99 protein-coding genes (2 of these 99 running past the window's edge) are annotated in these 115,343 nt (G+C 59.6%); 52 read left to right on the top strand and 47 right to left on the bottom strand.

Annotation, left to right across the window (positions count from 1 at the left end):
• The 6 genes from cysG to NL64_RS04345 all read right to left on the bottom strand — a co-directional run.
• Positions 1-384, bottom strand: the beginning of a protein-coding gene (gene cysG / locus NL64_RS04370; protein ID WP_034146928.1) for a siroheme synthase CysG. 1,011 nt of this gene lie to the left of the window's left edge; the window shows 384 of its 1,395 coding nt (coding positions 1-384); the start codon lies at positions 382-384; the stop codon falls past the left edge of the window.
• Positions 385-1,665, bottom strand: coding sequence for a serine--tRNA ligase (gene serS, locus NL64_RS04365; protein ID WP_034146927.1), 1,281 nt, complete (start codon positions 1,663-1,665; stop codon positions 385-387).
• Between the two features lie 15 nt (positions 1,666-1,680).
• Positions 1,681-2,055: a fluoride efflux transporter CrcB gene (crcB, locus tag NL64_RS04360; protein ID WP_034146926.1), complete on the bottom strand. Its 375-nt coding sequence runs from the start codon at positions 2,053-2,055 to the stop codon at positions 1,681-1,683.
• Positions 2,055-3,377 carry a replication-associated recombination protein A gene (locus NL64_RS04355; RefSeq protein ID WP_034146925.1) on the bottom strand — a complete coding sequence of 441 codons (1,323 nt, stop codon included), beginning with the start codon at positions 3,375-3,377 and terminating at the stop codon, positions 2,055-2,057. Before NL64_RS04355 ends, crcB begins: the two co-directional genes overlap by 1 nt.
• A 172-nt stretch (positions 3,378-3,549) precedes the next feature.
• Entirely contained in the window at positions 3,550-4,173 is a 624-nt protein-coding gene (lolA, locus tag NL64_RS04350; protein WP_008008560.1) for an outer membrane lipoprotein chaperone LolA, read from the bottom strand.
• Positions 4,174-4,237: 64 nt separating this feature from the next.
• On the bottom strand, positions 4,238-6,649 hold the full coding sequence (locus NL64_RS04345) for a DNA translocase FtsK (RefSeq protein WP_034146924.1): 2,412 nt from the start codon (positions 6,647-6,649) through the stop codon (positions 4,238-4,240).
• 308 nt (positions 6,650-6,957) lie between these two features.
• Between NL64_RS04345 and trxB the strand changes: the two genes are divergently transcribed.
• The 4 genes from trxB to infA all read left to right on the top strand — a co-directional run bounded on the left by trxB (position 6,958) and on the right by infA (position 9,768).
• Positions 6,958-7,917: a thioredoxin-disulfide reductase gene (trxB, locus tag NL64_RS04340; protein WP_034146923.1), complete on the top strand. Its 960-nt coding sequence runs from the start codon at positions 6,958-6,960 to the stop codon at positions 7,915-7,917.
• Positions 7,918-7,980: 63 nt separating this feature from the next.
• The gene (gene aat / locus NL64_RS04335; protein ID WP_034146922.1) at positions 7,981-8,661 is read left to right on the top strand and encodes a leucyl/phenylalanyl-tRNA--protein transferase; all 681 of its coding nucleotides are present in this window, start codon (positions 7,981-7,983) and stop codon (positions 8,659-8,661) included.
• Between the two features lie 69 nt (positions 8,662-8,730).
• Positions 8,731-9,438: an arginyltransferase gene (locus NL64_RS04330; RefSeq protein ID WP_034146921.1), complete on the top strand. Its 708-nt coding sequence runs from the start codon at positions 8,731-8,733 to the stop codon at positions 9,436-9,438.
• A 111-nt stretch (positions 9,439-9,549) separates the two neighbouring features.
• The gene (gene infA / locus NL64_RS04325; RefSeq protein WP_002553999.1) at positions 9,550-9,768 is read left to right on the top strand and encodes a translation initiation factor IF-1; all 219 of its coding nucleotides are present in this window, start codon (positions 9,550-9,552) and stop codon (positions 9,766-9,768) included.
• Between the two features lie 250 nt (positions 9,769-10,018).
• Here the strand turns inward: infA and clpA are convergent, their stop codons facing one another.
• A complete protein-coding gene (gene clpA, locus NL64_RS04320; RefSeq protein WP_034146920.1) occupies positions 10,019-12,289 on the bottom strand; it encodes an ATP-dependent Clp protease ATP-binding subunit ClpA in 2,271 nt (756 codons plus the stop codon).
• Between the two features lie 30 nt (positions 12,290-12,319).
• Positions 12,320-12,703, bottom strand: a complete 384-nt coding sequence (gene clpS / locus NL64_RS04315) for an ATP-dependent Clp protease adapter ClpS (protein WP_034146919.1) — start codon at positions 12,701-12,703, stop codon at positions 12,320-12,322.
• A gap of 224 nt (positions 12,704-12,927) precedes the next feature.
• Here clpS and cspD point away from each other — a divergent pair, with 224 nt between their 5' ends.
• Positions 12,928-13,185, top strand: coding sequence for a cold shock domain-containing protein CspD (gene cspD, locus NL64_RS04310; protein WP_034146985.1), 258 nt, complete (start codon positions 12,928-12,930; stop codon positions 13,183-13,185).
• Between the two features lie 79 nt (positions 13,186-13,264).
• On the opposite strand, the gene icd is transcribed toward cspD, so the two are convergent.
• The gene (gene icd / locus NL64_RS04305; protein WP_034146918.1) at positions 13,265-14,521 is read right to left on the bottom strand and encodes an NADP-dependent isocitrate dehydrogenase; all 1,257 of its coding nucleotides are present in this window, start codon (positions 14,519-14,521) and stop codon (positions 13,265-13,267) included.
• 494 nt (positions 14,522-15,015) lie between these two features.
• Between icd and NL64_RS04300 the strand changes: the two genes are divergently transcribed.
• The 24 genes from NL64_RS04300 to NL64_RS04185 all read left to right on the top strand — a co-directional run bounded on the left by NL64_RS04300 (position 15,016) and on the right by NL64_RS04185 (position 42,266).
• Positions 15,016-17,241: an NADP-dependent isocitrate dehydrogenase gene (locus NL64_RS04300; protein WP_034146917.1), complete on the top strand. Its 2,226-nt coding sequence runs from the start codon at positions 15,016-15,018 to the stop codon at positions 17,239-17,241.
• A gap of 195 nt (positions 17,242-17,436) precedes the next feature.
• The gene (locus NL64_RS04295; RefSeq protein WP_034146916.1) at positions 17,437-17,883 is read left to right on the top strand and encodes an NUDIX hydrolase; all 447 of its coding nucleotides are present in this window, start codon (positions 17,437-17,439) and stop codon (positions 17,881-17,883) included.
• Positions 17,884-17,942: 59 nt separating this feature from the next.
• Positions 17,943-19,076, top strand: coding sequence for a tRNA 2-thiouridine(34) synthase MnmA (mnmA, locus tag NL64_RS04290; RefSeq protein ID WP_034146915.1), 1,134 nt, complete (start codon positions 17,943-17,945; stop codon positions 19,074-19,076).
• Complete coding sequence (gene hflD, locus NL64_RS04285; protein WP_034146914.1) at positions 19,073-19,696, top strand: high frequency lysogenization protein HflD; 624 nt, start codon at positions 19,073-19,075, stop codon at positions 19,694-19,696. The genes mnmA and hflD overlap by 4 nt, the downstream gene beginning before the upstream one ends.
• 124 nt (positions 19,697-19,820) lie before the next feature.
• Positions 19,821-21,191 carry an adenylosuccinate lyase gene (purB, locus tag NL64_RS04280; protein WP_020799537.1) on the top strand — a complete coding sequence of 457 codons (1,371 nt, stop codon included), beginning with the start codon at positions 19,821-19,823 and terminating at the stop codon, positions 21,189-21,191.
• Between the two features lie 86 nt (positions 21,192-21,277).
• Positions 21,278-22,447, top strand: a complete 1,170-nt coding sequence (locus NL64_RS04275; RefSeq protein WP_034146913.1) for a ribosomal protein uL16 3-hydroxylase — start codon at positions 21,278-21,280, stop codon at positions 22,445-22,447.
• Positions 22,440-22,865 (top strand): GNAT family N-acetyltransferase, encoded by a 426-nt coding sequence (locus NL64_RS04270; protein ID WP_034146912.1) that lies wholly within the window; start codon positions 22,440-22,442, stop codon positions 22,863-22,865. Before NL64_RS04275 ends, NL64_RS04270 begins: the two co-directional genes overlap by 8 nt.
• 234 nt (positions 22,866-23,099) lie before the next feature.
• On the top strand, positions 23,100-23,861 hold the full coding sequence (locus NL64_RS04265; protein WP_034146911.1) for a secretin N-terminal domain-containing protein: 762 nt from the start codon (positions 23,100-23,102) through the stop codon (positions 23,859-23,861).
• Between the two features lie 476 nt (positions 23,862-24,337).
• A complete protein-coding gene (gene aceA / locus NL64_RS04260) occupies positions 24,338-25,663 on the top strand; it encodes an isocitrate lyase (protein WP_034146910.1) in 1,326 nt (441 codons plus the stop codon).
• Between the two features lie 650 nt (positions 25,664-26,313).
• Entirely contained in the window at positions 26,314-26,727 is a 414-nt protein-coding gene (locus NL64_RS04255; RefSeq protein ID WP_003223812.1) for an NADH-quinone oxidoreductase subunit A, read from the top strand.
• 10 nt (positions 26,728-26,737) lie between these two features.
• Positions 26,738-27,412: a NuoB/complex I 20 kDa subunit family protein gene (locus NL64_RS04250; protein ID WP_007946424.1), complete on the top strand. Its 675-nt coding sequence runs from the start codon at positions 26,738-26,740 to the stop codon at positions 27,410-27,412.
• Between the two features lie 72 nt (positions 27,413-27,484).
• Positions 27,485-29,269 (top strand): NADH-quinone oxidoreductase subunit C/D, encoded by a 1,785-nt coding sequence (gene nuoC / locus NL64_RS04245; RefSeq protein WP_034146909.1) that lies wholly within the window; start codon positions 27,485-27,487, stop codon positions 29,267-29,269.
• 2 nt (positions 29,270-29,271) lie between these two features.
• Entirely contained in the window at positions 29,272-29,769 is a 498-nt protein-coding gene (gene nuoE / locus NL64_RS04240; RefSeq protein ID WP_008020715.1) for an NADH-quinone oxidoreductase subunit NuoE, read from the top strand.
• On the top strand, positions 29,766-31,121 hold the full coding sequence (gene nuoF / locus NL64_RS04235; protein WP_034146908.1) for an NADH-quinone oxidoreductase subunit NuoF: 1,356 nt from the start codon (positions 29,766-29,768) through the stop codon (positions 31,119-31,121). The genes nuoE and nuoF overlap by 4 nt, the downstream gene beginning before the upstream one ends.
• A 136-nt stretch (positions 31,122-31,257) precedes the next feature.
• Positions 31,258-33,972 carry an NADH-quinone oxidoreductase subunit NuoG gene (gene nuoG / locus NL64_RS04230; RefSeq protein ID WP_034146907.1) on the top strand — a complete coding sequence of 905 codons (2,715 nt, stop codon included), beginning with the start codon at positions 31,258-31,260 and terminating at the stop codon, positions 33,970-33,972.
• Positions 33,969-34,976, top strand: coding sequence for an NADH-quinone oxidoreductase subunit NuoH (gene nuoH, locus NL64_RS04225; protein WP_034146906.1), 1,008 nt, complete (start codon positions 33,969-33,971; stop codon positions 34,974-34,976). Before nuoG ends, nuoH begins: the two co-directional genes overlap by 4 nt.
• 9 nt (positions 34,977-34,985) lie before the next feature.
• Entirely contained in the window at positions 34,986-35,534 is a 549-nt protein-coding gene (gene nuoI / locus NL64_RS04220; RefSeq protein ID WP_034146905.1) for an NADH-quinone oxidoreductase subunit NuoI, read from the top strand.
• A gap of 9 nt (positions 35,535-35,543) precedes the next feature.
• Positions 35,544-36,047: an NADH-quinone oxidoreductase subunit J gene (gene nuoJ, locus NL64_RS04215; protein WP_034146904.1), complete on the top strand. Its 504-nt coding sequence runs from the start codon at positions 35,544-35,546 to the stop codon at positions 36,045-36,047.
• Positions 36,048-36,049: 2 nt separating this feature from the next.
• Complete coding sequence (gene nuoK / locus NL64_RS04210) at positions 36,050-36,358, top strand: NADH-quinone oxidoreductase subunit NuoK (RefSeq protein WP_007946416.1); 309 nt, start codon at positions 36,050-36,052, stop codon at positions 36,356-36,358.
• Positions 36,355-38,208 carry an NADH-quinone oxidoreductase subunit L gene (gene nuoL, locus NL64_RS04205; protein ID WP_034146903.1) on the top strand — a complete coding sequence of 618 codons (1,854 nt, stop codon included), beginning with the start codon at positions 36,355-36,357 and terminating at the stop codon, positions 38,206-38,208. The genes nuoK and nuoL overlap by 4 nt, the downstream gene beginning before the upstream one ends.
• A gap of 39 nt (positions 38,209-38,247) precedes the next feature.
• Positions 38,248-39,780 (top strand): NADH-quinone oxidoreductase subunit M, encoded by a 1,533-nt coding sequence (gene nuoM / locus NL64_RS04200; RefSeq protein WP_034146902.1) that lies wholly within the window; start codon positions 38,248-38,250, stop codon positions 39,778-39,780.
• Positions 39,781-39,787: 7 nt separating this feature from the next.
• Positions 39,788-41,251, top strand: a complete 1,464-nt coding sequence (gene nuoN, locus NL64_RS04195; RefSeq protein WP_034146901.1) for an NADH-quinone oxidoreductase subunit NuoN — start codon at positions 39,788-39,790, stop codon at positions 41,249-41,251.
• Positions 41,252-41,457: 206 nt separating this feature from the next.
• Complete coding sequence (locus NL64_RS30545; RefSeq protein ID WP_223506706.1) at positions 41,458-41,892, top strand: type II toxin-antitoxin system Phd/YefM family antitoxin; 435 nt, start codon at positions 41,458-41,460, stop codon at positions 41,890-41,892.
• A complete protein-coding gene (locus tag NL64_RS04185) occupies positions 41,889-42,266 on the top strand; it encodes a type II toxin-antitoxin system VapC family toxin (protein ID WP_034146900.1) in 378 nt (125 codons plus the stop codon). Before NL64_RS30545 ends, NL64_RS04185 begins: the two co-directional genes overlap by 4 nt.
• Before the next feature lie 192 nt (positions 42,267-42,458).
• Here NL64_RS04185 and NL64_RS04180 read toward each other — a convergent pair whose 3' ends face one another.
• Genes NL64_RS04180 through NL64_RS04155 form a run of 6 tightly spaced genes read right to left on the bottom strand, consistent with a single transcriptional unit; the run spans position 42,459 to position 48,414 of the window.
• Positions 42,459-44,201, bottom strand: coding sequence for an ABC transporter substrate-binding protein (locus NL64_RS04180; protein ID WP_034146899.1), 1,743 nt, complete (start codon positions 44,199-44,201; stop codon positions 42,459-42,461).
• Between the two features lie 47 nt (positions 44,202-44,248).
• The gene (locus NL64_RS04175; RefSeq protein WP_034146898.1) at positions 44,249-44,521 is read right to left on the bottom strand and encodes a DUF2160 domain-containing protein; all 273 of its coding nucleotides are present in this window, start codon (positions 44,519-44,521) and stop codon (positions 44,249-44,251) included.
• 11 nt (positions 44,522-44,532) lie between these two features.
• On the bottom strand, positions 44,533-45,333 hold the full coding sequence (locus NL64_RS04170) for a carbohydrate ABC transporter permease (RefSeq protein ID WP_034146897.1): 801 nt from the start codon (positions 45,331-45,333) through the stop codon (positions 44,533-44,535).
• An 8-nt stretch (positions 45,334-45,341) separates the two neighbouring features.
• Positions 45,342-46,208, bottom strand: a complete 867-nt coding sequence (locus tag NL64_RS04165; protein ID WP_034146896.1) for a carbohydrate ABC transporter permease — start codon at positions 46,206-46,208, stop codon at positions 45,342-45,344.
• Positions 46,205-47,320, bottom strand: a complete 1,116-nt coding sequence (locus NL64_RS04160) for an ABC transporter ATP-binding protein (protein WP_034146895.1) — start codon at positions 47,318-47,320, stop codon at positions 46,205-46,207. Before NL64_RS04160 ends, NL64_RS04165 begins: the two co-directional genes overlap by 4 nt.
• Entirely contained in the window at positions 47,320-48,414 is a 1,095-nt protein-coding gene (locus NL64_RS04155) for an ABC transporter ATP-binding protein (RefSeq protein ID WP_034146894.1), read from the bottom strand. Before NL64_RS04155 ends, NL64_RS04160 begins: the two co-directional genes overlap by 1 nt.
• Positions 48,415-48,795: 381 nt before the next feature.
• Here NL64_RS04155 and NL64_RS04150 point away from each other — a divergent pair, with 381 nt between their 5' ends.
• Positions 48,796-50,628, top strand: a complete 1,833-nt coding sequence (locus tag NL64_RS04150; protein ID WP_034146893.1) for a sigma-54-dependent Fis family transcriptional regulator — start codon at positions 48,796-48,798, stop codon at positions 50,626-50,628.
• Between the two features lie 197 nt (positions 50,629-50,825).
• On the opposite strand, the gene cysS is transcribed toward NL64_RS04150, so the two are convergent.
• Both cysS and NL64_RS04140 read right to left on the bottom strand, forming a co-directional pair.
• Positions 50,826-52,208, bottom strand: coding sequence for a cysteine--tRNA ligase (gene cysS, locus NL64_RS04145; protein WP_034146892.1), 1,383 nt, complete (start codon positions 52,206-52,208; stop codon positions 50,826-50,828).
• A gap of 14 nt (positions 52,209-52,222) precedes the next feature.
• Positions 52,223-53,920, bottom strand: coding sequence for a glutamine--tRNA ligase/YqeY domain fusion protein (locus NL64_RS04140; protein WP_034146891.1), 1,698 nt, complete (start codon positions 53,918-53,920; stop codon positions 52,223-52,225).
• A gap of 266 nt (positions 53,921-54,186) precedes the next feature.
• On the opposite strand from NL64_RS04140, the gene NL64_RS04135 reads away from it, so the two are divergent.
• Entirely contained in the window at positions 54,187-54,690 is a 504-nt protein-coding gene (locus tag NL64_RS04135) for a peptidylprolyl isomerase (protein WP_034146890.1), read from the top strand.
• Positions 54,687-55,439 (top strand): UDP-2,3-diacylglucosamine diphosphatase, encoded by a 753-nt coding sequence (gene lpxH, locus NL64_RS04130; RefSeq protein ID WP_034146889.1) that lies wholly within the window; start codon positions 54,687-54,689, stop codon positions 55,437-55,439. The genes NL64_RS04135 and lpxH overlap by 4 nt, the downstream gene beginning before the upstream one ends.
• A 114-nt stretch (positions 55,440-55,553) precedes the next feature.
• Here lpxH and NL64_RS04125 read toward each other — a convergent pair whose 3' ends face one another.
• From NL64_RS04125 to NL64_RS04095, 7 genes are all read right to left on the bottom strand, one after another.
• A complete protein-coding gene (locus tag NL64_RS04125) occupies positions 55,554-57,086 on the bottom strand; it encodes a DHA2 family efflux MFS transporter permease subunit (protein ID WP_034146888.1) in 1,533 nt (510 codons plus the stop codon).
• Between the two features lie 186 nt (positions 57,087-57,272).
• On the bottom strand, positions 57,273-58,475 hold the full coding sequence (locus NL64_RS04120) for an HlyD family secretion protein (RefSeq protein ID WP_034146887.1): 1,203 nt from the start codon (positions 58,473-58,475) through the stop codon (positions 57,273-57,275).
• Positions 58,476-58,490: 15 nt separating this feature from the next.
• On the bottom strand, positions 58,491-59,960 hold the full coding sequence (locus NL64_RS04115) for an efflux transporter outer membrane subunit (RefSeq protein WP_034146886.1): 1,470 nt from the start codon (positions 59,958-59,960) through the stop codon (positions 58,491-58,493).
• Positions 59,950-60,432, bottom strand: a complete 483-nt coding sequence (locus tag NL64_RS04110; protein ID WP_034146885.1) for a MarR family winged helix-turn-helix transcriptional regulator — start codon at positions 60,430-60,432, stop codon at positions 59,950-59,952. The genes NL64_RS04115 and NL64_RS04110 overlap by 11 nt, the downstream gene beginning before the upstream one ends.
• A gap of 268 nt (positions 60,433-60,700) precedes the next feature.
• On the bottom strand, positions 60,701-64,375 hold the full coding sequence (locus tag NL64_RS04105) for a translocation/assembly module TamB domain-containing protein (RefSeq protein WP_034146884.1): 3,675 nt from the start codon (positions 64,373-64,375) through the stop codon (positions 60,701-60,703).
• A complete protein-coding gene (locus NL64_RS04100; RefSeq protein ID WP_034146883.1) occupies positions 64,372-66,099 on the bottom strand; it encodes an autotransporter assembly complex protein TamA in 1,728 nt (575 codons plus the stop codon). Before NL64_RS04100 ends, NL64_RS04105 begins: the two co-directional genes overlap by 4 nt.
• A gap of 64 nt (positions 66,100-66,163) precedes the next feature.
• Positions 66,164-66,814: a GNAT family N-acetyltransferase gene (locus NL64_RS04095; RefSeq protein ID WP_034146983.1), complete on the bottom strand. Its 651-nt coding sequence runs from the start codon at positions 66,812-66,814 to the stop codon at positions 66,164-66,166.
• Between the two features lie 316 nt (positions 66,815-67,130).
• Here NL64_RS04095 and xthA point away from each other — a divergent pair, with 316 nt between their 5' ends.
• Both xthA and NL64_RS04085 read left to right on the top strand, forming a co-directional pair.
• The gene (gene xthA, locus NL64_RS04090) at positions 67,131-67,943 is read left to right on the top strand and encodes an exodeoxyribonuclease III (protein ID WP_034146882.1); all 813 of its coding nucleotides are present in this window, start codon (positions 67,131-67,133) and stop codon (positions 67,941-67,943) included.
• 153 nt (positions 67,944-68,096) lie between these two features.
• Positions 68,097-69,437: a substrate-binding domain-containing protein gene (locus NL64_RS04085; protein ID WP_034146881.1), complete on the top strand. Its 1,341-nt coding sequence runs from the start codon at positions 68,097-68,099 to the stop codon at positions 69,435-69,437.
• 179 nt (positions 69,438-69,616) lie between these two features.
• Here the strand turns inward: NL64_RS04085 and NL64_RS04080 are convergent, their stop codons facing one another.
• The gene (locus tag NL64_RS04080; protein WP_034146880.1) at positions 69,617-70,846 is read right to left on the bottom strand and encodes an acyl-CoA dehydrogenase; all 1,230 of its coding nucleotides are present in this window, start codon (positions 70,844-70,846) and stop codon (positions 69,617-69,619) included.
• A gap of 165 nt (positions 70,847-71,011) precedes the next feature.
• Between NL64_RS04080 and NL64_RS04075 the strand changes: the two genes are divergently transcribed.
• From NL64_RS04075 to NL64_RS04065, 3 genes are all read left to right on the top strand, one after another.
• Positions 71,012-71,941: a LysR family transcriptional regulator gene (locus tag NL64_RS04075; protein WP_034146879.1), complete on the top strand. Its 930-nt coding sequence runs from the start codon at positions 71,012-71,014 to the stop codon at positions 71,939-71,941.
• Between the two features lie 183 nt (positions 71,942-72,124).
• On the top strand, positions 72,125-72,526 hold the full coding sequence (locus tag NL64_RS04070) for a MerR family transcriptional regulator (RefSeq protein WP_007980992.1): 402 nt from the start codon (positions 72,125-72,127) through the stop codon (positions 72,524-72,526).
• Between the two features lie 146 nt (positions 72,527-72,672).
• The gene (locus NL64_RS04065; RefSeq protein WP_034146878.1) at positions 72,673-73,572 is read left to right on the top strand and encodes a hydroxymethylglutaryl-CoA lyase; all 900 of its coding nucleotides are present in this window, start codon (positions 72,673-72,675) and stop codon (positions 73,570-73,572) included.
• A 656-nt stretch (positions 73,573-74,228) separates the two neighbouring features.
• On the opposite strand, the gene NL64_RS04060 is transcribed toward NL64_RS04065, so the two are convergent.
• The gene (locus NL64_RS04060; protein WP_034146877.1) at positions 74,229-75,923 is read right to left on the bottom strand and encodes an AMP-binding protein; all 1,695 of its coding nucleotides are present in this window, start codon (positions 75,921-75,923) and stop codon (positions 74,229-74,231) included.
• Between the two features lie 330 nt (positions 75,924-76,253).
• Here NL64_RS04060 and NL64_RS04055 point away from each other — a divergent pair, with 330 nt between their 5' ends.
• The 4 genes from NL64_RS04055 to NL64_RS04040 are packed head-to-tail and all read left to right on the top strand — an operon-like array spanning position 76,254 to position 81,822.
• Positions 76,254-77,417, top strand: coding sequence for an isovaleryl-CoA dehydrogenase (locus tag NL64_RS04055; protein ID WP_034146876.1), 1,164 nt, complete (start codon positions 76,254-76,256; stop codon positions 77,415-77,417).
• Positions 77,418-77,430: 13 nt separating this feature from the next.
• On the top strand, positions 77,431-79,038 hold the full coding sequence (locus NL64_RS04050; RefSeq protein ID WP_034146875.1) for a carboxyl transferase domain-containing protein: 1,608 nt from the start codon (positions 77,431-77,433) through the stop codon (positions 79,036-79,038).
• Between the two features lie 13 nt (positions 79,039-79,051).
• The gene (locus NL64_RS04045) at positions 79,052-79,867 is read left to right on the top strand and encodes a gamma-carboxygeranoyl-CoA hydratase (RefSeq protein WP_034146874.1); all 816 of its coding nucleotides are present in this window, start codon (positions 79,052-79,054) and stop codon (positions 79,865-79,867) included.
• Positions 79,867-81,822, top strand: coding sequence for an acetyl/propionyl/methylcrotonyl-CoA carboxylase subunit alpha (locus NL64_RS04040; RefSeq protein ID WP_034146873.1), 1,956 nt, complete (start codon positions 79,867-79,869; stop codon positions 81,820-81,822). The genes NL64_RS04045 and NL64_RS04040 overlap by 1 nt, the downstream gene beginning before the upstream one ends.
• Positions 81,823-81,861: 39 nt before the next feature.
• Here NL64_RS04040 and NL64_RS04035 read toward each other — a convergent pair whose 3' ends face one another.
• The gene (locus NL64_RS04035; RefSeq protein ID WP_034146872.1) at positions 81,862-82,500 is read right to left on the bottom strand and encodes a LexA family protein; all 639 of its coding nucleotides are present in this window, start codon (positions 82,498-82,500) and stop codon (positions 81,862-81,864) included.
• 130 nt (positions 82,501-82,630) lie between these two features.
• On the opposite strand from NL64_RS04035, the gene NL64_RS04030 reads away from it, so the two are divergent.
• A complete protein-coding gene (locus NL64_RS04030; protein ID WP_034146871.1) occupies positions 82,631-82,972 on the top strand; it encodes a DUF6124 family protein in 342 nt (113 codons plus the stop codon).
• Positions 82,973-83,371: 399 nt separating this feature from the next.
• On the opposite strand, the gene NL64_RS04025 is transcribed toward NL64_RS04030, so the two are convergent.
• From NL64_RS04025 to NL64_RS04005, 5 genes are all read right to left on the bottom strand, one after another.
• On the bottom strand, positions 83,372-84,982 hold the full coding sequence (locus tag NL64_RS04025) for a gamma-glutamyltransferase family protein (RefSeq protein ID WP_034146870.1): 1,611 nt from the start codon (positions 84,980-84,982) through the stop codon (positions 83,372-83,374).
• Positions 84,983-85,013: 31 nt separating this feature from the next.
• Complete coding sequence (locus tag NL64_RS04020) at positions 85,014-85,793, bottom strand: amino acid ABC transporter ATP-binding protein (protein WP_034146869.1); 780 nt, start codon at positions 85,791-85,793, stop codon at positions 85,014-85,016.
• A gap of 1 nt (position 85,794) precedes the next feature.
• The gene (locus NL64_RS04015; RefSeq protein WP_034146868.1) at positions 85,795-86,562 is read right to left on the bottom strand and encodes an amino acid ABC transporter permease; all 768 of its coding nucleotides are present in this window, start codon (positions 86,560-86,562) and stop codon (positions 85,795-85,797) included.
• Between the two features lie 11 nt (positions 86,563-86,573).
• Complete coding sequence (locus NL64_RS04010; RefSeq protein ID WP_034146867.1) at positions 86,574-87,380, bottom strand: ABC transporter substrate-binding protein; 807 nt, start codon at positions 87,378-87,380, stop codon at positions 86,574-86,576.
• 133 nt (positions 87,381-87,513) lie between these two features.
• On the bottom strand, positions 87,514-88,182 hold the full coding sequence (locus NL64_RS04005) for a GntR family transcriptional regulator (RefSeq protein WP_034146866.1): 669 nt from the start codon (positions 88,180-88,182) through the stop codon (positions 87,514-87,516).
• A 333-nt stretch (positions 88,183-88,515) separates the two neighbouring features.
• Between NL64_RS04005 and NL64_RS04000 the strand changes: the two genes are divergently transcribed.
• Positions 88,516-89,655 (top strand): M14 family metallopeptidase, encoded by a 1,140-nt coding sequence (locus NL64_RS04000; protein ID WP_172668641.1) that lies wholly within the window; start codon positions 88,516-88,518, stop codon positions 89,653-89,655.
• A gap of 71 nt (positions 89,656-89,726) precedes the next feature.
• On the opposite strand, the gene NL64_RS30000 is transcribed toward NL64_RS04000, so the two are convergent.
• The 3 genes from NL64_RS30000 to NL64_RS03990 all read right to left on the bottom strand — a co-directional run bounded on the left by NL64_RS30000 (position 89,727) and on the right by NL64_RS03990 (position 93,102).
• Positions 89,727-91,232, bottom strand: a complete 1,506-nt coding sequence (locus tag NL64_RS30000; RefSeq protein ID WP_155292711.1) for a hypothetical protein — start codon at positions 91,230-91,232, stop codon at positions 89,727-89,729.
• A 242-nt stretch (positions 91,233-91,474) separates the two neighbouring features.
• On the bottom strand, positions 91,475-92,020 hold the full coding sequence (locus tag NL64_RS03995) for a cytochrome b (protein ID WP_034146864.1): 546 nt from the start codon (positions 92,018-92,020) through the stop codon (positions 91,475-91,477).
• Complete coding sequence (locus tag NL64_RS03990; RefSeq protein ID WP_034146863.1) at positions 92,017-93,102, bottom strand: catalase family peroxidase; 1,086 nt, start codon at positions 93,100-93,102, stop codon at positions 92,017-92,019. Before NL64_RS03990 ends, NL64_RS03995 begins: the two co-directional genes overlap by 4 nt.
• Before the next feature lie 158 nt (positions 93,103-93,260).
• Here NL64_RS03990 and NL64_RS03985 point away from each other — a divergent pair, with 158 nt between their 5' ends.
• Positions 93,261-93,767 carry a sigma-70 family RNA polymerase sigma factor gene (locus tag NL64_RS03985; protein ID WP_034146862.1) on the top strand — a complete coding sequence of 169 codons (507 nt, stop codon included), beginning with the start codon at positions 93,261-93,263 and terminating at the stop codon, positions 93,765-93,767.
• Positions 93,764-94,516: an anti-sigma factor family protein gene (locus NL64_RS03980; RefSeq protein WP_034146861.1), complete on the top strand. Its 753-nt coding sequence runs from the start codon at positions 93,764-93,766 to the stop codon at positions 94,514-94,516. The genes NL64_RS03985 and NL64_RS03980 overlap by 4 nt, the downstream gene beginning before the upstream one ends.
• Positions 94,517-94,653: 137 nt before the next feature.
• Here NL64_RS03980 and NL64_RS03975 read toward each other — a convergent pair whose 3' ends face one another.
• The 7 genes from NL64_RS03975 to NL64_RS03945 all read right to left on the bottom strand — a co-directional run bounded on the left by NL64_RS03975 (position 94,654) and on the right by NL64_RS03945 (position 101,204).
• Positions 94,654-95,625, bottom strand: coding sequence for a Csu type fimbrial protein (locus NL64_RS03975; protein WP_034146860.1), 972 nt, complete (start codon positions 95,623-95,625; stop codon positions 94,654-94,656).
• Positions 95,622-97,979, bottom strand: a complete 2,358-nt coding sequence (locus NL64_RS03970) for a fimbria/pilus outer membrane usher protein (protein ID WP_034146859.1) — start codon at positions 97,977-97,979, stop codon at positions 95,622-95,624. Before NL64_RS03970 ends, NL64_RS03975 begins: the two co-directional genes overlap by 4 nt.
• A gap of 209 nt (positions 97,980-98,188) precedes the next feature.
• On the bottom strand, positions 98,189-98,971 hold the full coding sequence (locus NL64_RS03965; RefSeq protein ID WP_034146858.1) for a fimbrial biogenesis chaperone: 783 nt from the start codon (positions 98,969-98,971) through the stop codon (positions 98,189-98,191).
• 30 nt (positions 98,972-99,001) lie between these two features.
• Positions 99,002-99,502 carry a Csu type fimbrial protein gene (locus NL64_RS03960; RefSeq protein ID WP_034146857.1) on the bottom strand — a complete coding sequence of 167 codons (501 nt, stop codon included), beginning with the start codon at positions 99,500-99,502 and terminating at the stop codon, positions 99,002-99,004.
• Between the two features lie 4 nt (positions 99,503-99,506).
• On the bottom strand, positions 99,507-100,043 hold the full coding sequence (locus tag NL64_RS03955; protein WP_034146856.1) for a Csu type fimbrial protein: 537 nt from the start codon (positions 100,041-100,043) through the stop codon (positions 99,507-99,509).
• Between the two features lie 20 nt (positions 100,044-100,063).
• A complete protein-coding gene (locus NL64_RS03950) occupies positions 100,064-100,597 on the bottom strand; it encodes a Csu type fimbrial protein (RefSeq protein WP_034146855.1) in 534 nt (177 codons plus the stop codon).
• Between the two features lie 106 nt (positions 100,598-100,703).
• Entirely contained in the window at positions 100,704-101,204 is a 501-nt protein-coding gene (locus NL64_RS03945; protein ID WP_437176909.1) for a Csu type fimbrial protein, read from the bottom strand.
• A 309-nt stretch (positions 101,205-101,513) separates the two neighbouring features.
• On the opposite strand from NL64_RS03945, the gene zapE reads away from it, so the two are divergent.
• Positions 101,514-102,635 carry a cell division protein ZapE gene (gene zapE, locus NL64_RS03940; RefSeq protein WP_034146982.1) on the top strand — a complete coding sequence of 374 codons (1,122 nt, stop codon included), beginning with the start codon at positions 101,514-101,516 and terminating at the stop codon, positions 102,633-102,635.
• A gap of 100 nt (positions 102,636-102,735) precedes the next feature.
• A complete protein-coding gene (locus NL64_RS03935; protein ID WP_034146853.1) occupies positions 102,736-104,052 on the top strand; it encodes a leucine-rich repeat-containing protein kinase family protein in 1,317 nt (438 codons plus the stop codon).
• Between the two features lie 122 nt (positions 104,053-104,174).
• Here NL64_RS03935 and NL64_RS03930 read toward each other — a convergent pair whose 3' ends face one another.
• Positions 104,175-104,879, bottom strand: a complete 705-nt coding sequence (locus tag NL64_RS03930; RefSeq protein WP_034146852.1) for a YebC/PmpR family DNA-binding transcriptional regulator — start codon at positions 104,877-104,879, stop codon at positions 104,175-104,177.
• Between the two features lie 218 nt (positions 104,880-105,097).
• Between NL64_RS03930 and NL64_RS03925 the strand changes: the two genes are divergently transcribed.
• The gene (locus NL64_RS03925; protein ID WP_034146851.1) at positions 105,098-106,513 is read left to right on the top strand and encodes a type VI secretion system Vgr family protein; all 1,416 of its coding nucleotides are present in this window, start codon (positions 105,098-105,100) and stop codon (positions 106,511-106,513) included.
• Here the strand turns inward: NL64_RS03925 and NL64_RS03920 are convergent.
• Together NL64_RS03920 and NL64_RS03915 are read right to left on the bottom strand one after the other, a co-directional pair.
• Positions 106,510-107,901: an FAD-dependent oxidoreductase gene (locus NL64_RS03920; RefSeq protein ID WP_034146850.1), complete on the bottom strand. Its 1,392-nt coding sequence runs from the start codon at positions 107,899-107,901 to the stop codon at positions 106,510-106,512. The two genes, NL64_RS03925 and NL64_RS03920, sit on opposite strands and share 4 nt — an antisense overlap.
• A gap of 70 nt (positions 107,902-107,971) precedes the next feature.
• A complete protein-coding gene (locus tag NL64_RS03915; protein WP_034146849.1) occupies positions 107,972-109,297 on the bottom strand; it encodes an MFS transporter in 1,326 nt (441 codons plus the stop codon).
• A 269-nt stretch (positions 109,298-109,566) separates the two neighbouring features.
• Here NL64_RS03915 and NL64_RS03910 point away from each other — a divergent pair, with 269 nt between their 5' ends.
• Entirely contained in the window at positions 109,567-110,439 is an 873-nt protein-coding gene (locus NL64_RS03910; RefSeq protein ID WP_034146848.1) for a LysR family transcriptional regulator, read from the top strand.
• Positions 110,440-110,557: 118 nt separating this feature from the next.
• Here NL64_RS03910 and NL64_RS03905 read toward each other — a convergent pair whose 3' ends face one another.
• A complete protein-coding gene (locus NL64_RS03905) occupies positions 110,558-111,421 on the bottom strand; it encodes a LysR substrate-binding domain-containing protein (protein WP_034146847.1) in 864 nt (287 codons plus the stop codon).
• A 109-nt stretch (positions 111,422-111,530) separates the two neighbouring features.
• Here NL64_RS03905 and NL64_RS03900 point away from each other — a divergent pair, with 109 nt between their 5' ends.
• From NL64_RS03900 to NL64_RS03890, 3 genes are all read left to right on the top strand, one after another.
• Entirely contained in the window at positions 111,531-112,640 is a 1,110-nt protein-coding gene (locus NL64_RS03900) for a 2-aminoethylphosphonate--pyruvate transaminase (RefSeq protein WP_034146846.1), read from the top strand.
• A gap of 153 nt (positions 112,641-112,793) precedes the next feature.
• The gene (gene phnX / locus NL64_RS03895) at positions 112,794-113,621 is read left to right on the top strand and encodes a phosphonoacetaldehyde hydrolase (RefSeq protein ID WP_034146845.1); all 828 of its coding nucleotides are present in this window, start codon (positions 112,794-112,796) and stop codon (positions 113,619-113,621) included.
• Between the two features lie 252 nt (positions 113,622-113,873).
• A complete protein-coding gene (locus NL64_RS03890; RefSeq protein ID WP_034146844.1) occupies positions 113,874-114,434 on the top strand; it encodes a cytochrome b in 561 nt (186 codons plus the stop codon).
• A gap of 110 nt (positions 114,435-114,544) precedes the next feature.
• On the opposite strand, the gene NL64_RS03885 is transcribed toward NL64_RS03890, so the two are convergent.
• Positions 114,545-115,343, bottom strand: the 3' portion of a protein-coding gene (locus NL64_RS03885; protein WP_034146843.1) for a 1-aminocyclopropane-1-carboxylate deaminase/D-cysteine desulfhydrase. The gene runs 128 nt beyond the window's last position; only the last 799 of its 927 coding nucleotides appear in the window; its start codon lies beyond the right edge, outside the window; it ends in the stop codon at positions 114,545-114,547.

Below are 115,343 nucleotides of genomic sequence, written 5' to 3'. Positions count from 1 at the left end.
GCTGGACACGGCAATGATCAACGGCGAGCGGTCCACGATCGCCGGGAAGATCACGCTGCACAGGGCCGGTGCGTCTACCACGTTGACCGGCACGCAACGCCGATGGGCATCGGCGGAGACTTGTGCGTTGAGCGATTCATCGTCAGTAGCGGCAATGATCAAGCCGCAGCCGTCCAGATCCGCCTCGACGTAACCACGCAACACACACTCACCACCGCTGGCAGCGACCAGTTCGCTCAGCTGCGTTTCGATTTCAGGTGCGACCACCCGCAGCAGCGCACCGGCATCGGCCAGCAGGCGGGATTTGCGCAAGGCAATCTCCCCCCCACCGACAACCAACACACGACTGCCGCGAAGGTTATGGAACAGCGGCAGATATTTCATTTAGCCGATGACCTCGAGGCCACCCATGTACGGTTTCAGTACGTCTGGCACGCGGATCGAACCGTCGGCCTGCTGGTAGTTTTCCAACACAGCGACGAGGGTACGACCGACCGCCAGGCCCGAACCGTTCAGAGTGTGTACCAGCTCAGGCTTGCCGGTTTCCGGGTTGCGGAAACGCGCTTGCATGCGACGGGCCTGGAAGTCGCCGCAGTTGGAGCACGACGAGATTTCGCGGTATTTGTCCTGGCTCGGAATCCACACTTCCAGGTCGTAGGTCTTGACCGCGCAGAAGCCCATGTCGCCGGTGCACAGGGCAATCGTGCGGTACGGCAATTCCAGCAGTTGCAGGACTTTCTCGGCGTTGGCGGTCAGGCCTTCCAGCGCTTCCATCGAGGTCGATGGTTCAACGATCTGCACCATTTCGACCTTGTCGAACTGATGCTGGCGGATCATGCCGCGAGTGTCGCGACCCGATGCGCCGGCTTCACTGCGGAAGCACGGGGTGTGAGCCACGAACTTGATCGGCAGCAGTTTCGAATCGACGATTTCGCCGGCGACGATGTTGGTCAGCGACACTTCGGCCGTCGGGATCAGGTACAGATCGGCTTCGCCTTCGCGAGCGATCTTGAACAGGTCTTCTTCGAATTTCGGCAGCTGACCGGTGCCTTGCAGCGCAGGCGCCTGGACCAGATACGGTGTGTAAGCCTCTTCGTAACCGTGCTCGGTGACGTGCAGGTTGATCATGAACTGCGCCAGGGCGCGGTGCATGCGCGCGATCGGGCCGCGCAGCAGGGCGAAACGGGCGCCGGACAGCTTGGCGGCGGTTTCGAAGTCCAGCCAGCCGAATTTCTCGCCCAGGGCCACGTGGTCCAGAACCGGGAAATCGAACGCGGTCGGCGTGCCCCAGCGGCGCACTTCGACGTTGTCGTCTTCGTCTTTGCCGACCGGCACGGATTCGTGCGGCAGGTTGGGGATGCCGAGGAGGATCGAGTCCAACTCGGTCTGGATCGCGTCCAGTTCGACTTTACCGGCGCTCAACTCGCCCGCCATGCGCTCGACGTCCGCCATCAACGGCGCGATGTCTTCGCCGCGCTGCTTGGCCTGACCGATGGATTTGGAGCGCGCATTACGTTCAGCCTGCAGTGCTTCGGTGCGGGTCTGGACGGTCTTGCGCTGTTCTTCCAGCGCTTCGATGCGCGCGACATCCAGGGCAAAGCCACGGGATGCCAGGCGGTCCGCTACGTCCTGAAGGTTGCTACGTAACAGTTTGGAATCGAGCATATCGGTCTCTCGTTATCAAAGTTTGGTCAAGGACAGGCCAGCCCAGGTGGCAAGCAGCCCGCCGAATACGCTGATGGCCGCATAGCCCAATGCTAGCGGAACTTGTCCGCTTTCGAGCAGACGCACGGTATCCAGTGAAAAAGATGAAAAAGTCGTCAGCCCTCCGAGGAAGCCGACGATCAACCCGGCACGCACCTCAATGGGCACCTCCGGGCGAATCAAAAACAGACCGTATAGAACGCCGATCAGCAAACAGCCCACGATATTAACGGCGAGCGTCGCGGTATAGAAGTGCCGCGGCCAATTAGCGTTGATCCAGTTACCCGTAGCAAAACGCAACAGCGTGCCGGCGATGCCGCCGATGGAAACCGCAACGATCAAGGGAACCACTATTTTCTCCGCTGCCGGGGGCTTAGTCGGTCGAGTTGAGCGAGGTGATTGAGCTTCTCGCCGATCTTTAACTCCAGGCCTCGCGGCACCGGCTGATAGAACGGTTGCGGCTCAAGTTCCTCCGGAAAGTAATCTTCGCCAGCGGCGTACGCGTCCGGCTCATCGTGGGCATAACGATATTCGTCGCCATAGCCGAGCTGCTTCATCAGCTTAGTCGGCGCATTGCGCAAATGCAGTGGCACTTCCAGCGAGCCATGTTCGGTGGCGCTGCGCATGGCGGCCTTGAAGCCCATGTACACCGCGTTGCTTTTCGGCGCGCAGGCCAGATAGGTAATGGCCTGCGCCACTGCCAGCTCACCTTCGGGACTGCCGAGGCGTTCCTGCACTTCCCACGCCGCCAGGCAAAGGCTCAGCGCACGTGGATCAGCGTTGCCGATGTCTTCACTGGCCATACGCACCACGCGCCGGGCCAGGTACAGCGGATCGCAACCGCCGTCGATCATCCGCGCGAACCAATACAAAGCGCCGTCGGGATTGGAACCGCGCACCGATTTATGCAGTGCGGAAATCTGGTCGTAGAACGCTTCGCCGCCCTTGTCGAAACGGCGACGGGTATCACCGAGCAAACTTTGCAGCAGCTCAGTGCCGATCTCGCTGTTGTCTTCAGCGAGGTCCGAGGCGTTTTCCAGCAGGTTGAGCAAACGTCGGCCATCGCCATCGGCGGCCGACAGCAGCATCTGGAAACCTTCATCACTAAGGGTCAGGTCACGTTTGCCCAGCCCCCGCTCTTCGGTCAGCGCGCGGTGCACCAGCTTGCGCAGGGCCGCTTCGTCGAGACTCTTGAGCACGTAGACGCGGGCGCGGGACAGCAAGGCGTTGTTGAGTTCGAAGGACGGGTTTTCCGTGGTCGCGCCGATGAAAATCAGCGTGCCGTCTTCAACGTACGGCAGGAACGCGTCCTGTTGGGACTTGTTGAAACGGTGCACTTCATCGACGAACAGGATGGTGCGCTTGCCGTATTGCCCGGCCTGCTGCTTGGCGATCTCGACCGCCTGACGGATTTCCTTGACCCCGGCCAATACCGCCGAAACCGTTTCGAAGTGCGCATCCGAGACTTCCGCCAGCAACCGCGCCAGGGTGGTTTTGCCCACGCCCGGCGGGCCCCAGAAAATCATCGAATGCAGGGCACCCTGCTCCAGGGCCTCGCGCAAAGGCTTGCCGCGAGCGAGCACGTGTTCCTGACCGACGTACTCGTCCAGATTGGTCGCGCGCAGGCGGGCGGCCAATGGTTGAGCGATCGGGGCACTGCGAAACAGGTCCATCACGTACGTTTCAAACCTCTTATTCCAGATGCCAGTCAAATAACTGTGACACCGAAACCGTGGCGAGGGAGCTTGTTCCCGCCGGGATGCGTAGCCCCCCAAAAAGGACTGCTGCGCAGTCCAGCGGGAGCAAGCTCCCTCGCCACAGGTAATTCATCAGTTGGTTGATCTGTTATTCCTGGATCACGTCGGCACCCTTGGGGATGTCGAACTTGAACTTGGACGCCGGAATCGGCTCGTTGGCCTTCACACCGGTGAACAGGATATTGGTGCGCTGACCGACGCTATCAATCATTTGCATGTCGTTGACCAGACCATTGCGGAACGACAGGCGCAGGCTGTCGAACAGGGTGTCCTTGGTCTTCGGTTTCAGGGTGAAGTCGATCACGCCACCCGCTTCCTTGGCGCTGATGTCGAAGCTCTGGCTGATCTTCGACACGTCACCGGACAGCAGCAACGCTGGCGTCTGGGTCAGGCGCTGGTCGAGGTTCTTGATGGTTGCCTGTTCCAGATCCGGGTCCCACAGGGTCACTTTTTTGCCATCGGAGACCATGGTTTGCTCGGCTGGCGCATTGGTGTGCCAGTAGAACAACCCCGGGCGTTGCAGGGACATTTCACCGGCGGTTTCCTGCAATTGGGTGCCAGAACCGTCGAGGGTCAGCTGAGAGAAACGTGCGCTCAGGGTCTGGGATTTTTCCAGCAGTTGAGTCAGACGCGCCACGTCCTTGTCATCGGCGTGGGCCGAGAGCGTGGTCAAAGCCAGTACCGGCAGCAACAGCATGCGGATAAGACGCATGGGAGTCCTCATAACATTCGTGGGAGTACGGGCGGCGCCGAGGACACCACCCTTTCAAATTCAGTCAGTCGCGCACCGGGCCAGGGGCCAGGACTTCACGCGAACCGTTGGTGTTCATGGACGTCACGACCCCGGCCATTTCCATGGCTTCGATCATGCGCGCGGCGCGGTTGTAGCCGATCTTCAGCTTGCGTTGAACCGCGGAAATGGACGCACGGCGGCTTTCCAGAACGAACTGCACCGCCTCGTCGTACAGCGCGTCAGCCTCGGGATCATCACCGTCGCCACCACCGCTGCTGCCTTCGAAGCCGCTGCCGGCCTCTTCGACACCGTTGAGAATGTCGTCGTTGTACTCCGGCGCACCGCGCAGTTTCCAGGCTTCCACCACGCGGTGAACCTCGTCATCGGAAACGAAAGCACCGTGAACACGGATCGGCAGGCTGGTGCCCGGCGGCATGTACAGCATGTCACCGTGGCCCAGCAGTTGTTCGGCGCCGCCCTGGTCGATGATGGTCCGGGAGTCGATCTTGCTCGATACCTGGAACGCCATACGGGTCGGAATGTTGGCCTTGATCAGGCCGGTGATCACGTCCACCGACGGTCGCTGGGTCGCGAGGATCAAGTGGATACCGGCCGCACGTGCCTTCTGGGCGATACGGGCGATCAGTTCTTCAACCTTCTTGCCGACGATCATCATCATGTCGGCGAATTCGTCCACGACCACGACGATGGTCGGCAACTTTTGCAGCAGCGGCGCTTCGTCATGGATGCTTTCACGCTTGTACAGCGGATCGCTCAACGGCTCGCCGGCGTCCTGGGCTTCCTTGACCTTGGCATTGAAGCCCGACAGGTTTCGTACGCCCATCTTCGCCATCAGCTTGTAGCGGCGCTCCATCTCGGCAACGCTCCAACGCAAGGCGTTGGCCGCATCCTTCATGTCGGTGACCACCGGGCACAGCAGGTGCGGAATGCCTTCGTAGATCGACAGCTCAAGCATTTTCGGGTCGATCATGATCAGCTTGGCGTCTTCCGGGCCGGACTTGAACAGGATCGACAGGATCATCGCGTTCACACCCACCGACTTACCGGAACCGGTGGTACCGGCCACCAACAGGTGAGGCATTTTCGCCAGGTCTGTGATGACCGGTTTGCCGCCGATGTCATGACCCAAGGCCAGGGTGACTGGCGATTTGAAGTTGTCGTACTCGGGGGTCGACAGCACCTCGGAGAAGCGCACGATCTGCCGGTCTTCGTTGGGAATCTCGATACCGACCGTGGTCTTGCCCGGAATCACTTCCACCACACGCACACTGGTCACGGCCAGGGAGCGTGCCAGGTCTTTCGCCAGGTTAGCGATGCGGCTGACTTTTACGCCAGCGGCTGGCTGGATTTCGTAACGGGTAATCACCGGGCCCGGGTGGATCGAATCCACGGTCACTTCGACGCCGAATTCCTTGAGCTTGATTTCCAGCAAATGGCCAACCGCCGCCAGGGATTCAGGCGAGTAATTGAGTTGTTTCTTTTCCGCAGGATCGAGAATCGAGATCGGCGGCAAGGTGCCTTCCACGGCACTGTCGACGAACAACGGTGCCTGCTTCTCTTTTTCTACGCGTTTGCTAGGCGCTGGAGGTTTCGGTGGAGCCGGCGCAATCACCGGCGGCACCTGCTTCTCGCGCTCGGACATGTGCTTGCTCAGCGCTTGCTCGCGCTCGATCAGACGTTCCTTGACCTTGGCCTGTTCACGTTTATCGGTAACGGTTGGCGCCACTACGTCGTGCACGCGATCGTCGACTTCACGCAATTGCGCGACCAGTTGCTTGCGTTCGGTACGGGCTGCCCACCAGCGATTGGCCGCGCCCTGGAACAGTTCGAACAGGTCGAGGGTGATCTTGCCGGTGACGTCCATCACCTTGAACCACGACAGGTCGGTGAACACCGTCAGGCCGAACAGGAACAGGGCAATGAACAACAGCGTGCTGCCCTGAATGTTCAGGGCGTTCTTCGCCAGGTCGCCAAGGCTTTCGCCCAGTGCGCCACCAGCACCGGCCGGCAGACCGGTCGCGGCATGAAAATGGATATGCGCCAGCGCTGCGCCGGACAGTACCAGAAACACCAGGCCAATCAGGCGCCAGGAAAACAGCCAACCGCTCCACTGCCACGGTTCATGGCGCTGACGGAAAATCTGGTAAGCCTTGATCGCCAGCAGCAGCGGGAAGATGTAGGCAAAGTAGCCAAGCACCATGAACAGGATGTCGGCGCTGTAGGAGCCGGCCGGACCACCGAAATTCTGAACGTCGTCGATCTTGCTGTTGTGGCTCCAGCCCGGATCGTCCTTGCCATAGGTCAGCAAGGCCATCATCAGGAACAGGCACAGGGCGCCGATGGCAATCAGCGCACCTTCCTTGAGTCGGTAGTGCAAATGCTGGCGCCAGAGCGGAACCACGGCTGGTTTAGGTGCTGCGGTGGATTTCTTCAAAACGCTACTATTCCTGCGCCTATGGCGCGTCCATCTGTTGAATGACTATAAAAAACTGCCCAATCCAGGCAGGTAAAAAAGTTAACAGGCGTAACTGGGACTACTTTTAACACTGCGCCCCGGTTTTTATAAACACGGAGCGCGATGCTTATTTTGTTACAAACACTGTTACAGCCAAGCATTGTACGGGTTTGTGCGCCCGATGCCATGCCTGAGATCCTTGGCTGTAGCATAGTCAAAAACACATTACATGCGACTCAATTTGAGCACGCATTCTCTTTTGTGACAAAGGCTTATGAGGTGTTTCTATGAGCGAAGCGAAGCATTCCCGCCTGATCATCCTCGGTTCCGGCCCTGCCGGTTACAGCGCAGCCGTTTATGCCGCCCGCGCCAACCTCAAACCCGTTGTCATTACCGGCATACAGGCAGGTGGCCAGCTCACCACCACCGTTGAAGTCGATAACTGGCCCGGCGATGTCGAGGGCCTCACCGGTCCGGTGCTGATGGAACGCATGCAAAAACACGCCGAGCGCTTTGACACAGAGATCGTTTACGACCACATCCATACCGCCAAGTTGCAACAGCGCCCATTCGAACTGATTGGCGACAGCGGCACTTACACCTGCGACGCCCTGATCATCGCCACCGGAGCCTCGGCACAATATTTGGGGCTGCCGTCGGAAGAAACATTCGCCGGCAAGGGCGTTTCAGCCTGCGCGACCTGCGATGGCTTCTTCTATCGCAATCAGGTGGTCGCGGTGGTCGGCGGCGGCAACACGGCGGTCGAAGAGGCGCTTTACCTGTCGAACATCGCCAAGGAAGTCCACTTGATTCATCGTCGCGACAAGCTGCGCTCGGAGAAGATTCTTCAGGACAAACTCTTCGAAAAAGCCGCCAACGGCAATATTCGCCTGCACTGGAACCAGAATCTGGATGAAGTGCTGGGCGATGCCAGCGGCGTGACCGGCGCGCGCCTGCGCGACAGCCATACCGGCGCGACTCAGGAATTACCCCTTGCTGGCGTGTTCATTGCCATCGGCCACAAGCCCAACACCGACCTTTTCACCGGCCAACTGGAAATGCGTGATGGCTACCTGCTGGTCAAAGGAGGCAGCGAAGGCGATGCCACCGCCACTGCCATCGAAGGCGTGTTCGCCGCCGGCGACGTGGCCGATCACGTCTATCGGCAGGCGGTCACTTCAGCCGGGGCTGGCTGCATGGCGGCACTGGATGCGGAAAAATACCTCGACGACATTCCCGCCGTTTGACGGCACACTGAGTGGCGGGCCAACGACCCGCCACTGCCCTCCCCTTCTGCAAGCCCGGACGCCATGCTGACTTGGTTACAACGCAATACCCTGACTTTCCCGCCGCTGGAAAAAGCCATGCGCGACCCCAACGGGCTGCTGGCTGCCGGTGGTGACCTGTCCGCCGATCGGCTGATCCGCGCCTATCGCCACGGCTGCTTCCCATGGTTCTCGGAAGGCCAGCCAATTCTCTGGTGGTCGCCGGACCCGCGCACCGTGTTGTTTCCCGACGAATTGCACGTCTCGCGCAGCCTGAACAAACTGCTGCGCCAACAACGCTATCAAGTGACCTTCGATCAGGATTTTGCTGCGGTCATCCGCGCCTGTGCTGCGCCGCGGGATTACGCCGATGGCACCTGGATCACCGAAGCCATGCAGGACGCTTACATAGAATTGCACCGGCGCGGCCATGCGCATTCGGTAGAAGTCTGGGACCAGGGCGAACTCGTCGGCGGACTGTATGGCTTGGCCATGGGGCGGCTGTTTTTTGGCGAGTCCATGTTCAGTCGCGCCGACAACGCCTCTAAATATGGTTTTGCCACACTGGTGCGCCATCTGAAAGATTCCGGTTTCGTGCTGATCGACTGCCAGATGCCCACCGACCATCTGCACAGCCTGGGTGCCCGGGCGATTGCCCGCAGCGTATTTTCCGGCTATCTGGCCCAGTATCTGGACCAGCCCAGCGGCGCAACCTGGGTTTGCTGAGCGTCTTTTGCGCGCGTGGCTTACACTTAGAGACGCCCCCTAATTAAAAGCTTATCCCGAGGGTTGATCATGACCGAGTTGGCGCGTTTGAAGTTCTATGCCACTCAGCCCCACTCTTGCAGCTATCTGCCTGAGGAGCAGGCCACGACCCTGTTCCTTGATCCCAGCCAGCCCATGGATGTGCATGTCTATGCAGACCTGTCGGAAATGGGTTTTCGTCGCAGTGGTGACCACTTGTATCGGCCCCATTGCCAAAACTGCAACGCCTGCGTACCGGCGCGTATTCCTGTAGGCCAATTCACGCCAAACCGTCAGCAGAAACGCATTTTCAAACGCAACGCCGATTTGCAGGTGCGCCCTGCCAAACCGGGTTTCAGCGAAGAGTATTTCGATCTATATCAGCGTTACATCGAACAGCGTCACGCCGATGGCGATATGTACCCGCCCAGTCGCGATCAATTTTCGACATTCCTGGTACGCGACCTGCCGTTTTCGCGCTTCTACGAATTCCGTCTCGACGGACGGCTGCTGGCGATCGCCGTCACCGACCTTCTGCCGAACGGCCTGTCGGCGGTCTACACCTTCTATGAACCCGCCGAAGAACGCCGCAGCCTGGGACGTTTCGCGATTCTGTGGCAAATTGCCGAGGCCCGACGCCTGGGGCTGGACGCGGTTTATCTCGGTTACTGGATCAAAAACTGCAAAAAAATGAGCTACAAGACCCAATATCGCCCCATTGAACTGCTAATTAATCAGCGCTGGGTGGTTCTAAACTAGAGCACGCCCTAAACCCCTTGGCTTGACCCCCACTTTTCGGGCACAATGCACGCCGCTTTTGCCTGGCGCAGTTGCACCGGGCCATTCATTGGACACCGAGGGCTTTACTGCATGTCGAAAGAAGACAGCTTCGAAATGGAAGGCACTGTCGTCGACACCCTGCCCAACACCATGTTTCGTGTGGAGTTGGAAAATGGGCACGTCGTAACCGCGCATATTTCCGGCAAGATGCGCAAGAACTACATTCGTATTCTTACCGGTGACAAAGTGCGCGTCGAGCTGACGCCCTATGACTTGAGCAAAGGGCGCATCACTTACCGCGCTCGCTAATCAAGTCAATACAAGACGCCCGGCTTATGCCGGGCGTTTTTGTTTGTCTGGGATTTGCCCGACATCGAACGCGGATCCACTGTAGGAGCTGCCGAAGGCTGCGATCTTTTGATCTTGTTTTTTAAAATCAAAAGATCGCAGCCTTCGGCAGCTCCTACAGGGATCAGGGATCAGGGATCAGGCGAAGAATCGGATGACGGATAGCAAAAAGGCGCCAATCGGCGCCTTTTTGCTTTGTTGCGGTTTAACGTCAGGCCATTTCAGCCGTGGTTTCGAACTCGAAGGTCAGCTCGCCGTCCTTGATGTCGATGTGTACCACACCGCCATGTTCGGCCAGTTCGCCAAAGAGAATCTCCTCCGCCAGTGGACGCTTGATCTTGTCCTGGATCAGGCGAGCCATTGGTCGAGCGCCCATCGCTGCGTCGTAACCACCGGCCGCCAGCCAGCTGCGGGCCGCATCGGTGACTTCCAGCAAGACACGCTTGTCTTCCAACTGCGCCTGAAGCTCGATAAGGAACTTGTCCACCACACTTTTGATGACCTCATGGCTGAGGCGACCAAACTGGATGATGGTGTCCAGACGGTTACGGAATTCCGGCGTGAAGCTCTTCTTGATCACTTCCATCGCATCGGAAGAGTGATCCTGATAGGTGAAACCGATCGAAGCACGTGCCGCGGTTTCCGCGCCGGCGTTGGTCGTCATGATGACGATCACGTTACGGAAATCAGCCTTGCGCCCGTTGTTATCGGTGAGCGTACCGTGGTCCATGACCTGCAGCAGCAGGTTGAAGACTTCCGGATGCGCCTTCTCGATCTCATCGAGCAACAGCACGCAGTGTGGCTGCTTGGTGATGGCTTCGGTCAGCAGACCGCCCTGGTCAAACCCGACATAACCCGGAGGTGCACCGATCAGACGCGATACGGTGTGGCGCTCCATGTACTCGGACATGTCGAAGCGCACCAGCTCGACGCCCAAAGCCTTGGCCAACTGACGCGCCGCTTCGGTTTTACCGACACCGGTAGGACCGGCGAACAGGAACGAACCGACAGGCTTGTCAGGTGACTTGAGGCCGGCACGGGACAACTTGATCGCGGTCGCCAACGAATCAATCGCTGCATCCTGACCAAACACGGTCAGCTTCAGGTCACGCTCAAGGTTACGCAGCAGTTCTTTGTCGGAACTGGTGACATGCTTTGGCGGAATCCGCGCGATTTTCGCGACGATGTCCTCGACTTGCGGCACCTCGATGCGTTTTACACGCTTCTCGATTGGCTGCAGGCGCTGGTAGGCACCTGCTTCGTCGATGACATCGATAGCCTTGTCCGGCATGTGCCGATCATTGATGTACCGCGAAGCCAGTTCGGCAGCGGCACGCAGGGCTTCATCACTGTATTCGATATTGTGGTGGCTCTCGAAACGCCCTTTGAGGCCGCGCAGAATGCCGATGGTGTCTTCCACCGAAGGCTCCGACACATCGACCTTCTGGAAGCGCCGAGCCAGAGCACGGTCCTTCTCGAAGATCCCGCGAAACTCCTGGAACGTGGTCGACCCGATGCAACGAATATCGCCGGACGACAGCAGCGGCTTGAGCAGGTTCGAAGCGTCCATGACGCCACCCGAGGCGGCACCCGCACCGATGATGGTGTGGATTTCGTCGATGAACAGGATCGCCTGCGGACGTTTTTTCAGCTCATTGAGCAACGCCTTGAAGCGCTTCTCGAAATCACCGCGGTATTTGGTCCCGGCCAGCAAGGCACCCAAGTCGAGGGAATACACCACGCTGTTGGCCAGCAGGTCTGGCACCTGGTTGTCGACAATGCGTTTGGCCAGACCTTCGGCAATCGCAGTTTTACCCACGCCCGCCTCGCCCACCAGCAACGGATTGTTTTTGCGACGACGCGCGAGGATCTGCGCGACACGTTCGACTTCCAGCTCACGACCTACCAGCGGATCGATACGACCCTGGCGCGCGAGTTCGTTAAGGTTGCTTGCATAAGCATCCAGGGGATTGCCTGAAGAAGAAGACTCACCGCCCTCGTCGTCCTGCATATCTTGCTCGCCCTCAGAGTGATCGCCGTGCCCTGGCACCTTGGATATGCCATGGGCGATGTAGTTGACGACATCGATACGGGCAACGCTCTGCTGTTTCAGCAGGAACACTGCCTGACTCTCTTGCTCACTGAAGATCGCGACCAGCACGTTGGCGCCAGTCACTTCGCGTTTGCCCGAGCTCTGTACGTGGAACACAGCACGTTGCAATACACGCTGGAAGCCCAGGGTTGGCTGGGTTTCGCGGTCCTCGTCATGCACGGGGATCAATGGCGTGGTGGAGTCGATGAACTCCTGCAGGTCGTGCTTGAGTTTTTCGAGGTTTGCGCCGCAGGCACGCAGAACGGTGGCGGCAGCCTCATTGTCCAATAGGGCCAGCAAAAGGTGTTCGACGGTCATGAATTCATGACGTTTCGAACGAGCCTCCTTGAAGGCAAGATTGAGGGTGACTTCGAGCTCGCGGTTTAACATAGCTTCACCTCATACCCAAGTGTCCGGCGATTAACCGTCCTTCTCGATTTCACAGAGTAGCGGATGCTGGCTTTCCCTGGCGTACTGGTTGACCTGCATGGCCTTGGTCTCGGCGATGTCGCGGGTAAACACTCCACATACTGCCCGTCCTTCTGTATGGACGGCCAGCATGACCTTGGTCGCCAGCTCGCGATTCAGGTTAAAAAACACCTCGAGCACTTCGACGACGAAATCCATCGGTGTGTAGTCATCATTAAACAAAACCACCTTGTACATCGGCGGTGCCTGTAATGCCGGCTTTGCCTCCTGAACAGCAATGCCTGCGGAATCGTCGTCGTGTTCCTCCGGGTGATCTTTCTGGAGAGTCGGGCGATCCTGATTGAATGTTAGTCGAATCTGGCTGATTGCATGCATGGAAAGAAAGGTTCGTCAGTTGTGCAAATACAGTGGTGGGGGCGGCTATCAGCGTTTTCAACTCCGACTGCCTCGTCACCTTGACTATCGGCAAAACGGTGTTACAACCAATAGAGCCCACAGTGGGTAAAAAAGGTCCGCGGAGTCAACTTTTTTCGAAGAAATGACTGCGGATAAACTGGATGATACTCCAGTGATGGAGTCTGTTGCAGAGGGATATGAGCATGGCAGTCGGCAAGGTCAAGTGGTTCAACAACGCCAAGGGGTTTGGCTTTATCAATGAAGAAGGTAAGGACGAAGACCTTTTCGCCCACTTTTCCTCCATCGAAATGGAAGGCTACAAGACACTCAAGGCCGGTCAGCCCGTGAGATTCGAAATAATCCAGGGCCCGAAAGGCAACCACGCGGTGAAAATCAATTCCGTCGAAGTCATCGCGCCTGCCACACCAATTACCACCCCTCGAGAAACCACAATCAGCTAACGCGACCTACCCTCCAGTCATAAAAAAACCGCCCGATTCAGTTCTTGAGTCGGGCGGTTTTTTCGTTGCCTGGATTCGCTTACATGTGCGAAATCATGGCATCGCCAAACGCCGAAGACGAAAGCAGCGTGGCGCCGTCCATCAAACGCTCGAAGTCATAGGTCACGGTCTTGGCGGAAATCGCCCCGTTGGTGCCCTTGATGATCAGGTCGGCCGCTTCGGTCCAGCCCATGTGGCGCAGCATCATTTCGGCGGAGAGGATCAGCGAACCCGGGTTCACCTGGTCCTTGCCGGCGTATTTCGGTGCAGTACCGTGGGTGGCTTCGAACATGGCCACGGTGTCGGACAGGTTGGCACCTGGCGCGATACCGATACCGCCCACTTCCGCCGCCAGGGCGTCGGAGAGGTAGTCGCCGTTGAGGTTCAGGGTCGCGATCACATCGTACTCGGCCGGGCGCAGCAGAATCTGCTGGAGCATGGCGTCGGCGATGGCATCCTTGACGATGACGTTCTTGCCGGTTTTCGGGTTCTTGAACTGCATCCACGGTCCGCCGTCGAGCAAGATCGCGCCGAATTCTTCAGCCGCCACTTCGTAGGCCCATTCCTTGAAGGCACCTTCGGTGAACTTCATGATGTTGCCTTTGTGCACGATGGTCAGCGAATCGCGATCGTTGTCGACCACATATTGCAGGGCCTTGCGCGCCAGACGCTTGGTGCCTTGCAGGGAAACCGGCTTGACGCCGATGCCGCAGTTTTCGTCGAAACGGATCTTGGTAACGCCCATTTCTTCTTTAAGGAATTTGATGACCTTGGTAGCTTCAGCCGAACCGGCCTTCCACTCGATACCGGCATAAATGTCTTCGGAGTTCTCGCGGAAGATCGTCATGTCGACGTCGCCTGGCTTCTTGACCGGGCTCGGCACGCCTTCGAACCAGCGCACCGGACGCAGGCAGACATACAAGTCGAGCTGTTGGCGCAGCGCCACGTTCAGGGAGCGAATGCCGCCGCCGACCGGGGTGGTCAACGGGCCTTTGATGGAAACCACGTAATCCTTGACCGCGTCCAGAGTTTCCTGAGGCAGCCAGGTGTCCTGATCGTAAACCTGAGTCGCTTTTTCCCCGGCGTACACTTCCATCCAGGAAATCTTGCGCTCGCCGCCGTAAGCCTTCTTCACAGCAGCATCGACAACCTTGATCATGACCGGGCTGATATCAACCCCAATGCCGTCGCCTTCGATGAAGGGAATGATCGGGTTATTAGGAACATTGAGAGAATGGTCTGCATTGACGGTGATTTTGTCGCCGACGGCTGGAACCTGAATCTTCTTGTAACCCATGCTGAACTCCATTGATTGGATTGAACATCTGGCTTCATTCGAGCGTAACCCAGTTGAATCGGCGCGCAAACCCTATGTTCTATCCATATGCCGCAAAGCTGCACAACCCGCGACCTACAAGCCTGAAAGCAAAGGGAAAAGCGCCAAACTCAAGCACGACGAATGACCTTACGCCCTGCTCGCTCCTGCGACCTTTAGACCAATGGACGACATTCGTTGTGTATGAACCATCGGCAGATTGCCAGCTACCTATGTATAATGCGGCCGCTGACTAAAGGGTCACGTCAGGTTGAACAGCTCTACGACGAGTGTTTCCACCCGATGAGACGGTTTGCTATCGCAGCCCGTCTGCTTGACGCCCTACTGATGCACCCAACATCACAGCAACGAAATCTCGATATTCGGCTCATGGATGACTTTGAACGAACGCGCTTACCCGGCGCCCCTCGAGTTTCTGCGCACGCTTTAGCAAAGAAGAGAGAGTTAATCCGAATATGCCCACCCGCTCGAAGATCATCTATACCTTCACCGACGAAGCTCCCGCCCTCGCCACCTATTCACTGTTGCCTATCGTAGAGGCCTTCACCGCCTCGGCTGATATCGCCGTTGAAACCCGCGATATCTCTCTTGCAGGGCGCATCCTGGCCAGCTTCCCCGAGCAATTGGGCGACAAAGCCGTAGCCGACCACCTCGCCGAACTCGGCGCCCTGGCCGTCACGCCTGAAGCCAACATCATCAAATTGCCGAACATCAGCGCCTCGGTTCCGCAGCTGCAAGCCGCGATCAAGGAACTGCAAGCCCAGGGCTACGCACTGCCGGACTACCCGGAAACCGTAACCACTGAAGCGGACAAAGAAGCCAAGGCCCGTTACGACAAGGTCAAGGGCAGCGCCGTGAACCCGGTTCTGCGCGAAGGCAACTCTGACCGTCGCGCTCCGCTGTCGGTCAAGAACTATGCGCGCAAGCACCCGCACAAAATGGGCGCCTGGGCTGCGGACTCCAAGTCCCACGTTGCGCACATGAGCAACGGTGATTTCTACGGCAGCGAAAAAGCTGCCCTGATCGACGCCGCTGGCGCCGTGAAAATCGAACTGATCGCTCAAGACGGCACCACCACCGTCCTGAAAGAAAAAACCAGCGTACAAGCCGGTGAGATCCTCGATTGCGCAGTCATGAGCAAAAACGCGCTGCGCAGCTTCATCGCTGCCGAAATCGAAGACGCCAAGGCCAAAGGCGTACTGCTGTCGGTTCACCTGAAAGCCACCATGATGAAGGTTTCCGACCCGATCATGTTCGGCCAGATCGTTGCCGAGTTCTATAAAGACGCACTGGCCAAGCACGCTGACGTGCTGGCACAGATCGGCTTCAACCTGAACAACGGCATCGGCGACCTGTACTCGCGCATCAAGGCCTTGCCTGCCGAGCAGCAAGCCGCGATCGAAGCGGACATCCAGGCGGTCTACGCCGCTCGTCCGTCGTTGGCCATGGTCAACTCCGACAAAGGCATCACCAACCTGCACGTGCCGAGCGACGTCATCGTCGACGCCTCGATGCCAGCCATGATCCGTGACTCCGGCAAAATGTGGGGCACCGACGGCCAGCTGCACGACACCAAGGCTGTGATCCCGGATCGCTGCTACGCCACCATCTACCAGGCGGTCATCGAAGACTGCAAGGCAAACGGCGCTTTCGACCCAACCACCATGGGCAGCGTGCCGAACGTCGGCCTGATGGCGAAAAAAGCCGAAGAGTACGGTTCCCACGACAAGACTTTCCAGATCAAGAGCAACGGCGTGGTCCGCGTGACCGGCACCGATGGCACCCTGCTGCTGGAACAGTCGGTTGAAGCCGGCGACATCTTCCGTATGTGCCAGACCAAAGACGCGCCGATCCAGGATTGGGTCAAACTGGCCGTCAACCGTGCTCGCGCAAGCGCCACTCCAGCGATCTTCTGGCTGGACCCGATGCGCGCCCACGACGGCGTAGTGATCGAGAAAGTTCAGGCTTACCTGAAGGATCACGACACTGCCGGCCTGGACATCCAGATCATGGCGCCAGTCGACGCCATGAAGTTCACCCTGCAGCGCACCCGCGAAGGCAAGGACACCATCTCGGTGACCGGCAACGTACTGCGCGACTACCTGACTGACCTTTTCCCGATCATGGAACTGGGCACCAGCGCCAAGATGCTGTCGATCGTTCCACTGATGAATGGCGGCGGCCTGTTCGAAACCGGCGCCGGCGGTTCGGCTCCGAAGCACGTTCAACAGCTGCTGGAAGAAAACTTCCTGCGCTGGGATTCGCTGGGTGAATTCCTGGCACTGGCTGCGTCCCTGGAACACCTGGGCGTGACCTACAACAACCCTAAGGCGCTGGTTCTGGCCAAGACCCTGGATCAGGCCACCGGCCAGTTCCTGGACAACAACAAGTCGCCATCGCGTAAAGTCGGCAACATCGACAACCGCGGCAGCCACTTCTACCTGGCGCTGTACTGGGCTCAAGCCCTGGCTGCCCAGACCGAAGACGCTGCACTGCAAGCGCAGTTCGCGACCCTGGCCAAAACCCTGACCGAGAACGAAGCAACCATCGTTGCCGAGCTCAACGCCGTTCAGGGCAAGCCAGTGGACATCGGCGGTTACTACCACGCCGACGCCGAGCTGATCAGCAAGGCCATGCGCCCGAGCGCCACGCTCAACGCGGCGATTGCTGCGCTGGTGTAAGGTTGTAAGGAAGCACCACGAACCCCGGCCATGTGCCGGGGTTTGTGTTTTCAGAACCTGCACAAATCCCTGTAGGAGCCGGCTTGCTGGCGATAACGGTTTATCATTCAACATCTTCATTGACTGATTCACCGCTATCGCCAGCAAGCCGGTTCCTACAAGGCTTGCGTTTCAACATTTAAATTGAGGTGTTTTATGGACTGGAAGCCCCACATCACCGTCGCCACCATCGTCGAAGACAACGGTCGTTTCCTGATGGTCGAAGAACTGAAACATGGCCGCGTCGTACTCAATCAGCCTGCAGGCCATCTCGATCCGGACGAAACCCTGACCGAAGCCGCCATCCGCGAAACCCTCGAGGAAACCGGCTGGGACGTCGAACCCACCGGCGTGCTGGGCATTTATCTCTACACCGCCCCGAGCAACGGCGTGACTTACCAACGGGTCTGTTTCATCGCCAAACCGCTGAAACACCATCCCGACTACCAACTGGACGAAGGCATCGTCGGCGCCAAGTGGTTGACCCGCGAGGAATTAATCGAGCAGCGCGACAACTGGCGCAGTGAGCTGATCATTCGCTGCATCGACGACTATCTGGACGGTAAACACTTCGACCTCGAATTGATCCGCCCTTCTCTTTAGCCTTGCAGGCTCCAGCCTGTTAGAATCGCGTCCTTTTTCAAGACACTCATTGAATCCCTATGCGTGATCCAGCCCCTTCTGACACACAAAAGAAGCGCGTCATTGTCGGCATGTCCGGCGGCGTGGACTCTTCCGTTTCCGCTCTCCTGCTGATCGAGCAGGGTTATGAGGTGGAAGGCCTGTTCATGAAGAACTGGGAAGAAGACGATGGAACGGAATACTGCACCGCCATGGATGACCTGGCGGACGCCCAGGCTGTGTGCGACAAAATTGGCATCAAGCTGCACACCGCCAACTTTGCGGCCGAGTACTGGGACAACGTGTTCGAGCACTTCCTGGCCGAATACAAGGCCGGACGCACGCCGAACCCGGACATCCTGTGCAACCGCGAAATCAAGTTCAAGGCGTTCCTCGACTACGCCATGATGCTTGGCGCCGACCTGATCGCCACCGGCCACTACGTGCGCCGCCGCGACATCGACGGCCGCACCGAACTGCTTAAAGGCCTGGACCCGAACAAGGACCAGAGCTATTTCCTGCACGCCGTCGGCGGTGAACAGATCGCCAAGACCCTGTTCCCGGTCGGCGAACTGGAAAAACCTCAGGTTCGCGCGATTGCCGAGAAATACGAACTGGCGACCGCGAAGAAGAAGGATTCCACCGGGATCTGCTTTATCGGCGAACGCCGCTTCAGTGACTTCCTCAAGCAGTACCTGCCGGCACGACCGGGCGAGATCAAGACCACCGAAGGCGAAATCATCGGCCGCCATCACGGCTTGATGTATCACACCATCGGCCAGCGTCAGGGCCTGGGCATTGGCGGCTTGAAAGACGCCAGCGACGAGCCGTGGTACGTGCTGATTAAAGACCTTGAGCACAACGAGCTAATCGTCGGCCAGGGCAACGATCATCCATGGCTGTTCTCGCGCGCCCTGCTCGCTTCGGACATCTATTGGGTCAACCCGATCGATCTGACTGAGCCGCGCAAGCTGACCGCCAAAGTCCGTTATCGCCAGAGCGATCAGCCCTGCACTCTGGAAAAGACTGCCACCGGCTACCGCGCGACGTTCGATGACCCGCAACGCGCAGTCACTCCAGGCCAGTCCGTGGTGTTCTATGACGGCGAGATTTGCCTCGGCGGCGGCGTGATCGAAGTGGCTGAACCGTGGACCAGCAAAGGTCAGGCCCAATGAGCCCGACTCAGGAGCAACTGATCGCGCTAGGCGGCGTGTTTCTCGCCGCCGTGCTGGTCGACAAGATCGCCAAGACCGGCCAGACCAGCGAAGCAGGCTTGACCTGCATGCTCGGCAGCCTGCTGATCCGCGATCCCAAGGACACCCTGGAAGTCTACGGCGGCGACGACCTCAATCTGCGCGAAGGCTATCGCGCGTTGATCGGCGCCCTCGAACGCGACCCGAGCGCCCTGCAACGTGAGCCACTGCGCTATGCGCTGGCCATGCTTGGCCTTGAGCGCCAACTGGCCAAGCGCAGCGATATGCTGGACATCATCGGCAAGCGCCTGCCGCAAATTCAGTCCCAGGTCGAACACTTCGGCCCGGCCCACGAAAACGTGGTCGCCGCCTGCGGCGCGCTGTACCAGGACACCCTGAGCACCTTGCGCCAACGCATTCAGGTGCACGGCGACATGCGCAACCTGCAGCAACCGAGCAATGCCTCGAAAATTCGCGCCCTGCTGCTGGCCGGCATTCGTTCGGCACGCCTGTGGCGGCAATTGGGCGGGCATCGCTGGCAGTTGGTGATCAGCCGCCGCAAATTGCTGAAAGAGCTTTACCCCTTGATGCGTAACGAATAACCCGCATCGACAGAACCAAACTTAGCAATACGCGTAATACGCCGGTCAGTTGGCGACGGACCGGCGGATTTTTTCATGTATGATACGCGCCCCATTTCGTTGCCCGACTGTCCGAGAACACCCCATGCAGCTTTCTTCGCTCACTGCGGTTTCCCCTGTTGACGGCCGCTACGCCGGCAAAACCCAGGCCCTGCGCCCAATTTTCAGCGAGTACGGCCTGATCCGTGCCCGCGTCCTGGTTGAAGTGCGCTGGCTCCAGCGCCTGGCCGCTCACCCTGCCATCAGCGAAGTGCCGGCGTTCTCCGCCGAAGCCAACGCGGTGTTGAACACCCTGGCGGAAAACTTCTCTCTGGAGCACGCCGAGCGCGTCAAAGAGATCGAGCGCACCACCAACCACGACGTCAAAGCCATCGAATACCTGCTCAAAGAGCAAGCGGCCAAGCTGCCTGAATTGGCTGCCGTCAGCGAATTCATCCACTTTGCCTGCACCAGCGAGGACATCAACAACCTGTCCCACGCCCTGATGCTGCGCGAAGGCCGTGATGACGTGATGCTGCCGCTGATGCGCCAAACTGCCGAAGCCATTCGCGAGCTGGCGATCCGCTTCGCCGATGTGCCGATGCTGTCGCGCACCCACGGTCAACCGGCTTCGCCGACCACCCTGGGCAAAGAACTGGCGAACGTGGTTTACCGTCTAGAGCGTCAAATCGCTCAGGTCGCTGCCGTTCCACTGCTGGGTAAGATCAACGGCGCTGTAGGCAACTACAACGCTCACCTGTCGGCCTACCCGGAAATCGACTGGGAAGCCAACGCCCGCGCCTTCATCGAAGACGAGCTGGGCCTGGGCTTCAACCCGTACACCACGCAGATCGAACCGCACGACTACATTGCCGAGCTGTTCGACGCGATCGCACGCTTCAACACCATCCTGATCGACTTCGACCGTGATATCTGGGGCTACATCTCCCTGGGTTACTTCAAGCAGCGCACCATCGCTGGCGAAATCGGTTCGTCGACCATGCCACACAAAGTCAACCCGATCGACTTCGAAAACTCCGAAGGCAACCTGGGCATCGCCAACGCACTGTTCCAGCACCTGGCGAGCAAACTGCCGATCTCCCGCTGGCAGCGCGACCTGACCGACTCCACCGTACTGCGCAACCTCGGTGTCGGCTTCGCCCACAGCGTGATCGCGTATGAAGCCAGCCTCAAAGGCATCAGCAAGCTGGAACTCAACGAGCAGAAAATCGCCGCTGACCTGGACGCCTGCTGGGAAGTCCTGGCCGAGCCGATCCAGACTGTCATGCGTCGCTACAACATCGAAAACCCGTACGAAAAGCTGAAAGAATTGACCCGCGGCAAGGGCATCAGCCCTGAAGCGCTGCAAACTTTCATCGACGGCCTGGACATGCCAGCCGCCGCCAAGGCCGAGCTGAAATTGCTCACGCCGGCGAACTACATCGGCAACGCTGTAGCGCAAGCCAAACGCATCTGATCGACCGCTAGACCCTTTTAAGACGCCCGGCCGCGCCGGGCGTTTTTATTCCCGTCTGAAAAGTGCTTTTTTTCAATAGGTTACACATGAATCCTGATATTCCTCTTCAACTTCTGGGCGGCATCACGGCACGGGAATTCCTGCGCGACTACTGGCAGAAAAAACCGCTGTTGATCCGTCAGGCGATTCCTGATTTCGAAAGCCCGATCGATGCCGACGAACTGGCCGGCCTGGCGCTGGAAGAAGAAGTCGAATCGCGCCTGATCATCGAAAACGGCGAGCGCCCGTGGGAATTGCGTCGCGGCCCGTTTGCCGAGGACGAATTCAGCAAATTGCCGGAACGCGACTGGACTTTGCTGGTTCATGCCGTCGACCAATTCGTGCCGGAAGTCAGCGAGTTGCTGGAGAACTTCCGCTTCCTGCCGAGCTGGCGCATCGACGACGTGATGATCAGCTTCGCCGCGCCGGGCGGCAGCGTCGGTCCGCACTTCGACAACTACGACGTGTTCCTGCTGCAAGGCCACGGCAAGCGCAACTGGAAAATCGGCCAGATGTGCGACTCCGAAAGCCCGCTACTGCAACACGCGGACCTGCGCATCCTTGCTGATTTCGAAGCCACCGACGAGTGGGTTCTGGAACCGGGCGACATGCTCTACCTGCCGCCGCGCCTGGCCCACTGCGGCGTGGCCGTCGATGACTGCCTGACCTATTCGGTTGGTTTCCGCGCACCGAGCGCCGCTGAAGTACTGACCCACTTCACCGACTTCCTCAGCCAGTTCCTGCCGGACGAAGAGCGTTACACCGACGCCGACGCCCTGCCTGCGGCCGATCCGCACCAGATCCAGCACGACGCCCTCGACCGCTTGAAAAGCCTTCTGGCCGAGCACATGAGCGACGAGCGCCTGCTGCTGACCTGGTTCGGCCAGTTCATGACCGAACCACGCTACCCGGAACTGGTAGTCGGCCCAGAAGACCTCGAAGAAGACGACGTCCTCGGCGCACTCGAACAAGGCGCCGTGCTGATCCGCAATCCGAGCGCGCGTCTGGCCTGGTCGGAAGTCGATGACGACCTGCTGCTGTTCGCCAGCGGCCAGAGCCGTTATCTGCCGGGCAAACTGCGTGAGCTGCTGAAAATGATCTGCGCCGCCGATGCCCTGCACGCCGACAACCTGGGTGACTGGCTGAGCGACGAAGATGGCCGCGGCCTGCTGTGTGAACTGGTCAAGCAAGGCAGCCTGGGGTTCGCCGATGAATAAAATTCACGTACGTGTCGCAAACTGGCAAAAGGACAACGCCGAGATCCGGCGCATTCGTGAAACGGTGTTCGTCGCCGAGCAGTCCGTTCCGCCAGAGCTGGAATGGGATGCCGACGACGCAACCGCCGTGCATTTCCTTGCGTTCGAAGGCGACTTTCCCGTCGGTACCGCACGCCTGCTGCCCGACGGTCACGTCGGCCGGGTCTCGGTGCTCAAAGACTGGCGCGGCTTGAAAGTCGGCGATGCGCTGATGCAAGCCGTGATCGGCGAAGCCGAAGAACGCGGGCTCAAGCAACAGATGCTCAGCGCCCAGGTGCAAGCCACGGCGTTCTATGAGCGCCTGGGTTTCAGCCTGGTCAGTGAGGAGTTCCTGGAAGCAGGAATTCCGCATGTGGACATGGTTCGCCATTCGGCTTGATTCATTGTGGCGAGGGAGCTTGCTCCCGCCGGGCTGCGTAGCAGACCTGGATTTTAGGACCGCTTCGCGCCCCAGCGGGAGCAAGCTCCCTCGCCACAAAAGCTTCGACCCCATCACAAAACGCCTCGACATCAAACGATGCCGGGGCGTTTTGCTGTCTACGATTCAACTTGCCCCACTGCGGGCCGACAAACTGGCAATATCAACACTTTGAAGTTGGCGGAGATAACGGATATGTCCCTACGCACCCTGCTCACCACGCTACTGGTGAGCTGCAGTTTTTCGGTCATGGCAGCCACCGAAATCGTGCCATTGAACTACCACACCAGCGCCGACATGTTGCCGGTGGCACAAGATTTCATCGGCAAGGAAGGTCAGGTCAGCGCCTACGGCAATCAACTCATCGTCAATGCTGATCAGCGCAAGATCGACGAACTTAAAGCCCTTCTCTCGCAACTCGACACAGCGCCGAAACGCCTGTTGATCACCGTCGACACCAATGAAAACAACGTCCAGGGTGATCAGGGCTATTCAGTCAACGGCGCCAAACCAAACCAGACCCGCATCATCAGCCGCAGCACCGACAGCCGGGACGGCGGCATCCAGCAGGTACAAGCCACTGATGGCATGCCGGCACTGATCCAGGTCGGCCAGAGCGTGCCGCTCACCAGCACGCAATCCGATTCCTATGGCGACCTGCGCAGCCAGACCGAATACCGCAACGTCACACAAGGCTTCTACGTCACTGCAAACGTCACTGGCGAAATCGTCCATCTATCGATCAGTACCAACCGTGACCGCATGAGTCAGGAACGTCCCGATGTAGTGAACGTGCAAAGCACCGACACAACTGTCAGCGGCCGCCTGGGCGAGTGGATCCTGCTGGCCGGCATGAATGGCCAGACGCAAGCCGATAAACAGGGCGTGACCCGCAGCTACTCTACCCAGAGCCGCAATGACATGACCCTCCGAGTGAAAGTCGATACTTTGGACTGAGACACCGAAAACTGACTGACAAGTCGTATTAGACCAAAGATGTAGTGCCTGAAAAAAAGCACTACAAAACGTTTGACGAGCCAAAAAAGCAAAGGCATGATGGCCTCGCTCCCGCTAATCAGGGGCCCTGGCAAGGGCCTTCGAGGCGATGTTCGCACCTACCCCGCGAACCGCTTCGTGTCTGTACCGCCCACAAGGTGTGTTTGACGAGGTTGCCGACTGGAACGAAGTTGTCCCGAGGGACGGAAGCGTAATTAGGTAAACACGGCATCACACTGAAGTTCGCACCAAGGCCCACGACGCCCGAATGCGCCCGCCAGTTCGCCCTTACCTGCTCACTTCCCCTCGAGCCCATCGTTCATCCCGTCGCCATCCCCGCCGAATCCGACTTGACCACCTAAGCTTCTGGTCAGCGAGCGCAGGAATTTTCCACCGCAGAACAACTTTTCATAAAGACGCGACGAGGTTTATCTCCCATGGCACTGACACGCGAACAGCAAATTGCAGCCCTCGAAAAAGACTGGGCTGAAAACCCGCGCTGGAAAGGCGTGACACGCACTTACTCCGCTGCTGACGTCGTCCGTCTGCGTGGCTCGGTTCAACCTGAGCACACCTTTGCAAAAATGGGCGCCGAGAAGCTGTGGAACCTGGTTACCCAGGGTGCCAAGCCAGCCTTCCGTCCTGAGAAAGATTTCGTCAACTGCATGGGCGCCCTGACTGGCGGCCAGGCTGTGCAACAAGTCAAAGCCGGTATCCAGGCGATCTACCTGTCGGGCTGGCAAGTGGCTGCGGACAACAACTCCGCCGAATCGATGTACCCAGACCAGTCGCTGTACCCGGTGGATTCGGTTCCAACCGTGGTCAAGCGCATCAACAACTCGTTCCGTCGTGCTGACCAGATCCAGTGGAAAGCCGGTAAGAACCCGGGCGACGACGGCTATATCGACTACTTCGCACCGATCGTGGCTGACGCCGAAGCCGGTTTCGGCGGCGTACTGAACGCCTACGAGCTGATGAAGAGCATGATCGAAGCAGGCGCCGCCGGCGTTCACTTCGAAGACCAACTGGCTTCCGTGAAAAAATGCGGCCACATGGGCGGCAAGGTACTGGTTCCGACTCAGGAAGCCGTACAGAAGCTGACCGCAGCGCGTCTGGCTGCTGACGTTGCCGGTACTCCGACCATCATCCTGGCCCGTACCGACGCTAACGCCGCTGACCTGTTGACGTCCGACTGCGACCCGTACGACCAGCCATTCGTGACTGGCGAACGCACCCAGGAAGGCTTCTACAAAGTGCGCGCCGGTCTGGACCAGGCCATCGCTCGCGGCCTGGCTTACGCTCCGTACGCCGACCTGATCTGGTGCGAAACCGCCAAGCCAGACCTGGACGAGGCTCGTCGCTTCGCTGAAGCGATCAAGAAGGAATACCCGGACCAACTGCTGTCCTACAACTGCTCGCCTTCCTTCAACTGGAAGAAAAACCTGGACGACGCGACCATCGCCAAGTTCCAGCGCGAACTGTCCGCCATGGGTTACAAGCACCAGTTCATCACCCTGGCCGGCATTCACAACATGTGGCACAGCATGTTCAACCTGGCGCACGACTACGCCCGCAACGACATGACCGCCTACGTGAAATTGCAAGAGCAAGAGTTCGCTGACGCTTCGAAGGGCTACACCTTCGTGGCTCACCAGCAGGAAGTGGGCACCGGCTACTTCGACGACATGACCACTGTGATTCAAGGTGGCTCGTCTTCGGTAACCGCGCTGACCGGTTCGACTGAAGAAGAACAGTTCCACTGATCTGCTTCGCTTGAGACATCAGCCGCTGCGGGCCGAATAGAAAGCTAACCGCAGCGCTGCACATCTGACGCCCCGACTGGTTCGGGGCGTTTTTTTTGTGCGCGATTCAACAGAAACTGCAAAACCCTGTAGGAGCGAGCCTGCTCGCGATGAACCTGAAGACGCCGCGGGGTGTCAGGCGCCCAGCGTCATCGTTGACCACCATCGCGAGCAAGCTCGCTCCTACAGGGGATGGTGGCGACCTGGAAAAAACATGAATCCAGAGCGCTATCGGCGTGGGAAAAATCTGCTGAAACCCACCCCGTCGCTACTTGCAGTAACGCGCATATAAGGCAACTTCCTGCGCACTTGCGGGACAAACAGTTTAAAAATCAACTCAAACAATATTGATTATCATTTAGCTGCAACTATGTTCGTTACATTCCCTACAAAACATAATTGACGAAATGCCAGCTAATGCCCGCAACGCATGGGCTACAGAGCCTCGAGGGCTCGCTATGTCCTTATTCCTATAAATAATTTCGCTATAGGAATTTTACTTGCTGGGTGTTTAGCCATAAAATCAGCGGGATTGATTGCTGCGACATATCGTCACTGCTTTGTTTCTTTTCAAGCTCAGAGACCTTTGCTCTCTGTTAAGGATTACCAGCATGCCCGAAGCGACAGGACTCATGGCCCACAACTGGGGCTTTGCCATTTTCCTTCTAGGTGTTGTCGGCCTCTGTGCCTTCATGCTCGGTGTCTCCAGCCTCCTCGGGTCAAAAGCCTGGGGCCGCAGCAAAAACGAACCGTTCGAGTCCGGCATGCTACCTACAGGTGGCGCCCGCTTGCGGCTCTCAGCCAAATTCTATCTGGTCGCGATGCTCTTCGTGATCTTCGATATCGAAGCCCTCTTTCTCTTTGCATGGTCTGTGTCCGTCCGCGAAAGCGGCTGGACCGGATTCGTCGAAGCTCTCGTTTTCATAGCAATTCTGTTGGCAGGTCTTGTCTACCTATTCCGAGTGGGCGCCCTTGACTGGGCTCCGGAAGCTCGGCGCAAGCGGCAAGCGAAGCTGAAACAATGAGGCTTTGGCAATGCAATACAATCTCACCAGGATCGACCCCGATGCTCCTAACGAGCAGTATCCGATTGGCGAACGGGAAACCGTTTCCGATCCGTTAGAAGATCAAGTCCACAAAAACATTTTCATGGGCAAGCTCGAAGACGTGCTTAACGGCACGATCAACTGGGGGCGCAAGAACTCCCTGTGGCCGTATAACTTCGGTCTTTCGTGCTGCTACGTGGAAATGACCACCGCCTTCACGGCGCCCCACGACATCGCGCGCTTTGGCGCCGAGGTTATCCGGGCATCGCCGCGCCAGGCGGATTTCATGGTTATCGCCGGTACCTGCTTCATCAAGATGGCGCCGATCATTCAGCGTCTCTACGAGCAAATGCTCGAACCTAAATGGGTTATCTCCATGGGTTCGTGCGCCAACTCCGGTGGCATGTACGACATCTACTCCGTGGTTCAAGGGGTGGACAAGTTCCTGCCCGTGGACGTCTACGTGCCTGGCTGCCCGCCCCGCCCTGAAGCTTTTCTGCAAGGCTTGATGCTGTTGCAGGAGTCGATTGGACAGGAGCGTCGTCCGCTTTCCTGGGTCGTTGGTGATCAAGGCGTCTATCGCGCCGAGATGCCTTCCGAGAAGGAAAAGCGCCGCGAACAGCGAATCGCAGTCACCAACCTGCGCAGCCCCGACGAAGTCTGATCCAGATCTGCTTCTTTAATAGAACGAGAAACTGGCTTCATTCTTTACGTTGACCGAAAGCGATAAATAACCATGACTACAGGCAGTGCTCTGTACATCCCGCCTTACAAGGCAGACGACCAGGATGTGGTCGTCGAACTGAACAACCGTTTTGGCCCCGAGGCGTTCACCGCCCAGCCTACCCGCACCGGCATGCCGGTGCTTTGGGTTGCCCGCGCCAAGCTCGTCGAAGTCCTGACCTTCCTGCGCAACCTGCCCAAGCCGTACGTCATGCTCTATGACCTGCACGGCGTGGACGAGCGTCTGCGCACCAAGCGTCAAGGGCTGCCAAGCGGCGCCGATTTCTCCGTGTTCTATCACTTGATGTCGATCGAGCGTAACAGCGACGTCATGATCAAGGTTGCCCTCTCCGAGAGCGACCTCAGCCTGCCGACCGTCACCAGCATCTGGCCGAACGCCAACTGGTACGAGCGTGAAGTCTGGGACATGTACGGCATCGATTTCAAAGGCCACCCGCACCTGACGCGCATCATGATGCCGCCCACCTGGGAAGGTCACCCGCTGCGCAAGGACTTCCCGGCGCGCGCCACCGAATTCGATCCGTTCAGCCTGACACTGGCCAAGCAACAGCTTGAGGAAGAAGCCGCGCGCTTCAAGCCTGAAGACTGGGGCATGAAACGTTCCGGCGCGAACGAGGACTACATGTTCCTCAACCTCGGCCCTAACCACCCTTCCGCGCACGGTGCGTTCCGCATCATCCTGCAGCTGGACGGTGAAGAGATCGTCGATTGCGTTCCGGACATCGGTTACCACCACCGTGGCGCCGAGAAGATGGCCGAGCGCCAGTCCTGGCACAGCTTCATCCCGTATACCGACCGTATCGACTACCTCGGCGGCGTGATGAACAACCTGCCGTACGTGCTCTCGGTCGAGAAGCTGGCCGGCATCAAGGTGCCAGAGAAGGTCGACGTCATCCGCATCATGATGGCCGAGTTCTTCCGGATCACCAGCCACCTGTTGTTCCTGGGTACTTACATCCAGGACGTCGGCGCCATGACGCCGGTGTTCTTCACCTTCACCGACCGCCAGAAGGCGTACACGGTGATCGAAGCCATTACCGGTTTCCGTCTGCACCCGGCCTGGTACCGCATCGGTGGCGTCGCCCACGACCTGCCGCGCGGCTGGGAAAAACTGGTGAAAGACTTCGTCGAGTGGATGCCAAAGCGTCTGGACGAATACCAGAAAGCCGCACTGGACAACAGCATCCTGCGTGGCCGCACCATCGGCGTCGCCGCCTACAACACCAAAGAGGCCCTGGAATGGGGCGTCACCGGTGCAGGCCTGCGTTCGACCGGTTGCGATTTCGACCTGCGTAAAGCGCGTCCTTACTCCGGTTACGAAAACTTCGAATTCGAAGTGCCACTGGCCGCCAATGGCGATGCCTACGATCGCTGCATCGTGCGCGTCGAGGAGATGCGCCAGAGCATCAAGATCATCGAGCAGTGCATGCGCAACATGCCGGAAGGCCCGTACAAGGCGGATCACCCGCTGACCACGCCGCCGCCGAAAGAGCGCACCCTGCAGCACATCGAAACCTTGATCACGCACTTCCTGCAAGTTTCGTGGGGCCCGGTCATGCCGGCCAACGAATCCTTCCAGATGATCGAAGCGACCAAGGGCATCAACAGTTATTACCTGACGAGCGATGGCGGCACCATGAGCTACCGCACCCGGATTCGTACCCCAAGCTTCCCGCACCTGCAGCAGATCCCTTCGGTGATCAAAGGCAGCATGGTCGCGGACTTGATCGCGTACCTGGGTAGTATCGATTTCGTTATGGCCGACGTGGACCGCTAAGCATGAACAGCACGCTTATCCAGACAGACCGTTTCACCTTGAGTGAAACCGAGCGCTCGGCCATCGAGCACGAGCTGCATCACTACGAAGACCCGCGCGCGGCGTCGATCGAAGCCCTGAAGATCGTCCAGAAGGAACGTGGCTGGGTGCCGGACGGCGCCCTGTACGCCATTGGCGAGATCCTCGGTATCCCGGCCAGCGACGTTGAAGGCGTGGCGACGTTCTATAGCCAGATCTTCCGTCAGCCGGTCGGCCGTCACATCATTCGCGTCTGCGACAGCATGGTCTGCTACATCGGCGGCCACGAGTCCGTGGTCAGCGAAATCCAGAGCAAGCTCGGCATCGGCCTGGGTCAAACCACCGCCGACGGTCGTTTCACCCTGCTGCCGGTCTGCTGCCTCGGCAACTGCGACAAGGCGCCGGCGTTGATGATCGACGACGACACGTTCGGTGATGTGCAGCCAGCAGGCGTTGCCAAATTGCTCGAGGGCTACGTATGACCCTGACTTCTTTCGGCCCGGCCAACCGCATCAAGCGTTCGGCCGAGACACACCCGCTCACCTGGCGTCTGCGTGACGACGGCGAAGCTGTCTGGCTCGACGAGTACCAGGCCAAGAACGGCTACGCCGCTGCGCGCAAAGCCTTTGCCGACATGGCTCAGGACGACATCGTCCAGACCGTGAAAGACGCCGGCCTCAAGGGTCGCGGCGGTGCAGGCTTCCCCACTGGCGTGAAGTGGGGCCTGATGCCCAAGGACGAATCCATCAACATCCGCTACCTGCTGTGCAACGCGGATGAAATGGAGCCGAACACCTGGAAAGACCGCATGCTGATGGAGCAACTGCCCCATCTGCTGATCGAAGGTATGCTGATCAGTGCCCGCGCACTGAAAACCTACCGTGGCTACATCTTCCTGCGTGGCGAATACACCACCGCCGCCAAGCACCTCAACCGTGCCGTGGAAGAAGCCAAGGCAGCGGGCCTGCTGGGCAAGAACATCCTCGGTTCGGGTTTCGACTTCGAACTGTTCGTGCACACCGGCGCCGGGCGTTACATCTGCGGTGAAGAAACCGCACTGATCAACTCCCTCGAAGGCCGCCGCGCCAACCCGCGTTCCAAGCCGCCCTTCCCGGCCGCCGTTGGCGTATGGGGCAAGCCGACTTGCGTGAACAACGTTGAAACCCTGTGCAACGTCCCGGCGATCATTGCCGACGGCGTGGACTGGTACAAATCGTTGGCTCGCGAAGGCAGTGAAGACATGGGCACCAAGCTCATGGGCTTCTCTGGCAAGGTCAAGAACCCGGGCCTGTGGGAACTGCCGTTCGGCGTCACCGGTCGCGAGCTGTTCGAAGACTACGCCGGCGGCATGCGCGACGGCTTCAAGCTCAAGGCCTGGCAGCCAGGCGGCGCCGGTACCGGTTTCCTGTTGCCGGAACACCTCGACGCACAAATGTACGCCGGCGGCATCGCCAAAGTGGGCACCCGTATGGGTACCGGCCTGGCCATGGCGGTGGACGACAGCGTCAACATGGTGTCGTTGCTGCGCAACATGGAGCAGTTCTTCGCTCGCGAATCCTGCGGTTTCTGCACCCCGTGCCGCGATGGTTTGCCATGGAGCGTCAAGCTTCTGATGGCCATCGAAAACGGTGAAGGCCAGCCAGGCGACATCGAGACCCTGCTGGGTCTGGTCGGTTTCCTCGGCCCGGGCAAGACCTTCTGTGCTCACGCACCGGGCGCCGTGGAGCCGTTGGGCAGCGCAATCAAATACTTCCGCCATGAGTTCGAAGCCGGTATCGCGCCAGTCAGCGCCGCCGTCCCGCCTCTGGCAAGGCCGATCGTAGTCGGCGCGTAAACGCTTAAAAAAGCGAAGGGTCCGTGCCCTTCGCTTTTCGTGTGATGACGCCTTTACCGGCTGTGTTGATTCACGCGCACAACAAGATTCCATTAGCCACGCCCGCTGACACCGGGCCAACGAAGAACTTTGAACCATGGCCACTATCCACGTAGACGGCAAAGCGCTCGAAGTCGATGGGGCAGACAACCTGTTACAGGCATGTCTGTCTCTGGGCCTCGATATTCCGTATTTCTGCTGGCACCCTGCCCTTGGCAGCGTTGGCGCTTGCCGCCAGTGCGCGGTCAAGCAGTACACCGACGAGAACGACACCCGTGGTCGTATCGTCATGTCCTGCATGACCCCTGCCACCGACAACACCTGGATCTCCATCGAAGATGAAGAATCCAAGGCGTTCCGCGCCAGTGTTGTCGAATGGCTGATGACCAACCACCCTCACGACTGCCCGGTCTGTGAAGAGGGCGGTCACTGCCACTTGCAAGACATGACGGTAATGACCGGCCACAACGAGCGCCGTTACCGCTTCACCAAGCGTACCCACCAGAACCAGCAACTGGGCCCGTTCATTTCCCACGAAATGAACCGCTGCATCGCTTGCTACCGCTGCGTGCGCTTCTATAAGGACTACGCCGGCGGCACCGATCTCGGTGTGTTTGGCGCCCACGACAACGTGTACTTCGGTCGCGTTGAAGACGGCACCCTGGAAAGCGAGTTCTCCGGCAACCTCACCGAGGTCTGCCCGACCGGTGTGTTCACAGACAAGACTCACTCCGAGCGTTACAACCGCAAGTGGGACATGCAGTTCTCGCCGAGCATCTGTCATGGCTGCTCCAGCGGTTGCAACATTTCCCCGGGCGAGCGCTACGGTGAGCTGCGTCGTATCGAAAACCGTTTCAACGGTTCGGTAAACCAGTACTTCCTGTGCGACCGTGGCCGTTTCGGCTATGGCTACGTCAACCGCGAAGACCGTCCGCGTCAGCCGCTGCTGGCCAATGGCACCAAGTTGAGCCTCGACGAAGCGCTGGATAAAGCCGCCGACCTGCTGCGCGGTCGCAACATCGTCGGTATCGGTTCGCCGCGCGCCAGCCTCGAAAGCAACTACGCGTTGCGCGAACTGGTTGGTGCCGAGCACTTCTACTCGGGTATCGAAGCTGCCGAACTGGAACGCATCCGTCTGGTCCTGCAAGTGCTGAAAGACAGCCCGCTGCCAGTGCCGAACATGCGCGACATCGAAGACCACGATGCGATTTTCGTCCTCGGTGAAGACCTGACCCAGACTGCTGCCCGTGTGGCGCTGTCCCTGCGTCAATCGGTCAAGGGCAAAGCCGAAGACATGGCCGACGCCATGCGCGTTCAGCCTTGGCTCGACGCCGCGGTGAAGAACATCGGCCAGCACGCGCTGAACCCGCTGTTCATCGCCAGCCTGGCTGAAACCAAGCTCGACGACATCGCCGAAGAGTGCGTACACGCCGCTCCCGACGACCTGGCCCGCATCGGTTTCGCCGTGGCTCACGCCCTCGACGCCAGTGCTCCAGCCGTTGAAGGCCTGGACGCTGAAGCCCTCGAACTGGCCAAGCGCATCGCCGACGCCCTGCTCGCGGCCAAGCGTCCACTGATCATCGCCGGCACCTCGTTGGGTTCCAAGGCGCCGATCGAAGCCGCCGCGAACATCGCCAAGGCACTGAAGCTGCGCGAGAAGAACGGTTCCATCAGCCTGATCGTGCCAGAGGCCAACAGCCTCGGCCTGGCCATGCTCGGTGGCGAATCGGTCGACGCCGCGCTGCAAGCCGTGATCGACGGTAAGGCCGACGCCATCGTCGTACTGGAAAACGATCTGTACACCCGTACCGACAAGGCCAAGGTCGATGCTGCCCTGACCGCCGCCAAAGTACTGATCGTCGCCGACCATCAGAAGACCGCCACCAGCGATCGCGCGCACCTGGTTCTGCCAGCCGCCAGCTTCGCTGAAGGCGACGGTACTCTGGTCAGCCAGGAAGGTCGCGCCCAACGCTTCTTCCAGGTGTTCGATCCGAAGTACATGGACGCGAGCATCCTGGTTCACGAAGGCTGGCGCTGGCTGCACGCCCTGCGCGCGACCTTGCTGAACCAGCCGATCGACTGGACCCAACTGGACCACGTCACCGCCGCTGTCGCTTCCAGCACGTCGATCCTGAACCGCATCGTCGACGCCGCACCGTCCGCCGCGTTCCGCATCAAGGGCATGAAACTGGCCCGTGAACCGCTGCGTTACTCCGGTCGTACCGCCATGCGCGCCGACATCAGCGTGCACGAACCGCGTACCCCGCAGGACAAAGACACCGCGTTCGCCTTCTCCATGGAAGGTTACTCGGGCTCGGCCGAACCGCGTCAGCAAGTGCCATTCGCCTGGTCTCCGGGCTGGAACTCGCCGCAAGCCTGGAACAAGTTCCAGGACGAAGTCGGTGGTCATATCCGCGCTGGCGACCCGGGCACCCGCCTGATCGAAAGCAACGGTGACTCGCTGAACTGGTTCGCCAGTGTTCCGCGCGCGTTCAACCCGGCTCAAGGCACCTGGCAAGTCGTGCCGTTCTTCCACCTGTTCGGCAGCGAAGAGAACTCTTCGAAAGCCGCTCCGGTTCAAGAACGCATTCCGGCTGCCTACGTCGCACTGGCCAAGTCCGAAGCCGACCGCCTGGGTGTCAACGATGGCGCCATGCTCAGCTTGAACGTCGCTGGCCAGACCCTGCGTCTGCCGCTGCGCATCAACGAAGAGCTGGGCGCTGGCCTGGTGGCATTGCCTGCGGGCATCGCCGGCATTCCGCCTGCAATCTTTGGCAAATCCGTTGACGGTCTGCAGGAGGCAGCTCAATGACCTGGTTCACTCCTGAAGTGATCGACATCATCATCGCGGTCCTCAAGGCCGTGGTGATTCTGCTTGCCGTGGTGGTTTGCGGCGCCCTGCTCAGCTGGGTCGAGCGTCGTTTGCTCGCCCTCTGGCAGGACCGTTACGGTCCGAACCGCGTCGGTCCGTTCGGCGCGTTCCAGATCGCTGCCGACATGATCAAGATGTTCTTCAAGGAAGACTGGACGCCTCCATTCGCCGACAAGATGATCTTCACCCTGGCGCCAGTAGTCGCCATGAGCGCCCTGCTGATTGCCTTCGCGATCATCCCGATCACCCCGACCTGGGGCGTGGCGGACATCAATATCGGCATCCTGTTCTTCTTTGCCATGGCGGGCCTGTCGGTCTACGCGGTGTTGTTCGCCGGTTGGTCGAGTAACAACAAGTTCGCCCTGCTGGGCAGCTTGCGGGCCTCGGCACAAACCGTGTCGTACGAAGTGTTCATGGGCCTGTCGCTGATGGGCATCGTGATCCAGGTCGGCTCGTTCAACATGCGCGACATCGTTGAATATCAAGCGCAGAACCTGTGGTTCATCATTCCGCAGATCTTCGGTTTCCTGACCTTCTTCATCGCTGGCGTGGCCGTGACTCACCGTCACCCGTTCGACCAGCCGGAAGCGGAACAGGAACTGGCCGACGGTTACCACATTGAATACGCCGGCATGAAATGGGGCATGTTCTTCGTCGGCGAGTACATCGGCATCGTGCTGATCTCGGCGCTGCTGGTGACCTTGTTCTTCGGTGGCTGGCACGGTCCGTTCGGCATCCTGCCGCAGATCCCGTTCATCTGGTTCGCACTGAAAACCGCGTTCTTCATCATGATCTTCATCCTGTTGCGCGCTTCGATTCCGCGCCCACGGTATGACCAAGTGATGGATTTCAGCTGGAAGTTCTGCTTGCCGCTGACCCTCGTCAACATGCTGGTGACCGCTGCGATCGTGTTGCTCAACACGCCCGCCGTCGCGGCTCAGTGAGGATAGAGAATCATGAAGTACATAATTGACATCGTGCATGGCTTCTTCACCCAGCTTCGCAGCCTGGTGATGATTTTCGGCCACGCCTTCTGCAAGCGCGACACGCTGCAGTACCCGGAAGAAGCCGTGTACCTGCCGCCGCGCTACCGCGGCCGTATCGTCCTGACCCGCGACCCCGACGGCGAAGAGCGTTGTGTAGCCTGCAACCTGTGCGCCGTGGCGTGCCCGGTCGGCTGCATCTCGTTGCAGAAAGCTGAAACCGAAGACGGTCGCTGGTACCCGGACTTCTTCCGCATCAACTTCTCGCGCTGCATTTTCTGCGGCCTCTGCGAGGAAGCCTGCCCGACCACCGCGATCCAACTGACACCGGATTTCGAAATGGCCGAGTTCAAACGTCAGGACCTGGTTTACGAGAAAGAAGATCTGCTGATCTCCGGCCCCGGCAAAAACCCTGATTACAACTTCTATCGTGTTGCAGGTATGGCGATTGCCGGGAAGCCGAAAGGCTCCGCGCAGAATGAAGCCGAACCGATCAACGTGAAGAGCTTGCTGCCTTAAGGAAGAAAGATGGAATTCGCTTTCTATTTCGCATCGGGAATCGCTGTGGTGTCCACGCTTCGCGTGATCACCAACACCAACCCTGTGCACGCCCTGCTCTACCTGATCATTTCGCTGATCGCCGTGGCGATGACGTTCTTCGCCCTCGGCGCACCGTTTGCCGGTGTTCTGGAAGTGATCGCCTACGCTGGCGCCATCATGGTGCTGTTCGTGTTCGTGGTGATGATGCTGAACCTGGGCCCGGCCTCGGTTCAGCAAGAGCGCGTCTGGCTCAAACCCGGCATCTGGCTCGGCCCGGTCATTCTCGGCGCCCTGCTGCTGGCTGAACTGCTGTACGTGCTGTTCGCCCACCAGAGCGGTCAGGCCATCGGCCACACCACCGTAGACGCCAAGGCCGTGGGCATCAGCCTGTTCGGTCCTTACCTGCTGGTGGTCGAACTCGCCTCGATGCTGCTGCTCGCCGCAGCCGTCACGGCGTTCCACTTGGGCCGCAACGAAGCCAAGGAGCAATGACGATGCCTGCTATCCCTATGGAGCATGGTCTGGCGGTCGCCGGCATCCTGTTCTGCCTCGGTCTGGTCGGCCTGATGGTCCGCCGCAACATCCTTTTCGTGCTGATGAGCCTGGAGGTCATGATGAATGCCTCCGCTTTGGCGTTCATCGTTGCCGGTAGCCGCTGGGCGCAGCCGGATGGACAGATCATGTTCATCCTGGTGATCAGCCTGGCAGCCGCCGAGGCCAGTATTGGCCTGGCGATCCTGCTGCAACTGTATCGCCGCTTCCACACGCTCGATATCGACGCTGCCAGTGAGATGCGCGGATGAATCTTCTCTATCTGACTTTCGTATTCCCTCTCATAGGTTTCCTGCTGCTGTCGTTCTCCCGTGGACGCATCTCGGAAAACCTTGCCGCGCTGATCGGCGTCGGTTCCATCGGTCTGTCGGCGATCGTTACCGCCTACGTGATCTGGCAATTCAACGTCGCCCCTCCGGAAGGCGGCCACTACACCCAGGTGCTGTGGCAGTGGATGGCGGTGGAAGGCTTCACGCCGAACTTCGCGCTGTATCTGGACGGCCTGTCCGTGACCATGCTCGGTGTGGTCGTCGGCGTCGGCTTCCTGATCCACCTGTTCGCCTCCTGGTACATGCGCGGTGAAGCCGGTTACTCGCGCTTCTTCGCCTACACCAACCTGTTTATCGCCAGCATGCTGTTCCTGGTGCTGGGCGATAACCTGTTGTTCCTGTACTTCGGTTGGGAAGGCGTGGGCCTGTGCTCGTACCTGTTGATCGGTTTCTACTACAGCAACCGCAACAACGGTAACGCCGCACTCAAAGCCTTCATCGTGACCCGTATCGGTGACGTGTTCATGGCCATCGGCCTGTTCATTCTGTTTGCCCAACTGGGCACGCTGAACGTTCAGGAACTGCTGGTGCTGGCACCGCAGAAATTCCAGGCCGGCGACTTCTGGATGGTCATGGCCACCCTGATGCTGCTGGGCGGCGCTGTCGGTAAATCCGCGCAACTGCCGCTGCAAACCTGGCTGGCGGATGCGATGGCCGGTCCTACCCCGGTTTCGGCACTGATCCACGCCGCAACCATGGTGACCGCAGGCGTCTACCTGATCGCCCGTACCCACGGCCTGTTCACCCTGGCGCCGGAAATCCTGCACCTGGTGGGCATCGTTGGCGGCGTGACCCTGGTACTCGCCGGTTTCGCAGCCCTGGTACAGACCGACATCAAGCGTATCCTCGCCTACTCGACCATGAGCCAGATCGGCTACATGTTCCTGGCCCTGGGCGTCGGTGCCTGGGATGGCGCGATCTTCCACCTGATGACCCACGCCTTCTTCAAGGCCCTGCTGTTCCTTGCTTCCGGTGCGGTGATCGTTGCCTGCCACCACGAGCAGAACATCTTCAAGATGGGCGGTCTGTGGAAAAAGCTGCCACTGGCCTACGCCAGCTTCATCGTCGGCGGCGCGGCCCTGGCGGCCCTGCCTCTGGTCACCGCAGGCTTCTACTCCAAGGACGAAATCCTTTGGGAAGCGTTCGCCAGCGGCAACAACGGTCTGCTCTACGCAGGTCTGGTCGGCGCGTTCATGACCTCGTTGTACACCTTCCGCCTGATCTTCATCGCGTTCCACGGTGAAGCGAAGACCGAAGCCCACGCCGGTCACGGTATTGCCCACTGGCTGCCACTGTCGGTACTGATCGTGCTGTCGACCTTCGTCGGCGCGATGATCGTTCCACCGCTGCACGGCGTGCTGCCGCAAAGCGTCGGCCATGCCGGCGGCGAAGCCAAGCACAGCCTGGAAATCGCCTCGGGCGCCATCGCCCTGGCCGGCATCCTGCTGGCCGCGCTGCTGTTCCTCGGCAAGCGTCGATTCGTCACCGCCATCGCCAACAGCGGCATCGGCCGTTTCCTCTCGGCCTGGTGGTTCGCTGCCTGGGGCTTCGACTGGATCTACGACAAACTGTTCGTCAAGCCATACCTGGCGATCAGCCACATCCTGCGCAAAGACCCGCTCGACCAGACCATCGGTCTGATCCCGCGCATGGCCAAAGGCGGTCACACCGCCCTGAGCCGTACCGAGACCGGTCAACTGCGTTGGTATGCCGCCTCGATGGCTGCGGGTGCCGTGCTGGTAATCGGCGCCGTCGTGCTGGTAGCGGTCTGATATGAACCTTGCGAATTTGCGAAAGGAAACGAACCCGTCATGATTCTGCCTTGGCTAATCCTGATCCCCTTCATCGGCGGCCTGCTGTGCTGGATGGGTGAGCGCTTCGGCGCCACCCTCCCCCGCTGGATTGCGCTGATCACCATGTCCCTGTTGCTCTCCCTCGGCCTTTGGCTGTGGGCCAACGGTGATTATTCATTTGCCCCGGCGCCTGGCGCCGACCCGACCTGGGCGCTTGAGTTCAAGCACATCTGGATCCAGCGCTTCGGCATCAGCGTTCACCTGGCCCTAGACGGCCTGTCGCTGTTGATGATCATGCTGACCGGCTTGCTGGGCGTGCTATCGGTACTCTGCTCGTGGAAAGAGATCCAGCGTCACGTTGGCTTCTTCCACCTGAACCTGATGTGGATCCTGGGCGGTGTCGTCGGCGTGTTCCTCGCCCTCGACCTGTTCATGTTCTTCTTCTTCTGGGAAATGATGCTGGTGCCGATGTATTTCCTCATCGCGCTCTGGGGTCACAGTTCTTCGGACGGCAAGAAAACCCGGATCTACGCGGCGACCAAGTTCTTCATCTTCACTCAGGCTTCCGGCCTGATCATGTTGGTGGCGATCCTCGGTCTGGTACTGGTCAACTTCAACGAAACCGGCGTAATTACCTTCAACTACGCCGACCTGTTGAAGACCAAGATGTCGATGACCACCGAGTACATCCTGATGCTCGGCTTCTTCATCGCCTTCGCGGTCAAGCTGCCGGTCGTACCGTTCCACTCCTGGTTGCCTGACGCTCACGCCCAGGCGCCGACCGCAGGTTCCGTCGACCTCGCCGGTATCTTGCTGAAAACCGCTGCTTACGGCCTGCTGCGTTTTGCCCTGCCGTTGTTCCCGAATGCCTCGGCCGAGTTCGCGCCGATCGCCATGACCTTGGGTCTGATCGGGATCTTCTACGGTGCGTTCCTGGCTTTCGCACAAACCGACATCAAGCGTCTGATCGCCTTCTCGTCCGTTTCCCACATGGGCTTCGTACTGATCGGCATCTACTCCGGCAGCCAACTGGCGTTGCAGGGCGCGGTCATGCAGATGCTGGCGCACGGTCTGTCGGCCGCGGCACTCTTTATCCTGAGTGGCCAGTTGTACGAACGCACCCACACCCGCGACATGCGTGAAATGGGTGGCCTGTGGTCGAAGATCGCCTACCTGCCGGCCCTCAGCCTGTTCTTCGCCGCCGCGTCGCTGGGCTTGCCGGGTACCGGTAACTTTGTCGGTGAGTTCCTGATCCTGATCGGCAGCTTCACCAGCGCTCCATGGGTGACCGTGATTGCGACGTCCGGCCTGGTGTTCGGTTCGGTCTACTCACTGATCATGATCCACCGTGCCTACTTCGGCCCGGCCAAGTCGGACGCGGTCCTGCATGGCATGGACGGTCGCGAACTGATCATGGTGGTCGGTCTGGCTGCATTGCTGATCTACCTCGGCGTGTACCCACAACCGTTCCTCGATACCTCTGCCGCTACGATGCATGGCGTGCAGCAGTGGCTCGGCACCGCCTTCACTCAACTCGCTTCGGCCCGGTAAGAGCGCTATGGAATTCACGACTCAACACTTTATCGCGCTAGCGCCGCTGTTGATTACCAGCCTCACCATTATCGTGGTGATGCTGGCGATTGCCTGGCGCCGCAACCACTCGCAGACCTTCCTGATTTCCGTGGCGGGTCTGAACCTGGCACTGCTGTCGATCCTGCCTGCCCTGAAAGTCGCGCCCCTGGCCGTGACGCCGTTGCTGCAGATCGACACCTTTGCCTGCCTGTACATGGCGCTGATCCTGGTCGCCACCCTCGCCTGCGTCACCCTCGCCCACGCCTACCTCGGCGATGGCGGTTCGGGTTACCCGGGCAACCGTGAAGAACTGTACCTGCTGATCCTGATGTCCGCCGCCGGTGGCCTGGTTCTGGTCAGCGCGCAGCACCTGGCCGGGTTGTTCATCGGTCTGGAACTGCTGTCGGTGCCGGTCTACGGTCTGGTGGCTTATGCCTTCTTCAACAAGCGCTCGCTGGAAGCCGGCATCAAGTACATGGTGCTGTCGGCAGCCGGTTCGGCGTTCCTGTTGTTCGGCATGGCGCTGCTGTACGCAGACTCCGGTTCCCTGAGCTTCAACGGTATCGGTCAGGCCCTGGCGGCTACCGGCCTGCCAAGCTCCCTGGCGCAACTGGGCCTGGGCATGATGCTGATCGGTCTGGCATTCAAGCTGTCGCTGGTACCGTTTCACCTCTGGACCCCGGACGTCTACGAAGGTGCTCCGGCGCCGGTTGCAGCGTTCCTCGCGACCGCTTCCAAAGTGGCTGTGTTCGCGGTAATGGTGCGTCTGTTCCAGATCTCGCCAGCGGCGAGCAGCGGTGTACTGAGCGACGTGCTGACCATCATCGCCATCGCGTCGATCCTGTTCGGTAACCTGCTGGCACTGACCCAAAGCAACCTCAAGCGTCTGCTGGGTTACTCGTCCATCGCCCACTTCGGCTACCTGCTGATCGCCCTGGTGGCGAGCAAGGGTCTGGCCGTCGAAGCCATCGGCGTGTACCTGGTCACCTACGTGATCACCAGCCTCGGCGCTTTCGGTGTGATCACACTGATGTCCTCGCCGTACAACGGCCGTGACGCGGATGCCCTGTACGAATACCGCGGCCTGTTCTGGCGCCGTCCGTACCTGACCGCCGTCCTGACCGTGATGATGCTGTCCCTGGCCGGTATCCCGCTGACCGCGGGCTTCATCGGCAAGTTCTACATCATCGCTACCGGCGTCGAGTCGCATCAATGGTGGCTGGTTGGCTCGCTGGTACTGGGCAGCGCCATCGGCGTGTTCTACTACCTGCGTGTGATGGTAACCCTGTACCTGATCGAACCGAACCTGCGTCGCCACGATGCGCAACTGCATTGGGAACAGAAAGCAGGCGGTGTGATGCTGCTGGCCATTGCAGTGGTCGCGTTCTTCCTCGGCGTCTACCCACAACCGCTGCTGAACCTGGTTCAGCAATCGGGTCTGGCGGGTTGATCGCTTAGGCGATACGCGGCAACAAACAGAAACGGCACCTTCGGGTGCCGTTTTTGCGTTTGTGGGATTTGTTACCGCAGTCCACCCCTTCTCTTATAAGCCCAGAAAGCTCTCGCTGAATAACCCGCCTCGTCCTACATCCACGCTTGGGTAGTTGGCTCTACCCTGAAGGACTGCCACATCAGAAATCAATGTGAGAGCTAATAATGAAACGTGACATTTTTTCAGAACTGATTGATGGCATTAACGTCTTGGCTGATATACGCCGAGGCAATGTCACGCCGCTGACTCAGAAAGTGAAAATTACTAAATCGTCCCTCCTGTCGACCGAGGAAAGTCGCATCTTTGCCGCCCGGGAATATTCTGGCTATATTTGTCCAGAATATATGGAGGAAGGGACCATGATTGTCGTTCCGCTGGCGGAAGCAAAAAACAATCTGTCTAAACTCGTCGATGACGCAGCCGCCGGGCAGATCATTACGATTGCCAAGCATGGTCGAGCACTTGCGCGCTTGGTTCCCGTGGGAAAAATTTGCGGACAGCGAATCGGCGCAATGAAAGGAAAACTGGTGCTTCCACAAGACTTTGACGCACCACTGCCTGACGAAATGCTGGATGCATTTGAGGGAACTCAAGAATGAGGGTTCTGCTCGACACCCATGTTCTGCTTTGGACTCTTAGCGATGATCCCAGGCTATCTGGCAAAGCCAGAAAGCTCATCGAAAACGCCGCCGACATCTACATCAGCGCAGCGACTTTCTGGGAGATGGCAATCAAGGTCGGGCTGGGAAAGCTGAACGTCGATCTGGAGGATATTCGAAAATACTGCCTCGAAAGCGGTTTCATCGAGTTGCCGGTGACGTCAGAACACGCCATTGCGGTAAAAGACCTCAAACATCACCATCGTGACCCATTCGATCGTTTGATTATTGCAACGGCCATTACAGAACCCATGAAACTCCTCACCGCTGACTCCGTGGTTGCTCAGTACACGGATTTGGCTGTTTTGGTCTGATCGTTCGCAGTGAGACCTGCTTTGCTCATAACGTCCTCATCGCGAGCAGGCTCACTCCTACAGTGGTCGAGCCTTCACAAATTAAGTGCATGACACATAGTCTGTGGAGTGATCCTGCTCGCGATAGCGATAGATCAGGCACAAAAAAAACGGCACCTTCCGGTGCCGTTCGCCTTTCACAATTCAAGCACTTTACTTACGCGCCGCCTCCCATGATTTCAGCAGTTCGGCATAGCTCACGGTTTCGCCTTTAGGCTTCTCGTTTTCCAGTTTCGGTTTCGGGGCGCCTGGTTGATCGAACCAGTATTGCGCGTCGCGCTCCGGGTTCATTTTCGGGGCGCAGGTGGCTTGGGCTTTCGAGCGTTCCAGACGGGACATGATCGCGTCCTGATCCTTGGCCAGACCGTCGAGTGCCTGTTGCGGGGTTTTCTCGCCGCTGGCGGCTTCAGCAATGTGGCTCCACCACAACTGCGCAAGACGCGGATAATCCGGCACGTTGGTCCCGGTCGGGGTCCATTGCACGCGGGCCGGGCTGCGGTAGAACTCCACCAGGCCGCCTAGTTTCGGTGCCAGGTCGGTCATGGCTTGCGAGTTGATGTCCGACTCGCGGATCGGGGTCAGGCCGACGATGGTTTTCTTCAGCGAAACGGTTTTCGAGGTCACGAACTGCGCGTACAGCCAGGCAGCCAGTTTCTGTTTCTCAGGCGTGGACTTCATGAAGGTCCAGGAACCCACGTCCTGATACCCCAGCTTCATCCCCTCTTCCCAGTACGGGCCGCGTGGCGACGGCGCCATGCGCCATTTTGGCGTGCCATCGGCGTTCATCACCGCCAGGCCTGGTTTGGTCATGTCGGCGGTAAACGCGGTGTACCAGAAGATCTGCTGGGCGATGTTGCCTTGGGACGGCACCGGTCCGGATTCGGAGAAAGTCATGCCCGCCGCTTCCGGTGGCGCGTACTTCTTCATCCAGTCCACGTACTTGGTGGTGGCGAACACGGCCGCCGGGCCATTGGTGTCGCCGCCGCGGGTCACGCTGGAACCCACCGGGTGGCAGTCCTCGACGCGAATACCCCACTCGTCCACCGGCAAACCGTTTGGCAAGCCCTTGTCGCCGCCACCAGCCATGGAGAACCAGGCATCGGTGAAGCGCCAACCGAGGGACGGGTCTTTCTTGCCGTAGTCCATGTGCCCGTAAACGCGTTTGCCGTCGATTTCCTTGACGTCTTCGGTGAAGAATTTGGCGATATCTTCATAGGCCGACCAGTTCACCGGTACGCCCAACTCGTAGCCGTACTTTTCCTTGAACTTGGCTTTCAGGTCCGCACGCTCGAACCAGTCGGCGCGGAACCAGTACAGGTTGGCGAACTGCTGGTCGGGCAATTGATAGATCTTGCCATCCGGTGCGGTGGTGAAGGAGATGCCGATGAAGTCCTTGATGTCGAGGGTCGGCGAAGTGAAGTTCTTGCCTTCGTTGGCCATCAGGTCGGTGATCGATTCGGTCTTGCCGTAGCGGAAGTGCGTACCGATCAGGTCCGAGTCGTTGACCCAGCCGTCATAGATGTTCTTGTCCGATTGCATCTGGGTTTGCAGTTTTTCCACCACGTCGCCTTCTTGCAGCAGGTCGTGGGTCAGCTTGATCCCGGTGATCTCGCTGAAGGCCTTGGCCAGTACCTTGGACTCGTACTCGTGGGTGGCGATGGTTTCCGATACAACCTTGATGCTCATCCCGCGAAACGGCTCCGCTGCCTTGATGAACCACTTCAGCTCTTCCAGCTGTTGATCGGCCGTCAGGGTGGACGGCTTGAACTCAGCGCCGATCCATTTCTTCGCCGCGTCTTCATAGGCATCGGCCCAGGCCGAAGCGCTCAAACCGCTGAGTGCCAGCATGGCTGCCAATGAAATGCTATGTCGCAGCTTATTGTTTTTGTCGAACATAGAGACCTCCTTTTAGGGTTTCGGAGCAACATTGCCGAGCGATTCGACTAGCCCCAACGCATCACAGCCAACAGCCACACCAGGGACAACGCGGACGCTACCCAGATGCTCCAGTCGGTCACGCCGATTACCAGCAAATGCAGGTAGGCGCTGCCGAGAAGACCGATAAACAGCCGATCGCCACGGGTGGTGGCAATCGGCAAAAAGCCACGCCGAAGAATGCTCGGCGAACGCAATTCCCAGGTCGTCATGCCCACCAGGATCAAGGCAATGACACTGAAGAACACCGTCGTCGGGACGGTCCAACTCATCCATTCCATCATTCAGTTCCTCAGACCCGGCCCAGGGCAAAGCCCTTGGCCACGTGGTTGCGAACAAACCAGATCACCAGCATGCCCGGCAGGATGGTCAACACCCCCGCCGCCGCCAGCACGCCCCAGTCGATACCGGATGCCGAGACCGTACGCGTCATGACCGCCGCGATCGGTTTGGCGTTCACCGAGGTCAGCGTTCGCGCCAGCAGCAGTTCGACCCAGGAAAACATGAAGCAGAAAAACGCCGTGACACCGATGCCGGAACCGATCAGCGGAATGAAAATCTTCACGAAGAACTTGGGGAAACTGTAGCCGTCGATGTAGGCGGTCTCGTCGATTTCTTTCGGCACGCCGGACATGAAGCCTTCAAGAATCCACACCGCCAACGGCACGTTGAACAGGCAGTGGGCCAAGGCCACGGCGATGTGGGTGTCGAACAGCCCGATCGACGAGTACAACTGGAAGAACGGCAGCAGGAAAACCGCCGGTGGCGCCATGCGGTTGGTCAGCAGCCAGAAGAACAGGTGCTTGTCGCCGAGGAAGCGATACCGCGAGAACGCATAGGCTGCCGGTAGCGCCACGCTCAGGGAAATCACCGTGTTCAGGCTCACGTAGTACAGCGAGTTGAGGTAACCGGTGTACCAGGCCGGATCGGTGAAGATCACCTTGTAGTTGTGGAAGGTGAAATCCTGGGGAAACAGCGTCAGGCCGCCGAGGATTTCTGTGTTGCTCTTGAACGACATGTTCAGCAGCCAGTAGATCGGCACCAGCAGGAACAGGATGTAGAGCAGCAGTGGAATCAGCTTTCTTTTGCTCATGGCGGGCCTCAGCGGTTGGCGTCGGAGTGAGTCATGGCGGTGTAGAACAGCCAGGACACCAACAGGATGATCAGGAAGTACACCAGCGAGAACGCCGCCGCCGGCCCCAGGTCGAACTGCCCGATTGCCATCTGCGTCAGGGTCTGGCTGAGGAACGTGGTGGCATTGCCCGGTCCGCCACCGGTGAGCACGAACGGCTCGGTGTAAATCATGAAGCTGTCCATGAAGCGCAACATCACCGCAATCAGCAGCACGCTCTTGAGCTTGGGCAATTGAATGTGTCGGAACACCGCCCAGGCCGAAGCCCGATCAATTCGCGCCGCCTGGTAGTACACGTCCGGAATCGCCCGCAGCCCGGAGAAGCACAACAGCGCCACCAGTGAAGTCCAGTGCCAGACGTCCATCACCAGCACGGTGACCCAGGCGTCCATGGTGTTTGCGGCGTAGTTGTAGCTGATGCCCATGCCGTTGAGGGCCGAACCGAGTAGACCGATGTCAGCACGGCCAAAGATCTGCCAGATAGTGCCGACCACGTTCCACGGAATCAGCAACGGAATCGCCAGGATGATCAGCACCACCGAGGACCAGCGGCCCTTGGTTGGCATGGTCAAGGCAATCGCAATCCCCAGCGGAATTTCGATCAACAATACGCAGGCTGAATAGATGAACTGGCGCAACAGCGAGTCATGCAGACGCGGGTCGAGCAGCACTTGCTTGTACCAGTCGGCGCCGACGAAGTAGCGGCTGGACTGGTCGAAGATGTCCTGCACCGAATAGTTGACCACGGTCATCATCGGGATCACCGCACTGAACGCCACCAGCAGGAATACCGGCAGGACCAGCCACCAGGCCTTGTTGTTCTGCACCTTGTTCATGGCTGCTCCTCGATGATCGCTTGTGCTTCCAGCAAAAAATCGTCGGCGTAGACCATCAGCCACTGCGCCGGAAAACTGATGTACGCCGTGCCCTGTGGCACCGGTTTGTCTTCCGCCAGGCGCACTTTCAGCGGCGCGCCGTCGAGGTTCAGGGTCATGATCTTGTAGGTGCCGAGGTCTTCGACGTGTACGACCTGTGCCTGCATCGCGTCATCGAATGGTTCGTCCCAGACATGGACGAACTCCGGGCGAATACCGACTTTCAGGGTGTGCCACTCGGATTCGGCAATGCGCTTCTGCATGGCCTCGGACAGCGGCAAATGGGTGGATGCGAACCCAACCCCACCCGGTTGTGGCTGGACGTCGATGAGGTTCATCCCCGGACTGCCGATGAAATAGCCGACAAAGGTGTGGCTTGGTCGCTCGAACAATTCCCGAGGCGTACCGAACTGCACGATCTGTCCGCCGTACATCACCGCGATCTTGTCGGCGAAAGTCGAGGCTTCCAGTTGATCGTGGGTAACGTAGACCATGGTGATGTTGAATTGCTCGTGGATCTGCTTGAGCTTGCGCCGCAGCTTCCACTTCAGGTGCGGGTCGATCACCGTCAGCGGTTCATCGAAGAGGATCGCCGACACGTCATCGCGCACCAGTCCACGGCCCATGGAGACTTTCTGTTTTTCGTCAGCGGTCAGGTTGCGTGCTTTCTTGTTCAGCAGCGCCTGGAGGTCGAGGACTTCGGCAATCTCCTGCACCTTGGTGTGAACTTTTGCCTCGGCCATGCCCTGGTTTCGCAGCGGGAACGCCAGGTTGTCGAACACCGTCATGGTGTCGTAGACCACCGGAAACTGGAAAACCTGGGCGATATTGCGCTTTTCCGGGGTCAGGTCGTTGACCGCTTTGCCGTCGAACAGGACATGTCCCTGGGACGGGCTGAGCAATCCGGAAATGATGTTGAGCAAGGTCGACTTGCCGCACCCAGAGGGCCCGAGCAACGCATAGGCACCGCCCTGCTCCCAGATGTGGTCCATCTCGCGGATCGCGTAATCCTCAGGGCCACTGGGCGTTTTGGTGTAACTGTGGGCGAGGTTCTGCAAACGGATTTCGGCCATCAGGCAACCCTCGCAATGCGCCGGCCGGGCGCCTGGACGAGCCGCCCCTGCGCATCGAACACAAACAGTTTATGGGTCGGAATGTAGATGCGGATCGGCGCATCGACGTCGTATTCGTGAACGCCGGGCAAGTGCAGCACCAGCAGGAAATGTTCGTTGCGCACGTGCAGGAAGGTTTCCGAGCCGCTGATTTCCGCGACTTCGACGGTCACCGCCAGTTCGAGGTCATCGTCGTTGCTCGGCACCAGCGAGATATGGCTCGGGCGCACGCCGAAACGAAACTCGCCCTCGCCCACCGGGCGCAGATCGACGTTCAGCGGGAAGTGCACGAAGTTGGCAAAACTCACTTCATTGCCGGCGATGCGACCCGGCATCAGGTTGATCGGCGGCTCGGAAAACAGCTCGGCCGCCAGCACGGACTGCGGCTGGTGATAGACCTCGGACGACTTGCCGCTCTGGATCACCCGACCTTCGTGAAGAATGGTCGTGGTACCGCCGAGGGCCAGCGCCTCGTTGGGTTCGGTGGTGGCGTAGATGGCAATGGTGTGCCGGGCCTTGAACAGCTCGCGCATTTCCTGGCGCAGCTCTTCACGCAACTTGTAGTCGAGGTTGACCAGCGGCTCGTCGAACAGGATCAGTTCGGCGTCCTTGACCAGCGCCCGGGCCATGGCGGTGCGCTGTTGCTGGCCGCCGGAGAGTTCGAGGGGGTAGCGCTGGAGGAATTTCTCGATGCGCAGCATCCTGGCGGTTTCCAGCACTTTATTCTGGATCAGCTCATTGGAAATACCGGCCTGACGCAGCGGCGAGGCGATGTTTTCGAACACCGTCATGGTCGGGTAATTGATGAACTGTTGATACACCATCGAGACGTTGCGCAGGCGTACCGGGCGCTGGGTGACATCGACGCCATTCATCAGGATGCGGCCGCTGTCCGGCTTGTCCAGCCCGGCCATCAGACGCATGAGACTGGTCTTGCCGGACAGCGTGCGCCCGAGCAAGACGTTGAAGGATCCAGGTTCGAAACTGAGACACGCATCGTCGATCCAGGTCTGGCCCTCGACGGTGCGGCTGACATGCTCCAGGGTTAATGACATGGCTCGGCCTTTTTTATTTTTGGAGTCAAGCGACCGGAGCTACATAGCGACATTTGTGCCAAAAATCACAAGTCTTTGATCAGGCGAGAATTTTGTTAAAAGTGCGAACAGTGAACGTTCGTTGCTGAACAGAAATGAACAATCGGAAATGAACAATTGAACAGTTCACCCATTGACAGTGAACAATAGTGAACAACACTCTATGGACTGTTCACGGTCCCCGTAGGAGCCGGCTTGCTGGCGATGGCGTCATCGAAATCGCCATCGCCAGCAAGCCGGCTCCTACGAAGGCGTGGCGATGCCAGAACCGTCACGTGTGAGATTCAACGTGATGTGCAAAAACAATAAAAACAATAAAAGCTTGTTCAGAGATCGATTGCCATGGCCACACCTGCCCTGCCGCTCTCCCATGACGCCATCATCCAGGACTCCTGGAACCGTTGCCGCGCGTTCGGCCTTAACCATCAAAGCGCCCCGGCGTTCGATCAACTGCCAGCCGAAGGCGTCGCGCAGTTGCTGGAGAGCCAGCATTCCCTGGTGCAGACCACGCACCAGGAAGTGCTGCCGTATTACGAAAACATCCTGAGCAACTCCAATTGCCTGATCATGCTCGCCGACAATCAGGGCCAGGTGCTGACGTCCTGGGGCACCCAGCGTTTCATCGAACCGAGCCTGACCCGTGGCTTCAGTGCCGGCGCCAGCTGGATGGAGCGTTGCAGCGGCACCAACGCGATCGGCACCGCGCTGGCCTGCGAGCAAGCGGTACACATCGAACACGATGAACACTTTCTCAAGGCCAATCGTTTCATGACCGGTTCCGCCGCGCCGATTTTCGATGCCGAGCGCAAGGTCATCGCCGTGCTGGATGTGTCCAGTGACAGTTACTTGCCGCCATCCCATACCTTGGGCATGGTCAAGATGATGAGCCAGACCGTGGAGAACCGGCTGATCCTCAACCTGTTCCATGGCCAGCATTTTCAACTGACCTTCAACACCGGCCTGAACAACCTCGACAGCCAGTGGGCCGGGCTGCTGATTTTCGATGAGAGCGGCCAGGTGCTGTCCGCCAATCGCCGCGCGGATAACTTGCTCGGCGTGCGCCTGTCGCGGGTCAGTGTCGAGAGTCTGTTCAAGGTCTCGTTGCTGGAATTGCTGAATCAACCCGAAGGCCTGCCCTTCTCCCTACAGGCTTCCGGGCGCAATCGCTTTCAATGCCTGCTGAAACGACCGAAACAAGTGCCGATTCAGCCGCGACTGTTTGCTGAAACCAAGATCACGGAACCCGCCGCGATCAGCCTCAATACCCTGCACTTCGGCGACAGTCGCGTAGAAAAAGCCGTGCGCCAGGCCGAGCGCTTGCTGGAAAAAGACATTCCACTGTTGATTCATGGTGAAACCGGGGTCGGCAAGGAAGTCTTCGTCAAAGCCTTGCATCAGGCCAGCTCTCGCAGCAAACAGGCGTTTATTGCAGTGAACTGTGCAGCGATCCCCGCCGAACTGGTTGAATCAGAACTTTTCGGCTACGAGAAAGGCGCGTTCACCGGAGCGAACCAGAAAGGCAGCATCGGCCTGATCCGCAAGGCTGACAAAGGCACACTGTTTCTCGATGAAATCGGCGATATGCCGCTGCCGACCCAGGCGCGATTGTTGCGGGTGTTGCAGGAGCGTTGCGTGCAACCGGTGGGCAGCAGCGAGTTGTTCCCTGTAGACATTCGCATCATCTCGGCGACTAACCGCTCGTTGCGCGAGCAAGTCCAATTAGGGCATTTCCGTGAGGACTTGTATTACCGGATTGGCGGTTTGACCCTCGAATTACCGCCGTTGCGAGAGCGCAGTGATAAAGAAGCGTTGTTCAAACGCTTGTGGGAACAGCACCGCGAACCGAGTCAGTGGGCCGGCTTGAGCCGTGAGGTATTGGCGCTGTTCGACCGTCATCCGTGGCCGGGAAATTTACGCCAGGTCAGCAGCGTGATGCAGGTAGCGCTGGCCATGGCCGAGGAACAACCGGTGAGACCGGAGCATTTGCCGGATGATTTTTTTGTCGATCTGGAGATGGAGCCGGTTGAGACGCCTGAGACTTTGGCAGTGGATTTGAATGATGCCGAGGATTTGAATCGGCAGCTTCAAGCGGCTGGGGGAAATATTTCGTATCTGGCGCGGCGGTTGGGGGTTAGTCGCAATACCCTCTACAAACGACTTCGCCAGACGGAATGACGGGTTGCCCAGATGGGCCCCATCGCTGGCAAGCCAGCTCCCACAGGTTCTGCGTGCTGCATATTTTTTGAGTACGACACGGACACTGTGGGAGCTGGCTTGCCAGCGATGACGCCCGTCCTGTCAGCGCAGAATTAGCGAGCAGCTCCCTAAAAACAAAAACCCGCACAAGGCGGGTTTTGTCTGTAACGAAGCAATCAGTCAGCCAGACGCCAAGTGGTGCCGCCCTTTCCATCTTCCAGCACCACACCCATGGCGGTGAGCTGGTCGCGGATGCGGTCGGATTCCGCCCAGTCTTTACCGGCACGTGCCGCCAGACGAGCCGCAATCAGCGCATCGACTTCAGCGGCATCCACGCGCCCTTCGGCACCGCCTTGCAGGAAGTCGTCGGCTTCGAGCTGCAACACACCCAGCACACTGGCCAGTTCCTTCAAGCGCGCCGCCAGACCGGCCGCTGCATTGAGATCGCTCTCGCGCAGGCGGTTGATCTCGCGAACCATCTCGAACAGCACCGCGCAGGCTTCCGGCGTACCGAAGTCGTCGTTCATCACCTGGGTGAAACGCTCGACGAACGCTTCGCCGCCAGCCGGGGCCACGCTCGGCAGACCTTTCAACGCGTGGTAGAAACGCTCAAGCGCGCCCTTGGCGTCCTTGAGGTTGTCTTCCGAGTAGTTGATCGCGCTGCGGTAGTGGCTCGACACCAGCAGGTAACGCACGACTTCCGGGTGGTACTTGTCGAGCACGTCGCGAATGGTGAAGAAGTTGTTCAAGGACTTGGACATCTTCTCGCCATTGATGCGGATCATGCCGCAATGCATCCACGCGTTGGCGTAGGTCTTGCCGGTGGCCGCTTCGCTCTGGGCGATTTCGTTCTCGTGGTGCGGGAACTCGAGGTCGCTGCCGCCGCCATGAATGTCGAAAGTCTCACCGAGGCAGCAGGTCGACATCACCGAGCACTCGATGTGCCAGCCCGGACGCCCGGCGCCCCACGGTGATTCCCAACTCGGCTCGCCCGGCTTGGCGGCTTTCCACAGCACGAAGTCCAGCGGGTCCTGCTTGGACTCGTCGACTTCGATCCGCGCGCCGATGCGCAGGTCTTCGATCTTCTTGCGCGACAGCTTGCCGTAGCCCATGAACTTGCCGACGCGGTAGTACACGTCGCCATTGCCCGGAGCGTAGGCGTAGCCCTTGTCGATCAGGGTCTGGATCATCGCGTGCATGCCAGGGATGTGATCCGTGGCACGCGGTTCCATGTCCGGCTTCTTGATGTTCAGGCGCGCTTCGTCTTCGTGCATCGCCGCGATCATGCGCTCGGTCAAGGCTTCGAACGATTCACCGTTCTCGTTGGCCCGGTTGATGATCTTGTCGTCGATGTCGGTGATGTTGCGCACGTAGGTCAGGTCGTAGCCGCTGAAGCGCAACCAGCGCGTCACCAGGTCGAACGCGACCATGCTGCGGCCGTGGCCCAGGTGGCAGTAGTCGTACACGGTCATGCCGCACACGTACATGCGCACCTTGTTGCCATCGAGCGGCTTGAAGACTTCTTTGCTCTTGGTGAGCGTGTTGTAGATCGTTAGCACGTTAGTTCCTTGAATCACTGGCCCCAGGAGTCACGCAGGGTCACGGTACGGTTGAATACCGGAGCGCCCGGTTTCGAGTCCTTGATATCCGCGACGAAGTAGCCTTCGCGCTCGAACTGGAAACGGTCTTCCGGCTGTGCATTGCCAAGCGAAGGCTCAGCACGACAACCGGTGAGTACCTGCAGCGAGTCAGGGTTGATGTTGTCCAGGAAACTGGCGCTGTCTTCGGCCTTCTCCGGGTTTGGAGAACGGAACAGACGATCGTACAGACGCACTTCGCACTCGACGCTGGCAGCGGCCGGCACCCAGTGGATCACGCCTTTGACCTTGCGGCCTTCAGGATTCTTGCCCAGGGTTTCCGGGTCGTACGAGCAACGCAGTTCGACGATGTTGCCATCGGCGTCCTTGATCGCTTCGTCGGCGCGGATCACGTAGCTGCCACGCAGACGCACTTCGCCGGTCGGCTCCAGGCGCTTGTAGCCCTTCGGCGGCTCTTCCATGAAGTCTTCACGGTCGATGTAGATTTCGCGGGCGAACGGCAAGGCGCGCACGCCCATGTCTTCCTTCGGATGACGCGGCAGTTCGAGGTTCTCGACCTGGCCTTCCGGGTAGTTGGTGATCACGACTTTCAGCGGACGCAGTACGCACATGGCGCGCGGGGCGCTCTGGTCGAGGTCGTCGCGGATGCTGAATTCGAGCATGCCGAAATCAACCACGCCGTCCGAACGGTTGGTGCCGATCATTTCGCAGAAGTTGCGGATCGATTTCGGCGTGTAGCCACGGCGGCGGAAACCCGACAGCGTGGACATGCGCGGGTCATCCCAGCCATTGACGTGCTTTTCATCGACCAGTTGCTTGAGCTTGCGCTTGCTGGTGATGGTGTAGTTCAGGTTCAGGCGGCTGAACTCGTACTGGCGCGGGTTGGCCGGCACTGGCAAGTGCTCGAGGAACCACTCGTACAGCGGACGGTGGCTTTCGAACTCCAGGGTGCAGATCGAGTGGGTGATGCCTTCGATGGCGTCCGACTGACCGTGGGTGAAGTCGTAGTTCGGGTAGATGCACCACTTGTCACCGGTCTGGTGGTGATGCGCGTGACGGATGCGATACATGATCGGATCACGCAGGTTCATGTTCGGCGAGGCCATGTCGATCTTGGCCCGCAATACACGTGCGCCGTCCTGGAATTCGCCGGCCTTCATGCGGGCGAACAGGTCCAGGTTTTCTTCAACGCTACGGTCGCGGAACGGGCTGTTCTTGCCCGGCTCGGTCAGGCTGCCACGGTATTCCTTGGCTTGCTCAGGGGTCAGGTCGTCGACGTAGGCGTTGCCCGACTTGATCAGTTCTACCGCCCAGTCGTGCAACTGGTCGAAATACTGCGAGGCGTAGCGCACTTCGCCGGACCATTCGAAGCCCAGCCATTTGACGTCGCTTTCGATTGCGTCGATGTATTCCTGGTCTTCCTTGGCCGGGTTGGTGTCGTCGAAACGCAGGTGCGTGACGCCGCCGAACTCCTGGGCCAGGCCGAAGTTCACGCAGATCGACTTGGCGTGGCCGATGTGCAGGTAGCCGTTGGGCTCAGGCGGGAAACGGGTGACGATCTGCGTGTGCTTGCCCGAGTCCAGGTCTGCCTGGATGATCGGCCGCAGGAAGTTGACCGGAACGGCTGGGCCGGTCTTGGCATTCGAGGTAGGGTCGACAGTGGGCTTGCTCATAGGATCCTTGAACGTACAAGTGCGTGGCCGTAATGAAGGCCGGACAAAACAAAGCCGCTATCATAGCCGATGCCGTCAAGCACCTGACAGAGCGCACCTGCAAACGGTCGCATTTAATAGGCCGTAAATGAAAAACAGCCTCGAAATTCGCGTCTGTCACGCTAAACTGCGCACCTTGGCCCAGACAGGCTGAACCGGTGTGCGGACGAAATGTCCCAAAACCACGAATTCCTTATAAAACTGCTGTTTAAAAAGAGTGCCCGATCATGACCCAAGTCAAACTGACCACCAACCATGGCGACATCGTCCTGGAACTGAACGCCGAGAAAGCCCCGATCACCGTGGCCAACTTCGTCGAGTACGTGAAAGCCGGTCACTACGAAAACACCGTTTTCCACCGTGTGATCGGTAACTTCATGATCCAGGGCGGCGGTTTCGAGCCAGGCATGAAAGAAAAGAAAGACAAGCGTCCAAGCATCCAGAACGAAGCTGACAACGGTCTTTCCAACGATAAGTACACTGTCGCCATGGCCCGCACCATGGAGCCGCATTCGGCTTCCGCACAGTTCTTCATCAACGTGGCTGACAACAGCTTCCTGAACCACAGCGGCAAGAACGTTCAAGGCTGGGGCTACGCGGTATTCGGCAAAGTGACCGCCGGCACCGACGTTGTCGACAAGATCAAAGGCGTGGCCACCACTTCCAAGTCCGGCCACCAGGACGTACCAGCAGACGACGTGATCATCGAGAAAGCCGAGATCATTGAGTGATATTGCTGATTTCAGATTTACATCTGGAAGAGGAGCGCCCGGACATTACCCGGGCGTTTCTGGATTTGCTCGCCGGACGCGCCCGCTCGGCGAGTGCGTTGTACATTCTGGGCGACTTTTTCGAGGCGTGGATTGGCGACGACGCCATGACCCCTTTCCAGCGTTCCATCTGCCAGGCCCTGCGCGAATTGAGCGACAGCGGCACGGCCATTTTCCTGATGCATGGCAATCGCGATTTCATGCTCGGCCCGGCCTTTTGCAAACAGGCCGGCTGCACTTTGCTGAAAGACCCGAGTGTCGTGCAGTTCAACGGCGAACCGGTGCTGCTGATGCACGGCGACAGCCTCTGCACCCGCGACGAAGCCTATATGAAGCTGCGTCGCTACCTGCGCAACCCGATCACCCTGTTCATCCTGCGGCACCTGCCGTTAAGCACCCGGCATAAACTGGCGCGCAAACTGCGCAGCGAAAGCCGTGCGCAGACGCGGATGAAGGCCAATGACATTGTCGATGTCACGCCCGAAGAGATTCCGCGGATCATGCAGCAGTACGGCGTGAAAACCCTGATCCACGGCCACACCCACCGCCCCGCCATTCACAAGTTGCAATTGGGTGAACAGGCAGCGCGGCGCATCGTGCTGGGGGATTGGGATCGTCAGGGCTGGGCATTGCAGGTCGATGAGCACGGCTTTGCGCTGGCGCCGTTCGACTTCGCCCCGCCACCGCAGCTTGCCGCCCCCACAATCTAACGCCCCCCTTTGTAGGAGCCGGCTTGCTGGCAATCGCGGTGTGTCAGCTGGATCAATTGCATCTGACACACCGCCTTCGCCAGCAAGCCGGCTCCTACATTGATTGTGCTTGACTCAATGCCCCGCGGAAGCCGCAGGCCCGGCCTTCGCCGTAAACGGCGGTTTGGCCAGCCACACAATCAATATCAAGCCTATGAACATCCAACCCAACAGGGTGAAGTAGTCCACCGTGGACATGATGTACGCCTGGCTGATCACCATCTGATCCAGCTGGGTATACGCCTTGGCCCCTGCCCCACCCAATTGGGTCAACGCCTCGCGGGTCGCGGGATCGAACTGGGTGATGCTTTCGGTCAGGTAGGCATGGTGTTGATCAGCCCGGCGGATCCAGATCCAGGTGGTCAATGACGCGGCAAAACTACCGCCCAAGGTCCGCAAGAACGTGGCCAGGCCCGAACCGTCGGCAATCTGGCTAGGCGGCAGGTCCGAGAGCAGGATGGTCAGGGTCGGCATGAAGAACAGTGCCACGCCGATACCCATAAACAGTTGCACCATGGCGATGTGCTGGAAGTCCACTTCATTGGTGAAGCCGGCGCGCATGAAACAGCTCAAGCCGATCGCCAGGAACGCCCCGCCCGCCAGCAGGCGCATGTCGAACTTCGGTGCGTACTTACCGACAAATGGCGCCAGCAGGACCGGCAGTATCCCCAGCGGGGCCACGGCAAAACCGGCCCAGGTCGCGGTGTAGCCCAGTCGTGTTTGCAGCCATTGCGGCAGGATCAGGTTGATCCCGAAGAACCCGGCATAACCCAGAATCAACACGATGGTGCCGTAGCGGAAGTTGCGGTGAGCGAACAGCCGCAGGTTGACCACCGGATGTTCGTCGGTCATTTCCCAGATCACAAAGAACACCAGGGCCACCACCGAAATCACCGAACCGACAATGATGAAACTGGATTCGAACCAGTCGGCATCGTTACCTTTGTCGAGGACAATTTGCAGCGCACCGACGCCGATGATCAACGCGATGAGACCGACGTAGTCCATGGGTTGGCGACTGGTGACCACGGGGCGCTTCTTCATCTGTTGCGTGACAACCCACGCGGCGAACAAACCGATCGGCACGTTGATGAAGAAAATCCACGGCCAGCTGTAGCTGTCGGTGATCCAGCCGCCAAGGATCGGCCCGGCTATCGGCGCGACCACCGTGACCATCGCCAGTAGCGCCAGCGCCAGCCCTCGTTTGGCCGGAGGGTAAACCGCGATCAGCAGGGTCTGGGTCATCGGGTACAACGGCCCCGCCACCACGCCTTGCAGGACGCGGAAGCCCACCAGTTCCGGCATCGACGTGGAAATACCGCACAGAAACGAAGCCAGCACGAACAACAGCGTCGCCCAGACAAACAGCTTCACCTCGCCGAAGCGGCGGCTGAGCCATCCGGTCAGTGGCAGCGCAATGGCGTTGCTGACCGCAAACGAAGTGATCACCCAGGTGCCCTGCTCAGAGCTCACCCCGAGGTTGCCGGAAATCGTCGGCAGCGCCACGTTGGCGATCGTGGTGTCGAGCACTTGCATGAAGGTCGCCAGCGACAGCCCGATGGTGCTGAGCAACAGGCTGGGTGGCGTAAAAGAGGCGTTATTGCTCATCGCAAATCCTTTGAAACCTGATTGGCGCTACGCCTGTTACAGGCGCAGCTGACCGTGTGGGAGCCTGTGTGGCGAGGGAGCTTGCTCCCGCTCGGCTGCGAAGCAGTCGTAAAGCTTTTGGGGCCGCTTCGCGACCCAGCGGGAGCAAGCTCCCTCGCCACACAGGCTCGCTCCCACAGGGGCGAATCAGCGTTGCACGGTCTTGCTGGCCGCGGCGCTGTTATCGTGAATCAGTTGAGTGATCATCGCGTCAGCCTCGGCCAACTGACGGTCATAAATGTTGGTGCTGAACGAGGCCTTTTGCGGTGGCTGTTGCGCCAGCACCGGGCCGCTCTGGTCGCGCAGGTTGACATCGACCACCGTCGAGAGACCGACCCGCAACGGGTGCTTGGCCAGTTCTTCAGCGTTGACGTGTATCCGCACGGGCACCCGCTGCACGATCTTGATCCAGTTGCCCGTGGCGTTTTGCGCCGGCAGCAAGGCGAACGCGCTGCCGGTCCCGGCGCCGAGGCTGTCGACGGTGCCGCTGTAGGTCACGTCGCTACCGTAGAGGTCGGTTTCGATTTCCACCGGTTGGCCGATACGCATGTCACGCAGTTGGGTTTCCTTGAAGTTGGCGTCGATCCACAGCTGATCCAGCGGGATCACCGCCATCAGCGCCTCGCCCGGCTGTACCCGTTGGCCGAGTTGCACGGTACGTTTGGCCACGTAACCGGTGACCGGCGCGATCAAAGTGCTGCGGGCATTGTTCAGGTACGCCTGACGCAATTGCGCGGCGGCGGCCATCACATCCGGATGCGACGAAACAACCGTGTCATCCACCAAGGCACTGGTGGTTTTGAGACGCTGTTTGGCGTCGGCCAGGGCGTTTTGCGCCGAGGTCAGGTCGTCGCGGGCGTGGGACAGTTCTTCCTGGGAAATCGCCCCGCCAGCGGCGAGGTTTTTGCGGCGATTGAAGTTGTCCTGGGCTTTCTGTACTTCAGCCTGTTGCGCATTGACCTGAGCTTTCTGGCCATCGACGTTGCTGTACAAGCCGCGCACCTGACGCACGGTGCGGGCCAGATTGGCCTGGGCGCTTTGCAAACCGATTTCGGCGTCGTTCGGGTCGAAGTTCACCAGCACTTGGCCTTCGTGGACCAGATCACCATCGTCGGCACCGATGCTGACCACGGTGCCGGTGACCAGCGGCGTGATTTCCACCACGTTGCCGTTCACATAAGCGTCGTCGGTGCTTTCACTCCAGCGACCGTAGAACTCGTGATAAGCCCAGACGCCCGCGCCACCCAGCGCAACCACCACGGCGAGCGCCAGCAACATGATTTTGCGTTTGCCGGCATTCGGGTTTGCCGGAGTGTTTTCAGCGGATTGAGTTGTATCGGCAGTAGCCATGACAAGTCCCTTGAATTAGTGAGTCAGCGAGGCGGGCGTGGCGTTGGCCGAGGCAATGGCCTCAGGCTGATAGCCGCCGCCCAGCGCTTGCATCAGTTGGATCGACAGGTCGATCTGCTCGGCATTCAGATTGGCCAGCTGACGCTGGGCCTGGAGCAATTGCTGCTCGATGCTTAGCACGTCCAGGTAGTTACCGATGCCGGAACCGTAGCGCTGGACCACGGTGTTGTAAGAATCCTGGGCGATGTCAGTCGCGTGCTGCTGGGCCACGATTTGCCGGCCGATATCGCGCAACTGGTTGATGCTGTCACTGACATCCCCCAGCGCTCTCACCAGGCTTTTGTTGTATTGCGCCACCGCGAGGTCGTAGTCGGCGTCGCGGGAATCGAGGTCGGCGCGCAAGCGACCGCCGTCGAAAATCGGCACGGAAATCGTCGGCGCGACATTGAAGAAACGACTGGCCGAACCGAACATCGCATCGCCCAGCAACGATTCGGCACCCGCCGCCGCGCTGAGGTTCAAGTTTGGATAGAACCGGGTTTTTCCGGCGTCGATATTCTTGCTCGCCGCCTCGACGCGCCAGCGCGCGGCCACCAGGTCCGGACGACGACCAAGCAGTTCGGCCGGCAGTACCGACGGCAACGCCACGGCGCTGGCCTGAAGGATTTTCGGTCGGGCAATTTCATTGCCGCGGTCCGGGCCTTTACCCAGCAAAACAGCCAAGGCGATTTTCGCGCTTTGCAGACGTTTTTCGGCGTCGATCAGATTGGCTTCGGACGTGGCTGCCAGGCTTTCGGTCTGCTGGAACTGATACTGGCTGTCGATACCGGAACTCAAGCGACGCTGGCTCAGGTCGAGCATTTGCTTGGTGCGCTTGAGGTCCTCGGCGGACAGGTCATAGACGATGTGCGCCTGCCCCAGATCGCTATAGGCACGGGCAACGTCGGCAGACAAGGTCAACTGCGCTGTCTGCTGATCGACTTCGGCGGCGCGGGCCTGGCCCAAAGCCGCTTCCCAGGCGTCACGCTGACCGCCCCAGAGGTCGAAGTTGTAATTGAAGCTGGCGCTGATGTTACGCACCGTGGAATACGCGTCGCCCTGACCGAGCGGGTCTTGATCGCGGGCCAGACGCGAACGGCTGACACCCGCGCTGGCATCCACGGTCGGCATCCGCGCAGCGTCGGCGGCATACGCGGCGGCGCTGGCCTGATGGGCGCGGGCGTCAGCGATCTGCATGTCCGGGCTGTCGTGCAGGGCTTCGCGGATCAGACCGTCGAGCTGCGGGTCGCCGAGGCTTTTCCACCAATCGCTTTTCGGCCAGGCCGCGGGCGACAGTGTCACACCGCTGAGGGATTGCCCGGCCTTGAGGTTCTTCGCATCGAGGCTGACGCCTTCAGTATTCAGGCCGCTGTAACTGGCGCAGCCGGCCAGGCTCATGGCCAACAGCACCACGCTCAGGCCGCTGCGCAAGGTTTTACTGTTCATCGTTACCACCTACTCGCAGCAAAGTGATCGAGTCACCCGCTGCTACCAAAATTTTCTTCAGGATCTTTTCCAGGGTTTCCAGCTCTTGCGGCGTGACGACTTCGACCAGTTCGTTCATCGCCTCGGCACCGATGTGCGGCAGGCGATCGGCCAGCGTCTGGCCCTCTGCGGTCAGCACCAGTTGCACCTGACGGCGATCCGCTTCAGAGCGTTGGCGGGCAAGGAAACCTTTCTGTTCCAGACGATCGAGCATGCGGGTCATCGAACCGCTGTCGAGGGACAAATGCCGGCACAGCTCGCCCGGCGTATCGACGCCGAACTGGGCCATGATGATCAGCACTTTGAACTGCGCGGCGGTGATGCCGTGGGGTTCCATGTGCGTGTCGATGATCCGGTCCTTGAGCAGCGCGGCGCGCCCGAGCAAGAGACCAAGATGGCAATTGTGGAAGTTGTCTGGGGTGAAATGCTTCATCTGACCACCAATTAGCTGCCTAGGCAGTGAATGTATGTCGAGATGTTACTGCCTAGGCAGCCAATGTCAACGTAATAGTTAGGTTGCTTTGTATTTAGTTGACCAATGGTGTCGGGTATTGCCACAAACTTCGTGGCGAGGGAGCTTGCTCCCGCTGGGCTGCGGAGCAGCCCTATTGGCAATGGAGGGATTTTTGGGTGATTTCTTGGAGGGGCCGCTACGCGGCCCAGCGGGAGCAAGCTCCCTCGCCACAGGTGATTTGCAGGGCTTAGAAGTCCCGCTTGTAGAAGATGTCCAGCGAACTGGCCACGCCGCCGGCGGCTTCGAGGTAGACCTTTTTGCTCAACTTGTAACGCAGGGCAATGGTGTTGGCCGGTTCAAACACGCCGACGCCATAACGCAGGCTGAGCTTCTCGGAGAGGTTGCCGCTGGCGACTACGCTGGTGGCATCGCCGCTGCCTTCGGTGTCGAGCTGAAAATCCTCGATGCCGAGGTTCTTCGCCAAACTGCCCGTCACCTTGGAACTGCCCATCAAGCCCAACCCGAGGGCGGCCTGGGCGAGCATGTTGTTGTCTTCACCGTTGCTGGCCAGTGGACGACCCAGCACCAGATAGGACAACGCCTGCTCCTGACTCATGGCCGGCTCGGAGAAAATCTGCGTGGTCGGCTGCTCGGCGCTACCGCTCAGACGGATGCCGGCAATCACGTCGTCGGTCTGGCGAATCGCTTCGATGTCGAGGTATGGCTGATCGATCGGCCCGGCAAACAGCAAACGTGCCCGGCGCACCGTCAAGCGCTGGCCGTAGGCACGGTAACGCCCATCGTTGAGCCAGAGTTCGCCACGGGTGTCGAGGTTGTCACCAATGTGCACATGACCTTGCAGGTTCGCCGTCAGGCCAAACCCGGCGAAGCTCAGTTTGTCCTGACCGACCACCACATCGATGTCCATGACCGTGGCCATCGGCGGTTTGCCCTCTTCAGTCTGCTGGCCGACGATCACCGTGTCATCGGAGACTTTGACTGTCGATGGCGGCAGCTCGCGAATGGTGATGTCGCCCTTGGGCACCAGCACTTTACCGGCGACCGCCAGTTTGTCGTCCTTGATCGAGATCTTCAGGTCCGGCGCCACTTCAAGCTTGGCATACGGCTCGACGGTGACCGGCAACTGCGAACCCTTGAGCGCCAGATCCACCACCAGCGCCTGGCCCCAGGCGATATCGCCGGTCAAACTGCCCTGCCCGGTCTTGCCGCTTTTCCAGCCGCCGTTCAACTGCACGGTTTCGCCGGCGATCACTGCGCGAAGCTGCAAGTCTCGCAGTTCCATCGGCAACTCAGGCCCGGTCACCTCGCCGTCGCTCAGCAGCAAGTTACCGTTGACCTGCGGTGCCAACAGCCCACCGGAAATCGTCCCGCTGCCATTCAAGCGTCCGGTCAGTTTCTCAACCATGGGCACGAACGGCCGCGCCACCGACAGGTCCAGACCGTTCAAGCGGAACGAACCGGTCACCGGTTTGTTTTTCGGCAACGGGTTGATCTGCGCTTGAACCATCAGTTCGCCAAGCTTGCCGCCGACGAAATTGAGATCGGTGTCGATGCGTTTTGGCGTGAGTTTGCTGGTGAGTTTCAGCGTCTGGTACGGGAAGTCCAGCCACTGATCCTTTTCCTTCACCCGCAACGTGCCACCGCTGGCATCGATGCTGATCAGGCCATTCGGACCGCTCGCTGGCAGATCCAGCTGCACATCAGCATTGAGCCGGCCTTGCCAGGCGAAGTCTTTCGGCAGCCACTGCGCGAGGCTGTCGATGGGGAATTGCTTGAGGTGATAACGCAGCTTCGGCTCTGGCATCAGCCGTTGGTCTTCACCGCACAGACTGGCCGGGCCGGACATCCAGCAATGGGCGCCGAAGTTGATTTTGCCGTCCGCCAACCGTTCGAGCTTCGCCGGGCCTTGCAGCTTCCAGTCCTGGCCACCGGCCTGGATGTCGCCACTAGCCAGACGCCCGCGCCAGTTGCCTTTGTCCAGCGCACCGTCCAGCCCGAGGGCCATCTTCAGCTTTGGCCCTTGCAGGTCCAGAGCGAGTTTTTGATTCTTGATGTCGCCCTGACCACTGGCGGTCAACGTGCCGAGCGAGGTATCGCCGGTCTGGATGCCGCTGCCCTTGAGGTCGATTTTCGCCCGTTGCGCGCTGTCGAGCGTGGCGTCCAGGTTCAGGCTTTGCAGGCGATTGTCGGCGAACGCCAGTTGCGTGCCTTGCAACCCGAGCTTGCCTTGCGGCGCCTTGAGCGTACCTGCCACATCGACCCGGCCATTGATTTGGCCACGCAGTTGCGGCCAGAGCTGCGCCAGTCGCGGCAACTTGATATCGATCTGTCCGGCGAGTTGCTGTTGCAGGCTGCCCTTGCCGCTGATGCTGTTGTCGCCCAAACGGATTTGCAGCGCATTGAGGTTCCATTGCTCGCCGACGCCATCGGCCTTGGCTTGCAGGACGGCCGGTTGCCCACGCAGCTTGCCCTTCAGATCGAGGTCGGCGGACAGGTTGAGTTTTTCATTCTTCATCTCGCCTTTGCTGCGCAACGGTCCGGCGAGAGTGCCCGGCAATTCCGCGACCCAATACGCCGGGTTGATCGCCGACAGGTCCAGCGCGGTGTCCCAGGCAATGCCGTCAGCAAATTGCAGGTTCAAGTGCCCTTCAGCCTTGCCCTGCCCCGCAACGAGTTGAATCTGTTGCAGGTAGATTTTGCTCAGGTCGCCAGCGAACGGACTGGTCAGGCTGAACGCCCCCGCCGGGCCGTCCAGCGCGGCGTTGAAGTTGCCGAGGTATTTGCCATCGGTGTAGGAGACTTCGCCGTTGAAGCTGCGCAGCGCCACTTCCGGTTCGTCGATCAGCGGATAGAGCCGATGCCACGGGAAGTCCAGCCAGTCGATTTTCGCCTCGGCGCTCAGGCCTTTGCTCCAGTCGAGTTGTCCGGTGAGCTTGAGGTTTTGCTTGTCGTTGGCGGTGAGGTCCAACGCAGAGATTTGCGCGCCGTTGGCGTCGACCTTGCCTTGCAGCGCCAGGGCCACCGGCCCCTCCTCGGCGGGCAACGTGGCATTGCCGATCAGTGCATAGCCGTTTTTCAGGTCGCCGGCGCCGCTGAGTTCCAGTTGATTGAGTTGCAGGGTGTCCGGCAGATCGGCGCTGGGTTTGAAGCCGTCAGCGGTGATGCGCACCTTGGCCGGCAGGTTTTCCACCAGAGGTTGCAATTCGCCGCTCAGTTGGCCGTTGAGGTAACCGCTGCTGTCGGCTTTCAGGTTCAGGGTTTTCAGCAGGTCGCCGTCGATCTTCAGGGCCAACGCCCATGGCTCGGTGCCTGGCGCCGGCAGGGTCAGTTTGCCTTCGACATTGAGCGGCCAGTTGCCACGGGGTTGCAGCAGGCCAGACAAGTTCAGGCTCAACTCATCCCGTTGCAATGCAACGGAATCGATCTGCAAACCCTCTGCGGTCCAGTGCGCCGCCAGTTGCAGGCCTTTGAGCTGTTCGCTGCCGTTGAACACCAGGCTGCCGACCTTCACGTCACCCAATTCGATGGCCAACGGCAAGTCCAGGTCGGGAAGCTCAATCGCGCCGCCGCTGTCTTCGTCGGTACCCGGTGGAAATTGCAGGCTGACCTGATCGGCCTGCAATTGCTCGATGCACAGTTTCATGCGCGTCAGGCACAGCGGTGACCAGGCGAAAATCACTTGGGTCAGCTCAACCTTGCTGGTGTCCTGCTGCCACAACACATGGTCAGCGCTCCACTGTCCGCCCAAGCGTCCCTGAAAATTATCGAGGGTCAGGCCCGGCACAAACCCCAGCGCCCAGCGACTGCCCGTCGCAGTGCCAAGCACCGTGGTCAATGTCAGAACCAGCAGCATCAACAGCGCCAGAATCGCCAGCAGCGTTATTTTCAAACCACGCTTCACAGCTCAGGCCCCATGGAAAAGTGCAATCGAATGCCGCCATCGTCGTCCATCGCATGGGCCAGGTCGAGGCGAATCGGCCCCACCGGCGAGACCCAGCGCACGCCGATACCGACCCCGGTCTTGAGGTTCGGCAGTTCGAGTGAATTGAACGAGTTGCCCTGGTCGATGAACGTCGCGACCCGCCATTTTTCGGCGATGGAATATTGGTATTCGGCGCTGGCGGTGACCATGTAGCGACCACCGATGCGGTCGCCCTGGGAGTTTTCCGGGGACAGGCTTTGATAGTCGTATCCGCGCACGCTCTGGTCGCCACCGGCAAAGAATCGCAGTGACGGTGGTATGGATTTGTAGCCATTGGTGGCGCTACCGCCAACCTGCACCCGACCGAGCAAGCGGTGCTTGTCGAACACCGTGGTCAGGCCTTTCACCAACGCCGTGCCGTAGAGCAAGTTGTTGTCCGAGCCCAAACCTTCCTTGGCTACTTTGGTTTCGAATTGCAGGCGATAACCGTTGTGCGGGTCGATGCGGTTGTCGCTTTTCAGGTACGAATAGCTCACGCCCGGCATCAGCAAGGTGCTTAGACCGGAGTCGTCACCGAGCCGATATTCCTCGCGCTGCCATTTCAGCGAAACCACGCGCTGCCAGCCGCTCGGCAACTTGCTGTGCCACTCCGGGCCGACGGTGAGCAGTTTGCTCAGGCTGTCCTTGTCGGCGATTTCTTCTTTTTGATAACCACCGGCGAAACGCAGTTTGTCGGTCAGTGGCGGGTCCAACGGAATGTCATAGAACACGCCGACGTTTTGCCGTGGCGCCGAGACTTCGGTCTCCCAGCCATAGCTGTGCCCCTGCGGGTTAACCCAGTGCCGGGTCCAGTTGGCTTTGACCCGTGGGCCGACGTCGGTGGAGTATCCAAGGCCGAGGCCCATGGTCCGCGGCTTGCGGGTTTCGAGTTTGACGTCCACCGGGATCACATCGTTTTTCGAGGCTGTCGGTGCCGCGTCGACCCGCACGCCCTCGAAGTAGCCACTCGATTGCAGCGCCTGGTTGAGTTCGGCGATCAGTTCGGAGTCATACGGCGTACCGGCCTTGAACGGCACCATGCGTTGCAGCAGGTCTTCGTCGAACGGCGTGTCGCCCTCAAAATTGACTTTGCCCAGGGAATAACGCGGGCCGCTGTTGTAGATCAGTTCGATATCGGCGACGCCCGCACGCGGGTCGACGGACAGTTTAGAGCTGGTAAAACGCCCACTGAAAAAGCCGTAGCGCGAGGCCTGGTTCTGGATCAGCCGCTTGGCGTCTTCGTAATGGCCATGGTTGAGCACCGCACCGGTTTTCAGCGCATGGTCGTCCGGCACACGAAAGGATTTGAGGGAGGCGGCGGGACCGTCGACGCGGATCGTGACGTTGCGCAAATGCACCGGTTCGCCGGGGTCGATGGTCAGAATCAGGCGCGGCGTCTTGCCGCCCTTCACGTCGCTGTCGATTTGTGGCTGGTAGTAACCCAAGGCCTGGGCGGCCTTGCGCGCCTGCTCCTCGGCACCGCGACTGAAGCGCAGCAAGGCTTCTTCGTCACGATCGCCGAGACTGCCGATATAGCCTTCTATATTGGCTTTCAGTTCATCGTTGGACGGTTTGATCCGCACATCCAATTCACTTTGCGCCAGCGCCGCGCAGCTGGAAATCAGCATCAGCACGCCACTGGTAATTCTTCCTGGAAACTTCATAGGCGCGGATGCTATCACGAGCTGGGAGCGTGATAGAGCATGGCGCGCCCGGAAAGTTCGGCCTTTATGCCGATGCGGTTTGCAGCACCTGAGGATTGGCGTGAAAAAACACATGTTCGCGGATCGGTCCTACGGCGACCTCGCCGATTTCCTCGTAGCCCTGGCGCTTATAGAACTCCAGGTAACGCGGATTGCCTGTGTCGAGGATCACACCTTGAGAGGTTTCATCCACCGCGCACCAGTTATGCACCGCTTGAAGCAGTTGCTCGCCGAAATGTTTACCCTGGAATTGCGGATGAATGCCCAGCAACGGCAGCACATGCACCGCATCGGACGGCGAGCACGCCGCCACCGCATCGTGGTACTCGAGGTAACGACGCGTGCAGCGAAACCCGGTGCTGAGCACCATCCGCAAACGCCACGCCCAACTTTCGGTAATGCCCAAGCGACGTTGCGGCGGCGCGATCAGGGCGATGCCGATCAAGCGGTCGTTGACCAGCAGGCCGATGGCCGGCAAGTCCTGCAGAAAATGCTGTTTGACCAATTCACGCACGGTGGCGCGCACCCGCTGCTCATAGCCGGGACGTTCGGCTTCGAACAGGTAGCCGAACGTCGGCTCATGTCGGTAAGCCTGGTACAACAGCGAACGCGCTTCGCGGGAATAGCCGCTGTCGAGCATGTGGATATCGGCGATGGCGGTGGACGTTTCGGGCATGACGGTCATTCTCCCCGGCACAGCTCGGATGGCTGCGCTCTTATTGGTACGAGCCTTTGGGTGGCGACACAGTTCCCCCACAGGTATAGACCAGACTCGCGGATCAGTCAGTCAATATAAAAGTTGGCTGTACTGGCCTCATCGCGGGCAAGCCTGCTCCCACAGGATATTTGTTAAACGCGATACCTGTGGGAGCGGGCTTGCCCGCGATAGGGCCAGTTCTGTCGACGCCAAGCTGCGGTGAATTCCCCTACCCCAACACTGGCCCGATTCCTACAGGTCAGCTAGCATCGCCCTTTTGCCAGGACTGCCGACCATGAAGATTGTCTCCTTCAACATCAACGGGCTGCGCGCCCGTCCCCATCAGCTGGCGGCGCTGATCGAAAAACATCAGCCCGACGTGATCGGGTTGCAGGAAACCAAGGTCCACGACGACCAGTTCCCGCTCGACGAAGTCAGGGCCCTGGGCTACCACGTGTATTTCCACGGGCAAAAAGGTCACTACGGCGTCGCCCTGCTTTCGCGCCAGGAACCGCTGGCCTTGTACAAAGGCTTCGCCACCGATGAAGAAGACGCGCAACGTCGCTTCATCTGGGGCACATTCGCCGATGCCAACGGCATTCCGGTGACGATCATGAACGGTTACTTCCCACAGGGCGAAAGCCGCGACCACCCGACCAAGTTCCCGGCCAAGCAGCGTTTCTACAGCGACTTGCAGCAACTGCTGGAAACCCAGTTCAAAAATGATCAACCCGTTGTCGTCATGGGTGACGTGAATATTTCCCCGGAAGACTGCGACATCGGTATCGGCCCGGACAACATGAAGCGCTGGCTGAAAACCGGTAAATGCAGCTTCCTGCCGGAGGAGCGCGAGTGGATGGCGCGCTTGAAAAACTGGGGCCTGGTGGACAGTTTCCGTCACTTGAATCCGGAAGTGGCGGATGTCTTCAGCTGGTTCGACTACCGCAGTCGCGGTTTTGAAGACACACCCAAGCGTGGGCTGCGCATCGACGTGATCCTGGCGTCCCACGGCTTGTTGCCACGGGTTAAAGCGGCGGGCGTCGACTACGAACTGCGCGGGATGGAAAAGCCCTCCGATCATGCGCCGATCTGGCTTGAATTGAGCTAAAAAGCAGAAGATCGCAGCCTTCGGCAGCTCCTACAGGAAAACGGGATTCCCACTGTAGGAGCTGCCGTAGGCTGCGATCTTTTGACTGTCATCTTTTGGAAACCTTACTGACTTAATCTCCCGGCACCTCTTTTAGCCATTTAAGGTGCCGGCATGACGCTGCGCGTGTTGTTCCTGTTAATGATGTGCAACTGGCTGCCACTGACGGCATCGGCCAGCGACTTGCCGATGCCCGAACGAGGCCCGGTGCTGCGCATCCAGGGCTCCAACACCATAGGCGCGGCACTCGGCCCGGCACTGGTCGAGGGGATGTTGCGCGAACAGGGCCTGATCAAGGTGCACAGCGAAGCACCGGACAAGGCCAACGAACTGCGGATCGTCGGCGAAACCGTTCAGGGACGCCGGATCGAGGTGGAACTCGCGGCCCACGGTTCCAGCACCGGTTTTACTGCGCTGAAATCCGCCACGGCTGATCTCGCCGCTTCGTCGCGCCCGATCAAAGACAAAGAGCTGGTTGATCTCGAATCGCTGGGCGACTTGAAAAGCGCCAGCGCCGAACAGGTCATTGCCATCGACGGACTGGCGATCATCCTTCATCCGGACAATCCGCTGCATCAACTCGACACCGTGCAACTGGCGCGGATTTTCAGCGGTGAAGTCAAAACCTGGGAAGAACTCGGCGGCAGCGGTGGGACAATTCATCTGTATGCGCGGGATGATCAGTCCGGTACGTACGACACGTTCAAGGAATTGGTCCTCATCGGTCGTGGGAAAAGTCTGAGCAGTGCCACGCGACGCTTTGAATCCAGCGAGCAATTGTCCGACGCAGTCAGCCGTGACCCGCAAGGTATCGGCTTCATTGGCCTGCCCTACGTGCGTTCAGCCAAAGCCGTGGCGATTGTCGACGGTCAATCGCAAGCCATGCTGCCCCTCAACAGCCTGATCGCCACGGAAGACTACCCACTTTCCCGGCGATTGTTCTTTTACTTGCCGCCTAACGGGAAAAATCCCTGGGCCCAAGCGCTGGTAGCCTTCGCCCAAAGTCGCCAGGGCCAGGCGATTGTGGCCGCCAACGGATTTATCGCCCAGACCGTGCAGGCCATGGCCGTCATTCCGAATGCGTTGATGCCCGAGGGTTATCAGGGACTCAGCCGCCACGCCCAGCGTTTGTCGGTGAATTTCCGCTTCGAAGAAGGCAGCGCCAGCCTGGACAACAAGGCTCGCCAGGACCTGTCACGTGTCCTCGACTATATAAAGCAGAACGACAAAAGCGATCGGCAGGTAACACTGGTGGGATTCGGAGATGCCAAGAGCGACCCCGCACGGGCTGATCTGCTGTCGAAACTGCGGGCCATGGCGGTGCGGCGGGAATTGGTGAAGAGCGGCGTGGTGTTGCGCGAGGTTCGCGGCTTCGGCGCAGAGATGCCGGTGGCGGCCAATAGCGCGGATGAGGGGCGGATCAAGAACCGGCGGGTTGAGGTTTGGGTTTATTGAATTGAAATACTGAACAATGTGGCGAGGGAGCTTGCTCCCGCTCGGCTGCGCAGCAGTCGTAAATCAAACAACCCGGTACACCTGAACCAAACGGGTTGCCAATCTGGGGCCGCTTCGCGACCCAGCGGGAGCAAGCTCCCTCGCCACAAGTATTCACTCAACAAAAAAGATGCGGGGCCTTACTGCCCGCTACGCATCATTTCTTTCGGCACGTACTTGCCGATTTCGAACTTGCCGATCGCCGCGCGGTGTACTTCGTCCGGGCCGTCAGCGAGGCGCAGAGTGCGCTGCATTGCGTACATATAGGCCAGCGGGAAATCGTTGGAAACCCCTGCCCCGCCGTGCATCTGGATCGCCCGGTCGATCACTCGCAACGCCACGTTCGGCGCCACAACCTTGATCTGCGCGATTTCGCTCTTCGCCACTTTGTTACCGACGGTGTCCATCATGTACGCCGCTTTCAACGTCAGCAGGCGGGCCATGTCGATTTCCATCCGCGAGTCGGCGATCTTGTCGATGTTGCCGCCCAAACGCGCCAAGGGTTTACCGAACGCCGTGCGGTTCACCGAGCGTTTGCACATCAGCTCCAGCGCACGCTCGGCCATGCCGATCGAACGCATGCAGTGGTGAATCCGGCCTGGGCCGAGGCGACCTTGAGCGATTTCGAAGCCGCGCCCTTCACCCAGCAGGACGTTTTCGTACGGCACCCGCACGTTTTCAAACAGCACTTCGGCATGACCGTGTGGCGCGTCGTCGTAACCGAACACCGGCAGCGGACGCAGGATCTTCACACCGGGGGTATCGACCGGCACCAGGATCATCGAGTGCTGTGCGTGGCGCGGCGCGTCGGGGTTGCTCAAACCCATGAAGATCAGGATTTTGCAGCGCGGATCGCAAGCACCTGAAGTCCACCACTTCTTGCCGTTGATCACCCACTCGTCACCATCGCGCACCGCACGGGCGGCCATGTTGGTGGCGTCGGAGGACGCAACGTCCGGCTCGGTCATGGCGAACGCCGAGCGGATCTCGCCGCGCAGCAGCGGTTCGAGCCAGCGTTGTTTCTGTTCTTCGTTGGCGTAGCGCACCAGCACTTCCATGTTGCCGGTATCGGGCGCCGAGCAGTTGAACGGCTCGGGGCCGAGCAGCGAGCGGCCCATGATTTCCGCAAGAGGCGCGTATTCGAGGTTGGTCAGGCCGGCGCCGAGCTCGGACTCAGGCAGAAACAAATTCCACAGGCCTTCGGCCTTGGCCTTGAGTTTGAGTTCTTCCATGATCGCGGTCGGCTGCCAGCGATCGCCCTCGGCGACCTGGCGTTCGAACACGGCTTCAGCGGGATAAACGTAGGTGTCCATGAACGCAGTCACGCGCTCACGCAGTTCTTGCACCTTGGGCGAATAAGCGAAATCCATGGGCAGCTCTACCTTTTTAACGGGGTTCAGAGGAGTTGTTCAGGTCATGCAATCGATGCTAGAACAGCTACGAAAATTTACCTAGCCTATTCTCGGCGTGTATTAACATTCATCACCGATATATGATCGACTGATCGAGCCCACCTAAAACAAGAGTGCAGCGCAATGAATCTGAGCAAGGTCGACCTCAACCTTTTCATCGTCTTCGACGCGATCTACACCGAGGCCAACCTGACCCGCGCCGGGCAGATTGTTGGCATCACCCAACCGGCGGTATCGAATGCGCTGGCCCGCCTGCGCGAGACTTTCAACGACCCTTTGTTCGTGCGCACCGCCCAAGGCATGGTGCCAACGCCCATGGCCCAGAACATCATCGGCCCGGTACGTAACGCGCTTTCGCTGTTGCGCGTATCCGTGCAGGAAAGCCGCATTTTCAACCCGCTGCGGGCGGTCAAGACGTATCGCATCAGCATGACCGACCTCACTGAAGCGGTGATTTTGCCGCCGCTGTTCCAGCGCCTGCGCCGCCTCGCGCCGACGGTGATCATCGAGAGTTTCCTGTCCAAGCGCCGCGAGACCACCAAGGAACTGGCGGCCGGCCGCCTCGATTTCGCGGTGGATGCGCCGCTCAACACCGACCCGCAAGTGCGCCACGTCAAGTTGATGGAAGACCGCTACGTGTGCGCCATGCGTAAAGGTCATCCACTGGCCGGCAAGGAAAAACTCACCCTCGATGACTATCTGGGCATGACCCACATTCATATCTCCAGCCGCCGCAGCGGTTTGGGTCATGTCGACCTGGCTCTGGGCAAGATGGGTATCCAGCGCAAGATCGCGCTGCGCTCGCAGCATTACCTGATGGCGTCGCAAGTGTTGCAGCAGACCGACATGGTCATGACCGTGCCGGAACGCTTCGCCCGCCGTAACGATCTGCATTCGTTCAGCCTGCCGGTCAACGACGTGCCGCCGGTGGAAACCCACCTTTACTGGCACGAAAGCACCGACCAGGACCCGGCCAATCGCTGGATGCGCGAGCAGATGATCGAGTTGTGCCAGCAGGTGACGGCGCATGAAAAGAAGCTCGATAAGGCGTAAGGCCTGTAGGAGCCGGCTTGCTGGCGATGGCGGCGCATCAATTAACATCGATGCCACCTGACCGAACGCAATCGCCAGCAAGCCGGCTACTTTGGGGATCCTATGGCTCACGCAACCGACGCCCCTTGACGTAAACGTCAACCTGCCATTAGCTTAGCGCCATGACCTATTGCGAGCGCTTCCATGAGCAGCCAGACCTACAGCATTTCCGATCTCGCCCGCGAGCTCGACATCACCACCCGGGCCATTCGCTTCTATGAAGAGCAAGGCTTGCTCAGCCCCGAACGGCGTGGTCAGGAGCGCATCTACTCTCCCCGTGACAAGGTCAGCCTGAAGCTGATCCTGCGGGGCAAGCGTATCGGCTTTTCCCTGGCTGAATGCCGCGAACTGATCGAGCTTTACGATCCTTCCAGCGGTAACACCAAGCAACTGCACAGCATGCTGGCGAAAATCAGCGAGCGCCGGGAACAGCTGGAACAACAGCTGCTGGACATCGAACAGATGAAGCTGGAACTGGATACCGCCGAAGAGCGCTGTGTACAGGCCTTGGAACAAACACTCAAGAGCCAGGAATCGATTCAGTAGACCCACACAATTCCCTGTGGGAGCGGGCTTGCCCGCGATGAGGGCATGACATTCAACATTGATGGCTACTGACCCGCCGCCATCGCGAGCAAGCTCGCTCCCACAGGGTTTCTCAGCATTCAGACAATCAGCACAGGTCGAATCCCATGCCCCTTCCCTCCCACGTACGCCTTGTCGAAGTCGGCCCGCGCGACGGTCTGCAAAACGAAGCCCAGCCCATCAGTGTTACCGACAAGGTGCAACTGGTGGACGCCCTCACGGCCGCGGGCCTCAGCTATATAGAAGTCGGCAGTTTCGTTTCGCCCAAGTGGGTGCCACAGATGGCCGGTTCCGCCGAAGTTTTCGCACAGATCCAGCGTAAACCGGGCGTCACCTATGGTGCCCTCGCCCCCAACCTGCGCGGTTTTGAAGATGCCTTGGCCAGTGGCGTGAAAGAGGTCGCAGTGTTCGCGGCGGCGTCCGAAGCGTTTTCCCAACGCAACATCAATTGTTCGATCAGCGAAAGCCTGGAGCGCTTCGTACCGATCATGGACGCCGCCAAACAGCATGGCGTCAGCGTGCGCGGTTACGTGTCCTGTGTGCTGGGCTGCCCCTATGAAGGTAACGTCGCACCGGAGCAAGTCGCCCACGTTGCCCGCGAGCTATACGCCATGGGCTGCTACGAAGTATCGCTGGGTGACACCATCGGCACCGGCACCGCTGGCGCGACCCGCAAAATGTTCGAGGTGGTCTCGGCCGTCGTACCTCGGGACAAACTGGCCGGACACTTCCACGACACCTACGGCCAGGCCATGGCCAACATTTACGCCAGCCTGCTGGAAGGCATTTCGGTGTTCGACAGCTCCATCGCCGGCCTCGGCGGCTGCCCTTACGCCAAGGGCGCCAGCGGTAACGTTGCCACCGAGGACGTGGTTTACCTGCTCAATGGCCTCGGGATCGAAACCGGAATCGACCTGGATGCGTTGATCCTGGCCGGGCAGCAGATTTGTGCCGTGCTGGGTCGCCCGACCGGTTCCCGCGTGGCCAAGGCCTGCAGCGCACACTGAAGTGGGGGGATGTGTCCGGGTGTTACCGCCACATCCGGAATGTGGGGCGAAAGCGAGTAACACGGAAACAAATTGTCTGGTTCTGACTGAAGGAAAAATCCCACAAATTCACAAGTAGTTGATTTTAAAGGCTTTTAAAAAGTTGGCACAGCTTCTGCTATATCTATCGCACAACAAGAATAAAAAAATTGCGGCAACCCTAATAAAAACAAGACGTAACGACTCTGACATAACAAAAACAACACGGCAGAGACGCAGCTAACAGATTTTTTTGGAGAAGATGTGCTTTTCAGGGTGCTTTTCGGAGTTACCCGCAACCGGGCAGAGAATAATAAAACTACCTTCAGGTAGCTCCCGAACTGGTTGGATCGCTCAGCGAGAAAGTAGGTCAGCGCTCAAAAAAATACGTTTGCTCTTGATCCCGGATGGGGATCGACAAAAACAGCGGTAAAGGGTCAACGGTCACCAAAAACAAAAACAGACCGCCCCTCAATAATAAAAAAAGAGCACGCGCAACGAAAATTAAAGGGGAGCTTCGGCTCCCCTTTGTGCTGTCTGCGATTTGCAATTCCTGCCGCTGCAGGAGCTGCTAGCGATGAACGATGACGCGGCCTGCTTGATAGACCGCGGCGCCTGCATCGCCAGCAAGCCGGCTCCTACAGCTTCGCTTTGAGCTCCTCGACGCTGATCTCACGCATCCGGAACTTCTGGATCTTGCCGGTCACGGTCATCGGAAACTCATCAACGAACTTAAAGTAACGCGGCGTCTTGAAGTGCGCGATGCGCTCCTTGCACCAGGCTTGCAGTTCTTGCTCGGTGGCGCTGTGGCCCGGATGGAATTTGATCCAGGCAACAATCTCTTCGCCATAGCGCGAGCAAGGAATGCCGATCACCTGCACATCCGCAACCGCCGGATGAGTGAAGAAAAACTCTTCCAGCTCCCGTGGATAAACGTTCTCGCCGCCACGGATGATCATGTCCTTGTTACGCCCGGCAATGCATACGTAACCCTCGTCATTCATACTCGCCAGGTCGCCGGTGTGCATCCAGCCCGCCTGGTCGATGGCTTCCGCGGTGCCTTGCGGATTGTTCCAGTAGCCGAGCATCACGCTATAGCCCCGAGTACACAGCTCGCCGATGGTGCCGCGCAGCACCAGATTGCCCGCCTCGTCGATGATTTTGCTTTCCAGTTGCGGCTGAGTGCGGCCGACCGTGGTAACACGCAGTTCCGGGTCGTCTGACGGACCGGTCTGCAATGACACCGGGCTGGTTTCCGTCATGCCGTAGGCAATCTGCACTTCGCTCATGTGCATTTCACTGATGACCCGTCGCATCACTTCGATAGGGCACGTCGCCCCCGCCATTATTCCGGTGCGCAGGCTCGACAGATCGAATTCGGCACGCTGCGGCTGATCGAGCATGGCGATGAACATGGTCGGCACGCCGTACAACGCGGAGGCCTTTTCTTCGGCGACAGTGCTCAGGGTCAGCAACGGATCGAAGGCATCGTTGGGGTAAATCATGGTGCTGCCGTGGGTGATGCAGCCGAGGTTGCCCATGACCATGCCAAAGCAGTGATAGAGCGGCACTGGTATCACCAGGCGATCTTTGGCGGTCAAGCCGAGGCTTTCGCCGACCATGTAGCCGTTGTTGAGAATATTGTAATGACTGAGGGTCGCGCCCTTGGGAAAACCGGTAGTGCCGGAGGTGTACTGAATGTTCACCGCTTGATCGAAATGCAGGCTGTCCTGGCGCTCGCGCAATTGCTCGACCGACACACTGCCCGCCAGATCAGCCAGTTGCGACCACGGCAGGAAACCGACGGGTGGCTGCGCGTCAAGACTGATGACGCCGCGCAACTCCGGCAGGCGTTCGCTCTGCAACTTTCCGATAGATTGATCCGCCAGTTCCGGCACCAGGCCTTGCAGCATCGCGTGATAATCAGAGGTTTTGAAGGCCCCGGCGCAGACCAGCCACTGGCAGCCGGATTGCTTCAACACGTATTCGAGTTCGGAACTGCGATAGGCGGGGTTGATGTTGACCAGAATCACACCGATTTTCGCGGTGGCAATCTGTGTAATGCACCACTGTGCGCAATTTGGAGCCCAAATGCCGAGACGGTCACCAGCCTGCAAGCCCAGCGCCAGCAGTGCCCTGGCCTGCACGTTCGCCGCCTCCGCCAATTGCCGCCAGGTGTAGCGCAGCTGTTGATGGCGCACGACCAGCGCCTCTCCGTCCGGGTACTGCGCGGCAGTTTTATCAAACGCCTGGCCGATGGTCATCGCCAGCAAGGCTTTGTCCTGGGAACCGCGGGTATAACTGCGATGCGAGCTTGCACTGGGTTGATCCATGACGACCCCTATTGTCTTTATTATCGGAGCGCGGCTTTTTTGTGGCGAGGGAGCTTGCTCCCGCTCGGCTGCGTAGCAGTCGTGAAATCTGCGATCCGGTGCTGATGACACACCTTGCGTGCTGATTTGCGACCGCTTCGCGCTTCGAGCGGGAGCAAGCTCCCTCGCCACAGAGTGCGACGCTAGTCTGTAAGAACGCCTCTACTCTCGCTCAAGTTGACGTTAACGTAAAGGGTGATTGACAGCCATTCGTCACAGGCTTACGTTAACGTAAAGGTGAGAGCCGAATCACTGCCCTCCCCACCCTACAAAAAAGCCAAAAGGTGTCCCATGAGCTACCCATCCCTGAACTTTGCCCTCGGTGAAACCATCGACATGCTGCGCGATCAGGTTCAGTCCTTCGTCGCCAAAGAGATCGCCCCGCGCGCGGCTCAGATCGACATCGACAACCTGTTCCCCGCTGACTTGTGGCGCAAATTCGGCGACATGGGCCTGCTGGGCATTACCGTGTCGGAAGAGTACGGCGGTGCCGGCCTGGGTTACCTGGCGCACGTGGTAGCGATGGAAGAAATCAGCCGCGGCTCTGCCTCTGTGGCCCTGTCCTACGGCGCGCACTCCAACCTCTGCGTCAACCAGATCAACCGCAATGGCAATCACGAACAAAAATCCAAATACCTGCCGAAGCTGATCAGCGGCGAGCACATCGGCGCGCTGGCGATGAGCGAACCGAATGCCGGTTCCGACGTGGTGTCGATGAAACTGCGCGCCGACAAACGCGGCGACAAGTACGTGCTCAACGGCAGCAAGACCTGGATCACCAACGGCCCGGACGCCAACACCTACGTGATCTACGCCAAGACCGACCTGGAAAAAGGCCCCCACGGCATCACCGCCTTCATCGTCGAGCGTGACTGGAAAGGCTTCAGCCGCAGCAACAAGTTCGACAAGCTCGGCATGCGCGGTTCCAACACCTGCGAGCTGTTCTTCGATGACGTCGAAGTGCCGGAAGAAAACATCCTAGGCGTGCTCAACGGCGGCGTGAAAGTGCTGATGAGCGGCCTCGACTACGAGCGCGTCGTGCTGTCGGGTGGCCCGACCGGGATCATGCAGGCCTGCATGGACTTGATCGTTCCTTATATCCACGACCGCAAGCAGTTCGGCCAAAGCATCGGCGAGTTCCAGCTGATCCAAGGCAAGGTCGCTGACATGTACACCCAACTCAACGCCAGCCGCGCCTACCTGTACGCGGTGGCCCAGGCTTGCGAACGCGGCGAAACCACGCGCAAGGACGCTGCCGGCGTGATCCTCTATAGCGCCGAACGCGCCACGCAGATGGCCCTCGACGCGATCCAGATTCTCGGCGGTAACGGTTACATCAATGAATTTCCGGCGGGCCGCCTGTTGCGTGACGCCAAGCTGTACGAAATCGGCGCGGGCACCAGTGAGATCCGTCGCATGCTGATCGGTCGTGAACTGTTCAACGAAACCCGCTAAAACGGAGCTGTCCATGGCTATCCTGCATACCCAGCTCAACCCCCGTTCGGCGGAGTTCGCCGCCAATAGCGCGGCGATGCTCAAACAGGTCGACGCGCTGCACACCCTGCTCGCCCAAGTCGCGCAAGGTGGTGGGCAGAAGGCTCAAGAGCGCCACACCTCTCGCGGAAAGCTGCTGCCGCGCGAGCGCATCAATCGTCTGCTCGATCCGGGTTCGCCGTTTCTGGAAATCAGCCAACTGGCGGCCTACGAGGTGTACGGCGAAGACGTTCCCGCCGCTGGCGTGATTGCCGGGATCGGCCGTGTCGAAGGCGTCGAATGCATGATCGTCGCCAACGATGCCACGGTAAAAGGTGGTTCCTACTACCCGCTGACCGTGAAAAAACACCTGCGCGCGCAGACCATCGCTCAGCAGAATCGCCTGCCGTGTATCTATCTGGTGGATTCCGGCGGCGCCAACCTGCCGCGTCAGGATGAGGTGTTCCCGGACCGCGAGCACTTCGGCCGGATCTTCTTCAACCAGGCCAACATGAGCGCCATGGGCATTCCGCAGATTGCGGTGGTCATGGGTTCCTGCACGGCCGGTGGCGCCTACGTGCCGGCCATGGCCGACGAAGCGATCATGGTGCGCGAGCAAGCGACGATTTTCCTCGCCGGCCCACCGCTGGTGAAAGCCGCGACCGGTGAAGTGGTCAGCGCTGAAGACCTTGGCGGGGCCGATGTGCACTGCAAGATTTCCGGGGTGGCCGACCATTACGCCGAGAGCGATGAACACGCCTTGGCCATCGCCCGCCGCAGCGTAGCGAACCTCAACTGGCGCAAGCTCGGTGAAGTACAGCAACGCCGGCCGATCGCCCCGCTCTATAGCAGCGACGAGTTGTACGGCGTGGTGTCGGCCGATGCCAAGCAGCCGTTCGACGTGCGCGAAGTGATTGCGCGGCTGGTGGACGGTTCGGTGTTCGACGAATTCAAGGCGCTTTTCGGGACGACGCTGGTGTGCGGTTTTGCGCACCTGCACGGCTACCCGATCGCGATCCTGGCCAACAACGGCATCCTCTTCGCCGAAGCCGCGCAGAAAGGCGCGCACTTTATCGAGCTGGCTTGTCAGCGGGGCATTCCGTTGTTGTTCCTGCAAAACATCACCGGTTTCATGGTTGGCCAGAAATACGAGGCCGGCGGCATCGCCAAGCACGGCGCGAAACTGGTGACGGCGGTGGCATGCGCCAAGGTGCCGAAATTCACAGTGATCATCGGTGGCAGTTTCGGCGCCGGTAACTATGGGATGTGCGGTCGCGCTTACGATCCACGTTTCCTGTGGATGTGGCCGAATGCGCGCATCGGAGTGATGGGCGCCGAACAGGCGGCCGGCGTGCTGGTGCAGGTCAAGCGTGAACAGGCCGAGCGCAGTGGTCAGGGTTTCAGTGCCGAGCAGGAAGCGGAGATCAAGCAACCGATCCTCGACCAATACGAAGAACAGGGCCACCCCTATTATTCCAGCGCGCGCTTGTGGGACGACGGCGTCATCGACCCGGCCCAGACCCGCGATGTCCTGGGCCTGGCCTTGTCGGCGTCGTTGAATGCGCCAATCGAACCGAGCCGCTTCGGCGTGTTCCGGATGTGATCGGGAGAAAAACATGAGCGACTTCAACACCCTCGAACTGCTGACCGACCCCCGTGGTTTCGCCACGCTGTGGCTCAGCCGCGAAGAAAAGAACAACGCCTTCAACGCAGAAATGATCCGCGAACTGATCCTCGCCTTGGACAAAGTCGCGAGCGATGCCAGCCTGCGCTTCCTGATCGTGCGTGGCCGTGGCAAGCATTTCAGCGCCGGCGCCGACCTCGCCTGGATGCAGCAATCGGCCGAACTTGATTACCACACCAACCTCGACGACGCCCGGGAACTGGCGGAGTTGATGTACAACCTGGCCAAGCTGAAAGTGCCGACCCTGGCGGTGGTGCAAGGGGCAGCCTTTGGCGGCGCGTTGGGCCTGATCAGTTGCTGTGACATGGCGATCGGCGCCGATGACGCGCAATTCTGCCTGTCGGAAGTGCGCATCGGCCTGGCACCGGCGGTGATCAGTCCGTTCGTGGTGCAGGCCATCGGCGAACGCGCCACGCGGCGCTACGCCTTGACCGCTGAACGCTTCGGTGGGCAACGGGCGCGGGAACTCGGTTTGCTGTCGGAGAGCTATCCGATTGCCGAACTGGAGCAGAAAGTCGATCAATGGGTCGACAACCTGCTGCTCAACAGCCCCGCTGCCATGCGCGCCAGCAAGGACTTGCTGCGTGAAGTCGGCGACGGCTCACTGACCCCGGCGCTGCGCCGCTACACCGAAAACGCCATCGCCCGTATCCGCGTCAGCCCCGAAGGCCAGGAAGGCCTGCGCGCCTTTCTGCAAAAGCGCCCGCCGAGCTGGCAAGCCGAAACGACCACCAAGGAGCCGCGTTGATGAGCGCACCTGTTATCACTTCCCTGCTGGTGGCCAACCGTGGCGAAATCGCTTGCCGGGTGATGCGTACCGCGAAAGCCTTGGGGCTGACCACCGTCGCCGTGCACAGCGCCACCGACCGTAATGCCCGCCACAGCCGCGAAGCCGACATTCGTGTCGACCTCGGTGGTAGCAAAGCCGCCGACAGTTATCTGCAAATCGACAAATTGATCACCGCCGCCAAGGCCAGCGGCGCCCAGGGGATTCATCCGGGTTATGGCTTTTTGTCGGAGAACGCCGGGTTCGCCCGCGCGATCGAAGCGGCCGGCCTGATTTTCCTCGGCCCACCCGCCTCGGCCATTGATGCCATGGGCAGCAAATCCGCGGCCAAAGCCTTGATGGAAACCGCCGGTGTGCCGCTGGTGCCGGGTTATCACGGCGAAGCTCAAGACCTCGATACCTTCCGCGATGCCTGCGAGCGCATCGGCTATCCGGTACTGCTCAAAGCCACGGCGGGTGGCGGCGGCAAAGGCATGAAAGTGGTCGAGGACGTCAGCCAACTGGCCGAAGCCCTGGCCTCGGCCCAACGTGAAGCGCAATCGTCGTTCGGCGATTCGCGGATGTTGGTGGAGAAATACCTGCTGAAACCGCGTCACGTGGAAATCCAGGTGTTCGCTGATCAGCATGGCAATTGCCTGTACCTCAACGAACGGGACTGCTCGATTCAACGCCGACACCAGAAAGTCGTTGAAGAAGCGCCTGCGCCGGGCCTGAGCCCGGAACTGCGCCGTGCCATGGGTGAGGCCGCTGTGCGTTCGGCGCAAGCCATCGGTTACGTCGGCGCAGGCACCGTAGAGTTTCTGCTGGATGCGCGCGGCGAGTTCTTCTTCATGGAGATGAACACGCGCCTGCAAGTCGAGCACCCAGTCACCGAAGCCATCACCGGCCTCGACCTGGTGGCCTGGCAGATTCGTGTGGCGCGGGGTGAAGCGTTGCCGATGACTCAGGATCAGGTTCCGCTGAACGGTCACGCGATCGAAGTGCGGTTGTACGCCGAAGACCCGGGCAATGATTTCCTGCCGGCTACCGGGCGCCTGGAGTTGTATCGCGAATCGGCCGAAGGTCCGGGGCGTCGAGTCGACAGCGGCGTTGAGGAAGGCGATGAAATCTCGCCGTTCTACGACCCGATGCTCGGCAAGTTGATTGCCTGGGGCGAGGATCGCGAACAGGCGCGCCTGCGCCTGCTGAGCATGCTCGACGAGTTTGCGATTGGCGGGCTCAAGACCAACATCAACTTCCTGCGCCGGATCATCGGCCATCCGGCGTTTGCTGCGGCGGAGCTGGATACCGGGTTCATTCCGCGTTATCAGGACCAGTTGTTACCGCAATCTGCGGCGCTCAGCGATGAGTTCTGGCAGGCCGCCGGCCAGGCGTTTTCCCAGAGCCAATCTCGTACTCCGCGCGCCGATGACCCGAGTTCGCCCTGGGCCAACAACAACGGTTTCCGCGCAGGGTTGCCGACAGAGATCACCTTGCACTTGAGCTGCGAAGGCCAGGATCGCGCGTTGACGTTGGGCGCCGTTAAATCCGGTACGGCACAACTCAAAGGCGAGCACTTGCTGATCGAGCACGATGGCATTCGTCGTCAGCATCGGGTGATCCGCCATGGCGACTTTGTGTATTTGCAATGGGACGGGGAACTGCGCCGCATCGAGTCCTACGATCCGATCAGCGCCGTTGAAGCCAGTCACAGCCATCACGGCGGACTGACCGCGCCCATGAACGGCAGCATCGTGCGCGTACTGGTGGAGGCCGGGCAAACGGTCGAAGCCGGGGCGCAATTGGTGGTGCTGGAAGCGATGAAGATGGAGCACAGCATTCGTGCGCCACACGCTGGGGTGATCAAGGCGCTGTATTGCCAGGAAGGCGAGATGGTCAGCGAAGGCAGTGCGCTGGTTGAGTTGGAAGAAGCGTGAAATGAAGATCGGTCCTACGCGTTGCGAGGACCGATCTGATTAGAATTTGGCTGTCGCCTGAACCACCACGCCGATAATTCGGCACTCTTGGGTGTAAAGAGCTTTCGGATACGTCGGATTGAGCGGAACCAGGTAACGCTGCCCGCCCTCTTCGATCAGCTTGCGAAAGATCGCCTCGCTACTGTCTGGCCATTGCGCGATAACCAGTTTGCCTGGCAGCGCTTCCACGTCCGGATCCACCAGAATCAACATGCCCTCGCCAATGCTGAGGCCACTGGGGGCGCTCATCGCATCGCCCACCACCGTCAACCAGAACGCCGCGCCTCGGGCGTGGTAGTCCGATAATTCGAAACGATACTGCGCCGCGTCTCCATCACGCACTTCAGCCGTCTCGCGCCAGTCGCTGACCGGGTAGCGGAAGTACGGGTTGTACTTGTGTGTCAGGCAAATGCCGTCGTCCTGTGAGTCAGCCGGTTCCCTGATCACCAGCGCCACTTCGAGAAACTCCAGGCCCAGCGCCTGCAAGACACGATTCATGTCATCGAGCCCGGGCTGACGGCGTTTGTTCAGCCAATGGCCGACCCCACCCTGGGACATCCCGAGGCGCTCGGCGAGTATTTCCTGAGTGACTTTGAGTTCACTCATCTTGGCCTTGACCAATTCAATCCATTTATCCATGTGCGGCACGATACGTGGCAGTCTCCGGCCATCAAAACACAAATTGTAGTATTTAAATTATGGTCACAAATACAGATCGTACTAGGATGAATTCACGGATCTGAATCTATCACGGAGCTTTGCCATCACCATGACCCAACCCGCCAACGACCTGCCTGACCTGCAAATCGACACCTCTCTTACCTCACCCCAGGGCTCTGCAGCAGCCCAGCGAGCACTGGACTACTACTTGAAACCAGCTGTTTCAGGGGAAGGGACCGATGAACGTTTCTTTGACGTGAACCGCAACATCAGCAGCGAAGAAGCGCTGGTGCATGCGTCGGATCTGTTGCGTTGCGCAGCAGCCACGGCGTACGAGTCAGCCAATCACTTGCAGGGTTCCAATCGGGACTTGGCGTTTTCGGCGGTTCATATGATCGACATGGCCAAAGCCATGGTAGACCGGTCCCTGGAGGGACATCAGAACGGTTGAAGCGAACACAATCAGAGGGAGGACTGGAAAGAGTTTTCCAATCGCGCAGATAAAATCATTTGACTTGTAAACGAGAATGATTATTATTGCATCAGCTGGTCGCGAGATCAGTCGATGGACCAAGGGACCTTAGGTCGGCCTCTTGGACTATCTCCTCATCAGGCTAATCACGGTTTTTGACCCGGCTTTTTGCCGGGTCTTTTTTTGCCAGTTTTCTGGCTTATGGCTTCAGGCTAATGAAGTCTTTGGGTGTCGCAAATTCGATGGCGCGGATGATATCAAAAGAATATTTGTTGGCAAGAGAAGCCCGGCATCATTGGGCCAAACTAACGACAAATAGCACTTGAGAATCAATCGCATAGTCTCTAAGCTGCGACCGCGTCAAGGAGGACGCCCCCCTCAATACACCGCAATGTGTGAGTCCGCTCGCGGTTCGGTGCCGCCACACAGCACACCGGTTTCAGGATCACGCAAAATGATCTGCCCTCGCCCATAACTGGTCAGGTCGCAGACCACTTGCACATCATGCCCACGGCGCGCCAATGCTGCCGCCATGTCCCGTGAAGCGTTCTGCTCGATACCAACCTTCAATCCGCCCAGCCACTGCCAGCGCGGCGCATCCAGGGCTGCCTGGGGATTGAGCCCGAAATCCACCAGGTTCATGACCATCTGCACATGCCCCTGCGGCTGCATGTAGCCACCCATCACGCCAAAAGGCCCCATTGCCACACCGTCCTTGCTGAGAAATCCCGGGATGATGGTGTGGAAAGTCTTTTTGCCCGGTGCCAGGCAGTTCGCATGTTCGGAATCGAGGCTGAATTCTTCTCCACGGTTTTGCAGGGCGATGCCACTGTCGGGTAGCACGACGCCTGAGCCGAAACCGTGATAGTTGCTCTGGATGAACGAAACCATGTTGCCTTCCGCGTCGGCGGTCGCCAGGTAGACCGTGCCGCTGGCGTGAGGGTCGCCCGGCTGCGGCGCCACGGCCTGCTCACCGATCTGCGCGCGACGATGGTCCGCGTAGTGGTCGCTCAACAAATCCGCCACCGCGACCCGCATGTGTTCCGGATCGGTGATGTAGTGCAAACCATCACTGTAGGCGAGCTTCATCGCTTCAAGCTGACGGTGCCAGGTTTGCTGACTGTCACGGTGATCGAAGTTGAAACCTTCGAGCATTTTCAACGCCATCAACGCCACGAGCCCCTGCCCGCTCGGCGGAATTTCCCAGACATCGACACCGCGATAGTTGACCTTGATCGGCTCGACCCAGTGTGCGCGGTAATCCTGCAAATCACTGGCGCGCAGATAGCCGCCCGTAGCCCGCGAATGTGCGTCCAGCCGCTGCGCCAGCGCGCCACGGTACAGACTTTCGCAACCGGTGCTGGCCAACTCGCTCAGGGTTTTCGCCTGGGCCGGGTTGCGGAACAGTTCACCGGCTCGAGGTGCACGGCCGTCAATCAGAAAGGTTTCGAACCAGCTCTCAAGCACGTCGCTGCGGTCGGGGGTGAAATCCTCCAGCGCGGTTTGCCACTGCAACGCAACCACCGGTGACACGGGAAAGCCATCCCGCGCCAGGCTGATCGCCGGTTGCAGCAAGTCGGCAAAAGGCAGACGACCGAAGCGCGTCGACAACTCCGCCCAGGCCGACGGACAACCCGGAACCGTCACCGGCGTCCAGCCATGCAGTGGCATTTTTTCATGACCGGCGGCTTTCACCGCCTCGATGCTCAGGGCCTGCGGCGCCGCGCCGTTGGCGTTCAAACCGTGCAGTTTGTTTTGCGTCCACACCAGCGCAAAAGCGTCACCGCCGATGCCGCAACCGGTGGGTTCGACTACGGTCAGTGCCGCTGCCGTGGCAATGGCCGCATCGATGGCATTGCCACCGCGACGCATGATTTCAATTCCGGCCTCGGCGGCCAGCGGTTGTGAGGCGGCGACCATGCCGCGCTTGGCGAAAACACTTTGACGTTGTGAGGCGTAGGGATACTCGTGCGCAGAAAATTTGAACATGGCAGAACTCACACAAATTTATTTGATGGACTCACAGCACGCGGCTGAGAAAGGCGCGGGTACGGGCGTGCCTGGGCTGGCTGAAGATCTGCTCCGGCGGGCCCTGCTCGATCAGTTCACCTTGATCGAGCACCACCACCCGGTCGGCCACCTCGCGGGCAAAGCCCATTTCGTGGGTGACCACGACCATGGTCATGCCCTCCTCGGCCAGCTCCTTCATCACTTGCAGCACTTCGCCCACCGTCTCGGGATCGAGGGCGCTGGTGGGTTCGTCGAACAGCATCGCCTGCGGCTTCATCGCCAATGCCCGGGCGATCGCCACCCGCTGCTGCTGGCCACCGGACAACATCGACGGATAGTGATCAGCCTTCTCCGCCAACCCGACGCGCTTGAGCAACGCCCGCGCCTGTTCCACCGCCGCCGCGCGCGCAACGCCCAGCACCTGGATCGGCGCTTCGATGATGTTTTCCAGGGCGGTCATGTGCGGGAACAAATTGAAGCGCTGGAACACCATGCCGATGTCCCGGCGCTGTCGTGCGATGTTGCGTTCCGAGTCTCTGGCCAGACTGCCGTCGGCCCGGGTGCGGTAACCCATCGGCCGGCCGCCGACGCGGATCTGTCCTGACTGAATGTCTTCGAGCAAATTGATGCAACGGATAAAGGTGGTTTTGCCGGAACCGGAAGCGCCGATCAGCACCACCACTTCGCCCCGTCGCACTTGCAGGGAAATGCCCTTGAGAATTTCCAGGTCACCGAACGATTTGTGAACATCCAGCGCTTCGATGACCAGTTCTTCACTCATGTGCGCCATCTCAACGCCCTCTCAACAGTTTCATGGTGTTGCGGCCGAACATGCGACTCGCCGCCGGTGCCGGACGATCAGACTGGCCGAAGCGCGCTTCGAGCCAGCGCTGGAAAAAGCCCCAGAGCGTGGTCAAGGCCAGGAAGTAGATGGCCACGACCAGGTACAACTCGAACACACGGAAGGTCGCCGAGGTCACCATTTGTGTACTCAGCAGCAGTTCCTGCACGCCGATGACGCTGACCAGCGTGGTGTTTTTCAGCATCACGTTGAACTCGTTGCCCAGCGGCGGCACGATCACCCGGAACGCTTGCGGCAGGACGATCCGCCGCATCAACTTGGGAAACGTCATGCCCAGGGAACGCCCGGCTTCGTACTGACCCTTGTCCACCGCGCCGATGCCGGCCCGAATGATCTCGGCCATGTACGCGCCTTCATTGAGGCCCAGGGCGATGATCGCGGCCTGAATATTGCCCGGCACAATGAACCAGCCCAGGTCCAAGTCTTCAAAGCGGAAAATCCCCCCCGCCGCCAATGCCGTGTACAGGAAAACGATCTGCACCAACAACGGCGTGCCGCGCATCAGCCACACATAAAAACGCACCGGGTAATGCAACAGCGGGTTGCTCGACAGCTTCATCAACGCGGCGATCAGGCCCAAAACACAACCGAGCAACATCGCCGAAACGCTGATCAGGCAGGTCAGCCACAGCCCCGTCAGGTAGACATCGCTGGGCTGCAACAGGTACTGCCAGAACACATCCCAATTGAAGTTCATCAGGTTCGCCCTCAGTCCAGTTTGTCGCTGTCGACATGCCATTTACTGAGGAGCGCGCTGTAACTGCCATCGGCGCGCATGCCTTGCAAGACTTCGGTCAACGCGACCGTCAGCTGTGGATCGCTTTTACGCACGCCGAAACCGGTGAGGATGCGGTTGAAGGCCGGGACTGCGGATTGAAACAGGTCCGGGGCCAATTGCTGATAGTGTCCGGCGGACTCGACCGTGGTGCCGAAAGCGTCCACCTGGTTGATGCGCAGCGCCTGAAAAGCATCAGCGTCGACGTTGTACACCACCAGTTTCATCGGCGGTTTTCCAGCCGCTTCGAGTTTTTCGTTTTCCTTGCCCAGCAGCACGCGGATGGTCGAGCCGTTGCTGACCGCGACCTTAAGCCCCGAGAGGTCTTCCAGTGTGTTTACCGATTTCGGGTTGCCCTTGGGCACCACGATGGACTGGCTGGAATACATGAAGTTGACGATGTCGATCACCTCGCGGCGTTCGGGCTTGTCGAACAACTGGTCGACGATCATGTCGCACTGTTGCGCCAGCAGCGCCGGGATCAGCCCGGCGAAAGGCGAGATTCGCCATTCGACTTTCTTGTCACCCAGGCGCTGGGCAATCGCCTCGCCCATGTCGACCTGCAGCCCCACCGGTTTTTGCTTCATGTCAAACGACACCAGCGGTGGCGAGTCCATGCCGGAGCAGTAAACGATCTTCTCGCTCTTGCTCAAGCGCTCGGGTAATTCGGGGGCGGCGAACGCCCATTGCGAACACAGACTCAAGGTGAACACGGCAACTAACGCGCAAGGCTTGTGCATGGCATGACTCCAGTTGGCTGCAACGGATGTCCCTTGTAGGAGCTGGCTTGCCAGCGATTGGCCCTTGAGTCTTACTTCGCTCATACAGTCGCCATCGCCAGCAAGCCGGCTCCTACAAGGGGGGTTTTAGGGTTTATTGGTGGGCTTCGAGAAATTGAATCAGTCGCGGGATGGTGCCCTCGATGTGCTCGCACACGACTTGCGCGGCCTTGTCCGGGTCGCCGGAACGCAGTGCGGCGACAATCGAGGCGTGCTCGTCCCGGGCGCTGCGGGGTTTGTCGGCGTGTTGCAGCCAAAGGCGCATGTGCGGCTCGATCACCGAATACAACGCGGATATCTGCCGCATCAGGCGCGGACGCTCACTCAGGCTGCACAGGTATTCATGGAAGGCGCGATGGCGGCTGACCCACTCGGCCCCGTCTTCGCGGTAGTCGTCCATTTCGTCGAGCAAGCGCTCCAGATGACTGAAATGGCGCTCGGTGAGCTTTGGCACCGCAACGCGGATGGCAAGGCCTTCAAGGGCGCTGCGCATCTCGAACACTTCACGCATTTCATCGATGTTCAAGCCACGGACAATGGCGCCACGGTTGGGCCGTAGCGTCACCAGGCCATCGGCATCCAGGCGCCGGAACGCTTCGCGCACCGGCATGCGGCTCATGCCGATTTCGCCGGCGATGTCCTCGGCAATCAGCCGTTCGCCAGTGCGGTAACGCCCTTTGCAAATCGCCTCCAGAAGAAAGTTGTAGGCCTCCTCTTCGGCGGTAATGGGCTGGCGCTCGGAATAGACAGGGGCGAATTTCATCGATTGCACCTTTTGTATTTTTGTATCCAATTATCCATAAAGCCAACAAAGCACAGGACGTGCCAGATTCAGCCCGTGATATGCAGGTGTTTGATTGGATTGATATATCGGGAGTGAGGGTGCCGACTTAGAGTACCGACGCCTGACCGAAGCGAGTTGAAACGCCCCATTCTGTAACCTGGCGGACCCAAAACGGTGCTGGTGGTAACACGGATGATCGCTACGCTTGAAGAAGCGCTTAACGGTGAGGATGAATCGATTTTTCCCGCGCTGCTAACCCCCTTGTCTTGCGTGTAAAGTAGCCGCCATAAAATCTCAAACAGGAACCCGACCGTGGCTAAACTCAACATCAGTGCCAATTTCGACAGCGGCAACATCCAGGTTATCGACCTCAGCGACCCGCTCAAGCCACTGCTGGCCATCCGCCCCGATACCAAAAGCAACCACTTCCAATGGTTCCACTTCAAAGCCAGCGGCCTGCACGTCGGACAAGAACACTGGTTTCGTCTGAACAATGCCAGTCAGTCTTCCTACAACAAGGCCTGGGACGGTTATCAAGCCGTCGCCTCTTACGATCACGTTAACTGGTTCCGCGTACCGACCATCTTCGAAGGCGACTGCCTGCGCTTCTGCCTGGAAGCCACCCAGACCCACGCCTGGTTCGCCTATTTCGAACCCTACAGCCGGGGTCGTCACGACTGGCTGATCGAGCAGGCACTGACCAAGGCCGGCACCGAACTGCTGGGCACCGGCAAGAGCGTCGAAGGTCGCGACATTCAGTTACTGCGCAAAGGCACCGGCGCCGAAGGCCAGCGCAAGGTATGGATCATCGCCCAGCAACATCCGGGCGAGCACATGGCCGAGTGGTTCATGGAAGGCGTGATCGAACGCCTGGAACATCGCGACGACCCGGTGCTGAACAAACTGCTGGCCAGCGCCGATCTGTACCTGGTACCGAACATGAACCCGGACGGTGCCTTCCACGGTCACCTGCGCACCAACGCCATGGGCCAGGACCTGAACCGCGCCTGGCAGAACGCCAGCCCGGAAATCAGCCCGGAAGTCTTTTTCGTACAGCAGCAGATGGAAAAGTACGGCGTCGATTTGTTCATCGACGTACACGGTGACGAGGAAATCCCTCATGTGTTCACGGCCGCGTGCGAAGGTAATCCAGGCTACACGCCACGGATCGAAAAACTCGAAGAGCACTTCCGTAGCCACCTGAAGCGCACCACCAAAGACTTCCAGACCAAGCACGGCTACACCCGCGACGAACCGGGTAAAGCCAACATGACCCTGGCATGCAACAGCGTTGGCCAGAAGTACGACTGCCTGTCGCTGACCCTGGAAATGCCGTTCAAAGATCACGACGATCATCCGAATCCGTTGACGGGGTGGTCGGGGAAGCGGTCGAAGCAGTTGGGGAAGGATGTTTTGACGACTGTGGCGGAGATGGTTGATACGCTGCGGTAAATTAACGTTTTTCAGGCCTGACCTTCTTGAAGGTCAGGCCAATTGATACCTCGCGGCCCGCCAAAAGTACCTTAGCGACCACCAGCAATTGACATAAGTACAACAACAGGCGCCCTCCAACTGCCAAGTAAATTCCGAGCTTCCAATCTCAAAACCCCGTTATAAACTGAAGCTGGCAATGTCGGATTATCACCGACGTTATAGCTTAGTTTTAAATAAAGCTTATTAGCAGTACTTCCTGAAAAAGGACATGCTACATATGCATTCATAGCAAACCACTCACATCCGCCGATAAATCGCTCCGCCCGTAAATTAACCTCTCGTTCGTCACCCGCATCATTTTTCAATTTCACTGTCAATCGCGCATATCCTTTTGGAGCGGGTGCTAATTCGGTTGGACCTTCAGCGCTGTTCAAGGCAACAACGCCAGCTTGGTACCTGGCAGGCATCCTGATTTCTAGAATCGAATCCGAAGAGCCGTTCAGGCTTTGAAATGAAAACCGCTCCCCTACAAAAGGTAGAGCATAGTAAGATAACCTCGGACCAGATTCACGCCACATCCTGGACATATCAGCAGTAATTACGTTGCCTCGAGGCAGGCCATGCGCATCTTTCACCTGCGGAGTTGAATAGAAAGGACTGTCTTCTCCGCATTGAATAGTTCCAGATTTACCATTATTGAAGCCAAACTTATAACCACCGAACAGTTCAGGGCAGTGAATACCACCTAAGTTATGTCCAATCTCGTGGCGAAATATCCAACCGTCACTAACATGACCGATAGCCGCCCTGCCCGGAGTAGTTCCCCATCCAGCGGCGGTATCATCTGGGTGGGGAGCGAAAACACCAAAAAACATATCCGGTCTAAATGCCTGCGTCCCGACCGAAAGTATTCCTGGTAATTGTCTTAGAGTCTCGGTTGTCATTGAGTAATTCGTATTAACTATTTGCACCCCTGCCAACCTCATAAAAACATTATTAACAAGCGAGTTGCGCAATGCCAAATTCACACTTTCCACCTGAGCCAACGCATTGGAAGTCGCATCACCACCAGCAACTAATACTGCTTCGCGCGAGTACCCAATCAACATATCAATCGCGTATTCATCTGCTGCTTTCGCTGGTTCGACAGTTCTCTCCAACGCCTCTCCTGGCACTGTGTCGAGTATTGAATAATCTTTAGAGGTATAGGGCGTAAAACGACTTTCACCTTTACTGTTAATCACGAGCACTCCCTTTCTTGAGGAGCTCTCTATAAATGCAGTCAAACTCCCACTACCAGACCTGACCGTAACCAATGACCCTACTGTCTTGTCCGGCATCAGTAAATTACCGCTCTCTACTGTATAACCATCAATCACTTTTGAACTTGATCTTTCGAAAACCGCTGGCGCTATCAAATCCTCGTACAGCTCGGCTGTACTCTTTTCATTTACACGCTCGACCACCCAACTTTTTTGTTTACTTTCCTCACTCATCGGTGAATGTGCACAGGCGCCTAGCAGAACAGCCAACGCCCCAATTGAAAGTGCGAAAAAAACACCCCGCATACAACGCACACCTGCAATTTTGAACATGATTCATCTCCCTGAATAACAAGATCAGTGCTGTTCGACTGACCTCATTCCGGTCACTGCAGTCTTTGAGCATTGAACGCGTCTTTTGGAGAGGGCGAAACTGTCAACATTGACAGGTAGGGGAACACATCAAACTGTAGGAGCTGCCGCAGACTGCGATCTTTTGACTTTGCTTTTAAAGATCAAGATTAAAAGATCGCAGCCTTCGGCAGCTCCTGCATAGGCCGTATGTATCGCGCAGTTCAGGGGTGATCCTTACCCCGCAACATGCTGTCCAGCACATCATCACGCCGCACCCAGGCGTGAAACAACGCCGCCGCCAAATGCAGCAACACCGTCAAAAACAGCAAATACGCCAGGTATCCGTGGGCTTTGCGCAGGAACGCAAACACCTGCGCATTTGCCGACACGAACGAAGGTAACTGCAGCGAATTGCTGAGCATCACCGGTTCACCCGACGCCGAAATCATCGCCCAGCCCAGCAGCGGCAAGACCAGCATCAAGGCGTACAGCAACACATGCGATGCCTTCGCCGCCAGCACTTGCCAGCTCGGCAGGTCCGCCGGCAGCGGCGGTTGTGTGGTGGAAAAACGCACAACCAGACGCACGATCACCAGCAACAGAATCGCAACGCCCAATGGCTTGTGCAGATTGATCAGCCACTCATGGCGTTCTGACACGGACGCCACCATCCCCGCGCCAATAAACAGCATGGCAATGATCATCAGCGCCATCAGCCAGTGCAGCAGACGCGCCAGTGGAACGAAGTGGTTCGGTTGGGCGCTCATTGCTTGGCCTCCTGTTTGGCGGCGGGTAACTGGCTGACTTCGCTGGTGCGACGCAGGTAGGACGTGGCGTAACCGGCGGAACGCGCGGCGAGCAGCGGGTCGTCGGAACCTTCGATCCCGGCCGGCAACACCAGCGGGTCGTAGTTGATGTCACGGCACTCGCCATTGAGTTGTGGCTGGGTGCTTTCAAGGACCAGGGTGCCGGCGTTCAGCACCTTGCGGCCTTCGGGCCAGGCCTTGCTCGCGTCGTTGACCGGGTCGCCGGGGTTGGCCAGGGTGATGTTCAAATTCCAGCGCAACGGCCCGGCGGCGATGCGTTGAACCAGGTCTTTTTCCAGATAGTCACTGCCTTCCGCTGCCGTGGCGCCCGGTGCGTCCTGAGCCACGGGCACCATGCTCCAGCGCACTGCTTGGCGTTGCCCGGTGGCGTTTACCAGGTAAAACGCGTTGACGCTGTTGTAGGTTTCCGTCACGTAGCTGGCCGACGGTTTGGCGGTCTTGATCCAGGCCAGGAACGGCGCGGCTTCCGGGTGCGAACCAAAGAACGCCGGCACCGCCGCAGGGTCCGGTTTACCAGTGCTCGGAAGCGGCGATTGCGCTTGCTGCAATTGATAGAACGCCTCGGGCGTGCCCACCGGGAACACCGGCATGCTGTTCATCCCGGTGCGCCACTGCTGGCCGTTGGCCTGATTGAAACGCAACGCCAGGCTGCGGATCGGCACGGCGCTGTCCGGCGCATACGGATTACCCGCCGGCAAAGCGAAACGCCCCACCACCGGGGTCCGCGCCTCGTTGAACACCTGGGCGGTGGAAAAGCTGCGCGCCTCGCCGCTGCTTTCGAAATGGCCGATCACGCACACGCCCTTGGAATGATTACGGCGGAATCCGGGATGCACGCCGTTGTTGGTTTCCAGCACATTGATGAGTTTTTTCGGCGTCAGGCGCTGTGGGTCAAGCGTGCCGTTGACGTAGGCAAACGCCCCGGCCACGACGGCGACGACCACGGCGATGCCCGCCAGACGAAAAATCAGACTCGCGGTACTCAGGGGTGGCCGGGTGGGCGGTGATGATCGATCTACCATGAAGAGCTCCAGGGCCATCGGCCACAAGTGAGAAGAACCAAGCAGACGAACCCCACGAGGGTTTATTCCATCGTGCGGTATTTATTTTTTCAGGCGTGGAATAACCTCCGTTATCGGGCGTCTTCCTAGTCCACAGCGTAGTGACTAGTCAGAACTTCATGAATGACATCGACGAACAACTGAGAGAAATCATTCCCAGGCTGCGCCGGTTTGCCGTGTCACTGACGCGCAACCCCAGCAGTGCTGACGATCTGGTGCAGTCGTGCCTGGAGCGGGCGTTGTCTCGCTGGGGCGACAAAAGACCCGATGGCGATCTGCGCGCCTGGCTGTTTTCGATTCTTTATCGGCAGTTTCTCGACGCTCACCGGCGCTCCCGACGCTATGCGCGGATGCTCGAATTCTTTACCGGGCGCGACGATGCGCAGCCTTCCGTGGAGCGCACCGTTATTGCGCAATCGACCCTCAACGCCTTCGATCAACTGCCTACCGAACAGCGCGCGCTGCTGCTTTGGGTATCGGTGGAAGGCCTGAGCTACAAAGAGGTCGCCGAGATTCTCGACGTACCCACCGGCACCGTGATGTCCCGCCTGTCCCGAGCCCGCCAGGCTCTGCGCCAACTCAGCGATGGCGAAATCACCCGCCCTTCCCTGCGGAGACTCAAATGATCAGCATGCCCCCGAGCGAGCGCGACCTGCACGCTTACGTCGACCACCAACTCAACGACGCCGACCGCGCGCTCGTGGAGACTTATCTGGCGAGCAACGCGCAAGTTGCCGCACAAGTGCGCGCCTGGCAGCAGGATGCCCAGCAACTGCGTGCAGCCCTGAGCGGTGCATTGAAGCAGCCTTCCAACCCGGACCTCGACCCTGGGCTGATTCGCCAACGTCTGAAACGCCAGTCCCGTCGCCACCTCGCGAGTGCTGCGATGTTGCTGATCGCCGTCAGCGTGGGCGGTTTCAGTGGCTGGCAGGCGCGGGAAATGACGCTCGCCAGTGGCTCGCTGCCGATGGCCGATGCCTTGCAGGCTTACCGTCTGATTGCCCAGCAAGGCCTCCTTCCGGCGGACTACAAGGCTAGCGACGACGGTGATATGCAGGGTTGGCTTGACCGCTATTTCACCCAGGCCAATCGCTTGCCCGACCTGGCCGGTGCCGGGTTCAAACCGGTCAGCGGGCGCTTGCTCAGCACCGAACAAGGACCGGCGGCGATGGTGGTTTACGAGGATCAAGGCGGGCACAAGATCAGCTTCTACGTGCGCCCGCCGGGACCGAAAAACTTCCTGCTGCCGCGCGGTAGTCGGCGTGATGACGGGTTGCAGGCGGAGTACTGGTCGGGGGGTGGTTATAACTATGCGATGGTCAGCCCGGCGGATACGCCGGCGGCGCAGATGCTCAGGCAGACTGTGAATTTCTGATATCGCCATTTCCCTGCAGGAGCCGGATTGCTGGCGATTGCGGTCAGTCCGTGGACATCGCAGCGCCTGACCCAACGCCATCGCCAGCAAGCCGGCTCCTACAGGTACGCGTCCCCCCGCAGGCTGCGATCTTTTTCCTAAAACCCCACATCAAGAATCACATTGTCCACATAGGTTCCAGCCGGCGGTGTGCTCTGATCGGTATAAATCTTCGCGTTGTAATTGAAGATTTGGCTGCCATTACCCAACCCGTTACCCGGATTGACCTCCGCATCCGAGCTGGCCCGACGCGCCCCGGCCACATTCCCCCAGCGGGTCGAACCGGCGCTTTTGAAAATGTCATACGCCAGGTAATTGCTCCCCGAAATCATCCGTCGGCGCCCTCCCACACTCGCTGCGTTCTGCCCGTCATTCAAACCCACGGTGTACGCACTGCCCTTGGTGCAGTTCAGGTTGATGGTCTGCCCGGTGACCGCCGTGAAAGCGCTGACCACCGGCGCGCTGCCAAAACTGATGTTGGGCGCGGTGATGAGGCAGTCATTGGTGACCGTCAAATTGACAGTCAGCGTGGTGGTGCCGTTATTGACGTCGCGGCCCAGGCACACGCTGCCAACGCCGATGCCCGAGCAGTAGTTCCAGTTCCAGAAAATGCTCAATGTTTCCGTATAAACCCCGGCCGCAACGTTGCTGCCAGTGATCGTGCCGAAGTAAAGCGGGACGGTTTTCGGCACCACGCTGCCGAGCAATCCCAGGGCATCGATAATGCCGTTGCGGGCGAAGTCGTAGGCCGTGCCGCGCGTTATTGGGAAAGCAGTGCTGTTGTTGGCGTAGATCGTGTAGCCAATGACATCGCCAGTGGGCCCGCGCAAACCGCTCTGGGTCGAGGTGACGGTGGCCCAGAAGTGGTCGCTGCTGGTCAGCAATGACAGCAGTGAACCCGTGCAACTCAAGCCACCGTTCAATGTGGAACTGGGCTGCGAAGTGTTGCGCACGGCAATCGAACTCACCGTGCCGAACGCTGCCGGTGTGGTACCGACCACCGAGCACAAGGCCCATGCCGAACCCGGCAGCCACAAAGCCAACAGCATCAGCCACTTCAGGATTTTCATTGACACACCAATGGCCCGATCAGCGGGATCTGATCCTGCTGAGCGTCGACGGCGAATTGCACCTGACAGGTTTTCCCATCCGCCAGACTCACCTGCAAACTGTTCTGCGGCTGCAGGTTTTCCAGGTACACCAGACCGTCCCAACCCACCACGGTTTGCGTGCCGCTTTGCAGGTGCACCACGCCGCTGCCCAAGGGCAGGTTCTGCTCCTGCGCGTCCACCAGCACGATGCTCGCGGCAATCACCCGGCTCAGTGGAAACTCCAGCAGATAACCGCTGCCACGGCGCACCGCGATGCGTTGCTCGACGTTCGGACTGCGCACGTTGGCCGGCAGGTTCAGCGGATCGATTTCGTATTTGCCGCGGTAATAGGCGCTGCTCCACGGCACCAGCAAATGGCCGTTGCGATCGGTCTGGCCGACCTGCTGGTTTTCGTAGCGCACGGGGATATCCGCGTAGCCATCAGTGCTGACCACCACAAAGGCGTCGTCGATACGATTGGCGGCGAACACTTGGCGGTCCATCCAGACCAGCGACCCACTGGCATCGGCCCAACGGGTTTCGGCGTCGCTGTTGCCGTAGACACCGGCCTGCAATTGCACCGATTGCAGGCGCCAGGTGACGTCGGCCTGACGATAGGCTGGCCCATCACCTTGGGCGTAACCCAGGTTGAAACCGACCCCGCCTTCCGTGGGCACGGCGCGGCTGTAATTGACCCGCTGCTGGGTTTGTCCGGTGTTGCTGCGTTCGCTGCTGATGGCCAGGCTGCCACGCAGGTCGAACGGGATCACCAGTTGCGCCTGCACCGCCCAATTGCTGTCGCCGATTTCGCGGTTGGCTGAAAGGTAGAAACTGGTACTGCGCCACAACGGTTTGCTCCAGGTCAGGTTGAGCAAACGGGTGCGCGAATCATCCGCCGCGCGCACGTCGAAGTAACCGGCGCCCAGGCTGCCCCAATCGTCCAGGTTCAGGCTCAGGGTCGCCTGTTCACTGCGTTTGCTCAGCGTCGTGTAGGCGCTGTCGACCAGCGTCAGGTCGGCGTATCGATCGCGACGTTGCAGGCGTTGCCAGGAAAAACTGTAGCGCTGACTGCTGTACTGATAACCGAGGCTCAGTTGCTGACCACTGTCACCCTCGAAACGGCTTTGGCTGATGGCGGTGTTGAGCACGCCGAAATTGCCCAGGCGTACATTGCCGCCGACGCCGCCAAGGGCCAGGCTGTCCGAGGCTTCGGCGTGGCTTTCCACGGTGAAGTTGTCGCTCAGGCCGTAACGCATGCTGCCGGATGTGGCACCGGGCCCGTAACTGAAATCGCGCAGACCGTAGTCCTGACGCAAGGTGCCGGCGGCCACGGAAAAATCGCTCAAGCCTTTTTGCAGCAGCGTGCTGGTGACGTAGAACGGCACGGTGGTGGAGACCTGTCGGCCCAAGGCATCGGTGGTCACCACCACCGCTTCACCGGCACCGTTGATGAACGGAATATTGGTCAGCGTATAGGGGCCCGGTTGCAGGTCGGCGCTGCTGGATTTGTAGCCGTTGATGAACAGATCCACCGACGACGGCACCGCAGCCTCCCCGGCGAACTGCGGCAAGGGATAGGTCACCAGATCCGGACGCACCGCGAAATCCCTCGACCACTGCACCCCGCCCATGCGCACCGAACTGGTCCAGGGCAAGGCACCGCTGACCAGATCGCCGGCTTCGTAGGTCAACAAGCGCTCGTCATCGGAAAAGCGCCAGGTGGTGTCGTAGCGCAGGTAGCGATTGTCCAGCGCGTTGAGCGAATCACCCGCCATTGTGCGGCGGTATTGCCCTGTGTTGGACAACGTGCCCCAACTGTCGAACAGCCGCACTTCGTTCCACGCCGCCAGGTAGGTGCCAGCATCATCGGTGTCGTTGAGGTACAGATCGTAGTTGAATAAGGCGCCAAAACTGCTCAGGGCCGGGGTGCGCGGATAGGCTTCGCGGCGGCCGATAAACTGCTCCGGCAGCCAGTCTGGCGGGACGTCTATCAGCAGACGCTGACCATTGCTGTCGTACTCGCTGTGCAGGCCCGGCAGGCTGTCGAGGCCGACTTCGGCGCCGATGTCGGCGGGCAATTTCATGCCGGTCTCCTGCAACGCGCTGGACGGCACGAAGAACTGCCCGTGGCGCTGCTCGACCGCCACAACCCGGCCGGTATTCATCTGGTTGACCACCAGTTCGAGAAACAACTGCGCATCGGCCACAGCCTCCATGCCACTGGGCGGAGGCGGCAGGTCACCGGCCTCTGCGTGATGATTGACCACCAGGCAACATCCACAGCACATGGCCCATAACGGACACCGTAGACTGCGAGCCAAAGCGTGGGCCATTAGCGCTGCCTGTCCGTCATTGGACCTTGTCCTCCTTCTACCTCACCTGACTGCACTTACACCTGTGGCGAGGGAGCTTGCTCCCGCTCGGTTGCGCAGCAGCCGTCAATCCATTCAACGCGGTGTATCAGGCAACGCTTGCGGCTCGTAAGTAGGGCCGCTTCGCAGCCCAGCGGGAGCAAGCTCCCTCGCCACAAAAAACAGGTGCTTCACCGTGCGGGCGCAATACTTTGAACCTGCGGCGCACCATTGACCCGCACCTGCAACGCCGGGTCGCCGGCAATCGGGCCGGGCACGGGCCAACGCATGATGGCGCCGGGCAACACGTAGCCGAGCAATCCGTCCACCAATGGCTTGGACTGGCCGCCCTGCTTGAGTGCCACGTCGGTCAGGCGCGCATGCACCGCGCCCTGATTGCGCACTTCCACATAGGAACGCCCGTCCACCGCGACCGTGCGCCAGCTCAAATCCGGCAGGCCCACGCCTTTGGGATCACGTTGGCGGGTGGTGTCTTCCTTGCTCCACAGGCCGGCGCCGTAGGCAAACAGCGGCACCGAGTAGCGCATCTGAAAACGAATCGCTGCGGCGGTTTTGCCGTCTTCAGCGGCAGGCGGTTTCGCCGATGGAATTTCGTCAATGATGATGCGGTAGGCCAGCTCCTGCCCCGGCGGAATATCGCGGGTGCGGGTCAGGCGTACCAACTGCTTCTGGCCCGGCTCGATCTTCGCCACCGGCGGGCTGCCGATGACGTCGCGCTGGTTCTGGTATTGATCGCTGAAGCCGCTCTGGCTCCAGGCAAACACGCGAATTTGCAGGTTGGCGGTCTCGTTACCGCGATTCTCCAGCCACAAGGCGCTGGCCTGTTGGTCAGCCTCCAGCACCGGATCGATCGGCCAGATCAGTACTGAACTGGCCGCCTGAACCCTGCCCGCCCCCAGCAGCGCCAACACCGTAAAAAACACGACCGACAGTCGCTGCGAAGGTGGATACATAGGTCAACTCCTTATGATCAAACCGTCCCGTTACCACGACAGCTGCACCTGCAGCACATCGCTGTACGTCCCCCCAGGCTGATTGCCCGGTAACTGCACCTGACCGTAAATCGGCAGGCGGATGTTGTTGGCATCGCTGTAAGCCACCGCCACGCTTTGGCCGATTCCCAGGCTCTGGCTGTACGCCGCGTCGCGAAACAACGCATAGGCCACGCGGTTACTGCCGGTAGAAAGCTGCATGTGCCGCCCGCCACTGTTGTACTGACCGCCATCGACCGTCATGTTCAGGGTCACGCCCGGCGTGCACTGCAACTGCACTGCGCCGGTCAACGCTACCTGCACCGTGCCCGTGGCCAGCGCGGACTGGTTGCCGAAATTCAGGCTGCCGTAGTTGGAAACCCCGCCGACCACCAGGCAACCCGGTGTCACCGTGGCGCTGACCTGGAAGCTCTGACTGGTCACCGCCGCCAGCGGCAACGGCACAGCACCGGCGCAGAGCAACAGCAGCGCGGCACCGCCATGGCGATTCATCACCCTAGAACGTCAGTTCAACGGAAATGGTGTCGGAGTAAGTGCCCGCCGGCAGTCCGGCCTTGCCCACCGCCTGACCGTAGATGTTCACGGTCTGCGCCACGCCGGTGCTGGCAGCCAGGTTGATCACCCCGTCAATCGCCAACAGCTGCGAGTGCCCGGCGTCGGTGTACAGGTCGTAAGGCACGTAATTGGCTACGCCGTCGAACAACGCGCGAGTACCGCCGGGGGATTTCCCGTCGTTGGCACCGGCGCGCACCTTGACCGTTGGCGTGGTGCCGCTGGAGCAGAGAATCGACAGTGCCCCGCCACCACCGCCCAGGACTTGCGCGTTGCTGGTGGTGAACAGGCTGTTGGTGCTGCCGAAGTTCAACGTACCGAAATTAAGGTTGCTGGAACCGCTGGCACCGTTGACCTGACAACTGCTGGTCAGGACCAGGCTGGAGGTGATCTGGCCGGTGACCGTAGTGGCCGCCTGAACGCCGGACGCCAGCGTCAGGCCAAGCAATGACAAACCTATCCTTGATACAAACGTGTGCATGGTGTCCGTCCTCTACAGGTTTACCAGTCGAGCGTCACCGTCAGGGTGTCGGTATAGACACCGGCCGGTAGCGCGCGCGTATTCGCCACCACCGAGCCGAATACCGGAATCGGTACCTGCGCCCCGCTGGTGACAGCGAAATTGTGTTGTTGGCCGATGCTGTAGCTCCGGTTGCCGGAGGCATCGAGGAACAACTGATAGGGAATGGTTCGTGCACCGTTGCTCAAGCGCCGGGTGGTGCCGTCGCCATGGGTGCCGCCATCGATGGTGACGGTGAAACCGGTGACCGACGGATTGCACGCCACGTTCAGCTTGCCGCTGGCGTTTTCACTGAGACTGGCCTTGATCGGGTTGTCCCAGGTCGGTCCTTGCGCGCCGAAATCGAGGGTGCCGAAGTCGCTGACCGGGCTATCGGAACTGGCGCCATTGGTCACTTCGCAACCGGCGGTGATGGTCAGTCGCGCGTGGATCTGCCCACTGACGGCCGCTTGCGCGACAACGGCCGGAAAGACCAGTGCGCTCGCGGTGATAACCCTCAAGAACATGCTTGTCATCACGCCGATCCCAATGCCTCCAGGATTGAAAAAACGGTCGCTTGTCCGCGAACGCCCCCTTCCCTGCACAACCCGGACTGCGCCGGACTGATTGCTGCGAATGCGCTTACCAGCTGACAGTGACCTTCACCAGGTCCGAGTAACGGCTGACCCTGGGAATCTCCGCCAAGGGTTCGATGCGGGCATACAAGGGCAAATCCACCGAGCCGGTGTCCGGCACACGGCCGCTGATCGGCACATCCACCGCCAGCGGAATGCGCCGCGCCGGGTCCTGATAGAGCCGATAAGGAATGGGTTTGCTGTGTTCGGCGTTCCCCGCCATGTAACGCACGTCGCCAACGCCGCCATGCAGGCCGCCATCGACGCGTAATTGATAAGGGGTATCAGGGTTGCATTCGAGCCGTGGCAGGCGCTCGTTCATTAGTGCCGCGCCGAGCGGCCCGGCGGGATCATCCAACCGCGCGGTACTGCCGAAATCGAGCACACCCAGTTGCTCGACGCCCGCGTTGCGTTGCTGCCCGACCAACTGGCAGCCGCGCTGCACATCGACCCGCACCTGCACCTGGAGATCGGCGGCCAACACCGTCGCACTGAGCCCTGCGCCCATGACTGCCAACAGCAAACGTCCATTCACGGCCCCGTTCCTTTTGTGGGGTGTCCTGTAAAAAACAGGTTAGCAATGCGTCGGAAATTCGCCAGTCAGGTCGCGAAATCGGTTGCTTAAAAGAGAAGTGATTTTGTCTGATCACGACTGAAATCCACCGCGAAGTAGCGCGAAATTAACTGTACACACCGCAATATCTTGTCCAAGAAACGCCTTTAGTCCCGCGTACACAACTGGAAGCGAATTCCCCCCTCTGGTTACACTATGCCGCCGCAGGTCGGGAGCCTGCCTGAAGATGGGGATGACATTACAGTGACCGTTCGACCGCCCAACCGCTCGCGTCTCACACCACGCTGGCCGTCACTGCGCCGCCTCTTCGGCAAGGCTGCGCCCGCCAGTGGTGTCGCGACGGGTCGGGTCATCCACGACTACTTTCACCACAAGGCCCATTCCCAGGGCTACACCCTCAGCCATAGCCAACAACGCGTGATCGACTGCATGGCGCAACACGCCACGACGCTGCTGGGTGCCGGCGCGAAAACCCTGCCCGGACTCTACCTGCATGGTGCCGTCGGTCGTGGCAAGAGCTGGCTGCTCGACGGTTTTTTCCAGGCCGTTCCCCTCGCGGAAAAACAGCGCCTGCACTTCCATGAGTTTTTTGCCCGGTTGCATCAGGGCATGTTCAGCCATCGCGACCAGCCGGACGCACTGTCGACCACGCTGGATGAGCTGCTGCGCGATTGTCGGGTGTTGTGTTTCGACGAGTTTCACGTCCATGACATCGGCGACGCGATGCTCATCACGCGGTTGTTCAAGGCGTTGTTCCGCCGGGGTATATTGCTACTGGTCACCTCCAACTACCCGCCGGAAGGCCTGCTGCCCAACCCGCTCTACCACGCGCGCTTCAAACCGGTGATCGACCTGATCAACGCGCGCATGCAGGTCATGGAAGTCGGCGGACCGCATGATTACCGCAGTCAGGCCAGGACCCATGCGCAGCAAGTGTTTACCCAGGGCCAATACGTCTGGCCTGCTTCGCTGTCGCAGCGTCGGGCGTCGAACCTGCCAGCCGCCGATGCGCCGGCCATTGCGCTGCCCGTCGGCACTCGCCATTTACCCGCCCGCTACTGCGAAGGACGCACCATCGGCTTTACCTTCGCCGATCTGTGCGACCACCCGACGGCAGTGATGGATTACCTGGAACTGTGCCGGCGCTTCGATTACTGGATCATCGACCAGTTGCCGAACCTGGCCGACTGCACGATTGCCGCCCAGCAGCGCTTCATCAACCTGATCGATGTTTTGTACGATCAGGACAAGCATCTGATTCTGCTTGGGGAACGCTCGTTATGCGAAAGCCTGGGCGGCGATGCCATCGACCTGGCGCGGACGCGTAGTCGGTTGGGGCAGTTGGTGGAAGTGCGGGAGGAATAGGTATAGATCAAAAGATCGCAGCCTGCGGCAGCTCCAGGTGCGATTTGGCCCACTCGGCTATCATGCCGCCCATTCATTCGATCAATAGCGAACCCCGTTCATGCACACCCTCGCCCAACTGCGCGCCGGCACGCTGGCAGGCATCACTCGCCTGGACCTCAGCGACGGCCTGACAGAGTTCCCCCAGGAAATCTTCGACCTCGCCGATTCCCTGGAAGTACTCAACCTCAGTGGCAACGCCTTGAGCAGCCTGCCCGATGACTTGCACCGTCTGACCCGTTTGCGCGTGCTGTTCTGTTCGGACAATCGGTTTACCGAGCTGCCCGTCTGCCTGGGTCAATGCGCGACATTGACCATGGTCGGCTTCAAGGCCAACCGCATCGAACGTGTGCCGGGCGAGGCGCTGCCGCCGTTGCTGCGTTGGCTGATCCTGACCGACAACTGCGTGCGTGAGCTGCCAAGCGAACTGGGCGAACGCCCGCACCTGCAAAAACTCATGCTCGCCGGCAATCAGTTGCAGCGTTTGCCAGAGAGTCTGCGTGACTGCCATCGACTCGAGCTGATCCGCGTCGCCGCCAACCAACTGACCGAATTGCCGGAATGGCTGCTGACCCTGCCGAGCCTGACCTGGCTGGCCTACGCCGGCAACCCGCTGGAAACCGAAGCCGCCCTGCAAGCGACGGCGAGTATTCCCTGGTCGGATCTGCACCTTGAGCGGCAACTGGGTGAAGGCGCCTCAGGCGTGATCCATCGGGCTACATGGACAAAACCGGACCAATCCACCACCCCGGTCGCGGTGAAGCTCTACAAGGGTGAAATGACCAGCGATGGCTCGCCGCTGCACGAAATGAACGCCTGCATCACCGCTGGCATTCACCCTAACCTGATCCGGGTTGAAGGGCAGATTGTCGACCATCCGCAACAAACGGCCGGGCTGGTGATGCAGTTGATCGAGCCGAGCTATCGCAACCTCGCCGGACTGCCGAGCCTGGCGTCCTGCAGCCGGGACGTCTACGCCGACGACACCCGGTTCAGTGCCGCAGCCGCCCTGCGCATCGCCCGTGGCATCGCTTCGGTGGCCGAGCACCTGCACAACCAGGGCATTACCCACGGTGACCTCTACGGCCACAATATTCTGTGGAACGAGCATGGCGATTGCCTGCTGGGCGACTTTGGCGCGGCGTCTTTCCATGCCACGGCGGACAACCTGGAGAGCCGTGCCTTGCAACGCATTGAAGTGCGGGCGTTCGGGGTTTTGTTGGGGGAATTGCTGGAGCGGATCGATTCGGGGTTGAGTGATGAGACGCGCATGCGACTGGAAGATTTGCAGCAGCGCTGCTGTCAGGCGGATGTGTTGAATCGACCGGGGTTTGGTGAGGTTGTTCGGGCGTTAGAAGTGCTTGACTCCAACCGCTAGAACTCTGTGGCGAGGGAGCTTGCTCCCGCTCGGTTGCGAAGCAGCCGCCGCTTTTGGGGACGGCTTCGCCGTCCAGCGGGAGCAAGCTCCCTCGCCACAGGTCAGATCAAAACCGGTTCGGCTTAACCCGCCAACCCGACAAACATGTCCTGCACGTCATCATGGTTATCGAGGCCTTCGAGGAAGGCTTCGACTTCAGCCATCTGCTCATCGCTCAGGCCGCTGACCGGGTTTTTCGGCTGGTAGCCCAGCTTGGCCGACAACACGGTGAAACCTTGCTCTGGCAGGGCTTTCTGTACCGCGTCCAGATCCGTAGGTTCGGTGAGGAACAGGGTTGCGCCGTCTTCACCTGGCTCAAAATCCTGAGCGCCCGCTTCGATTGCAGCCATCTCCGGATCGGCGTCCGGGCTGTCCGGCGAGGCTTCGATCATGCCCACATGGTTGAAGTCCCAGGCCACCGAACCGGAAGCGCCCAGTTGGCCCTTGCGGAACGCGACGCGGATTTCAGCCACGGTGCGGTTGATATTGTCGGTCACGCATTCAACGATCAGCGGCACCTGATGCGGCGCGAAGCCTTCGTAGGTCACGCGATGGTATTGCACGGTTTCGCCCAACAGGCCCGCACCCTTCTTGATGGCGCGATCCAGTGTTTCCTTGGGCATCGAAGCTTTCTTGGCCTGTTCAACCACCAGACGCAGGTGTGCGTTGGTGGCGGTATCGGCACCGTTGCGCGCAGCGATGGTGATTTCTTTCACCAGTTTGCCGAAGATCTTGCCCTTGGCGTTGGCTGCCGCTTCTTTGTGTTTAACCTTCCACTGTGCGCCCATTACTCACTCTCTTGTCTATGGCGCCGAGACATCTATTGGCCGACGCATGGCGCCAAGTTTATACGGCCTAAAGTTGGCAATCGACCAAAAATTCTCGCAGCTGATCGACATCTTCACCAACGGTTGTAGGGCGATTCTGAAACTTCGATTTGGCGTGTCCATCAAGGGCTGTGGTTTCGTACCCTCTGTGCCCGTACTCCATGGCAGAAGCGCGTTCGATGCACAACGACAAGGAAAGTCCCTTCACCCTGACCCTGCTGGACGATGACTTGAGTTTTCAGGTGGTCCAGTTCAACGGCCATGAGGCGCTCAACCAACTCTATCGATTCGATATCGAGGTGATCGGCCTGACGCCCGCCATGCACCTTGATCACTTGCTGCAGCAACCGGCGCTGCTCTGCTTCGGTGACGGCCCGGGATTTCACGGTGTGCTGCACAGCGCCAGTTACGAACATCGCGGACCGAACCGGGTCGGCTACAAACTGGTGTTGATGCCTGCACTGCAAACGCTGGATCAAAGCAAAAACCGACGCATCTTTCAGCACCTCAGCGTACCGCTGATCCTCCGTCAGTTGCTGGAAGAACATGAGCTGCCCGAGGACAGCTATCGTTTTGAACTGGCGAACGGGCACTACCCGCTGCGGCCGTTTTGCATTCAGTACGAAGAAACCGACCTGGACCTGCTGCAACGGCTGTGTGAGGAAGAAGGCATTCACTACCACTTCGAACATCGCAGCGACGGGCATGTGCTGGTGTTCGCCGATGACAGCCTGAGTTTTCCCCAGGAGCCGCTGTTGATGCCCTTTCGCAATGATTTACCTGACACCAAGCGCGAACCGGTCATCAGTGAGTTATTCCAGCGCCATGATTCGCTGTCGTCGATGCCGCGACTGGCCGCCAGAAATCGCGGCGCACCGGACACCGACAACGGCGCGGCCAACCACTCTTTCAACCCATCTGCGGCGCTCATGCCTCGTCCCGCCCACGAGCAACGCCATCGCGATCAATTGGCTCGTCGGCAGCTGGAGCGACTGCGTTGCCAGCAGGTGCAGGTCCATGGACAAAGCAATCAACGGCAATTGCGTAGCGCCGGCATCGTCCAGGTTGAGGAACATCCATTGCCTGGGTTCAACGATCAATGGCTGCTTACCCAGGTCGTGCATCAGGGCAAACAGGGGTCGCTTCTGGCGGGGCACAACCCCGACATGCGCCAGCGTTACCACAATCAGTTCACTGCCATTGCGTGGTCAACCGTGTTCAGGCCGGCGCTGAAGCAGACGAAGCCGAGCATCCCCGGTTACCAGCCGGCCCGCGTGTCTGGCCCCGTCGGGCAACCGGCCGTGCTGGATGATCGAGGTCGAGTACAGGTGAACGTGTGGCCTACAGCGGATGTTGATCCCGAGGGTCTGTGGATGCCGGTCGCGGTCGCTGCGTCCGACGCCCGGATCGATCCGTCCGCGCTACCTCTGGCGGGCAGCGAAGGGCTGGTCAGTTTCCTCGACAGCGACCCCGACCGCCCGGTGTTTTGTGCCAGCAGCGTGCAACGCCATACTCCCCGCCCGACCCGCCAGCCTGAACCCCGCAGCGAGAGCCGCCTGCTGTTCGACTGGCTGATCAATCCCGCGGATCATTAGCCCTTGTCAGCCTTGCCGGCCGCTGCGGCGAATTTCGCCAGGCGCACGTCCAAGTGCCGTGGCCGCCGTCCGTGATCCTCGGCGCGCTCTTTGCGGCGGATGGCGTTGCGCACCATCAACGAGCCGAGGTATCGAATCGGTTCCGGCGGAAAGAACCCCAGCGGCCCGTTTACCAGCGGCGAACGGGTCCAGGCGTTGTCGAGGCCTTGGACCATCGAAGCGAGAATCTGCCCGCCCATGTGGCACGGCCCGACGCCGCTGCCGGAATAGCCGAAACCGTAGAACACGTTACCGCTGGCACTCATCTGCCCGAAGAACGGCAACCCTGTCACCGAGCGATCCGACGGACCGTTCCAGGTCGCTTCGACCTTGACGCTGGCAAAAGCCGGGAAGAAATCCGCCAGGCTGTTCTGCAACAGGCCGGCATAGGGCGAAGGCTGATCGAATACTGGCAGCATGCGTCCGCCGTAGGCAAAGGTGTTGCCCCCCTTGCCGAGCATGATCCGGCCGTCGGGGGTGTTGTGGTAATAGTGCACGAAGATCCGCGAATCGAGCACCGTGACGCCGCTGGTCAAACCGATTTCGTTGAGCAGGTCGGGACGGGGTTCGGTGATCAGCATGTCGCTGGAGACGATCGCCACGCTGCGTTCGAACTGCGGAAACGCGCGAGCCATCCAGGCGTTCATCGCCAACACCACTCGATCGGCGCGCACGGTGCCGTTCGCGGTTTGAATGCCCGCAGGCTTGCCCTCCTCCAATCCGGTCATGGCGGTGTTTTCATGAATCCGCACGCCCAGTTGCAAGGCCACCCGGCGCAAACCGCGCACCAGTTTGCCCGGCTGCACGCTGGCGGCGGCCGGGGAAAACCAGCCTTCGAGGTGTTTGCTGGAACCGGCCATGCGCTGCACATCCGCCACTGGCCGTTGAGTGAACGAGTTGATGCCGTTGCGCTCCAGCGCCGCAATCACTGCATCGGTCGAGCCGACCTGGGCGCGATTGGTGGCGGTGTAAAGGGTGCCGTCGAGGCGGTAATCGGCGTCCACCGCATACTTGTCGCAGAAGGCGCCGATGGCGTGGATGCTGCTCTCGGATTCCTTGACCAGGCGCACGGCTTCTTCTACGCCGAACAGCCGCTCCAGGGTGAAATACTTGGCCGACCACGACAACGCACAACCTCCGTTGCGACCGCTGGCACCGGCGCCGCAGATGTCCGCCTCAATCAGCAACACATCCAGTTCGGGGTTCTGCTCCTTGAGCATGATCGCCGTCCACAACCCGGTGTAACCACCGCCGACGATGCAGACGTCGGCGCGGGTGTCGCCTTCCAGTGGCGGGCAGGTTTCGGACGTATCGGCCTTCAGGGCCTGGTCCAGCCAAAAGGGTCTCATGGGGCATTTCTCCGGTCAGATGTCCACACGCTCGCCTGCCGCGGGCGCAGCAGGCGGCGCGGGACAGGGTTCAGGTACGCAGGGGTTTGATGCTCATCGGCCGGTTAGGCACAAAGGGATAGTTGACGCGCAGGCCGCCCGGGCGGCTGTTCCAGTACGGGATCAACACCAGCGCGGAGAACATCGCGCAGCCAGCGAAGACGATGAACACCGTCACCGTGTCGAAATAACCGGGCAGCAATCCGCCAAGAATCGCCCCGACCGAACCGCAACCGTTGACGAACCCGGCCGCCGTTGCGCCGGCCTTGGCGGTGCCGAAATCGATGGCCGCCGCGCCGCTGATCATTGAGTCCGGTCCGTAAAGCGTCAGGCCCATGACAAACAACAGCGCCACCACCAGCGCCACGCTACCCGTGTGCAGGGCGCCCATGAAGAAGGCGAGCGACACGGTCAGCGCCAACAGGCTGATGACGCAGGCCGGCATGCGCCGGGCGCCGAACAGTTTGTCCGAGGCCATGCCGATCATGATCGGCCCGAGCAACCCGGCCAGCTCAAACGCCGTCGGAATGATCGCTGCGCCGACTTTGCCAACCGAGGGCATCTGTTCGAAAACGATCACCGGGCCCCACAGCAGAATCGCGTAGCGTGCCGGTTTCAGCATGAAGTACGAGAGGCCGAGAATCAGCACGGTACGGTTGCGCAGGATTTCCTTGAGCGGCGCCAGGACGCTGATTTTGCTTTGGGCGTAGGCCTCTTCAGCGCTCAGTTCGGGCTCAGGCTCCACGGCCGGCAAGCCGACGTCTTCAGGTTTGTTGCGTTGAAAAATAAAAAACAGCACGGCGACCAGCCCAACCACCGCCGCACTGGAAATGAACGCTGCATGCCACGAGCCAATCAGCGTATACGCCCACCATCCGGCGAACGGCGACGCCACCAGACCGCCAAAGGCGTAGCAGGAACTCCATAGCCCCAGCACCCGCCCGCGCTGTTCGGAGGGAAAGAAACTGCCAAGGTTCTTGCACAACCCCGACCAACCGGTGGATTGCGCCAACCCTTGAATCAACATGCAAGTGGCGAAAATCGGCAACGTGGCGAAACTGCCCATCACCAACGCGGCCGCCGCCGATATCAGCAACCCGCCGAGCACCACAACCCGTGGGCCAAAGCGGTCGGCGAGGATGCCCCAGGTGAATTGGCCGATGGCGTATGCGGTGAGGTAAATGGCGTCGAGGTTGGCCATGGCCATTTTGTCGAGCATGAAGGACGGGTCTTCGCCGATGCCGAGTTTGGCAACGGAAAACGCTTTGCGGGTGAAGTAGAAAGCGGCGTAGGCGAGCCAGGTGATCGCGAAGATCTGCACGCGCCAACGCTTGATGGTGCCGATGTGCTTGTTCATTGTGGTTCTGACCTCAGGGTGTGAGTGTGCCGGCAGAATTGGAAGAAAACGCCTGTGTTTTTTATTGTTAAGCACTGCGAAATCACCTTGTCCCTGTGGGCGATTCCGGTCAGATGAGTCCTGCTGTTGCACGCACAGGCTCATGGCCACCGTTGCTGATCGACCGACCAGTCACCGGGGCTGAAGCGGATAAAAACAATTACTGATTAATAAGTGAAATCGATTTATCGTATTTCCAATATAAGTTCAGCTTGTTACTGGAGGTTTCGATGTCGGTTTCCCACGCCCAGCTCAAAGCCTTCCACGCCGTGGCCGTGCATGGAAGCTTTACCAAAGCCGCCGAGCGGCTGTTTCTGACGCAACCGGCAATCTCCGACCAAGTGCGCAAACTCGAAGAGCGCTACGGCGTTTTGCTGTTCCACCGCAACAAACGCTCGGTGCGCCTGACCGATCTGGGCGAGCGCCTGTTGAGCGTTACCCAGCGGCTTTTTGTGATCGAGGCGGAAGCCCAGGAGCTGTTGCAGGATTCCCAGGCGTTACAGACTGGCAGCCTGATTCTGGCGGTGGATGCGCCGGTGCATGTGCTGCCGCAAATCGCCCGGTTCTGCGAGCGCTACCCCGGCATCAGCGTGAAGATCGAAACCGGCAACACCGATGAGTCGCTGTTTCGGCTGTTCAACTACCAGGCCGATCTGGCGTTGCTCGGACGTGAGGTCAGCGACGAACGGTTGATCTCCCTGCCGCTGCGCAACGACCCGATGGTGGCGTTCGTGTCGCGTAATCATCCGTGGGCGGACCGCGAATCCATCACCCTAGCGGACCTGGACGACACGCCGCTGGTGCTGCGGGAAATCGGTTCGGTAACCCGTCAAACACTGGAAGAAGAAATGGCCGGTGCCGGGTTTCGCATTCGTCCGGCGATACAGGTCGAAGGTCGGGAAGCGGCGCGGGAGGCGGTGGTGGTGGGGATTGGCGTGGGCGTGGTGTCGGCCGCCGAGTTCGGTGCGGATTCGCGGGTGTGTGCGTTGCCGATTACCGATTGCAAACGACGGCTGACAGAAACGCTGGTGTGTTTGCGCGAGCAGAGTTCGCGGCGGGTGGTGGCGACGTTTCTGCAGATGGTGCGTGAGAGTCTTGTGTAGGCAGGCCCGGCCCCATCGCGGGCAAGCCACGCTCCCACAGGATTTACGCCGGTCACCTGTTTTGTGCACGACTCAAACCTGTGGGAGCGTGGCTTGCCCGCGATGGCCGCGACTCAGTCTACTTGCTTGAGGCCAAGCCGAAAAACGCCTGTATCAAACGCAAATCCCGCCGCCGCTCCATGCACCCCATCATGTGCCGATTCACCAACCCCTCGCCAATGATCGGCACCGCCGCCACCCGCGGGTCGTGGCTGACTTCGACCGATGACACCACGCCCACGCCCAACTCAGCCGCTACCGCCTCGGTGACTGCCTCGCGACTGTCCAGCTCCAGCAATACACGAGGATGCACGCTGGCCTGAGCACAAGCTTCATCGAACGTACGCCGGGTAATCGAACTCGGCTCGCGCAACACCATGATCACCTGATCCAGCTCCTTGAGCGGCACGCCTTTGCTCCGCCGCGCCCACGGATGACCTTCGGGCACGAGCGCACAAATGCGTGATTCGCTCAAGGCTTGCAGATGCAAGCCCTTGCGCGGCTCGACCTCGGTCAGCACCGCCACGTCGGCATGTTCTGACAACAACGCCGCGAGGGTTTCCTGAGCATTGCCCAGACGTAAATTCACCGTGATCCCCGGATAACGCGCGCGCAGGCTGGCGAGCATCGGCATGACCATGTGCGGCCCGTCCGCCGCCACTTCCAGGCGCCCGGTGAGCAACTGTCGGTTGGCTTCCAGCATCACTTGCGCCTCTTCGGCCAGGCCGAACATCGCCCGGGTGATCGCCGCCAGTTTGGTGCCCTCCTCCGTCAGTTCCACCCGGCGCGCAGTCCTGCGCAACAGGGTGATCTGGTAGTGCTCCTCCAGCGCCTTGATGTGCCCGGTAACCGCCGGTTGGCTGATGAACAGTCGCGCAGCGGCGCGGGTGAAGCTGCCCTCGCGGGCCACGGCGTCGAAGGCGCGGAGCTGAAACAGGTTCATGAATAAGCCTCACTGATGGCTGGCATAACAACAAACAATTTGATTGATAACTCGGCAAATTGCAATTTAAGCCCCGTAGCGTCATCCCATCGATTGCGAGGACACGAGAATGAGTATTGCCGCACCCATCCTGCTCACCCCCGGCCCATTGACCACGTCGGCCCGCACCCGTCAGGCGATGATGGTTGACTGGGGTTCATGGGATGACCGCTTCAACCAACTGACCGCCAGCCTCTGCGAACAACTGCTGGCGATCATCAACGGCGCCGCCAGCCACCACTGCGTGCCTCTGCAAGGCAGCGGCACCTTCGCCGTTGAAGCGGCCATCGGCACGCTGGTGCCTCGCGACGGCAAAGTCCTGGTGCTGATCAACGGCGCCTACGGCAAACGCCTGGCGAAGATCTGCGAAGTGCTCGGTCGCTCGTTCAGCACCTTTGAAACCGCCGAAGACGAACCGACCACCGCCGCCGACGTCGAGCGCCTGCTGCGTGCCGACCCAGGCATTACTCACGTCGCACTGATTCATTGCGAAACCAGCACCGGCATCCTCAACCCGCTACCGGAAATCGCCCAAGTCGTCGAGCAACACGGCAAACGTCTGATCATCGACGCCATGAGCTCCTTCGGCGCCCTGCCGGTGGATGCGCAACAGGTGTCGTTCGATGCGCTGATCGCTGCGTCGGGCAAATGCCTCGAAGGCGTACCGGGGATGGGGTTTGTTTTCGCTCGCAAGGAATCCCTGGCCCACGCGGCAGGCAACTCGCATTCGCTGGCGATGGATTTGTTCGATCAGCACACCTACATGACCAAGACCGGTCAGTGGCGCTTCACCCCGCCGACCCACGTGGTCGCCGCGCTGCACGAAGCGCTGCTGCAATACAACGAAGAAGGCGGCCTGCCGGCCCGGCACGAGCGCTACGCCGCCAATTGTCAGGCTCTGATGGAAGAGATGAGCAAACTGGGCCTGCGCAGTTTCCTGCCGACCGCGATCCAGGCACCGATCATCGCCACCTTCCATGCCCCGAAAGATCCGCGTTACCAGTTCAAGGAATTCTACGAACGAGTCAAGGCCAAGGGTTACATCCTCTACCCCGGCAAACTGACCCAGGTCGAAACCTTCCGCGTCGGCTGCATCGGCTACGTGCAGCCAGCCGAAATGCGCGAAGCCGTAGCCGCCATCGGCGAAGTGCTGCGCGAGATGGAAGTGCTAGAGATCTGAATCGCCTCAAATCCCTGTGGGAGCGGGCTTGCCCGCGATAGCGGTCTGACATTCACCATTGATGTCGACTGACAGTCCCCCATCGCGGGCAAGCCCGCTCCCACAGGAACGCCGAACTCCCGAATAGCTCGTTCTCACAGGAATTTGATCACCATGAACTACACCAACCCAAGCAAACTCCAGGCCGCCATCCTCGACTGGGCCGGCACTGTGGTCGATTTCGGTTCTTTCGCGCCGACGCAAATCTTCGTCGAAGCCTTCGCCGAGTTCGACGTCCAGGTGTCCATCGACGAAGCCCGTGGCCCGATGGGCATGGGCAAGTGGGACCACATCCGCACGCTGTGCAATCAGCCGGAAGTCGCCGAACGTTATCGAAAAGTGTTCGGCCGCACACCGACCGACGATGACGTCACCGCCATCTACCAGCGCTTCATGCCGCTGCAAATCGAGAAAATCGCCGAGCACTCGGCACTGATTCCGGGCGCCCTGGACACCATCGCCAACCTGCGCCAGCAAGGGATCAAAATCGGTTCCTGCTCCGGTTATCCAAAACAGGTCATGGACAAAGTCGTCGAGTTGGCCGCCACCAATGGTTACGTGGCTGACCACGTTGTTGCCACCGACGAAGTACCGAACGGCCGTCCGTGGCCGGCTCAAGCATTGGCCAACGTGATCGCCCTGGGCATCGACGACGTCGCCGCTTGCGTGAAGATCGATGACACTGTGCCGGGCATTCTCGAAGGTCGTCGGGCCGGCATGTGGACCGTCGCGCTGATCTGCTCGGGCAACGCACTGGGCCTGGACTACGAAGGTTATCGCGCCCTCGGCAGCGACGAACTGGCCAGCGAGCGCAAACGCATTCACGCGCTGTTCGAAGGCTCGCGTCCGCACTACATGATCGACACCATCACTGACTTGCCGGAAGTGATCGCCGACATCAACAAACGCCTGGCCAAAGGCGAGATGCCTCAAACCAGCTGACAAACCCGCCCCTTGTAGGAGCTGCCGCAGGCTGCGATCTTTTGATCTTGATCTTGATCTTGAAAAAACAAAATCAAAAGATCGCAGCCTGCGGCAGCGCCTGCAGGGGATTTGCGTTTTGGCTGTCAATTACCTGAACCAGAGCATCCCGTGACGGATAGCCACAGGCAAACCCGGTGAAACAGGATTACAGTTAAGGCACACCGTCGATCAAGAACGGGCGCTTCAAACCGGACCTGTGAGGAACACCGTATGCCGTGGAAAAACTCCGACTCGCGCTACAGCACCGTGTCAATTGCACTGCATTGGTTGATGCTGGTCCTGCTGGCGCTGGTTTACGCCTGTATCGAACTGCGCGGCCTCTTTCCCAAGGGCAGCGGCGGTCGAACGCTGATCGTGGAATCGCACTTCATGCTCGGCCTGACCGTATTCGTATTGGTCTGGCTACGCCTGTTCGCCCGCAGCCTGGGCCCGGCACCACAGATCTTTCCAGCTTCGCCGAAGTGGCAAACGCTGCTGGCCAAGTTGATGCACTGGGCGCTGTACATTTTCATGATCGCCATGCCGATTCTCGGGTGGCTGGTGACCAGCGCCAAAGGCAACCAAGTGATGTTCTACGGTTTCGACCTGCCGCTGCTGATCGCGGAAAACAAGGACCTGGCCAAGCAGATCCAGGGCTGGCACGAGCTCGGCGGCACGATCGGCTACTGGCTGATCGGCCTGCATGCCGTGGCGGGGCTGTATCACCACTATGTGGTGGGCGATAACACCTTGTTGCGGATGATGCCGAAGCGGGTGAACAGCAATTCCTGATAACACCAACCATCCCCTGTAGGAGCGAGCCTGCTCGCGATTGCGGTTTATCAGTCGAATCATTATTCACCGACATACCGCTATCGCGAGCAGGCTCACTCCTACAGGGGTCAGGTTTTCAAGTTAAAACCTCGGCGGCCCTGTAGACCACCAGTATGTATAAAGATTAACCGTGTGCCTCGGGCAAACTTCCCTGCCTCGACTTGCTGCTTGAGCGCCAGCAATGCTTTGCCTGTGTACAGGGGTTCAAGAGCAATGCCGCTGACTTGCTCGGTCTGCGCAATGAATTCAAGCAACAGCGGATCGACCTTGGCAAAGCCACCCCGGCTTGCGTCGAACAGTTCATAAGTCGGAGCATTCACGCCCGCCTCCTCCAAAATGCGCTCGACCTGCTGCGCCACACCGTGATCGTCCGGCACCGCCAACGCACCGTAAACCGGGTATTCTCCCGCTTCAGCCATTACCAACCCGGCCAGGGTTGTACCCGTCCCGCAAGCCAGCCACCAGCCGTCATAGTCACTCCAACCCAATCCCTCCAGTTGCTGGCAGGCCAGTGCTTTGAGCTGAGTGCAGCCCGTTGCTCCTGGCAAACCACCGCCGCCTTCGGGCACCGGAAACAGTTCGGGATACCGCGCCTGCCACTGCTCCCAGAACCCCGCTTCATTCCGCGCCCGGTAACCGCCATAACCGAGCCAGTGCAATTGCATGCCGAACGCCTGCAAGTCGTTCACCGTCGGCGTCTCCTGAGCGTGCCCGCGCAATAAACCGACCGTGGCGAAACCGAAACGCTTACCGGCGGCGGCCAGTGCGTGAAGGTGATTTGAGTGCGCTCCACCGAGGCTGATGATGCCTTCGGCGCCTGCAAGGTCAGCGGCTTTGAGGTGTTCGATGAGCTTGAACCATTTGTTG

Origin of the sequence: Pseudomonas fluorescens (genome assembly GCF_000802965.1) — a bacterium.
In the GTDB taxonomy this organism is placed as follows: domain Bacteria; phylum Pseudomonadota; class Gammaproteobacteria; order Pseudomonadales; family Pseudomonadaceae; genus Aquipseudomonas; species Aquipseudomonas fluorescens_A.
The sequence above is the reverse complement of the archived record's forward strand: the minus strand, read 5'-3'. Positions and strand labels throughout refer to the sequence as shown.

What these genes read in the sequence shown, in the direction of transcription:
- NL64_RS04075 (WP_034146879.1), top strand. Translation starts at nt 71,012, where the DNA reads ATGAATCTGAGCAAGGTCGACCTCAACCTTTTCATCGTCTTCGACGCG.
- nuoE (WP_008020715.1), top strand. Translation starts at nt 29,272, where the DNA reads ATGAACAGCACGCTTATCCAGACAGACCGTTTCACCTTGAGTGAAACC.
- NL64_RS03910 (WP_034146848.1), top strand. Translation starts at nt 109,567, where the DNA reads ATGTCGGTTTCCCACGCCCAGCTCAAAGCCTTCCACGCCGTGGCCGTG.
- NL64_RS04060 (WP_034146877.1), bottom strand. Translation starts at nt 75,923, where the DNA reads ATGGATCAACCCAGTGCAAGCTCGCATCGCAGTTATACCCGCGGTTCC.
- NL64_RS03930 (WP_034146852.1), bottom strand. Translation starts at nt 104,879, where the DNA reads ATGGGCGCACAGTGGAAGGTTAAACACAAAGAAGCGGCAGCCAACGCC.
- nuoJ (WP_034146904.1), top strand. Translation starts at nt 35,544, where the DNA reads ATGGAATTCGCTTTCTATTTCGCATCGGGAATCGCTGTGGTGTCCACG.
- NL64_RS04330 (WP_034146921.1), top strand. Translation starts at nt 8,731, where the DNA reads ATGACCGAGTTGGCGCGTTTGAAGTTCTATGCCACTCAGCCCCACTCT.
- aat (WP_034146922.1), top strand. Translation starts at nt 7,981, where the DNA reads ATGCTGACTTGGTTACAACGCAATACCCTGACTTTCCCGCCGCTGGAA.
- NL64_RS04055 (WP_034146876.1), top strand. Translation starts at nt 76,254, where the DNA reads ATGAGCTACCCATCCCTGAACTTTGCCCTCGGTGAAACCATCGACATG.
- NL64_RS03965 (WP_034146858.1), bottom strand. Translation starts at nt 98,971, where the DNA reads ATGTATCCACCTTCGCAGCGACTGTCGGTCGTGTTTTTTACGGTGTTG.
- clpA (WP_034146920.1), bottom strand. Translation starts at nt 12,289, where the DNA reads ATGTTAAACCGCGAGCTCGAAGTCACCCTCAATCTTGCCTTCAAGGAG.
- NL64_RS03935 (WP_034146853.1), top strand. Translation starts at nt 102,736, where the DNA reads ATGCACACCCTCGCCCAACTGCGCGCCGGCACGCTGGCAGGCATCACT.
- NL64_RS04035 (WP_034146872.1), bottom strand. Translation starts at nt 82,500, where the DNA reads ATGGATAAATGGATTGAATTGGTCAAGGCCAAGATGAGTGAACTCAAA.
- NL64_RS03900 (WP_034146846.1), top strand. Translation starts at nt 111,531, where the DNA reads ATGAGTATTGCCGCACCCATCCTGCTCACCCCCGGCCCATTGACCACG.
- phnX (WP_034146845.1), top strand. Translation starts at nt 112,794, where the DNA reads ATGAACTACACCAACCCAAGCAAACTCCAGGCCGCCATCCTCGACTGG.
- NL64_RS03970 (WP_034146859.1), bottom strand. Translation starts at nt 97,979, where the DNA reads ATGGCCCACGCTTTGGCTCGCAGTCTACGGTGTCCGTTATGGGCCATG.
- NL64_RS04010 (WP_034146867.1), bottom strand. Translation starts at nt 87,380, where the DNA reads ATGCACAAGCCTTGCGCGTTAGTTGCCGTGTTCACCTTGAGTCTGTGT.
- NL64_RS04025 (WP_034146870.1), bottom strand. Translation starts at nt 84,982, where the DNA reads ATGTTCAAATTTTCTGCGCACGAGTATCCCTACGCCTCACAACGTCAA.
- NL64_RS04160 (WP_034146895.1), bottom strand. Translation starts at nt 47,320, where the DNA reads ATGGCCGAAATCCGTTTGCAGAACCTCGCCCACAGTTACACCAAAACG.
- NL64_RS04110 (WP_034146885.1), bottom strand. Translation starts at nt 60,432, where the DNA reads ATGAAGCATTTCACCCCAGACAACTTCCACAATTGCCATCTTGGTCTC.
- NL64_RS04355 (WP_034146925.1), bottom strand. Translation starts at nt 3,377, where the DNA reads ATGGACCTGTTTCGCAGTGCCCCGATCGCTCAACCATTGGCCGCCCGC.
- NL64_RS04275 (WP_034146913.1), top strand. Translation starts at nt 21,278, where the DNA reads ATGAATCCTGATATTCCTCTTCAACTTCTGGGCGGCATCACGGCACGG.
- hflD (WP_034146914.1), top strand. Translation starts at nt 19,073, where the DNA reads ATGAGCCCGACTCAGGAGCAACTGATCGCGCTAGGCGGCGTGTTTCTC.
- NL64_RS04250 (WP_007946424.1), top strand. Translation starts at nt 26,738, where the DNA reads ATGCAATACAATCTCACCAGGATCGACCCCGATGCTCCTAACGAGCAG.
- NL64_RS04050 (WP_034146875.1), top strand. Translation starts at nt 77,431, where the DNA reads ATGGCTATCCTGCATACCCAGCTCAACCCCCGTTCGGCGGAGTTCGCC.
- NL64_RS04295 (WP_034146916.1), top strand. Translation starts at nt 17,437, where the DNA reads ATGGACTGGAAGCCCCACATCACCGTCGCCACCATCGTCGAAGACAAC.
- cspD (WP_034146985.1), top strand. Translation starts at nt 12,928, where the DNA reads ATGGCAGTCGGCAAGGTCAAGTGGTTCAACAACGCCAAGGGGTTTGGC.
- NL64_RS04020 (WP_034146869.1), bottom strand. Translation starts at nt 85,793, where the DNA reads ATGGCGCACATGAGTGAAGAACTGGTCATCGAAGCGCTGGATGTTCAC.
- NL64_RS04095 (WP_034146983.1), bottom strand. Translation starts at nt 66,814, where the DNA reads ATGCCCGAAACGTCCACCGCCATCGCCGATATCCACATGCTCGACAGC.
- NL64_RS03985 (WP_034146862.1), top strand. Translation starts at nt 93,261, where the DNA reads ATGAATGACATCGACGAACAACTGAGAGAAATCATTCCCAGGCTGCGC.
- NL64_RS04085 (WP_034146881.1), top strand. Translation starts at nt 68,097, where the DNA reads ATGACGCTGCGCGTGTTGTTCCTGTTAATGATGTGCAACTGGCTGCCA.
- NL64_RS04080 (WP_034146880.1), bottom strand. Translation starts at nt 70,846, where the DNA reads ATGGATTTCGCTTATTCGCCCAAGGTGCAAGAACTGCGTGAGCGCGTG.
- nuoH (WP_034146906.1), top strand. Translation starts at nt 33,969, where the DNA reads ATGACCTGGTTCACTCCTGAAGTGATCGACATCATCATCGCGGTCCTC.
- purB (WP_020799537.1), top strand. Translation starts at nt 19,821, where the DNA reads ATGCAGCTTTCTTCGCTCACTGCGGTTTCCCCTGTTGACGGCCGCTAC.
- NL64_RS04040 (WP_034146873.1), top strand. Translation starts at nt 79,867, where the DNA reads ATGAGCGCACCTGTTATCACTTCCCTGCTGGTGGCCAACCGTGGCGAA.
- nuoN (WP_034146901.1), top strand. Translation starts at nt 39,788, where the DNA reads ATGGAATTCACGACTCAACACTTTATCGCGCTAGCGCCGCTGTTGATT.
- NL64_RS04140 (WP_034146891.1), bottom strand. Translation starts at nt 53,920, where the DNA reads ATGAGCAAGCCCACTGTCGACCCTACCTCGAATGCCAAGACCGGCCCA.
- xthA (WP_034146882.1), top strand. Translation starts at nt 67,131, where the DNA reads ATGAAGATTGTCTCCTTCAACATCAACGGGCTGCGCGCCCGTCCCCAT.
- NL64_RS03995 (WP_034146864.1), bottom strand. Translation starts at nt 92,020, where the DNA reads ATGAGCGCCCAACCGAACCACTTCGTTCCACTGGCGCGTCTGCTGCAC.
- NL64_RS03945 (WP_437176909.1), bottom strand. Translation starts at nt 101,204, where the DNA reads ATGGGCGCAGGGCTCAGTGCGACGGTGTTGGCCGCCGATCTCCAGGTG.
- NL64_RS03990 (WP_034146863.1), bottom strand. Translation starts at nt 93,102, where the DNA reads ATGGTAGATCGATCATCACCGCCCACCCGGCCACCCCTGAGTACCGCG.
- NL64_RS04265 (WP_034146911.1), top strand. Translation starts at nt 23,100, where the DNA reads ATGTCCCTACGCACCCTGCTCACCACGCTACTGGTGAGCTGCAGTTTT.
- NL64_RS03915 (WP_034146849.1), bottom strand. Translation starts at nt 109,297, where the DNA reads ATGAACAAGCACATCGGCACCATCAAGCGTTGGCGCGTGCAGATCTTC.
- NL64_RS03980 (WP_034146861.1), top strand. Translation starts at nt 93,764, where the DNA reads ATGATCAGCATGCCCCCGAGCGAGCGCGACCTGCACGCTTACGTCGAC.
- NL64_RS04015 (WP_034146868.1), bottom strand. Translation starts at nt 86,562, where the DNA reads ATGAACTTCAATTGGGATGTGTTCTGGCAGTACCTGTTGCAGCCCAGC.
- NL64_RS04255 (WP_003223812.1), top strand. Translation starts at nt 26,314, where the DNA reads ATGCCCGAAGCGACAGGACTCATGGCCCACAACTGGGGCTTTGCCATT.
- NL64_RS04155 (WP_034146894.1), bottom strand. Translation starts at nt 48,414, where the DNA reads ATGTCATTAACCCTGGAGCATGTCAGCCGCACCGTCGAGGGCCAGACC.
- nuoG (WP_034146907.1), top strand. Translation starts at nt 31,258, where the DNA reads ATGGCCACTATCCACGTAGACGGCAAAGCGCTCGAAGTCGATGGGGCA.
- mnmA (WP_034146915.1), top strand. Translation starts at nt 17,943, where the DNA reads ATGCGTGATCCAGCCCCTTCTGACACACAAAAGAAGCGCGTCATTGTC.
- aceA (WP_034146910.1), top strand. Translation starts at nt 24,338, where the DNA reads ATGGCACTGACACGCGAACAGCAAATTGCAGCCCTCGAAAAAGACTGG.
- NL64_RS04070 (WP_007980992.1), top strand. Translation starts at nt 72,125, where the DNA reads ATGAGCAGCCAGACCTACAGCATTTCCGATCTCGCCCGCGAGCTCGAC.
- NL64_RS04100 (WP_034146883.1), bottom strand. Translation starts at nt 66,099, where the DNA reads ATGAAGTTTCCAGGAAGAATTACCAGTGGCGTGCTGATGCTGATTTCC.
- serS (WP_034146927.1), bottom strand. Translation starts at nt 1,665, where the DNA reads ATGCTCGATTCCAAACTGTTACGTAGCAACCTTCAGGACGTAGCGGAC.
- NL64_RS03890 (WP_034146844.1), top strand. Translation starts at nt 113,874, where the DNA reads ATGCCGTGGAAAAACTCCGACTCGCGCTACAGCACCGTGTCAATTGCA.
- NL64_RS03905 (WP_034146847.1), bottom strand. Translation starts at nt 111,421, where the DNA reads ATGAACCTGTTTCAGCTCCGCGCCTTCGACGCCGTGGCCCGCGAGGGC.
- NL64_RS04125 (WP_034146888.1), bottom strand. Translation starts at nt 57,086, where the DNA reads ATGAGCAATAACGCCTCTTTTACGCCACCCAGCCTGTTGCTCAGCACC.
- NL64_RS04065 (WP_034146878.1), top strand. Translation starts at nt 72,673, where the DNA reads ATGCCCCTTCCCTCCCACGTACGCCTTGTCGAAGTCGGCCCGCGCGAC.
- NL64_RS04165 (WP_034146896.1), bottom strand. Translation starts at nt 46,208, where the DNA reads ATGAACAAGGTGCAGAACAACAAGGCCTGGTGGCTGGTCCTGCCGGTA.
- nuoK (WP_007946416.1), top strand. Translation starts at nt 36,050, where the DNA reads ATGCCTGCTATCCCTATGGAGCATGGTCTGGCGGTCGCCGGCATCCTG.
- icd (WP_034146918.1), bottom strand. Translation starts at nt 14,521, where the DNA reads ATGGGTTACAAGAAGATTCAGGTTCCAGCCGTCGGCGACAAAATCACC.
- NL64_RS04170 (WP_034146897.1), bottom strand. Translation starts at nt 45,333, where the DNA reads ATGAGCAAAAGAAAGCTGATTCCACTGCTGCTCTACATCCTGTTCCTG.
- NL64_RS03925 (WP_034146851.1), top strand. Translation starts at nt 105,098, where the DNA reads ATGCACAACGACAAGGAAAGTCCCTTCACCCTGACCCTGCTGGACGAT.
- NL64_RS04005 (WP_034146866.1), bottom strand. Translation starts at nt 88,182, where the DNA reads ATGAAATTCGCCCCTGTCTATTCCGAGCGCCAGCCCATTACCGCCGAA.
- nuoC (WP_034146909.1), top strand. Translation starts at nt 27,485, where the DNA reads ATGACTACAGGCAGTGCTCTGTACATCCCGCCTTACAAGGCAGACGAC.
- NL64_RS04185 (WP_034146900.1), top strand. Translation starts at nt 41,889, where the DNA reads ATGAGGGTTCTGCTCGACACCCATGTTCTGCTTTGGACTCTTAGCGAT.
- nuoF (WP_034146908.1), top strand. Translation starts at nt 29,766, where the DNA reads ATGACCCTGACTTCTTTCGGCCCGGCCAACCGCATCAAGCGTTCGGCC.
- infA (WP_002553999.1), top strand. Translation starts at nt 9,550, where the DNA reads ATGTCGAAAGAAGACAGCTTCGAAATGGAAGGCACTGTCGTCGACACC.
- trxB (WP_034146923.1), top strand. Translation starts at nt 6,958, where the DNA reads ATGAGCGAAGCGAAGCATTCCCGCCTGATCATCCTCGGTTCCGGCCCT.
- NL64_RS04135 (WP_034146890.1), top strand. Translation starts at nt 54,187, where the DNA reads ATGACCCAAGTCAAACTGACCACCAACCATGGCGACATCGTCCTGGAA.
- NL64_RS03975 (WP_034146860.1), bottom strand. Translation starts at nt 95,625, where the DNA reads ATGAAAATCCTGAAGTGGCTGATGCTGTTGGCTTTGTGGCTGCCGGGT.
- NL64_RS04120 (WP_034146887.1), bottom strand. Translation starts at nt 58,475, where the DNA reads ATGGCTACTGCCGATACAACTCAATCCGCTGAAAACACTCCGGCAAAC.
- NL64_RS04150 (WP_034146893.1), top strand. Translation starts at nt 48,796, where the DNA reads ATGGCCACACCTGCCCTGCCGCTCTCCCATGACGCCATCATCCAGGAC.
- NL64_RS04030 (WP_034146871.1), top strand. Translation starts at nt 82,631, where the DNA reads ATGACCCAACCCGCCAACGACCTGCCTGACCTGCAAATCGACACCTCT.
- NL64_RS04045 (WP_034146874.1), top strand. Translation starts at nt 79,052, where the DNA reads ATGAGCGACTTCAACACCCTCGAACTGCTGACCGACCCCCGTGGTTTC.
- NL64_RS04175 (WP_034146898.1), bottom strand. Translation starts at nt 44,521, where the DNA reads ATGGAATGGATGAGTTGGACCGTCCCGACGACGGTGTTCTTCAGTGTC.
- NL64_RS03960 (WP_034146857.1), bottom strand. Translation starts at nt 99,502, where the DNA reads ATGAATCGCCATGGCGGTGCCGCGCTGCTGTTGCTCTGCGCCGGTGCT.
- NL64_RS04115 (WP_034146886.1), bottom strand. Translation starts at nt 59,960, where the DNA reads ATGAACAGTAAAACCTTGCGCAGCGGCCTGAGCGTGGTGCTGTTGGCC.
- NL64_RS30545 (WP_223506706.1), top strand. Translation starts at nt 41,458, where the DNA reads ATGAAACGTGACATTTTTTCAGAACTGATTGATGGCATTAACGTCTTG.
- clpS (WP_034146919.1), bottom strand. Translation starts at nt 12,703, where the DNA reads ATGCATGCAATCAGCCAGATTCGACTAACATTCAATCAGGATCGCCCG.
- NL64_RS04300 (WP_034146917.1), top strand. Translation starts at nt 15,016, where the DNA reads ATGCCCACCCGCTCGAAGATCATCTATACCTTCACCGACGAAGCTCCC.
- NL64_RS04180 (WP_034146899.1), bottom strand. Translation starts at nt 44,201, where the DNA reads ATGTTCGACAAAAACAATAAGCTGCGACATAGCATTTCATTGGCAGCC.
- nuoM (WP_034146902.1), top strand. Translation starts at nt 38,248, where the DNA reads ATGATTCTGCCTTGGCTAATCCTGATCCCCTTCATCGGCGGCCTGCTG.
- nuoL (WP_034146903.1), top strand. Translation starts at nt 36,355, where the DNA reads ATGAATCTTCTCTATCTGACTTTCGTATTCCCTCTCATAGGTTTCCTG.
- NL64_RS03955 (WP_034146856.1), bottom strand. Translation starts at nt 100,043, where the DNA reads ATGCACACGTTTGTATCAAGGATAGGTTTGTCATTGCTTGGCCTGACG.
- NL64_RS30000 (WP_155292711.1), bottom strand. Translation starts at nt 91,232, where the DNA reads ATGTTCAAAATTGCAGGTGTGCGTTGTATGCGGGGTGTTTTTTTCGCA.
- lolA (WP_008008560.1), bottom strand. Translation starts at nt 4,173, where the DNA reads ATGCGTCTTATCCGCATGCTGTTGCTGCCGGTACTGGCTTTGACCACG.
- NL64_RS03920 (WP_034146850.1), bottom strand. Translation starts at nt 107,901, where the DNA reads ATGAGACCCTTTTGGCTGGACCAGGCCCTGAAGGCCGATACGTCCGAA.
- NL64_RS03950 (WP_034146855.1), bottom strand. Translation starts at nt 100,597, where the DNA reads ATGACAAGCATGTTCTTGAGGGTTATCACCGCGAGCGCACTGGTCTTT.
- NL64_RS04270 (WP_034146912.1), top strand. Translation starts at nt 22,440, where the DNA reads ATGAATAAAATTCACGTACGTGTCGCAAACTGGCAAAAGGACAACGCC.